This window comes from Alkalihalobacterium chitinilyticum, from assembly GCF_029028005.1.
Taxonomy (GTDB): Bacteria; Bacillota; Bacilli; order Bacillales; family Bacillaceae_F; genus Alkalihalobacterium; species Alkalihalobacterium chitinilyticum.
The window spans coordinates 115,344-230,686 of record NZ_JAOTPO010000007.1; the positions used below are offsets into that span (position 1 = coordinate 115,344).

Annotated in this window: 105 protein-coding genes, 5 tRNA genes and 1 rRNA gene (2 of these 111 cut by a window edge); 63 read left to right on the forward strand and 48 right to left on the reverse strand. The window is 38.7% G+C overall.

Annotated features, from left to right (window positions below; genetic code table 11):
• The 6 genes from N7Z68_RS11810 to N7Z68_RS11835 all read left to right on the forward strand — a co-directional run.
• Positions 1-175: the end of an HD-GYP domain-containing protein gene (locus N7Z68_RS11810; RefSeq protein ID WP_275118684.1), read on the forward strand. The gene continues 932 nt to the left of window position 1, outside the view; only the last 175 of its 1,107 coding nucleotides appear in the window; the start codon falls outside the window, past its left edge; the stop codon is at positions 173-175.
• A gap of 246 nt (positions 176-421) precedes the next feature.
• On the forward strand, positions 422-967 hold the full coding sequence (locus N7Z68_RS11815; protein WP_275118685.1) for an RNA polymerase sigma factor: 546 nt from the start codon (positions 422-424) through the stop codon (positions 965-967).
• Positions 957-1,268 carry a hypothetical protein gene (locus N7Z68_RS11820; RefSeq protein ID WP_275118686.1) on the forward strand — a complete coding sequence of 104 codons (312 nt, stop codon included), beginning with the start codon at positions 957-959 and terminating at the stop codon, positions 1,266-1,268. The genes N7Z68_RS11815 and N7Z68_RS11820 overlap by 11 nt, the downstream gene beginning before the upstream one ends.
• Positions 1,265-3,529, forward strand: a complete 2,265-nt coding sequence (locus N7Z68_RS11825; protein WP_275118687.1) for a carboxypeptidase-like regulatory domain-containing protein — start codon at positions 1,265-1,267, stop codon at positions 3,527-3,529. Before N7Z68_RS11820 ends, N7Z68_RS11825 begins: the two co-directional genes overlap by 4 nt.
• Before the next feature lie 332 nt (positions 3,530-3,861).
• A complete protein-coding gene (locus N7Z68_RS11830) occupies positions 3,862-4,731 on the forward strand; it encodes a YitT family protein (protein ID WP_275118787.1) in 870 nt (289 codons plus the stop codon).
• A 71-nt stretch (positions 4,732-4,802) separates the two neighbouring features.
• Entirely contained in the window at positions 4,803-5,174 is a 372-nt protein-coding gene (locus N7Z68_RS11835) for a c-type cytochrome (protein ID WP_275118688.1), read from the forward strand.
• Positions 5,175-5,689: 515 nt separating this feature from the next.
• Here the strand turns inward: N7Z68_RS11835 and N7Z68_RS24365 are convergent.
• Positions 5,690-6,346: a nuclease-related domain-containing protein gene (locus N7Z68_RS24365; protein WP_373323137.1), complete on the reverse strand. Its 657-nt coding sequence runs from the start codon at positions 6,344-6,346 to the stop codon at positions 5,690-5,692.
• Between the two features lie 550 nt (positions 6,347-6,896).
• Between N7Z68_RS24365 and ftsE the strand changes: the two genes are divergently transcribed.
• The 10 genes from ftsE to N7Z68_RS11885 all read left to right on the forward strand — a co-directional run bounded on the left by ftsE (position 6,897) and on the right by N7Z68_RS11885 (position 17,119).
• Positions 6,897-7,583: a cell division ATP-binding protein FtsE gene (ftsE, locus tag N7Z68_RS11840; protein WP_275118689.1), complete on the forward strand. Its 687-nt coding sequence runs from the start codon at positions 6,897-6,899 to the stop codon at positions 7,581-7,583.
• Entirely contained in the window at positions 7,573-8,466 is an 894-nt protein-coding gene (ftsX, locus tag N7Z68_RS11845; RefSeq protein WP_275118690.1) for a permease-like cell division protein FtsX, read from the forward strand. Before ftsE ends, ftsX begins: the two co-directional genes overlap by 11 nt.
• 37 nt (positions 8,467-8,503) lie before the next feature.
• Positions 8,504-9,829, forward strand: a complete 1,326-nt coding sequence (locus tag N7Z68_RS11850) for a peptidoglycan DD-metalloendopeptidase family protein (protein WP_275118691.1) — start codon at positions 8,504-8,506, stop codon at positions 9,827-9,829.
• A 310-nt stretch (positions 9,830-10,139) separates the two neighbouring features.
• Complete coding sequence (locus tag N7Z68_RS11855; protein ID WP_275118692.1) at positions 10,140-10,532, forward strand: DoxX family protein; 393 nt, start codon at positions 10,140-10,142, stop codon at positions 10,530-10,532.
• Between the two features lie 16 nt (positions 10,533-10,548).
• A complete protein-coding gene (locus tag N7Z68_RS11860) occupies positions 10,549-11,400 on the forward strand; it encodes a VOC family protein (RefSeq protein ID WP_275118693.1) in 852 nt (283 codons plus the stop codon).
• Between the two features lie 174 nt (positions 11,401-11,574).
• Positions 11,575-13,029, forward strand: a complete 1,455-nt coding sequence (locus tag N7Z68_RS11865) for a S41 family peptidase (RefSeq protein WP_275118788.1) — start codon at positions 11,575-11,577, stop codon at positions 13,027-13,029.
• Between the two features lie 108 nt (positions 13,030-13,137).
• Positions 13,138-14,331 carry a PDZ domain-containing protein gene (locus N7Z68_RS11870; protein WP_275118694.1) on the forward strand — a complete coding sequence of 398 codons (1,194 nt, stop codon included), beginning with the start codon at positions 13,138-13,140 and terminating at the stop codon, positions 14,329-14,331.
• Positions 14,332-14,444: 113 nt separating this feature from the next.
• The gene (locus N7Z68_RS11875) at positions 14,445-14,663 is read left to right on the forward strand and encodes a DUF2198 family protein (RefSeq protein WP_275118695.1); all 219 of its coding nucleotides are present in this window, start codon (positions 14,445-14,447) and stop codon (positions 14,661-14,663) included.
• A gap of 142 nt (positions 14,664-14,805) precedes the next feature.
• On the forward strand, positions 14,806-16,323 hold the full coding sequence (locus N7Z68_RS11880) for a zinc ribbon domain-containing protein (RefSeq protein WP_275118696.1): 1,518 nt from the start codon (positions 14,806-14,808) through the stop codon (positions 16,321-16,323).
• Positions 16,324-16,357: 34 nt separating this feature from the next.
• Positions 16,358-17,119 carry a DUF6574 domain-containing protein gene (locus N7Z68_RS11885; protein WP_275118697.1) on the forward strand — a complete coding sequence of 254 codons (762 nt, stop codon included), beginning with the start codon at positions 16,358-16,360 and terminating at the stop codon, positions 17,117-17,119.
• A 53-nt stretch (positions 17,120-17,172) separates the two neighbouring features.
• Here the strand turns inward: N7Z68_RS11885 and N7Z68_RS11890 are convergent, their stop codons facing one another.
• Both N7Z68_RS11890 and N7Z68_RS11895 read right to left on the reverse strand, forming a co-directional pair.
• Positions 17,173-18,345, reverse strand: coding sequence for an anti-sigma factor (locus N7Z68_RS11890; RefSeq protein WP_275118698.1), 1,173 nt, complete (start codon positions 18,343-18,345; stop codon positions 17,173-17,175).
• Positions 18,335-18,838, reverse strand: coding sequence for a sigma-70 family RNA polymerase sigma factor (locus N7Z68_RS11895; protein ID WP_275118699.1), 504 nt, complete (start codon positions 18,836-18,838; stop codon positions 18,335-18,337). The genes N7Z68_RS11890 and N7Z68_RS11895 overlap by 11 nt, the downstream gene beginning before the upstream one ends.
• A 790-nt stretch (positions 18,839-19,628) precedes the next feature.
• On the opposite strand from N7Z68_RS11895, the gene uvrB reads away from it, so the two are divergent.
• The 21 genes from uvrB (at position 19,629) to N7Z68_RS12000 (ending at position 42,507) form a co-directional block, all read left to right on the forward strand.
• Positions 19,629-21,608 (forward strand): excinuclease ABC subunit UvrB, encoded by a 1,980-nt coding sequence (gene uvrB / locus N7Z68_RS11900; RefSeq protein WP_275118700.1) that lies wholly within the window; start codon positions 19,629-19,631, stop codon positions 21,606-21,608.
• A 7-nt stretch (positions 21,609-21,615) separates the two neighbouring features.
• On the forward strand, positions 21,616-24,489 hold the full coding sequence (uvrA, locus tag N7Z68_RS11905; protein ID WP_275118701.1) for an excinuclease ABC subunit UvrA: 2,874 nt from the start codon (positions 21,616-21,618) through the stop codon (positions 24,487-24,489).
• 477 nt (positions 24,490-24,966) lie between these two features.
• Entirely contained in the window at positions 24,967-26,079 is a 1,113-nt protein-coding gene (locus N7Z68_RS11910; RefSeq protein ID WP_275118702.1) for a DUF4097 family beta strand repeat-containing protein, read from the forward strand.
• Positions 26,080-26,098: 19 nt separating this feature from the next.
• Positions 26,099-26,302, forward strand: coding sequence for a PspC domain-containing protein (locus N7Z68_RS11915; protein WP_275118703.1), 204 nt, complete (start codon positions 26,099-26,101; stop codon positions 26,300-26,302).
• Positions 26,299-26,658, forward strand: coding sequence for a phage holin family protein (locus tag N7Z68_RS11920; protein ID WP_275118704.1), 360 nt, complete (start codon positions 26,299-26,301; stop codon positions 26,656-26,658). The genes N7Z68_RS11915 and N7Z68_RS11920 overlap by 4 nt, the downstream gene beginning before the upstream one ends.
• Positions 26,659-27,027: 369 nt before the next feature.
• Positions 27,028-27,966, forward strand: coding sequence for an HPr(Ser) kinase/phosphatase (hprK, locus tag N7Z68_RS11925; RefSeq protein ID WP_275118705.1), 939 nt, complete (start codon positions 27,028-27,030; stop codon positions 27,964-27,966).
• 280 nt (positions 27,967-28,246) lie between these two features.
• The gene (gene lgt / locus N7Z68_RS11930; RefSeq protein ID WP_275118706.1) at positions 28,247-29,131 is read left to right on the forward strand and encodes a prolipoprotein diacylglyceryl transferase; all 885 of its coding nucleotides are present in this window, start codon (positions 28,247-28,249) and stop codon (positions 29,129-29,131) included.
• Positions 29,132-29,156: 25 nt separating this feature from the next.
• A complete protein-coding gene (locus N7Z68_RS11935; protein ID WP_275118707.1) occupies positions 29,157-30,122 on the forward strand; it encodes a nucleoside recognition domain-containing protein in 966 nt (321 codons plus the stop codon).
• Positions 30,112-30,753 carry a pyrophosphatase PpaX gene (ppaX, locus tag N7Z68_RS11940; protein WP_275118708.1) on the forward strand — a complete coding sequence of 214 codons (642 nt, stop codon included), beginning with the start codon at positions 30,112-30,114 and terminating at the stop codon, positions 30,751-30,753. Before N7Z68_RS11935 ends, ppaX begins: the two co-directional genes overlap by 11 nt.
• 2 nt (positions 30,754-30,755) lie before the next feature.
• Positions 30,756-31,277, forward strand: a complete 522-nt coding sequence (locus tag N7Z68_RS11945) for an acyltransferase (RefSeq protein ID WP_275118709.1) — start codon at positions 30,756-30,758, stop codon at positions 31,275-31,277.
• Positions 31,278-32,076: 799 nt separating this feature from the next.
• Positions 32,077-33,267: an ATP phosphoribosyltransferase regulatory subunit gene (locus N7Z68_RS11950; protein WP_275118710.1), complete on the forward strand. Its 1,191-nt coding sequence runs from the start codon at positions 32,077-32,079 to the stop codon at positions 33,265-33,267.
• Positions 33,260-33,901: an ATP phosphoribosyltransferase gene (hisG, locus tag N7Z68_RS11955; RefSeq protein WP_275118711.1), complete on the forward strand. Its 642-nt coding sequence runs from the start codon at positions 33,260-33,262 to the stop codon at positions 33,899-33,901. The genes N7Z68_RS11950 and hisG overlap by 8 nt, the downstream gene beginning before the upstream one ends.
• Positions 33,898-35,172 (forward strand): histidinol dehydrogenase, encoded by a 1,275-nt coding sequence (gene hisD, locus N7Z68_RS11960; protein WP_275118712.1) that lies wholly within the window; start codon positions 33,898-33,900, stop codon positions 35,170-35,172. Before hisG ends, hisD begins: the two co-directional genes overlap by 4 nt.
• A 1-nt stretch (position 35,173) precedes the next feature.
• Entirely contained in the window at positions 35,174-35,764 is a 591-nt protein-coding gene (gene hisB / locus N7Z68_RS11965) for an imidazoleglycerol-phosphate dehydratase HisB (RefSeq protein WP_275118713.1), read from the forward strand.
• A complete protein-coding gene (gene hisH / locus N7Z68_RS11970) occupies positions 35,765-36,406 on the forward strand; it encodes an imidazole glycerol phosphate synthase subunit HisH (RefSeq protein WP_275118714.1) in 642 nt (213 codons plus the stop codon).
• Complete coding sequence (gene hisA / locus N7Z68_RS11975) at positions 36,399-37,133, forward strand: 1-(5-phosphoribosyl)-5-[(5-phosphoribosylamino)methylideneamino]imidazole-4-carboxamide isomerase (RefSeq protein WP_275118715.1); 735 nt, start codon at positions 36,399-36,401, stop codon at positions 37,131-37,133. The genes hisH and hisA overlap by 8 nt, the downstream gene beginning before the upstream one ends.
• Before the next feature lies 1 nt (position 37,134).
• Positions 37,135-37,893, forward strand: coding sequence for an imidazole glycerol phosphate synthase subunit HisF (gene hisF, locus N7Z68_RS11980; protein ID WP_275118716.1), 759 nt, complete (start codon positions 37,135-37,137; stop codon positions 37,891-37,893).
• Complete coding sequence (gene hisIE, locus N7Z68_RS11985) at positions 37,890-38,519, forward strand: bifunctional phosphoribosyl-AMP cyclohydrolase/phosphoribosyl-ATP diphosphatase HisIE (RefSeq protein ID WP_275118717.1); 630 nt, start codon at positions 37,890-37,892, stop codon at positions 38,517-38,519. Before hisF ends, hisIE begins: the two co-directional genes overlap by 4 nt.
• A 667-nt stretch (positions 38,520-39,186) precedes the next feature.
• Complete coding sequence (locus N7Z68_RS11990; RefSeq protein ID WP_275118718.1) at positions 39,187-40,227, forward strand: tetratricopeptide repeat protein; 1,041 nt, start codon at positions 39,187-39,189, stop codon at positions 40,225-40,227.
• Between the two features lie 247 nt (positions 40,228-40,474).
• Positions 40,475-41,422: a thioredoxin-disulfide reductase gene (gene trxB, locus N7Z68_RS11995; protein ID WP_275118719.1), complete on the forward strand. Its 948-nt coding sequence runs from the start codon at positions 40,475-40,477 to the stop codon at positions 41,420-41,422.
• Positions 41,423-42,042: 620 nt separating this feature from the next.
• Positions 42,043-42,507 carry an 8-oxo-dGTP diphosphatase gene (locus N7Z68_RS12000; protein ID WP_275118789.1) on the forward strand — a complete coding sequence of 155 codons (465 nt, stop codon included), beginning with the start codon at positions 42,043-42,045 and terminating at the stop codon, positions 42,505-42,507.
• A 143-nt stretch (positions 42,508-42,650) separates the two neighbouring features.
• Here the strand turns inward: N7Z68_RS12000 and N7Z68_RS12005 are convergent, their stop codons facing one another.
• Positions 42,651-42,785, reverse strand: coding sequence for a hypothetical protein (locus tag N7Z68_RS12005; protein WP_275118720.1), 135 nt, complete (start codon positions 42,783-42,785; stop codon positions 42,651-42,653).
• A 49-nt stretch (positions 42,786-42,834) separates the two neighbouring features.
• Here N7Z68_RS12005 and rapZ point away from each other — a divergent pair, with 49 nt between their 5' ends.
• From rapZ to N7Z68_RS12025, 4 genes are all read left to right on the forward strand, one after another.
• Positions 42,835-43,728 carry an RNase adapter RapZ gene (rapZ, locus tag N7Z68_RS12010; protein ID WP_275118721.1) on the forward strand — a complete coding sequence of 298 codons (894 nt, stop codon included), beginning with the start codon at positions 42,835-42,837 and terminating at the stop codon, positions 43,726-43,728.
• Positions 43,728-44,675, forward strand: coding sequence for a gluconeogenesis morphogenetic factor MgfK (mgfK, locus tag N7Z68_RS12015; RefSeq protein ID WP_275118722.1), 948 nt, complete (start codon positions 43,728-43,730; stop codon positions 44,673-44,675). The genes rapZ and mgfK overlap by 1 nt, the downstream gene beginning before the upstream one ends.
• Before the next feature lie 32 nt (positions 44,676-44,707).
• On the forward strand, positions 44,708-45,661 hold the full coding sequence (gene whiA / locus N7Z68_RS12020; protein WP_275118723.1) for a DNA-binding protein WhiA: 954 nt from the start codon (positions 44,708-44,710) through the stop codon (positions 45,659-45,661).
• A gap of 92 nt (positions 45,662-45,753) precedes the next feature.
• The gene (locus tag N7Z68_RS12025) at positions 45,754-46,011 is read left to right on the forward strand and encodes an HPr family phosphocarrier protein (RefSeq protein WP_275118724.1); all 258 of its coding nucleotides are present in this window, start codon (positions 45,754-45,756) and stop codon (positions 46,009-46,011) included.
• Positions 46,012-46,336: 325 nt separating this feature from the next.
• On the opposite strand, the gene clpP is transcribed toward N7Z68_RS12025, so the two are convergent.
• A complete protein-coding gene (clpP, locus tag N7Z68_RS12030) occupies positions 46,337-46,954 on the reverse strand; it encodes an ATP-dependent Clp endopeptidase proteolytic subunit ClpP (RefSeq protein ID WP_275118725.1) in 618 nt (205 codons plus the stop codon).
• 441 nt (positions 46,955-47,395) lie between these two features.
• On the opposite strand from clpP, the gene rpoN reads away from it, so the two are divergent.
• The 9 genes from rpoN to N7Z68_RS12075 all read left to right on the forward strand — a co-directional run bounded on the left by rpoN (position 47,396) and on the right by N7Z68_RS12075 (position 58,125).
• Complete coding sequence (gene rpoN, locus N7Z68_RS12035; RefSeq protein WP_275118726.1) at positions 47,396-48,739, forward strand: RNA polymerase factor sigma-54; 1,344 nt, start codon at positions 47,396-47,398, stop codon at positions 48,737-48,739.
• Between the two features lie 11 nt (positions 48,740-48,750).
• Positions 48,751-49,002 carry a glutaredoxin family protein gene (locus N7Z68_RS12040; protein ID WP_275118727.1) on the forward strand — a complete coding sequence of 84 codons (252 nt, stop codon included), beginning with the start codon at positions 48,751-48,753 and terminating at the stop codon, positions 49,000-49,002.
• 151 nt (positions 49,003-49,153) lie between these two features.
• Positions 49,154-50,170 (forward strand): sugar-binding transcriptional regulator, encoded by a 1,017-nt coding sequence (locus N7Z68_RS12045; protein WP_275118728.1) that lies wholly within the window; start codon positions 49,154-49,156, stop codon positions 50,168-50,170.
• Positions 50,171-50,419: 249 nt separating this feature from the next.
• Positions 50,420-51,427: a type I glyceraldehyde-3-phosphate dehydrogenase gene (gene gap, locus N7Z68_RS12050; protein WP_275118729.1), complete on the forward strand. Its 1,008-nt coding sequence runs from the start codon at positions 50,420-50,422 to the stop codon at positions 51,425-51,427.
• 108 nt (positions 51,428-51,535) lie between these two features.
• On the forward strand, positions 51,536-52,720 hold the full coding sequence (locus N7Z68_RS12055) for a phosphoglycerate kinase (protein ID WP_275118730.1): 1,185 nt from the start codon (positions 51,536-51,538) through the stop codon (positions 52,718-52,720).
• Positions 52,721-52,740: 20 nt separating this feature from the next.
• On the forward strand, positions 52,741-53,493 hold the full coding sequence (gene tpiA / locus N7Z68_RS12060; protein WP_275118731.1) for a triose-phosphate isomerase: 753 nt from the start codon (positions 52,741-52,743) through the stop codon (positions 53,491-53,493).
• Positions 53,494-55,026, forward strand: coding sequence for a 2,3-bisphosphoglycerate-independent phosphoglycerate mutase (gpmI, locus tag N7Z68_RS12065; RefSeq protein WP_275118732.1), 1,533 nt, complete (start codon positions 53,494-53,496; stop codon positions 55,024-55,026).
• A gap of 136 nt (positions 55,027-55,162) precedes the next feature.
• A complete protein-coding gene (gene eno, locus N7Z68_RS12070; protein WP_275118733.1) occupies positions 55,163-56,446 on the forward strand; it encodes a phosphopyruvate hydratase in 1,284 nt (427 codons plus the stop codon).
• 452 nt (positions 56,447-56,898) lie between these two features.
• Positions 56,899-58,125, forward strand: a complete 1,227-nt coding sequence (locus N7Z68_RS12075) for an IS256 family transposase (protein WP_275118734.1) — start codon at positions 56,899-56,901, stop codon at positions 58,123-58,125.
• Between the two features lie 1,234 nt (positions 58,126-59,359).
• On the opposite strand, the gene N7Z68_RS12080 is transcribed toward N7Z68_RS12075, so the two are convergent.
• The 4 genes from N7Z68_RS12080 to N7Z68_RS12095 all read right to left on the reverse strand — a co-directional run bounded on the left by N7Z68_RS12080 (position 59,360) and on the right by N7Z68_RS12095 (position 63,259).
• On the reverse strand, positions 59,360-60,928 hold the full coding sequence (locus N7Z68_RS12080) for a hypothetical protein (RefSeq protein ID WP_275118735.1): 1,569 nt from the start codon (positions 60,926-60,928) through the stop codon (positions 59,360-59,362).
• A gap of 1,233 nt (positions 60,929-62,161) precedes the next feature.
• Positions 62,162-62,617 carry a hypothetical protein gene (locus N7Z68_RS12085; protein WP_275118736.1) on the reverse strand — a complete coding sequence of 152 codons (456 nt, stop codon included), beginning with the start codon at positions 62,615-62,617 and terminating at the stop codon, positions 62,162-62,164.
• A 24-nt stretch (positions 62,618-62,641) separates the two neighbouring features.
• Positions 62,642-62,941 carry a hypothetical protein gene (locus tag N7Z68_RS12090; protein ID WP_275118737.1) on the reverse strand — a complete coding sequence of 100 codons (300 nt, stop codon included), beginning with the start codon at positions 62,939-62,941 and terminating at the stop codon, positions 62,642-62,644.
• A gap of 18 nt (positions 62,942-62,959) precedes the next feature.
• The gene (locus N7Z68_RS12095) at positions 62,960-63,259 is read right to left on the reverse strand and encodes a hypothetical protein (protein WP_275118738.1); all 300 of its coding nucleotides are present in this window, start codon (positions 63,257-63,259) and stop codon (positions 62,960-62,962) included.
• Positions 63,260-63,396: 137 nt separating this feature from the next.
• Here N7Z68_RS12095 and N7Z68_RS12100 point away from each other — a divergent pair, with 137 nt between their 5' ends.
• The 3 genes from N7Z68_RS12100 to N7Z68_RS12110 all read left to right on the forward strand — a co-directional run bounded on the left by N7Z68_RS12100 (position 63,397) and on the right by N7Z68_RS12110 (position 67,571).
• The gene (locus N7Z68_RS12100; protein ID WP_275118739.1) at positions 63,397-63,762 is read left to right on the forward strand and encodes a helix-turn-helix domain-containing protein; all 366 of its coding nucleotides are present in this window, start codon (positions 63,397-63,399) and stop codon (positions 63,760-63,762) included.
• A gap of 528 nt (positions 63,763-64,290) precedes the next feature.
• Positions 64,291-65,778, forward strand: coding sequence for a recombinase family protein (locus N7Z68_RS12105; RefSeq protein ID WP_275118740.1), 1,488 nt, complete (start codon positions 64,291-64,293; stop codon positions 65,776-65,778).
• A 74-nt stretch (positions 65,779-65,852) separates the two neighbouring features.
• Positions 65,853-67,571, forward strand: a complete 1,719-nt coding sequence (locus N7Z68_RS12110) for a recombinase family protein (RefSeq protein ID WP_275118741.1) — start codon at positions 65,853-65,855, stop codon at positions 67,569-67,571.
• On the opposite strand, the gene rlmH is transcribed toward N7Z68_RS12110, so the two are convergent.
• On the reverse strand, positions 67,506-67,985 hold the full coding sequence (rlmH, locus tag N7Z68_RS12115) for a 23S rRNA (pseudouridine(1915)-N(3))-methyltransferase RlmH (protein ID WP_275118742.1): 480 nt from the start codon (positions 67,983-67,985) through the stop codon (positions 67,506-67,508). The genes N7Z68_RS12110 and rlmH overlap by 66 nt on opposite strands.
• Before the next feature lie 69 nt (positions 67,986-68,054).
• The gene (locus tag N7Z68_RS12120; protein WP_275118743.1) at positions 68,055-68,216 is read right to left on the reverse strand and encodes a CxxH/CxxC protein; all 162 of its coding nucleotides are present in this window, start codon (positions 68,214-68,216) and stop codon (positions 68,055-68,057) included.
• 197 nt (positions 68,217-68,413) lie between these two features.
• Here N7Z68_RS12120 and N7Z68_RS12125 point away from each other — a divergent pair, with 197 nt between their 5' ends.
• Complete coding sequence (locus tag N7Z68_RS12125) at positions 68,414-69,337, forward strand: 3-hydroxyacyl-CoA dehydrogenase (RefSeq protein WP_275118744.1); 924 nt, start codon at positions 68,414-68,416, stop codon at positions 69,335-69,337.
• A gap of 60 nt (positions 69,338-69,397) precedes the next feature.
• On the opposite strand, the gene N7Z68_RS12130 is transcribed toward N7Z68_RS12125, so the two are convergent.
• From N7Z68_RS12130 to N7Z68_RS12250, 25 genes are all read right to left on the reverse strand, one after another.
• Positions 69,398-70,615, reverse strand: a complete 1,218-nt coding sequence (locus N7Z68_RS12130; protein WP_275118745.1) for a S1C family serine protease — start codon at positions 70,613-70,615, stop codon at positions 69,398-69,400.
• 295 nt (positions 70,616-70,910) lie between these two features.
• Positions 70,911-71,705, reverse strand: coding sequence for an MBL fold metallo-hydrolase (locus N7Z68_RS12135; RefSeq protein ID WP_275118746.1), 795 nt, complete (start codon positions 71,703-71,705; stop codon positions 70,911-70,913).
• A 35-nt stretch (positions 71,706-71,740) separates the two neighbouring features.
• Complete coding sequence (locus tag N7Z68_RS12140) at positions 71,741-72,511, reverse strand: two-component system regulatory protein YycI (RefSeq protein WP_275118747.1); 771 nt, start codon at positions 72,509-72,511, stop codon at positions 71,741-71,743.
• Entirely contained in the window at positions 72,498-73,838 is a 1,341-nt protein-coding gene (locus N7Z68_RS12145; protein WP_275118748.1) for a YycH family regulatory protein, read from the reverse strand. The genes N7Z68_RS12140 and N7Z68_RS12145 overlap by 14 nt, the downstream gene beginning before the upstream one ends.
• A complete protein-coding gene (gene walK / locus N7Z68_RS12150; RefSeq protein ID WP_275118749.1) occupies positions 73,831-75,660 on the reverse strand; it encodes a cell wall metabolism sensor histidine kinase WalK in 1,830 nt (609 codons plus the stop codon). The genes N7Z68_RS12145 and walK overlap by 8 nt, the downstream gene beginning before the upstream one ends.
• 2 nt (positions 75,661-75,662) lie before the next feature.
• Positions 75,663-76,367, reverse strand: coding sequence for a response regulator YycF (gene yycF / locus N7Z68_RS12155; RefSeq protein WP_275118750.1), 705 nt, complete (start codon positions 76,365-76,367; stop codon positions 75,663-75,665).
• A 447-nt stretch (positions 76,368-76,814) separates the two neighbouring features.
• Positions 76,815-78,323 carry a peptidoglycan DD-metalloendopeptidase family protein gene (locus N7Z68_RS12160; protein ID WP_275118751.1) on the reverse strand — a complete coding sequence of 503 codons (1,509 nt, stop codon included), beginning with the start codon at positions 78,321-78,323 and terminating at the stop codon, positions 76,815-76,817.
• A gap of 283 nt (positions 78,324-78,606) precedes the next feature.
• Positions 78,607-78,682, reverse strand: a tRNA-Thr gene (locus N7Z68_RS12165).
• A gap of 37 nt (positions 78,683-78,719) precedes the next feature.
• Positions 78,720-78,795, reverse strand: a tRNA-Phe gene (locus N7Z68_RS12170).
• A gap of 12 nt (positions 78,796-78,807) precedes the next feature.
• Positions 78,808-78,923 (reverse strand): 5S ribosomal RNA (rrf, locus tag N7Z68_RS12175).
• A 10-nt stretch (positions 78,924-78,933) separates the two neighbouring features.
• Positions 78,934-79,009 (reverse strand) — tRNA-Asp (locus tag N7Z68_RS12180).
• 27 nt (positions 79,010-79,036) lie between these two features.
• Positions 79,037-79,111: transfer RNA gene (locus N7Z68_RS12185), tRNA-Glu, on the reverse strand.
• 14 nt (positions 79,112-79,125) lie between these two features.
• Positions 79,126-79,201, reverse strand: a tRNA-Lys gene (locus tag N7Z68_RS12190).
• 391 nt (positions 79,202-79,592) lie between these two features.
• Positions 79,593-80,879, reverse strand: coding sequence for an adenylosuccinate synthase (locus N7Z68_RS12195; protein ID WP_275118752.1), 1,287 nt, complete (start codon positions 80,877-80,879; stop codon positions 79,593-79,595).
• A gap of 331 nt (positions 80,880-81,210) precedes the next feature.
• Complete coding sequence (dnaB, locus tag N7Z68_RS12200) at positions 81,211-82,575, reverse strand: replicative DNA helicase (RefSeq protein WP_275118753.1); 1,365 nt, start codon at positions 82,573-82,575, stop codon at positions 81,211-81,213.
• A 187-nt stretch (positions 82,576-82,762) separates the two neighbouring features.
• The gene (gene rplI, locus N7Z68_RS12205; protein ID WP_275118754.1) at positions 82,763-83,206 is read right to left on the reverse strand and encodes a 50S ribosomal protein L9; all 444 of its coding nucleotides are present in this window, start codon (positions 83,204-83,206) and stop codon (positions 82,763-82,765) included.
• A gap of 2 nt (positions 83,207-83,208) precedes the next feature.
• A complete protein-coding gene (locus N7Z68_RS12210) occupies positions 83,209-85,173 on the reverse strand; it encodes a DHH family phosphoesterase (protein ID WP_275118755.1) in 1,965 nt (654 codons plus the stop codon).
• 31 nt (positions 85,174-85,204) lie between these two features.
• Positions 85,205-86,134, reverse strand: a complete 930-nt coding sequence (locus N7Z68_RS12215; protein ID WP_275118756.1) for a YybS family protein — start codon at positions 86,132-86,134, stop codon at positions 85,205-85,207.
• 73 nt (positions 86,135-86,207) lie between these two features.
• A complete protein-coding gene (locus N7Z68_RS12220; RefSeq protein ID WP_275118757.1) occupies positions 86,208-86,831 on the reverse strand; it encodes a hypothetical protein in 624 nt (207 codons plus the stop codon).
• 91 nt (positions 86,832-86,922) lie between these two features.
• A complete protein-coding gene (rpsR, locus tag N7Z68_RS12225) occupies positions 86,923-87,159 on the reverse strand; it encodes a 30S ribosomal protein S18 (RefSeq protein ID WP_209125205.1) in 237 nt (78 codons plus the stop codon).
• Between the two features lie 75 nt (positions 87,160-87,234).
• On the reverse strand, positions 87,235-87,738 hold the full coding sequence (ssb, locus tag N7Z68_RS12230) for a single-stranded DNA-binding protein (RefSeq protein WP_275118758.1): 504 nt from the start codon (positions 87,736-87,738) through the stop codon (positions 87,235-87,237).
• Between the two features lie 78 nt (positions 87,739-87,816).
• On the reverse strand, positions 87,817-88,104 hold the full coding sequence (gene rpsF, locus N7Z68_RS12235) for a 30S ribosomal protein S6 (protein ID WP_275118759.1): 288 nt from the start codon (positions 88,102-88,104) through the stop codon (positions 87,817-87,819).
• Between the two features lie 124 nt (positions 88,105-88,228).
• A complete protein-coding gene (ychF, locus tag N7Z68_RS12240) occupies positions 88,229-89,326 on the reverse strand; it encodes a redox-regulated ATPase YchF (protein ID WP_275118760.1) in 1,098 nt (365 codons plus the stop codon).
• A 273-nt stretch (positions 89,327-89,599) separates the two neighbouring features.
• Positions 89,600-89,800: a DUF951 domain-containing protein gene (locus tag N7Z68_RS12245; RefSeq protein WP_275118761.1), complete on the reverse strand. Its 201-nt coding sequence runs from the start codon at positions 89,798-89,800 to the stop codon at positions 89,600-89,602.
• 84 nt (positions 89,801-89,884) lie between these two features.
• Positions 89,885-90,907, reverse strand: a complete 1,023-nt coding sequence (locus N7Z68_RS12250) for a YkvI family membrane protein (protein ID WP_275118762.1) — start codon at positions 90,905-90,907, stop codon at positions 89,885-89,887.
• Positions 90,908-91,061: 154 nt separating this feature from the next.
• On the opposite strand from N7Z68_RS12250, the gene yyaC reads away from it, so the two are divergent.
• A complete protein-coding gene (gene yyaC, locus N7Z68_RS12255) occupies positions 91,062-91,712 on the forward strand; it encodes a spore protease YyaC (RefSeq protein WP_275118763.1) in 651 nt (216 codons plus the stop codon).
• A 420-nt stretch (positions 91,713-92,132) separates the two neighbouring features.
• Here yyaC and N7Z68_RS12260 read toward each other — a convergent pair whose 3' ends face one another.
• From N7Z68_RS12260 to rpmH, 12 genes are all read right to left on the reverse strand, one after another.
• A complete protein-coding gene (locus N7Z68_RS12260) occupies positions 92,133-92,867 on the reverse strand; it encodes a DUF554 domain-containing protein (RefSeq protein ID WP_275118764.1) in 735 nt (244 codons plus the stop codon).
• Positions 92,868-93,125: 258 nt separating this feature from the next.
• A complete protein-coding gene (locus N7Z68_RS12265) occupies positions 93,126-94,280 on the reverse strand; it encodes an aminotransferase class V-fold PLP-dependent enzyme (protein WP_275118765.1) in 1,155 nt (384 codons plus the stop codon).
• 151 nt (positions 94,281-94,431) lie between these two features.
• Complete coding sequence (locus tag N7Z68_RS12270) at positions 94,432-95,283, reverse strand: ParB/RepB/Spo0J family partition protein (protein ID WP_275118766.1); 852 nt, start codon at positions 95,281-95,283, stop codon at positions 94,432-94,434.
• The gene (locus tag N7Z68_RS12275; RefSeq protein ID WP_275118767.1) at positions 95,264-96,037 is read right to left on the reverse strand and encodes a ParA family protein; all 774 of its coding nucleotides are present in this window, start codon (positions 96,035-96,037) and stop codon (positions 95,264-95,266) included. Before N7Z68_RS12275 ends, N7Z68_RS12270 begins: the two co-directional genes overlap by 20 nt.
• Before the next feature lie 344 nt (positions 96,038-96,381).
• Positions 96,382-97,254, reverse strand: coding sequence for a nucleoid occlusion protein (gene noc, locus N7Z68_RS12280; protein ID WP_275118768.1), 873 nt, complete (start codon positions 97,252-97,254; stop codon positions 96,382-96,384).
• 427 nt (positions 97,255-97,681) lie between these two features.
• Positions 97,682-98,398 (reverse strand): 16S rRNA (guanine(527)-N(7))-methyltransferase RsmG, encoded by a 717-nt coding sequence (gene rsmG, locus N7Z68_RS12285; RefSeq protein ID WP_275118769.1) that lies wholly within the window; start codon positions 98,396-98,398, stop codon positions 97,682-97,684.
• 18 nt (positions 98,399-98,416) lie between these two features.
• A complete protein-coding gene (mnmG, locus tag N7Z68_RS12290; protein ID WP_275118770.1) occupies positions 98,417-100,306 on the reverse strand; it encodes a tRNA uridine-5-carboxymethylaminomethyl(34) synthesis enzyme MnmG in 1,890 nt (629 codons plus the stop codon).
• Between the two features lie 21 nt (positions 100,307-100,327).
• The gene (mnmE, locus tag N7Z68_RS12295; protein ID WP_275118771.1) at positions 100,328-101,704 is read right to left on the reverse strand and encodes a tRNA uridine-5-carboxymethylaminomethyl(34) synthesis GTPase MnmE; all 1,377 of its coding nucleotides are present in this window, start codon (positions 101,702-101,704) and stop codon (positions 100,328-100,330) included.
• A gap of 455 nt (positions 101,705-102,159) precedes the next feature.
• Positions 102,160-102,777, reverse strand: a complete 618-nt coding sequence (gene jag / locus N7Z68_RS12300) for an RNA-binding cell elongation regulator Jag/EloR (protein ID WP_275118772.1) — start codon at positions 102,775-102,777, stop codon at positions 102,160-102,162.
• Positions 102,774-103,541, reverse strand: a complete 768-nt coding sequence (spoIIIJ, locus tag N7Z68_RS12305; RefSeq protein ID WP_275118773.1) for a YidC family membrane integrase SpoIIIJ — start codon at positions 103,539-103,541, stop codon at positions 102,774-102,776. The genes jag and spoIIIJ overlap by 4 nt, the downstream gene beginning before the upstream one ends.
• A 16-nt stretch (positions 103,542-103,557) precedes the next feature.
• Entirely contained in the window at positions 103,558-103,962 is a 405-nt protein-coding gene (rnpA, locus tag N7Z68_RS12310; protein ID WP_275118774.1) for a ribonuclease P protein component, read from the reverse strand.
• Positions 103,963-104,074: 112 nt separating this feature from the next.
• Positions 104,075-104,212 carry a 50S ribosomal protein L34 gene (rpmH, locus tag N7Z68_RS12315; RefSeq protein WP_209125223.1) on the reverse strand — a complete coding sequence of 46 codons (138 nt, stop codon included), beginning with the start codon at positions 104,210-104,212 and terminating at the stop codon, positions 104,075-104,077.
• A gap of 688 nt (positions 104,213-104,900) precedes the next feature.
• Here rpmH and dnaA point away from each other — a divergent pair.
• The 8 genes from dnaA to N7Z68_RS12355 all read left to right on the forward strand — a co-directional run.
• Complete coding sequence (gene dnaA / locus N7Z68_RS12320) at positions 104,901-106,253, forward strand: chromosomal replication initiator protein DnaA (protein ID WP_275118775.1); 1,353 nt, start codon at positions 104,901-104,903, stop codon at positions 106,251-106,253.
• A 166-nt stretch (positions 106,254-106,419) separates the two neighbouring features.
• Entirely contained in the window at positions 106,420-107,562 is a 1,143-nt protein-coding gene (gene dnaN, locus N7Z68_RS12325) for a DNA polymerase III subunit beta (protein WP_275118776.1), read from the forward strand.
• 230 nt (positions 107,563-107,792) lie between these two features.
• A complete protein-coding gene (gene yaaA / locus N7Z68_RS12330) occupies positions 107,793-108,014 on the forward strand; it encodes a S4 domain-containing protein YaaA (protein WP_275118777.1) in 222 nt (73 codons plus the stop codon).
• A gap of 13 nt (positions 108,015-108,027) precedes the next feature.
• Entirely contained in the window at positions 108,028-109,143 is a 1,116-nt protein-coding gene (recF, locus tag N7Z68_RS12335; RefSeq protein WP_275118778.1) for a DNA replication/repair protein RecF, read from the forward strand.
• A 9-nt stretch (positions 109,144-109,152) separates the two neighbouring features.
• Positions 109,153-109,416 carry an extracellular matrix regulator RemB gene (gene remB, locus N7Z68_RS12340; RefSeq protein ID WP_275118779.1) on the forward strand — a complete coding sequence of 88 codons (264 nt, stop codon included), beginning with the start codon at positions 109,153-109,155 and terminating at the stop codon, positions 109,414-109,416.
• A gap of 136 nt (positions 109,417-109,552) precedes the next feature.
• Positions 109,553-111,469, forward strand: coding sequence for a DNA topoisomerase (ATP-hydrolyzing) subunit B (gyrB, locus tag N7Z68_RS12345; RefSeq protein ID WP_275118780.1), 1,917 nt, complete (start codon positions 109,553-109,555; stop codon positions 111,467-111,469).
• A gap of 41 nt (positions 111,470-111,510) precedes the next feature.
• Positions 111,511-114,099, forward strand: coding sequence for a DNA gyrase subunit A (gene gyrA / locus N7Z68_RS12350; RefSeq protein WP_275118781.1), 2,589 nt, complete (start codon positions 111,511-111,513; stop codon positions 114,097-114,099).
• A 438-nt stretch (positions 114,100-114,537) separates the two neighbouring features.
• Positions 114,538-115,343: the 5' portion of an HD-GYP domain-containing protein gene (locus N7Z68_RS12355; protein ID WP_275118782.1), read on the forward strand. It continues 274 nt past the right edge of the window; 806 of the gene's 1,080 nt are visible here — the first part of the coding sequence; the start codon lies at positions 114,538-114,540; its stop codon lies beyond the right edge, outside the window.

A 115,343-nucleotide genomic window follows, 5' to 3' on the forward strand; every position in this document is an offset into this window, starting at 1 on the left:
TTTAAATGATGGTCGCACAGGCATTGTGTGTAATTATGATTTTAAGGCAGCGGGACGCCCGATCGTTCGAATTATTAAAGATGAAGAGCAACAAAAAGTAACCCCTTATGAAATAGATCTATCTGCTAGAGCTAACCTCTGCCTCGAAGTCGTAGAAGCAGAAGCACTGCTCTAACCAATATTGTTTAGGGTTGTTATTATTACGGTGCCAGGCACCTTCAATACTTTACTGTGTTGAAGGTGCCTGGCACCGTTTTTTTACCGTTTTTTTATCAACGCCTTTTTATTTCTTTTCTGCTCTTTTTTCTTTTTTAAAGACTTTTTTTTCTTCTTTTGCAACCTTTTAGGGTTGAGGTGGCACTATTGTATAGATACCCTTAGAGAGAGTAGTTGGAACGATGCTGGAAATGGGAGAGGTCACATGGACGAATTAGTGCGGCGTTTAAAGAATAAGGAGGAAGAAGGGCTGTCGGCGCTTATGCAGTTGTATGGGGATTACTTTTTTAGGGTCGCTCTTCTTCTACTGAAAGATCGCTATGAAGCAGAAGAGGTCGTGCAAGATGTGTTTGTTACGGCTTATGAAAAAATCGACACGCTGCTTGATGCCAATAAATTAAAAAGCTGGATGACATCGATTACGATAAACCTTTGCCGCAGAAGGCTAAGAAAATGGAGCTTTCGCCATATTTTCCTGAGAAAGCGGGACGAGGAGGACATTGATGCGGTCGATTTTACCTCCGCAGAGGATGTTGTCCTTCAAATCGAAGGAGATCAAGAGTTAGTTAACCATCTGCAAGCGCTAGACTACCAATATCGGGAAGTGCTGACGCTCTACTATTATTCAAGTTACTCAGTGTCAGAGGTTAGCGAATTGCTCAACATGAAGGAAAACACGGTGAAAAGCAATCTGTTTCGTGGAAGAAAGTTATTAAAAGAACGGTTGGAGCGTGAACGGTATGAACGATAATCGTCAACATATAAAACAAAAGTTGCAAGAACAATTAGAAGAACACACCTTTCAAAAGACGCAAGCTGTCTTAAAACGAACCCACCCGAAAACGTGGAGTGAACGACTAAATAGATGGCTGAATCATGAAGTCGATATACCATTAGTACCTGCTTCAGCAACGGTTTGTGCACTGCTTTTGGTCATCACGTTACCTTTCGTCTTTCTGAATGAAGAAACTGAACACCAAGGCGAGCTGGTTGATATGAAAGGAAGCATCTACTGGAGTGAAATGATTGAGGAGAGGTTGGGAGAAAAATGACGAAGGTACGGTTGAAAAGAAAGCATTTACTGTTTGTAAGCGCGGGGTTTATCGGTTTATTTTTACTTATCATTTTTTTAATTATACCTTTAGTCAACCAATACCAAGTCGATCGAATGCTGCAAGAAAATAAATTGCAAGCGGGTACGGAAATCATCGAACTCATTGAAAACGCTACTACCACCTCAAGAAAACTAGATCTTATCAACAAATATATGGTCTCTTCGTGGCCAAGGGGAAATAACCATCCGATTTATATTAGCCCTGGCATTTCGATGGGCGAGGGAACCGAAGCGTATTGGAGCGGATTTACTCTTGATGAAATTGCACCGTATCTCGCTTTTTATATTGAAAACAGCCGACAATACAATTGGGATTATGGGAGTGCAGTGAATGAATATGCGCATTATATTCGAAAAACAGAAGGAGCACAGGCAGCGATTGCTTTTTTACTAGAGAAGGAAACGGAATGGAAGAACCATGCTTCGTACTATTTTAATGAAGAATTCATGTTGACGCGTGCTCAGTTTCTTCTAGAGGACGGCGCTTCCCAACAAGCCATTGATCTTCTTTTACAAATTAAAAAAGAGGAGACGGAGCGGCTAGCGGGACATGATCTAACTTATGAACCTTCAGAATCGTGGACGAAACTTTACGTAGAAGCCCTGCTTCGTGACAAGCGCTTAACTGAAGCCTATGAGTTTATCGAAGAATGGGAAGAGAAATTTGTGTTACAAAGGTCAGAATTCGAAGAGGATTATCAATACTATGATGAGAATGACTATCCGCTCATTGGAATAAAAAAACGAATTGAGCAGATGCAGGCGGATGGCGGGGGGAAGAAGGACTTTGGAACCGTAGAAGGCCAAATTAAAAGAACAGACGGAACCCCTCTTGAAGATGTGTACGTTTATTTGCGAGATTCTTCGAATGTTAATCGTAGTGCTCATGCTGAAATGGACTACTATGTCACGCAAACCGATGAGAATGGCTATTATCATTTTCAGGATGTCGTCCCGAACAGCTATCAAGTAGGCTTAGGTCTCCAATTTCATCATGTGGACGGTTACTCATGGGCTGCGGATATGTATGATTGGTTAAATGTCGATTACGGCACGGAACTAACGTATGATATTACGTTTCGCCCATTAATGGATGTCATTCAGCCGGTGAACAATGTGGCGATTGTAGAGGACGAGATGACGTTTGAGTGGGTTCCTATAGAAGAAGCTGAAACGTATGAAGTATTAATTTTCGTTCCGATGAAAAATGGCGGGATTACGTTTACAGCGTGGGCAGGGATCAAAGAGACGGCCATTACAGTCCCTATTCATGAGCTTTGGTACTTAGAGTCATCCCGTTCGTATTCGATCGACGAGGATGGCAATGTTATTTTAGAGCCGGAAACATTATTAGGGCTGGCTAATCCCGAAGGACAATTTTCTTGGTCCGTACGGGCACTCGATGAAAACGGGGTGGAAGTGGGAAGAAGTGCGGGACACCGGTTAAAGGATGAAACGGTCGGTGATATTCCGTTTTTCCAAGTGAAGGCTCGAGAGTTAACAGCAGCGGACCGGTTACTTTTGAAAGAACGATTGGATGAAGCCTTAGCAGCTTATGAAACAGATTTGGAGGCCAATTCGAATGATGTTCACTCGTTAAAAATGATCACTGAAATTTTAGCCCATAAAGAACGAGGGCGGGAACATCGAATTGAGAATGAGCAGTACTATTATTACATGGAACGGTTAGCGGAATTAACAGGTCATCCCGATTATTACTTTAAGCTAGTGGAAAAGGCGTATAGAGATAAAGATTGGGAAGATTACGACCTGTGGTTTGGAAAGTATGAACAGGCTTTGTCAGCCAAAAAAGGTCATCACTATTTCTGGAACTATAATAACTATTTCCACGCGAGGGCTTTAATGGAGCGCGGACTCTGGGAAGAAGCGAGAGAATGGCAGTATAGGGCGTTGGAGAATGACCGCTCCAATGAGGCTGTTGTTCCTTTATTTGCACTAGAAATGTATTTAGGGACAGATATTGAGACCATCGTCGCGCTAGCTGAAGCGCATCCTGTTAAGTTCCGTGCCTATGTCGACTGGACACCGTATGTAAAAGGAGTGACGGTCGATGCACAAATGAGAGAAGCCTTAGAGATCTATTTGAAACAGGGAGCTGAAGCCTTACAACCACTTCTGCCAACGATCACCGATACAAACAACCAACAATTCCTAGAACAACTCGCCAACCACCGCTAATAGCGCGGTGGTTTTCTCATTATACGGTGCCAGGCACCTTCAACGCTTCACTGCATTGAAGGTGCCTGGCACCGATTTTTTCAATTATACCTCTTTTTTTCCTCTCCACCGCTTTTATGTCCATTCGGATAAAATTGTTGAGTCGTGAAATGCTATATACAAAGTCAGGAATTTTACCTTTGTAAAGCGTTAATTGGCTGTTATTTACACATTTTTCATCCGGTGCTATACTATCCAACGGATTAAAATTACGGAAGGGTAGCAGGCACCTTTAGTGCGCTAAAGGTGCCTGCTACCTCCTCATAGAAGTGAGTGTAGACATAATGATGATGATGACGAAAAGAAAAAGAGACAATCACCTGAATCCAAAGGTTAGTATGGTACTAGAGTATGGTCAAATTCTGCTTGGTTCTGCGATTGTAGCCATTGCCTTTAACCTTTTCTTACTCCCTAATCGAATTGCTTCGGGTGGAGTTAGCGGGATTAGTACGATCGTTTATGATGTATTCGGAATTGAGCCTGCCTTTACGCAATGGGCGTTTAATATCCCATTGTTTATCCTAGGTGTCCTCCTGCTCGGCGGAATGAAATACGGTGTGAAAACGTTAATTGGGACGTTATTTTTACCTTATGTCGTTTTTTTAACAAGACATTTGGAACCAGCAACGACAGATCCGCTTCTTGCAGCGTTATTTGGCGGAATTGGTGTTGGATTAGGATTAGGGATTGTGTTCCGGGCTGCGGCAAGTACAGGAGGAACCGATCTAGCTGCTCAGATAATTAATAAGTACACAGGGCTCTCACTCGGTGCTTGTGTCTTTATCCTAGACGGTCTGATCGTAATGACCTCGGCGATTGTTTTTAATATTGAACTTGCTCTTTATGCGTTAATTGCCTTATTTGTAACGGGTAAAACCATTGATTTAGTTCAAATGGGTGTAGGCTATGCAAAAGTTGCATTAATTATTTCGAATAAACAAGAAGAAGTGAGGCAAAGTATACTAAGAGATGTAGATCGAGGGGTCACGAAACTGTCTGGTTATGGCGGCTACACAAATGAAAAACGCCCTGTTCTAATGTGTGTCGTTCATCAAACAGAAGTCACAAAATTGAAACAAATAGTGAAAAGTGCCGACCCGTCTGCATTTGTTGTTGTCACCAACGCTACTGAGGTACTTGGTGAGGGTTTTAAAAAGCAATAAATGAGTTATAATTACATTGCAGGGTATATTTTCCCTGTAAATATGCTAGAGTGAGGAGGTCTTTGCTTAACATGAAAAAGTTCTTAATGGCATTAACAGGGGCGTCTATTTTAGTATTAGGAGCCTGTGGCGGTGGCGGTGAAGATGCGGCACCAGCTGAGGAGCCAGCAGAAGAAGCACCAGCAGAAGAAGCTGCGGAAGAGACAACAGGAGCTACATATGATGCACAAGCGGCTGAAGCAACATACCAAGGAAAATGTATGAGCTGTCACGGTGGAAATCTTGAAGGCGGTATGGGCGGTAATGCCCCAGCATTAGCTGGTGGAGCTTACACGTATGATGAAATCGTTCATGTGTTAGCTGAAGGTGTTGGACCAATGCAACCAGGTATAGTTGAAGGTGAAGAAGCAGAAAACCTTGCAGCTTGGATAGCAGATCAATAAGATCATAAAAAGCAATCAAGATAAAAGACTTCTCTATTTTGGTGAGAAGTCTTTTTCTTATGGGAATAATTTGGTCACTGCTGCCATTTAAAACGAGGATTACTGGCAAACTTGATGTAGTTATAACGGTGATTTTTATCTAAAGATTTACTTAGATTGTTGATTTTACACTAAATGAAAAAATGCATTTTGAAACTTTATTTAGGTAAATTGTTTTACAGTAAAAGGGAAAATATTAATCTAAATTTTGACTTAGAGCACTATTTTACAATAAAAGGAAAAACGGTGCTCTAAAGCGACACTTAGGTTGGTTAATTAGCAATACATGGAAATATTAAAACCTGAATGGGTGTATAAAGATTTTTACAGTAAAAGGAAATCTATGAACCTAAAGAAACTCTTCCTCTAAAAAAGATTCATCCTATGCCTAAAACAAGTAGCAGACAATAACACCAAGTAGCAGACCAAACTGTATCATCTCCCCAAAAGGCCCCATTCTACCCATATCACTTAGTTCACTCATAATATGTCGCTCTCCCAATTCCATTTTGTTTAAAGTGTTTGGAAAGGCAATGTTGAACGGTTTTTTTTGAATGGATTACTTTACACCAGTCAAATATTAAGTTAGTTGTAACCTTAATAGTAGGGAAAAGAAGTTTAAACTCTTCAACCATCCTCAAAATTGCGCTGTCCATAAATTCGCTGTAACCGCAAGAGTTGCAAATAACAAGATCATCATGGGTGTCAGTATGAGTAGATAAAGAGTTACACTTTACACAGGAAATTCCTTTGTTGAGCTGCTCAATAGTGTAGGGAGGATGTCTATGATAAGGGGATTCTTTTAATGAAATAGATAAAAGTTTTTCTATAGTCTTATGTGTTTTTTGATCGATATTTGGAGTATTCATGATCACTTTTTCAAGAAAGCGGTGTATCTGAGGGGGAAAGATAACAGGTAAGTTTAAAGGGGCTTGGTACAGATAAAAGTCGGGATTAACGAAGACCACATAGGGTTCAACAGCGAAATTCAGCCCGTTGTCTTGCATGAGCCGTCTTAATAAATCTTCACTTCTCTTTAACTGGAGTAAGGGATTTTTAATTTCTTTTTTGGGGAGTGAAAACCAATTTTCGTTTTCAATAAAAAAGTCACCTACATAATTCTTTACTTCAATAAGGTATGCGGTTGTTTAATGATCTAAATAACTTTAATTCTAATGCCTCGTGCCGAACTTTAACAATCATAAACCACGCTCCTTCTCGTTTCTTCACTTCCTTTTAATTTTATTAAATGCTCCCAACTTTTACAAATGATATTTGCTAGAAAACTCAAATGGAAAGTATGACCAAACTCTTCTTAAAAAGCCACAATCGTCCACTACATCTGAAGTCCGTCAAACTTCGACATGAAAACTAATCCGAAAGAGTCGATCTCCATTTTCCATAAAAACAAAAATTCCTCCAAATTCTTACACCGAATCCTTTGATATTGAAATAAAATTGTAATAAAAAGCAACCCCCATGTAAAATTAAAGGTGTTATAATATATTAGATTAGAAAAAACGACAGAATTTGAGGTTGTCGATTAAAGTTCAACAGCAATCCTCAAAGAATAACAGTCCTCAAAGATCAACAGATGGTAATTCCCTTCATAATTAATGATAGACTTCTATGGTGTAATGGATGAAGTCAAATGAACTCCAACTAGTGTAGGAAGTGATTGTTTTGATAGATATGAAAGATGTATGGAAGACGTATCCGAATGGCGTAAGTGCTATTAACGGGATCGATATTACGATAGGTAAAGGTGAGTTTGTATATGTTGTAGGTCCTAGTGGCGCTGGGAAATCTACTTTTATAAAAATGATGTACCGTGAAGAAAAACCGACAAAAGGCGATATTTCTTTAGATGGTACAAATCTAGCAAAAGTAAAAGATCGAAATGTTCCACTTGTTCGTCGGAAGATTGGAGTGGTTTTCCAAGACTTTAAACTACTTCCTAAGTTATCCGTCTACGAAAACGTCGCGTTTGCTTTAGAAGTAATTGAAGAAAACCCAGAGACGATCAAGCAAAAAGTCATGCGAGTGTTAGAGATTGTTAAGTTGAAAAATAAAGCCCGCTTCCTTCCAAGTGAGTTGTCGGGTGGTGAACAGCAGCGGGTGGCAATTGCTAGAGCGATTGTGAATAATCCTAATGTTCTAATTGCGGACGAGCCTACAGGGAACCTTGATCCTGATACAGCATGGGAAATTATGGATACATTAGAAGAAATCAATAATCGAGGGACGACTATCGTTATGGCCACCCACAATAAAGAGATTGTTAACACGATTAAAAAGCGTGTTATTGCCATTGAAGGTGGACGTGTTGTCCGCGATGAAATAAGGGGGAACTACGGATATGAAATTTAGAACCCTTACTCGTCACGGGAAAGAAGGTTTTAAAAATCTTGGACGAAACGGTTGGATGACGTTCGCTTCGATCAGTGCGGTTGCGATTATGCTTTTCTTAGTGGGGATTTTCTTATTATTAATCCTCAACATGAACCATCTCGCATCAACGGTTGAAGATGACGTAGAAATTCGAGTCTACATTGAGTTAACAGCTGATGAAGAGCAGCAAGAGGAATTAAGGCAAGAGATTGAAGATGTACAACATGTAGAAAGTATTGAATATGTTCACCGTGATGAAGGTTTAGATCAGTTTATTGAAAGCATGGATGAAATGTCCGCAGTTTTTGAAGGGCTACGTTCAGAAAATCCATTTAATGATAAATTTGTTGTGCGAGCAGAAACACCACAGTTAACAGAAACGGTAGCTGCTGAAATTGAAGGGTTAGCGAATGTTGAGAGTGTGAACTTTGGAAAAGATGTTGTAGAAAGATTGTTTGTCGTCACTGACTTCATGCGGACTTTCGGTCTTATCTTAGTCGCTGGTATGATGTTTACAGCGATGTTTCTAATCTCCAATACGATTAAAATGACGATTGTTGCGAGAAAACCAGAAATTAAAATTATGAGATTAGTAGGAGCTACTAATGGGTTTATCCGTTGGCCGTTCTTTGTCGAAGGACTGCTTATTGGTATTATCGGGGCGTTAATTCCTATTATTCTACTTGTAACTGGATATTCTTATTTCTTTGATTTTATGCGTTCGAGACTAGAAGTAATGTTCTTTGAACTAGTCCCAGTGTTCCCTGCGGTCTATCAAGTGGGAGGTCTTCTTCTTGTGATTGGCGCGTTTATCGGTGTTTGGGGAAGTATGATGAGTGTTCGAAAATTTTTAAAAGCCTAAAAAAACAGAAGCATATTGGACGAGGAGGAACTAGTGGATGAGGCGAAGAAGTACGTTAGTCTTGTTATCATTCGTATTAGCAGCAAGTACAGTGTTTGCAGGCTTTGGACCGAACTTGGTTTGGGCAAATTCAACATTAGAAAATCGAATTTCTGATATCCAAAAGGAACGTCAAGAAAATCAACAAGAAGCTGCTGAGCAAGAAGCTGAATTAAGAAAAGTAGAAGCAGAACAAAGGCAAATTGAAGCTGAAATTAGAAAAATAGATACAGAAGTAGCAGAAACGGATAAAAAGATTAAACAAAAGCAAGCTGAAATTGAAGAAGTACGTGAAGAAATTGAGTTGCTAAAAGAAGAAATCATCATTATTGAAAAACGAATTGAAGAGCGCGATGAACTACTAAAAGATCGAGCTCGTACGATGTATCAAAATGGCGGTGGTGTGAGTTACCTTGAAGTTATTTTAGGGGCTAAAAGCTTTGGTGATTTCCTCGATCGTCTAAGCGCACTTACGATGATTGCTCAACAAGACCGTAATATACTAGAAGCGCACTTAGAGGATCATAGATTACTAGAGGAAGCCAAAGCGAAAGTTGAAGAACAGCTTATAAAGCTTGAAAATCACTTAATAGAACTTGAGCGCTTAATGGCTCACCTTGAGCAACAAAAGAAAGAAAAAGATCGTGTTGTGAAACAGCTGGTTGCACAAGGTGAAGAAATTCACGGTTACCTCGGTGAGCTAGAAGACGCAGATTCAATCCTTGCTCAACAAGAAAGAGCGATGAAACAAGAGCTTGAAGCTTGGAAAGAAAGAGAGCGTCAAAAAGAGTTAGAACGCCAACGTGAATTAGAGCGCCAACGTGAGCTTGAAAGACAACAACAACAACAGCAACAACCAAGTCGCAGCAGCTCGTCACCATCGACGGTTGAATCTGCACCGTCAACTGGAAGCGGCACATTAATGCGTCCGGCAAGCGGGCGAATTTCTTCCGCTTATGGAATGCGTATCCACCCGATAACTGGTGCGGGAAGAATGCACCACGGGCTCGATATTGCAAACAGTACAGGTACACCAATTTATGCAGCTGAAGGCGGAACAGTCATTGCCGCTCGATATATGAATGGTTATGGAAATACGGTTATGATTTCGCATAATGTGAATGGACAAGTCTTAACAACACTTTACGCACATATGCATACCATTTCAGTGTCAAACGGTCAGCGTGTCAGTCGTGGACAGCAAATAGGTACAATGGGTTCTACTGGGGCGTCGACAGGCCCTCACTTACACTTTGAAGTGCATAGAGGTCCTTGGAATGGTGCAAAGTCCAACTCAGTTAACCCGATAAACTATATTCAATAAATAGTTCGAAACGGACAATTTGATAAAAAAGGCATGTAGATCTGAATTGATTTACGTGCCTTTTTATCTGTGTTCCCGATAGTATACGATTTAAAGGCGATGGGATATGTCCTACCGGCGTTTTACTAGGATATATTCCATGTCTAGTTAGGTTTTCTGACACTTTTTCATATAGTAAATGGATTCATTCCACATGTATGTAATCGTAATTAATTTACTTACTCCAAGTTAAATCATAAACTAAGAATAATAGTAATAGTATTATTCTTCCCCTTTATTGAATACAAAATAGTAAGGGGGGACAAGTTTGATGTTAAGAAAGTTTGAGTTTGGAGCATTTATATTAAGAGTTGTGTTAGGTCTGATTTTCTTTATTCATGGATTGGATAAGTTTCAAGGCGGGATGGCTCATACGGTTAGTTTCTTTGAAAGTGTAGGCCTTCCAGGGTTTTTAGCTTATGTGGTTGCATCGATAGAGCTCGCTGGCGGTATGGCTCTCCTTGTCGGTATTGGTACTAGAGTTGTGTCTATTTTATTTGCGATCATTATGATAGGGGCGATCATCACGGTAAAGCTTCCTGCAGGCTTTCAAGGTGGGTATGAGTTTGACCTCGCATTATTGGCGATGTCTTTCCATCTAGCGATTACGAATAGATCCAAGTATGCGTTAGATAATGTTATGATTTCATATAAATATGAGTAAGGGGTGCTAGATTGCTATGAATTTTCATCAAAACCCAATTACATACGTAGCGCAAGTTAACCTGAAGGTCGCCCAGCTCCAACGGGCCATAACATTTTACAAGGAGGTACTAGGCTTCCGAGTAATGAACCAAACAGATCAAACCGCTCATTTAAGTGCTGATGGTCAAACAACCTTAGTAACGCTTGAACAAATTGAAGGTGCTATTCCAAAGACCTATCCTACAACAGGGTTGTATCACTTTGCTTTACTTTTGCCCACGCGTGCTGACCTTGCCAATATAGTCAACCACCTGTTACAAAAAGGAGTTCGTTTTGCTTCATCGGATCACTTAGTGAGTGAAGCCCTTTATTTATCGGACCCTGATGGTAACGGTATTGAGATATATGCAGATCGAAATCATTCGGAATGGAATTGGAGAGGCGGAGAAGTTGAGATGACTGTTGATCCTTTGGACTTTTCGGACCTCCATGCTGAGGCAGGAGAAAAACATTGGACAAGGCTGCCTTCTGATACAGTGATGGGGCATATTCATTTGCACGTTTCCAATCTTGTGGAAACCGAACAATTTTATCGGGAGGGATTGGGCTTCGATGTCGTTTGTCGCTACGGAGACCAGGCGCTCTTTATGTCTTCCGGAGGGTATCATCATCATATTGGATTAAATACTTGGGCGGGAGTCGGTGCCCCTTCACCTAAAGAAAAGCAGGTTGGATTAAAGGCATTTTCGATTCAGTTCCCGAATGAAGCTGCAAGAAATAAGGTGGTGGACCAGTTACGGCAAATGGGAGCATCCGTCAGTCAAGAGGGCGAGTTCTACCAAACGAAAGATCCATCCGATAATCATATTAAGTTAGAAGTGAGTTAGAATTTTATGTTAAAGAAGGTTCACTTTATTCTTACGTCAGATTGTAGTATAGTAGTATGTAGGAAGTAAACATAAATTGTACAGGCTGACATATACTAACTATATGAATGGTAAGGCATTGCATCATTGGATGTAGTGCCTTTTCTGCAAGAGAGGTGGAAAGTCATGAACAATATTAGAGGAAAAACACTAGCGTTTGCTGTCGTTCTCTCACTACTAATTGGTGCAAGTGGTATGTATGTGTTTATGAATGGCCTAGATGCTGAAGTTGGTGAGGATAAGCACCCGGTCCTAGCTGAGACTGTTGATGCCAAACACGAAGAGCTAGATACGGTTACGAAGTTCTTAAGTGCTATGGAACTGATCAGCGAACGTTATATTCATGAAGTTGATGAGAAAGTGTTATTAGAAGGTGCTATTGAAGGAATGGTGAAGGCGCTGGATGATCCGTATTCTGTTTATATGGATGAAGAAACAGCATCTCAATTTATGGAGTCGCTCGATTCTCATTTCTCAGGTATTGGTGCTGAAGTCAATATGACGAACGGTCAAGTGACGATTGTGTCACCGATGCGAGAGTCCCCAGCTGAGAAAGCTGGTTTATTGCCAAAAGACCGGATTGTAAAAATTGACGGTGAAAGCATTGAGGGACTGACATTATACGATGCGGTTTTACGAATTCGCGGTGAAAAAGGAACAGAAGTCGTATTAACGATTGATCGCCCTACGAGTTCGGAATTAATAGAGATTAGTGTTGAACGAGATGAGATCCCAATTGAATCCGTTCGTGTAAATACGATAGAGCATAAAGGCAAAACAGTAGGCGTTTTAGAAATTACGTCTTTTGCTAAAGACACGGCAGAACGCTTTGGAAAGGAATTAGCTGCTCTAGAGGATCAAGGTATTGATGGCTTAATTATCGATGTTCGAGGTAATCCAGGCGGGTTATTAAATGTAGCTGAAGAAATCGGGAAGCTTGTCATTCCTCCAGGAGAACCAATTGTTCAAATTCAAAATCGTGATGGTGAAAAAGTACGATATATTTCCTCGTTGTCTGAAAAGAAAGAGTACCCAATCATCGGATTAATTGACCAAGGAAGTGCTTCCGCTTCTGAGATTATTGCTGGTGCATTAAAAGAAGCAGGAAACTATGATCTTGTCGGCCAAACAACATTTGGAAAAGGAACCGTTCAACAAGCACTTCAATTAGGCGATGGCAGTGAAATTAAACTGTCCCTATTTAAGTGGTTAACGTCGGATGGAAACTTTATCAATGGAGAAGGTGTGGAGCCGACGCTTGAAGTTTCTCAGCCTGAGTTTTTCTATTTGCCGCCGTTAAATGTAAAAGAAGATTTAGAGTATGATATGTTAAACGAGCAAGTACGAAATGCGCAACATATGTTAAAAGGCTTAGGGTTTGAGACTGGGCGCACAGATGGTTATTTTAGTAAGCAAACGGAGCAAGCGGTTAGTGCTTTTCAGAATACAAACAATTTAGAGCCTACAGGAATTATTGATGAGAAGACGGCTGCTACGATACATGAAGCGATTGTAGAAGCGATCCGTGATCAGAAAAATGACTTTCAGCTCCAAGCCGCTATCGAGTTAATTATTAAACAAAGCCAATGATTTAAAGCAGGAAAATAATAGGCTGTTGTCGAAGTACATGTGTAGTAAAATAGACTATGCATGTACTTTTTCTTTATTCATCATGGGGAAGGAACTAGAGAAATGATTATGGATTGGTTGATTACATTACTTCAAGGTATTGGTTATGTCTTTTTACATCCTTTGTTTTATATCGGATTTTTTACAATGCTCCTGATTGGAGTGGCTCGGGTTAAGCGTGAACGAAAAGATTTTCATACGAAAGTATACGATTTTCTCGATGAAACAGTCATTTCACTGCTTCCTGGAATTATAACCGGATTGGTCATTTCAATCGCAGCGATCGGTCTGGGCATCGTGGTTTCAATCGAGCTTCTGATGGCAATTACCGTTATTTATTTGTTAGCGATTGCTACTACACAAGTGAGGTGGATTTCGCCTTCTTTTGTCATTCCGCTAGTTGTGTTTGGAATGCTATTATTTGCATTTGGACCGAGGACTTTTTCAGCCCCGCTTTTCGGTAACCTTACATTTGAATTTAGTGAAAGCTTATTAGTTTATACGGTTATTTTAATGGCTCTTCTTTTGATAGGAGAAGGTGTTCTTATTCGTACAAATGGGCACAAAAATACGTCACCGAAGTACTTGAAGAGCAAACGTGGCATGCTAGTTGGCGGTCACGAATCGAAGCGATTGTGGTTCGTTCCTGTTTTTCTTTTATTGCCAAATGGGGTTTTGCCGGGCGGCGAATTCTGGCCGGTATTAACGATTGGAGAGCAAGGCACGTATTCAATCATTCTTGTGCCGTTTCTAGTTGGTTTTCATCAGCTTATTAAGAGTTCAATGCCTGTTCCGTTTATCCAACAGACCGGCAACCGCGTTATTCTATTAGGAGTAATGGTTGGTTTACTGAGTGCAGGGGCTTATTTTTATCCGTACCTAGCGTTTGTTGCAGTTTCTTTAGCGCTGGCGGGTAGAGAAATAATTTGGATCCGTATGAGGCAACAAGACGAAAGAAAAACAGAACATTTTACACCGCAAACGTCTGGTGTGATGGTTCTTGGAATCATTCCCCGTTCGCCGGCTGCTAAAATGCAGTTGCGTGTAGGGGAAGTCATTGTAAAAGTGAATGGGCAGAAAGTGAATGATCAACTTCAGTTTTACGACGCGCTGCAAAAGAATTCTGCTTTTTGTAAGTTAGAAGTCAAGGATGAAGATGGTGAACTTCGTTTTGCACAAACCGCACTTTACGATGGGCAACACCATGAACTCGGTGTACTTCTATTGAAAGCTGAATATGAATTACAAAATTCAGTTGTGTAAGAAAAGATTTTTCGTCAATTTATAATTTCGATTCAGTCATGTAATATGGCTGAATCGTTTTTTATCCATTGATAGGATGCGTTTTATTGATAAAAGAAGGGAGCTAGATACTTATGTGGAGTTACTTTTTAGCAATTGGATTACCCGTTCTTTTGATGGTAGTGGGAACAAGAATTACGTATAGTGTCATCGGTTCCTTGATTGTGACAATTATGATTATGGTGTTTGCGGTCCAAGTGCATCAAATGAATTGGCTTGCGATGACCTTTGCTGCGGTTTCGTTTATCTCAGGTGTACGAATTGCGCTGAATATGAAGAAGCGAAGTGGATAAAGCGTTAAAAACAACTATTTCTAAAATAGTTGTTTTTTTTAATTCACTAATCTAACATAAAACGGTTTAATTCGTGACTAACTTCCTATATAATAATGGATGTTGTGTAAAATTGTTGAAAATAGTCAAAAAGGAGGAAAAAATGAAATTTTGTAAAGAGTGTGGTACTTCTCTTCATTCTGAGGCAACCTTTTGTCCAGAATGTGGTGTTCAAGTTGCTCAACCTCAGAATAATGATAAAAATAAAGTACAAAAGTCCCCTCATGAAAGTAGTCAGAATAAACCACAAAATGCTGTGAGTCAGACTCCTAAAAAGCCAACAATTGAATGGACCAAAAAGAACAAGATAATTGCTTCAATAGTTGGTGCATGTGTTGTCTTATTATTTGTTGCCTATCAATTAGGGTCAACACTTACGGATAAAGACCGGTTAATTAATAATTTAGGTGAGGCAATCTTAGATAAAGACAGTGAAAAGATTATGGGGATGCTTTCTTCAGATGATCCAAGATTAGAAATTACGGCGGACGGTGTAACAAGCATCTTGGAATTCTTAGCAGCAAACCCTTCTTACTATAGCTCGTTAATGGAATCCTTAAACTATCAATCTCAACAGTTTGATTTAATAGGTAAAAAAGCTGAGGGTGATAGTAACGAAGATTTCTATGACTATTCACACAGCATTTTTTATTTGAAGAAGGAAGGCAAAACTGCACTTTTCTTTGATAAATACACCGTGGAAGTCGTTCCATTCTATATAAGAATAGAGACGAATCAACCTGATGCTGTGGTAACACTGAATGGAACAGAGATTGCAAAGTCGAATAGTAATGATTTTTCTATTGAGCATGGTCCGTTAATGCCGGGAGTGTATGAATTGAAATCACAGTACGCCGGTGAATACACCATACTGGAAACTTCAGATACAGTATCCTTGTTAAACCCTAATGATCATTATTCATATGCGGATCTAAGCCTTTACGGTGAATACATATCAATCTACTCAGATTATCAAGATATGGCAGTAAAATCTAAGGTGTTTATTAACGGTAATGATACTGGTTTATCGTTGCATGAAGCGCAAGAAATCGGTCCAATTACAACGGATGGGGAAATGAAGGTATATGCTGAAATGACATTTCCTTGGGGTTCTGTCAAAACAGATGAGATTGAAATTGATGGCCGAAACATCCGTTTAACAATGAGTACTCCACTTAATGAAAAAGAGAAAGATACTATTATGGACACGATCCATTCATTTGCTCATGAGTGGGCGGAAGCATATGAAAGCTTAGATGAGGCTAAATTTTCAACGGTGACAAGTAATTATTTAAATTATGTAAAAAATGATATTTCCAGTATGAAAGACTATGATAGACGTTGGAAAGGGGAGTACCTTAAAGGTATCTTTGACTTGAATAGTTTTAATGTTTATAAGGTGGATAACAAATATTATACCGAGGTACGAACTAGCTTATACTATGACTCAGTCAGTTATCGAGTTGATGACGAGGATCTTACAACTGAAGAAAGCGAGAATAATTGGGTTTACACATTGGTGTATGATGAAGAAAAACAAAAATGGATGTTAGACGACTATAGCTCTATGTACTCAATTGATCATAGCAACTCAAAAGAACTGGTTGCTAGTGGTAATTAACTTATAGGAATGAATTTTATTAGGAGATGATCATATGAATTGTCCTCAATGTGGAAGTATAGTAGAAAATGGATCGAAGTTTTGTACAAGTTGTGGCTGTAAGCTAGACACTGTCGTACAAACGGCAGCGACAAATGATGGAACAGCACCTTCTTCACCAACTACTTCTTTTCAAGATAATCAATACCTTCAGCAAGGTAGAGAAGTAAGTAAGCAATATTTAGGTTATGCACTCGAAGTACTTAAAAATCCGATGGGAATGGGTAAAACAGTAAATGGAGGTTCGTATGTAAATGGAATAATATCAATAGTTTTATACTCTCTATTACTACCAATCTACGCCTATTTCCTAATGAAAAAAGTAAGTCAGGGTTTTATGCCGTTTTCATTCTCAGATATAGTAATTATGCCTTTTATCACTATTGCTATCTTTGTGATTGTCTTAACTGCTATTATGTTTGGAATAGTAAAGTTAATGAAAGTAGAAGGATCTTTTAAAGATGTTTTAGCACGTTTTGGAACATTTTTAGTCGTTCCGGTAACTTTCTTACTTGTTGCAATAATATTAGTTTTCCTATCTGTAATTTCTTTCTCACTAATTCTGGTTGTCCTTGCTAGTGCTTCATATCTAATAGCGGTCATCTCTACGATTTACTCGTTTAAGACAGAAAACAATGGTGGCTTAGATGCATTTTATGGTTCATTGTTAACTTACATCGCTATGGCACTTGTTGCTTACATGATGGCTGAAAGTGTGCTGAATAAATTAATTGATGAGATAAGTACGTTCTTTTAAATATTTATATTTTGAAAAGGGAGAGGCATATTATATAGCCTCTCCCTTTTCAGTTAGTGGTGCCAATTCCAAAACGTAACTTCGTCCACCTCTACCGTAGTAATCCAAGGTTCTTCACGCAGGGCTAGGATTTCTTTTGTCGGTCCGGTAATAACGACCCCATAATGGAAAATTCCTTCTGTTTTTAAATATTGTATTCGTTCGGTTAGATTTAAACGATTAAATGCTAGACGATTCGCTTTGGCTTCATGAGGCTCGAGAAACGATAGTGTTTTTAAAAATTGCTCGTGCAAAACTGTCTCGTCGCCGACTTCGTAGTCTGGCGACATACTACTTTCTGTAACGATCCTGCCAAATAAAAAGCCTTTCTCCTCAGACCTTGATGTGACGATCATGTCATCTTCATGCCATATCGGATAGGACGGGAAACCGATGGGATCTAAAATTACATCGCTGTGAAACGGATCATTTAATTCTGGCCCCGTGTCAACAGCCAGCCATGATAAATCAAGATCTTTTCCCTCAAACAATTGGAACACTTCATTCGTTCCATAGAGTTGATCAAAAGATAAATAAGCAGAAGCAACTGTGCCTTCCGGTAACTGTTCAAGCGGGTGCCAATCAGGCTCAGCGTAAACTTCTGTAGCACTAGGATGGTAGAAAATTGATCGATTCTGACTTTGTCTGCCGTAATGACTGATTTCTGGAAAAGACATCATCGAAAATAAAAAATTAATCTTCATATCTCCGACGGTAATTGTCTCGTTTCCTACCCTTTTGCGTATATCTCGGGTCGCTTCCATGCGAAAGAACGTTTTCGCATTTATGCTCGTTCCTCCTAAATGTCCATCAGGTTGGGTGACCGTTAACGTATGGTCGATCACGTTGCTTAATACCTCACTGCGATTGGGAGTTCCCCAGCTGTAATAAACAGCGGTGAGTATAGAGGTAACAATGAGAATACCTAAAAATAGGATGAGAGCCGTAAAGGCGGTCTGAATCCTGGCTTTCCACTTGCTTCGTTTTAAGATTTTTCGCTGCTTTTTATCATTGAAGCCTGTTGTAATCGTTTCTTTTGCAGGCTTTTCATTAGTGGTTTCTTTTACACCCAAATGTTGTTGATAGATTTCTAGTTTTTCAAGCTCGTGTTCAAATTGTTCCAATTCACTTCCTGTCAGTTCACCTTTTTCATAGGCATCGAGTTTCTTTTTAAATTCATCTGTCATCGTTATTCACGCCTTTCTGTTTGCGAATCGCTTGCCGGCCGCGAAATAGCAGGACTTTAAAGTTAGCTAAAGTCACATTCATTACCGTCGCTGCTTCTTGGTAGGACAATTCATTAAAATCGTGAAGCAATACAGCTAGCTTTTGTTGTTCAGGTAGATTCTGAAGCAGGTGGATAATCTCCTGGATTTCTTCACTGACTACCATTTGATCTTCTGTACTTTTTCCTCTTTGAAACAATTTCGAGAAGAAGCTCTCCTCTTTAATCACCGTTCGTTTTCGCTTTCGTTCATAATCGATAAAAGCATGATGAGCGACCGTAAACAACCAGGACTTAATATTTTCGCCATCATAATTTTCAACATAAAGATGGGCACGAAAAAACGTTTCTTGAACGAGATCCTCAGCCGTGTAATGATCGTGGCAAAGCGAAAGGAGAAAGCGGTATATATGTGGAAAATACAGTTCATAGATCGAATCGATCGTTTCTTTCATTTTGCTCCTCCTTTCACTAATAACACGAATGAAATGAAATAAAGTTACAATGTTTTTGGAAAAAATTTTTAATATGTAAGTATGAAAAAAGGTGGCGTAACGACTGCAGCCTTAGTCCGGTTAAATGACTCTAAGCATTTGTGCTAAAAAGCACCACCTCATAAAAGATAGAATGTTAGTTTGTCCTTACTAAGTGTGTGGGCACCTTGGCTTTTGAAGCTTCCGTATACCTCTTTTATTGTAAACGATTAGATGCAGGTAGGGGGGGATACTATTTTTGTAGATTTAGAGTGAGGTTGATCCAAATACTGTAAAATGAGCACTGTAAAATGGGCACTGTAAAATGGAATCTAGAGCTTGGAATTACCTGATCCTGTAAAAAAATTAACCTAAACACCGTTTTAGTGTTGATATTTTCCTGATCCTGTAAAGATATTAATCTAATTACTGCTTTAGAGATGATATTTACCTAATATTGTAAAAAGATAATCTAAACACCAGATTAGTTTGAATATATTCCTGCTAGTACATCCCGCCCCCTCGAGTAACCCCTTAGAACCTGTCCACTACAATGAATGAAAACAAATTAGAGAATATACGTTCGTTAAAATTGTGTAGAAGGGGGGGCTGTGTGTTATAATGAATACATTGGAAACAGAACGAAATCGTTTTTATATACAGCCAGAAGTACGATCTTTCTTAATAAAATGACGAAAAAAGCGACCCGTGCCGCCACTCGCACAAATAGCGGGCAGTGCGCACTTTTGTGAATAGAAGGAGGAGCCAGGCGATGGAGCACAGTTTTGAGTTAGTCTCTCAATATCAACCACAAGGGGATCAGCCAGCAGCGATCAAAGAGCTTGTGAAAGGCGTTGAAGAAGGAAAGGTTCACCAAACGCTGTTAGGAGCTACAGGGACAGGGAAAACATTTACGATCTCCAACTTAATTAAAGAAGTCAATAAACCGACATTAGTTATTGCCCATAATAAAACGTTAGCGGGACAGCTGTACAGTGAGTTTAAAGAGTTTTTTCCGAACAATGCGGTTGAGTATTTCGTGAGTTACTATGACTACTATCAGCCCGAAGCATATGTTCCTCAATCCGATACGTATATTGAAAAAGATGCCAGTATTAATGATGAAATCGATAAACTGCGCCACTCTGCGACAAGTTCACTTTTTGAACGAAAAGATGTCATTATTATTGCGAGTGTTTCTTGTATTTACGGTTTAGGTTCGCCGGAAGAGTACCGGGACCTTGTCGTTTCCCTTCGAACGGGGATGGAAAAAGAACGTAACGAGCTTTTGCGTGATCTCGTCGACATTCAATATGACCGCAATGATATTAACTTTACTCGTGGTACGTTTCGTGTTCGCGGTGACGTCGTCGAAATCTTTCCGGCTTCCCGTGACGAGCAGTGTATTCGTGTGGAGTTTTTTGGAGATGAAATTGAACGAATTACAGAAGTCGATGCATTGACAGGTGAAATAAAAGGTGAGCGAAATCATGTGGCGATCTTCCCAGCCTCCCACTTCGTTACACGTGAAGAAAAACTAAACCGTGCGATTGTGAACATTGAAGCTGAATTAGAAGAACGCTTGAAAGAAATGAACGAGAACGGAAAATTACTTGAAGCCCAACGTCTCGAACAGCGGACACGCTATGACCTTGAAATGATGCGGGAAATGGGCTTTTGTTCAGGGATTGAAAATTACTCGAGACATTTAACGTTCCGAAAAGAAGGCGACACACCGTACACCTTACTGGACTTCTTTCCAGACGATTATTTAATTGTCGTTGATGAGTCACATGTCACGTTACCGCAGATCCGCGGGATGTATAACGGGGACCGTGCGCGAAAGCAAGTACTCGTAGACCACGGCTTTAGATTACCGTCTGCTCTTGATAACCGCCCGCTGCAGTTTGAAGAATTTGAAGGAAAGACAAATCAAATTGTCTATGTTTCAGCAACACCAGGACCGTATGAGCTAGAAAAAACACCACAAGTTGTTCAACAGATTATTCGTCCGACAGGCCTGCTCGATCCTACAATCGAAATACGTCCAATCGAGGGGCAAATTGATGACTTAATCGGACAAATCAATGAACGTGTCGCTCAGAAAGAACGAGTACTCGTTACGACGTTAACGAAGAAAATGTCTGAGGACTTAACCGATTATTTAAAAGAAATCGGAATTCGCGTGCAGTACATGCATTCTGAAGTAAAAACGTTAGAGCGGCTCGAAATTGTCCGCCAGCTTCGAATCGGAACGTACGATGTGCTTGTCGGAATTAACTTATTAAGGGAAGGTCTCGATATTCCTGAAGTCTCGCTCGTGACGATTTTGGATGCAGATAAAGAAGGCTTTTTACGTGCCGAGCGGTCTCTTATTCAGACCATCGGACGTGCAGCGCGTAATGTGAATGGGCATGTCATCATGTACGCGGATAAAATGACGAAATCGATGAAGATCGCTATTGATGAGACGAACCGGCGCCGTCAAATCCAAAAAGAATACAATGAAAAGCACGGCATAACGCCAATGACGATACAAAAGAAAATTCCAGAAATTATCCAAGCGACGTACGCTGCAGAAGCAGATGCAACGTATACGGCTGTGGCACCGACAGGCAAGATGAGCAAAAAAGACCGCCACGCGATGATTGAACGAATGGAAAAAGAAATGAAAGAAGCAGCAAAAGATTTAAACTTCGAACGTGCAGCAGAATTGCGTGATTTAATTTTAGAGCTAAAAGCGGAAGGATGAAGGTAAGATGGCACTCGAAAATATCATCGTTAAAGGAGCACGTTCTCATAATTTAAAAAATATCGATGTGACGATTCCGAGAAACAAGTTAGTCGTATTAACAGGACTTTCAGGTTCGGGTAAGTCATCACTTGCGTTTGATACGATTTATGCAGAAGGTCAACGCCGGTATGTGGAGTCGTTGTCGGCGTATGCCCGTCAGTTTCTAGGGCAGATGGACAAGCCGGATGTCGATGCGATTGAAGGATTGTCACCTGCGATTTCAATTGACCAGAAGACGACGAGTCGTAACCCGCGTTCCACAGTCGGAACAGTCACGGAAATCTATGATTATTTACGTCTTCTTTTTGCGCGAATTGGCCGTCCGATTTGTCCGAAGCATGGCGTTGAAATTAGCTCACAAACGGTCCAGCAGATGGTCGACCGCATTATGCAGTACCCGGAGCGTACGAAGATGCAAATCCTAGCACCGATCGTGTCTGGACGTAAAGGCGAGCACGTGAAAGTGTTAGAAGATATTAAGAAGCAAGGATATGTCCGTGTACGTGTCAACGGGGAGATGCGTGAAGTCGCTGAAGACATTGAACTGGAGAAAAATAAGAAGCATAGTATTGAAGTTGTCATTGACCGGATTGTCATGAAGGAAGGAATTGCAGCGCGTTTAACCGATTCAATCGAAACTGCTCTTGGTCTAGGGGACGGACGTGTGCTTGTCGACGTCATTGGTGAAGAAGAACTTCTCTTCAGCCAGCATCACGCGTGTCCGCATTGCGGGTTTTCCATCCCTGAGCTTGAGCCTCGGATGTTTTCTTTTAACAGCCCGTATGGTGCATGTCCTACGTGTGACGGGTTAGGTACGAAATTAGAAGTCGACTTAGACCTTGTCATCCCAGATCGTTCCAGGTCATTAAATGAGCATGCAATTGCGCCGTGGGAACCTACGAGCTCGCAGTATTATCCGCAGCTGTTGAAGTCTGTGTGTGAACATTATGGGATTGATATGGATCTTCCAGTGGAGCAAATTCCTGAATCGCTATTCAATAAAGTGTTATATGGAAGCGGCACGGAAAAAATCTATTTCCGCTATGAAAACGAGTTTGGGCAAGTCCGCGAAAATAACATTCTATTTGAAGGGGTATTAAACAATATTGCCCGTCGTTATCATGAAACGTCATCTGATTATATTCGTGAGCAAATGGAAGGCTATATGGCCCAACACCATTGTCCGAAATGTAAAGGGAATCGCCTTAAGAAAGAAAGTCTGTCAGTTTTAATTGGTAAGAAACACATTGGAGAAGTCACGGCTTTATCTGTTAAAGACGCGAAAGCTCTTTTTGATGAGCTTGAACTGACCGATAAAGAAATCGCGATTGCCCGTCTGATTTTAAAAGAAATTAATGAACGTCTCGGGTTCCTCATTAATGTCGGCCTTGATTACTTGTCACTGCAGCGCTCTGCAGGTACGCTTTCTGGCGGTGAGGCGCAGCGCATTCGTTTAGCGACTCAGATTGGTTCGTCCTTAATGGGTGTTCTTTATATTCTCGACGAACCATCCATTGGTTTGCATCAACGGGACAATGACCGTCTAATTGAAACGTTAAAGCATATGAAGAATTTAGGAAATACGTTAATTGTTGTCGAACATGATGAAGACACGATGACTGCAGCCGACTACATTATTGATATCGGCCCTGGAGCCGGCGTGCACGGGGGGATGATTACAGCACAAGGGACTCCTGAGGAAATAATGGAGGATCCGAATTCTTTGACCGGACAATACTTATCCGGGAAGAAATTTATCCCGCTTCCATCAGAACGAAGAAAATCGGATGGCCGCATGCTGACGATTAAAGCAGCGAATGAAAATAACTTGCAAAAAGTAAATGTCGATATTCCGATCGGTGTGTTTGTTGCGGTAACGGGTGTTTCGGGCTCAGGTAAAAGTACGCTTATTAATGAAATTTTATATAAATCGCTCGCTCAAAAACTGCATAAAGCGAAAGACAAGCCCGGATCTCATAAAGAAATTAAGGGACTTGAGCATGTGGATAAAGTCATTGATATTGACCAGTCCCCGATCGGCCGTACGCCTCGTTCAAATCCGGCGACGTATACGGGTGTGTTTGACGATATTCGCGATGTCTTTGCTTTAACAAATGAAGCGAAAGTGCGTGGCTATAAAAAAGGGCGCTTTAGCTTTAACGTAAAAGGCGGGCGCTGTGAAGCTTGCCGCGGTGATGGAATTATTAAAATCGAGATGCATTTCTTGCCGGATGTCTATGTGCCTTGTGAAATTTGCCATGGCAAGCGTTATAACCGGGAAACGCTAGATATCACGTATAAAGGAAAGACGATTGCTGATGTACTGGAAATGACAGTCGAGGACGGTCTGGAATTCTTTGCGAATATCCCGAAAATCAAACGGAAGATCGAAACACTAGCAGATGTCGGTCTCGGCTACATGAGGTTAGGTCAGCCGGCGACTACGTTATCAGGAGGAGAAGCGCAACGGGTCAAACTCGCTTCTCAGTTACACAAACGATCGACAGGTAAAACGCTCTATATTTTAGATGAGCCAACGACCGGTCTTCATGTTCACGATATTGACCGTTTATTAAAAGTGTTGCAACGATTAGTCGATAACGGAGATACCGTTCTTGTCATCGAGCATAACTTAGATGTCATTAAGACAGTGGATCATATCATTGACTTAGGTCCAGAAGGCGGCGATAAAGGCGGTCAAATCGTAGCGACCGGAACACCAGAAGAAGTCTCCACGGTAAAAGGTTCCTATACCGGTTATTATTTAAAGCCGATCTTGGAGCGAGACCTGCAACGGATGGAAGATCGAGTGAAAGAAAAAGAACTTCTGAAAAAGTAATAACCTAAAGCCTTATTAAACAAAATATTGTAGTAGGCCAAAGCGTGTGGAATCGAAATTTCACACGCTTTGCATTTAGCTTGTTAACTTAACTGGCGCCAAGACGCCCACTTTAAGCCTATGAGGAAGCAAAGTCCATATCGTGTGGGCGCATTAACAACGTAATTGGTTTCCACTGGTTTTAATGAAGGGCGAAGAAAATCACCACAAAAACCAGTGTACTCATTCAATATAAAATGAAATGAATAGCTAAAATAAAGTTAACTGAATAACTCGAGCATACTAGCAACGACAGCGCTTTTAACCCAATACTCTTTAAATACATGCCTCCCTATATCCATCAAATTACTGAGAGACTCAAGATAAGAAGATTTTAAGAATATTTTTAGAGATTCTTAATTAATTTGTAACTTTTTTCTTCATAGGACGTATGTATTATTGAGTTAAGAAAAGATTTCCATAGAGGAGAGGTTCTACATGGAAGAACGTAAAATGATCTTGAAAATGATTGAAGACGGAAAAATTACAGCAGAAGAAGGGTTAAAGTTATTAAATGCCCTTCAGCAAGACGAGCCAAAAGAAACGAAGGAGAAGCAGGCAACGGAAGAAAAGCAACAAACGGCATTATCTGAGCGTGTGGATTGGGACAGTAAACGTCAATCGCGTCGTACGTATCGTCAAACTTCAGGTGCCAGTATTCTAACAGGCTTTATTGAAAATGCTATTCAAAAAATTAAGGATTTAGATCTAGACTTTAATTTTGGTCCGTATGTTGAAATTGAACATATTTTTCACCATAAACACTTTACTGGAAAAGAACTAGATTTTTCATTAGAAAATGGTTCAGTGACATTAATTCCATGGGAAGAGCAAGATATTCGTGTCGAGTGTAAAGCTAAAGTGTACCGCGCTCGTGATGCCGAAGAAGGAAGACAAACGTTTCTGCAAGAGACGGTCTTTGAAGGAAGAGAAGACCGGGTCAAATTTTATTCTAAAGTTAAGACGATTAAAATCCAGGCTACTTGCTACATTCCGAGAGAATATTATAATTCCATCAAGGTCTACACGTTTAACGGGCATATTAAGGGGGAAAATCTTCAAGGAGGCAAGCTGGAGACGAAAGTCGTTAACGGAAGCGTCCACCTTACAGATGTAGAAAGTAAAAAACTTTACGCTGAAACAGTGAATGGACCAGTGGACATTTCAGCCGCTCATAATGAATGGTGTGAAGTGAAGACGATGAACGGTGCGATTACGTTAGAAGGAAAAAACATTGATGTCAGTGTGGAAACGGTCAATGGAGCGATTCACTACCGACTCGATGAAGTGGCTGAGCCGTGTTACGCAGATTTAAAAGCCACGACAGGAAGTATTGATGTTTCCTTACCTGACGACCTTCGCGTAGAAGGGAAGCTGGAAACGAATGTTGGCGGGTTTACGTGTGATTTAAATGGACTGGAAATTGTCGAAGAGAAAAAAGACTTCGTACAGAAAACACTTTCCTTTATTGCAAATAAAGAATGTTCTCCACGTTTTAAATTAGAAGCAGAAACCAATACAGGATCTATTCAAATTGAGCAACGCTCGTAAAAATGCGAGGTGAAAAAACATGCAAAAAAGACTGTTTCGAACCGTTCATGATCGAAAGCTAGCCGGCGTATGCGGCGGGCTGGCTGCCTATTTTGGAATTGACCCGTCTCTCGTTCGTGTTCTATTTATCATTCTTTTCTTCCTCACTGCAGGATTTCCACTGCTCCTCGGTTATATAGCAGCCGCTTTCGTTATTCCGAATGAAGGAGATATTGTGGATTGATGGGATGGATCATACACTTACTCGTCAATAGTATCACGCTGATTATTGTTGCCCACTTCTTTGGGCAGTTTCATATCGCTGACTTTGGAGCCGCATTCTTTGCGAGTATCATTCTTTCGATTTTAAATTTTATCGTTCGACCGATCCTCGTTATTCTGACACTGCCGGTTACGATTTTAACTTTAGGATTTTTCTTATTTGTGATTAATGCGATTACGCTCCAATTAACAGCTGCCTTCATGGGTTCATCATTTGTGATTGACGGCTTCGGAATGGCCATTTTAGCAGCCATTATCATCACAATTCTTAATACCGTGATTCAAAAAATGATAGTCGAGCCGTTGAAGAAATCGTAATATCATGACCTGCTGTCTACCATAAAGCACTGAAACAATGAATTATCATTGTTCAGTGCTTTTTCGTTTGCAAGGAAACATTCTAAAGGGCAGGGGCTTATATGTTAGCTAAGTTTCGTGTAACAGGCATTTTTATTTACAATACAAAAATTTCCTTATAACATAGTGGTTGTGCAATGCGACCCATCGTTTTGCTCAAAGATTGCTACTCTTTTTTTTTGATTAGTCTTGCGGAAGCATGCTTTTGACCCGTTTTTATAGGCTAAACTTTTTCTGTCATTACGCTTGGATTGCCCGACCTTTTTTCTTCAGTACTTTTAAGGTTATAATGTGTAAGTAATGTTGATGTATAGGATGGAGGATAATCGGATGGCAAAAGTTACTGCAAATGATTTGATAGAAAATTTTCAGTTAGAGCTTATTAGTGGAGAGGAAGGCATATATCGGCCGATCGCAACGAGTGATATTTCCCGGCCTGGTATTGAAATGGCTGGTTTTTTTACATATTACCCGGCAAACCGTCTTCAGTTGCTCGGTCGAACGGAGCTTTCGTTTTTTGAACAATTAAGTGAAATTGATAAGAAAGAGCGGATGCTTAAGCTTTGCACATATGACACTCCAGGTATTATTATTTCTAGGGGACTAGAAGTTCCGGCTCAGCTTGTTGCTGCTTCTGAAGAAAAAGGAGTGCCCATTTTACGGTCACCTGTAACGACAACGCGCTTAAGTAGTAGGCTGACGAACTATTTAGAAAGCAAACTTGCTCCGATGACAGCGATTCATGGTGTGCTTGTTGACATCTATGGAATAGGTGTACTAATTATGGGAGCTAGTGGTGTTGGTAAAAGTGAAACGGCACTTGATCTCGTTCGCCGTGGCCATCGTCTTGTTGCGGATGACTCAGTGGAAATTCGCCAAGAACATGAAGATACGTTAATCGGCCGTTCACCCGAATTAATTAAACACCTGCTTGAAATTCGCGGGTTAGGAATTATTAATGTCATGACTCTTTTTGGAGCTGGGGCGATTCGTCCGTTTAAACGGATTGCACTCGTTATTAATCTAGAATTATGGGATCAAAAGAAAGCTTACGATCGCTTGGGCTTGGAAGAAGACACTTTAAAAATTATTGATGTAGACGTGCCGAAATTGACGGTTCCCGTTCGTCCGGGTCGTAACTTAGCGGTTATCATTGAGGTTGCAGCGATGAACTTCCGATTAAAACGACTTGGTATTAATGCGGCGCAAGAGTTTTCCGAGCGTTTAACGGATGTGATTGAAGAAGGAGATAGAGACGACTATTTATAGAGGTTGTTGAAGAGGATGTTCAAAAAGTGCAGGAAAAATCTCCGTCGGTAGAAGACCTTCGACTAAGAGCCCCACGTCCTGTGGGAATGTCGAAGTCACCACAGCCTGTGTTGCTCGTTGGTTTGTTGGTGCGTTCCTCATGTATTAAAGCATACGCTGTGGTACTCGTAACTGCACCGCCTCGAACTTCTTGGATCTTTTTGTCCTCCTTTTTGAACACACACTTGAATTTTAAAAAAACTTTTGAAGTCGAGCTTAAATTGAATAAGAGGTGAAATTGATGGAGGAAACCATTCAACCATTAAGTAGAATTGCGTTTGAATTAGGTCCGATCACGGTTTATTGGTATGGGCTTTTGATTGGAATGGGGGTAGTTGTAGGTTTTTTAATCGCTACTCGTGAAACAGAAAAGCGTGGGCTGCCGAAAGACACGTTTACGGATCTATTAATTTGGGCTTTACCTATTGCGATTATTTCTGCGCGTATTTATTATGTCATTTTCCGCTGGGAGCATTATGTCGATAACCCGTTAAAAGCGTTTGCGATCTGGGAAGGTGGTTTAGCGATCCACGGTGGACTTATTGGTGGTGTCGCGACGGCAATTGTTTTTGCAAGGCGAAGAGGAATTTCTTTTTGGAAAATTCTTGATATTGCTGCACCGAGTATTATTATTGCACAAGCAATCGGGCGTTGGGGGAACTTTATGAACCAAGAAGTGTACGGTGGTCCGGTAACACGTGAATTTCTTGAAAGCTTAATGCTTCCGCAGTTTGTTATTAATCAAATGTACATTAATGACCCCATCCATGGGTTAGGGTATTATCACCCGACCTTCTTATATGAGTCAATATGGAATATTTTAGGGTTTGCTCTATTACTATGGTTACGTCGTGTGAATTTAAAGCAAGGGGAAATTTTCCTAAGCTATGTCATTTGGTATTCTGTCGGCCGCTTCTTTATTGAAGGTATGCGTTTAGACAACTTAATGATTGGCGACTTTTTACGTACAGCACAGATTGTTTCAATCATCTTAATTGTCGGTGCTGTGATTATATGGATTTATCGTCGAAAGACAGGTTTGGCGTCAAAGAACTATTTAGATGAAGAAACGGCTGTAAAACCAACAGCTGGTCAAACGAAAGCAAAAAAGAAAAAGAAGAAGTAAGGTCTTGTTCGGAGAGGGGCTCAAGGTGGGAATACTAATACGGGGATTAATGGTAGGATTACAAACAACATGGACATTAGGGAAAATCATCTTCCCCATCACGCTGATCATTACGATTCTCGGCTATACCCCAGTCCTTGAGTGGCTGGCTCAGTTGCTGGCACCTGTGATGGGGTGGATTGGATTGCCTGGGGAGGCTGCCATCCCGTTAATTTTAGGGAATGTGTTGAATTTATATGCGGCGATCGGTGCGATTTTAACGATGGAGCTGACGGTCAAGGAAGTTTTTATTCTAGCGGTTATGCTTTCCTTCTCTCACAATCTGTTTGTCGAGTCAGCGGTAGCTGCAAAGGTTGGTATCCGGATGTCCGTCGTATTGGCGGTGCGATTAGGTTTAGCGTTATTCTCTGCGTGGGTCATTCATCTGTTATGGCAGGGTGGAAGTGAAATTGCCCAATACGGCTTTGTTTCTTCGGGGAATGAAGCCGAAGTAACAGGTTGGCTGGCCATCGTGTGGAAAGGAATTGAAAGTGCAACAATTGGAATTGCTCAATTAGCGCTTATCGTCATTCCACTGATGATTTTTATTCAAATTATGAAAGAACTAAATTGGTTAAAAGTGTTCTCGAAGTGGATGTCCCCGTTTACGAGGATGCTTGGAATCCGCGAAAACACTTCGACGACGCTTGCTTCTGGCTTATTCTTTGGCTTAGCGTTTGGAGCAGGGGTTATGATCCAAGCAGTAAAAGAAGACGGAGTGAAAAAGAAAGATTTATATTTAGTATTTATTTTTCTCGTCGCTTGTCACGCTGTCATCGAAGACACGCTCATATTTATTCCATTGGGCATTCCCATTTGGCCGTTACTGATCATCCGGGTTGTTACAGCGATCGTTCTAACGATGGTGATCGCCTTTATTTGGAACCGCTATGAGAAAAAGCAACAGCAAAAGCAGCAAGTAACAGGAAAGGAAGCTGTAAATGAAAATTGATACACTACTATTTGATCTCGACGGAACATTAATTAATACGAATGATTTAATTATTTCATCCTTTTTGCATACACTTGAGCATTATTTCCCAGGGAAATATTCTCGTGAAAAGGTGATCGAATTTATCGGACCGCCGCTTGTCGACAGTTTTAAAGGAATTGATTCTGAGCGTGTGGAAGAAATGATTACGATGTACCGTGAACACAACTTATCTAATCATGACTTATTAATTAAGGAATATGAAGGTGTGTTTGAAACGATCGAACGTTTGCATAAAGAAGGATTTAAGTTGGCAGTTGTAACGACGAAAATGAAAAGCACTGCAATTCGCGGGTTAGAAGTAACAGGCCTTGATCGTTTTTTTGAAGTGATTGTAGCGATTGATGATGTTGAAAAAGTAAAACCAGATCCTGAACCGCTCGAAAAAGCGATGAAAGCCCTAAAGTCAACAGCTGAAACGACGATTATGGTCGGTGACAGCCAGTATGATATTTTAGGTGGGAAAAACACAGGCACAGCAACAGCTGCAGTCGCTTGGTCCATTAAGGGTGAGGCGTTTATTCGCTCGTATGAACCGGATTATGTACTAGAAGACATGAGAGATTTATTGAAAATCGTTGGAGTGGAGTAAATGTGAGAAAGACGAAACGGTATCCCGTCGAAGGCAGTAATTCGCTTTGGCAAATTTATAAGACAGTTCCCTTCTGGAAAGTCGCGAAGAGCTTTGTTGTGATTCAATTGGCTCGGTATACACCGTATATCGGCTTGAAAAATTGGATGTACCGGAAGTTTCTTAAGATGAAAGTCGGTGACCAAACAGCAGTGGCGTTGATGGTCATGATGGACGTTATGTTTCCTGAGAAAATTTCCATTGGGCGCAATTCAATCATCGGCTATAACACGACGATCCTTGCGCATGAGTATTTAATTAAGGAATATCGTCTTGGTGATGTTATCATTGGCGATGAAGTGATGATCGGTGCCAACTCGACGATCTTACCCGGGGTAACGATTGGCGACGGGGCGATTGTATCGGCGGGCACTCTCGTTCATCAGGATGTTCCTGCCGGCAGCTTTGTCGGTGGAAATCCAATGCGCGTCATCTACACGAAAGAAGAGATGGACGAGCGCAATAATGTTCACTTTATGGAGTAATAAAAATGATCGCGGTGCCAGGTACCTTTACCACTGTACAGTAGTAAGGTACCTGGCACCGTTTCTTTGTAACGCGCAAATAAGGTCTTCTGAGTCCGCATAATTCATCAAAAAGTGAAAAAGAGTTGCTGTTAGCAGCTCTTTTTATTCAAAATGGTAGTATCCAACGTAGATTTTATCAATTTCGTGCCGAGTGAAACACTTATTGCAGTATCTAGTATGAATTACCCGTATTATTTTAGTTGGTTCGGTTAATCTAGTTTTGTTATTGTCCGCTCTCACTAGTTTATTGTCGGAATTCGATATTTTATTGTCCGATTTTTAATTTTATTGTCCAATTTGAACGATTTATTGTCGGAATTTAACTTTTTATTTGCCAAACTGTGTCAACAACAAGATCTCGTCTAACCTCCAAAACCCTCAATTAATCCACCGCCGCCTGAATTTTTGAATTTTTTGTATCATTACTGTTCCTTTCTTTTCCATCAGTGTTACTATAGTTGTATAAATATCTCAAGAATAGCATGGCGAGTATTGCCGGCGTATGATTTAAACTGTAGTTTCTAGCCAAATTAAGGGGAGGAAATACGGCTCATATTGGTTGACGATTGTAGTAGATGCGTGTAAACTACTATATAATATCCTTTATCTTGTTAGTACATTAGCGAACTAAAGCGTCACACTTAAAGCTGAACAAATTTTATTTACTAATTCGCGTTAAGCATTATACCGAACACAACGTCCGCTAAATCGTACTAAACAATGTACTGAAACGTACTAAAGTATGGAGAGTGAAAACATGTCAAAACCATTTATGTTCGAAAAACCGATTGGGATGAGAGACACGTTACCGGAGTTATTTGAAACGAAGCAACGTATTGCAAATGATATAAATGAAGAAGTATCTCGTTGGGGGTATCGTGCCATTCAAACCCCAACGCTAGAATATTACGAAACCGTAGGAGAAGCTTCAGCGATCCTCGATCAACAGCTATTTAAATTGCTTGATCAAGACGGAAACACATTAGTGCTTAGACCGGATATGACCGCACCGATTGCACGTCTTGCCGCTTCAAGCTTAAAAAATGAAGCTTATCCATTACGACTTTCCTATCATACAAACTTATACCGCTCCCAGCAGCGCGAAGGCGGAAAACCGGCTGAATTTGAACAAATCGGCGTTGAGCTTGTCGGAGATGGAACATCAAGTGCGGATGCAGAAGTAATCGCGCTTATGATCTCTTCACTACGCAAAGCTGGGGTAGAAAACTTCCAAGTGGCGATCGGCCATATTGGCTATGTCAATGCATTATTACTTGAAGTCGTCGGTAATGAAGAGCGAGCTAATGTGTTAAGACGTTATTTATATGAGAAAAATTATGTCGGCTATCGTCAGCATGTAAAAAGCTTGCCGTTATCATCGATTGATAAAAGCCGTCTCCTAGACTTATTGAAATTACGCGGTGGCAGTGAAAAAATTCAAGCCGCATCCGAATTAGTTCAAAGCGAAGCAGGCGAAAAAGCGCTGCAAGACTTATCAAAACTGTGGGAAGCATTAGAATGCTACGGTGTGACAGAATTTTTGAAAATTGATTTAAACCTCGTCATGCATATGAGCTATTATACAGGCGTTGTCTTTGAAGGCTACGGAAGTCGTCTAGGTGTTCCGCTTGGAAGTGGCGGACGCTATGATGAGTTGCTCGCTAACTTTGACCGTCCTGCTCAAGCAACAGGCTTCGGCATTCGCCTTGACTTACTCGTTGAAGCGATCGGGACGAAGAAAGAGTTAACGCCGCAAACGTGCATCATTTTCAGTAATGAGCGCAGAAAAGAAGCGATCGACCTTGCCACCCAAAAAAGAGAACAAGGTGACGCTGTCATCCTGCAAGATTTAGCGGGAATTAAAGATGTCGATGTTTTATCTGAGCAATTTGCAGAAGTTATTTATTGTATCGGCAAAGCAAAGAATGGAGGTGCTAATGATGAGTGAGTGGTTAACGGTAGCCATGCCTAAAGGTCGTATTTTTGAAGAAGCAGCAGATTTACTAAGAAAAGCTGGGTATGCATTGCCAGCAGAGTTCGACGACTCGCGTAAATTAATCGTTGATGCACCGGATGCAAAGATGCGCTTCATTCTTGCCAAGCCGATGGATGTACCGACGTATGTGGAACACGGAGTGGCAGACGTTGGTGTTGCCGGAAAAGATACGATGCTTGAAGAAGAACGAGATGTCTATGAAGTTCTCGATTTAAAAATAAGTGAATGTTATTTAGCAGTAGCAGGCCTGCCGACGTATGAGAAGCAAAATGAGATTGCTCCGAAAGTCGCTTCAAAGTATCCGAATGTTGCAATTCGTTATTTTAAAGAACAAGGCGAGCAAGTCGAAGTGATTAAATTAAATGGATCGATTGAGCTGGCGCCTCTCGTTGGTTTAGCCGATCGCATTGTCGATATCGTTTCAACAGGTCGGACGTTAAAAGAAAATGGCCTCGTTGAATTAGAAAAAATCATGGACATTACGTCTCGTCTGATTGTTAATCCAGTCAGTTATCGAATGAAAGATGAATGGATTGATGATTTGGTCGAACGTTTGGCTAAAGTCATTGAGGGGGAAGACGAATGAAAATTATAAATGTAACGAAAAACGTCTCTCTTAAGCGAACAATCGAAGCAGGAACAGAAACGCAGCAGCAAGCGGTAACCCAAATTATTGAAAAAGTAAAAGCATACGGCGATGAGGCATTAATGGCCCTAACAGAAAAATTTGACGGTGTTCGCCTCCAGTCATTTGCGGTGACAAAAGAAGAAATTGAAAGAGCATATGAAGAAATAGAAGAAGAAGCTCTAGCTGCAATTCGTGAAGCGATTGAAAATATTCGTGATTTCCATGCTCGTCAAAAAAGAGAAACATGGATTACGACAAAAGAAGATGGAACGATGCTCGGTCAAAAAGTCACCCCGCTTGATTCGGTCGGGGTGTATGTTCCAGGCGGACGCGCAGCTTACCCATCTTCCATTATGATGAACGTCATTCCGGCTCAAGTCGCTGGAGTTGAGCGCATCGTGATGGTCTCGCCGCCGCAATCGAATGGGTCCTGGCCGGCAGGTGTACTAGTGACGGCCAATGAGCTTGGCGTAAAAGAAATGTATAAAGTCGGCGGTGCTCAAGCGGTTGCTGCATTAGCTTATGGCACTGAAACGATCGCACCGATTGATAAAATCGTTGGGCCAGGAAACATTTATGTGGCTCTCGCGAAACGAGCCGTGTTTGGACAAGTCGATATCGATATGATTGCAGGTCCGAGTGAAATTGTTGTATTAGCCGATGAAAAAGCGAACCCTATTTTTATAGCAGCAGATCTACTATCCCAAGCGGAGCACGACCCGATGGCATCGGCCATTCTTGTCACACCTTGTGAGAAACTTGCGCAAAAAGTCGCCGATGAAGTCATTGTACAACTTGAAACGTTACCGAAAAAAGACATTGCCGCGGCGTCGATCCAAGATTACGGAGCGATTTATGTGACGCAAGATTTAGCGGAAGCGATTGATGTCGTTAACCAGCTAGCACCTGAACATCTTGAAGTGCTAACTGAAGAGCCGCTTACTTTAATAGGGAAAATTAAGCACGCAGGAGCGATTTTTCTTGGCCCATACAGTTCAGAGCCTGTTGGCGACTACTTTGCAGGGCCCAACCACGTGTTACCGACGAACGGAACAGCCCGTTTTTCGAGCCCGTTAAATGTGGATGATTTTACAAAAAAATCGAGCATTATTTATTATAGTCAAGCAGCACTGCAAGCGAATGGTAAAAAAATAACAACACTCGCTCGTCTCGAAGGGTTAGAAGCCCACGCACGAGCTATTGATAAGCGACTAGAGGAGGAAAAGTAAAATGGAACGTACAGCTAGTATTGAACGAAACACAGGTGAAACCCAAATTAAACTACAGTTTTCAATCGATGGAGAAGGAAAATCTGATCTAAATACGAACGTTCCTTTTATGACTCATATGCTGGATTTATTCACGAAGCACGGTCACTTTGATTTAACCGTTGATGCCAAAGGTGATGTAGAAGTGGATGATCACCACACAACAGAGGATATCGGGATTTGTTTAGGAATTGCTCTTAAGGATGCATTAGGAGATAAAAAAGGCATTAAACGTTACGGAAACGCGTTTGTACCGATGGATGAAACGTTAGCTCAAGTCGTTGTTGATTTAAGTAACCGTCCGCATCTTGAATTTCGTGCTGAATTCCCAAGTCAAAAAGTGGGTACATTCGATACAGAATTAGTCCATGAATTTTTATGGAAACTTGCTCTTGAAGCACGTATGAACTTACATGTCATCGTTCATTATGGCCACAACACTCATCACATGATTGAAGCGGTCTTTAAAGCGTTAGCGAGAGCTCTAGATGAAGCGACACAAATTGACGAGCGCGCTAAAGGCAGAATTCCGTCGACGAAAGGAATGTTATAAATGATCGGTGTCATTGACTATGGGATGGGGAACTTACATAGCGTAAGCAAGGCGCTTGAACGTTTAAATAAAGACTATTTCGTCTCTGAAAAAGTAGAAGAGCTTCAAAAAGCAGACGGCCTCATTTTACCTGGGGTAGGTTCATTCCGTGATGCGATGGAAATTTTAAAGCAGGATGGACTTGCTGACTTTGTGATCGAGTGGGCTAACACAGGTAAGCCGTTACTCGGCATTTGCTTAGGGATGCAGCTTTTATTTGAAGAAAGTGAAGAAAACGGGGAAACGACAGGGTTAAATCTTTTACCTGGTGCCGTGCGTAGGTTTCCTGGTGTAACGGCTGCAGGAGAAGCGTACAAAGTGCCGCATATGGGTTGGAATCAGCTGGAGTTTCAGCAGCCCGACCATCCGTTATTAAAAGACGTTGAGAATGGACATGTCTATTTTGTTCACTCATACGTCGTTCGTACAGACAATAAAGAAGTGTTGATTGCCAGCAGCGAGTATGACGGGGATGTACCTGCTGTAGTCGGTAGAAATAATATTATGGGAACGCAATTCCACCCAGAAAAAAGCAGTTCAATCGGAATGAGCATTCTTGCAAACTATGTGAAACTGGTAGAGGGGAGCCTATCAAATGAGTAAAGTAACGTTATATCCTGCAATAGATATGCGCGGCGGAAAATGTGTCCGCCTGATCCAAGGCGATTATGACCAGGAAACGGTGTATGGCGACTCGCCGTTTGAGATGGCTAAAACATTTGCTGAAGCAGGGGCTGATTGGATTCATATGGTCGACCTTGATGGAGCAAAGGCAAAGAAACCGGTTAATTTTGAGCATGTTCTTCGAGTAGCTAAAGAGCTGAATGTAAACGTCCAAATCGGCGGCGGTATTCGTACAAAAGAAGACGTGGCTTTTTATCTAGACCAAGGCGTTGACCGTGTCATTCTCGGAAGCGTTGCTGTGAACGATCCTGATTTTACAAAAGAAATGCTAGCTGCATATGGCGGTGAAAAAATTGCAATCGGTCTAGATGCTCGTGATGGGTATGTCGCAACAGAAGGCTGGCTCGAAACATCTCAAGTCAAAGCAGAAGAGCTCGGAAAAGAAATGGCTGACTTCGGAGCAGAAGTATTTATTTTTACTGACATTTCTCGCGATGGAATGCTATCAGGTCCTAACGTAGAGGCATGTCGCTCACTAGCGAATGCAACTGGAAAAGAAGTCATCGTATCCGGCGGTGTCAGCCAATTAGCGGATTTAACAGAAGTGAAACCTTATGCTGCTGAAGGCGTTCGCGGTGTTATTATCGGTAAAGCACTGTATACGAACCAATTCACGCTGGCGCAAGCGTTAAGTGAGGTGGAATAAGATGTTAACGAAACGAATTATTCCATGTCTCGATGTTAAAGAAGGTCGTGTCGTTAAAGGAGTTCAGTTTGTCAATTTACGGGACGCGGGTGACCCTGTTGAACTTGCTGCTTTTTACGATGAGCAAGGCGCTGATGAACTCGTATTCCTCGATATTTCCGCTTCCCATGAAGGAAGAGAAACGATGGTCGAAGTGGTTGAGGAAGTGGCTGCAAAACTGGCAATTCCATTTACCGTTGGTGGGGGCATCAACTCATTAGCGGACATGAAGCGTGTGCTTCGTGCAGGTGCGGATAAAGTGTCGCTCAATACAGCCGCTGTTAATCGTCCAGAGCTGATTACAGAAGGTGCGGACTACTTCGGTTCCCAATGTATCGTTGTGGCGATTGACGCCAAGTATGATGAGGAGCTCGGTTCATGGCGTGTATATACACATGGCGGTCGTACGCCAACCGATTGGGAAGTGATAGAATGGGCAAAAGAAGCTGTTCGTCGCGGTGCAGGAGAAATTCTCCTCACAAGTATGGATCAAGACGGTGAAAAAACAGGCTTTGACTTACCATTAACGAAAGCTGTAAATGCAGCTGTAACAGTTCCCGTTATTGCCTCAGGTGGTGCGGGTGCAAAAGAGTGTTTCTATGATGTATTCACGGAAACGAAATGTGATGCGGCATTGGCTGCTTCTATTTTCCATTATAAAGAAACGTCTGTAGCTGAAGTAAAGACTTTGTTAAAAGAAAAGGGGGTACCCATGCGATGAATTTAGAAAACTTGAAGTTTGATGAAAAAGGTTTAATCCCCGCGATTGTTCAAGATGCGCAAAGTAAAGAAGTATTAACTTTAGCTTATATGAATCGAGAATCTCTTGAAAAAACGATCGAAACGAGAGAAACGTGGTTTTATAGTCGCTCTCGCCAAGAGTTATGGCACAAAGGGGCAACTTCGGGAAATACGCAAACAGTGACTGACTTACGTTACGATTGTGATTCAGATGCCCTGGTAGTACTCGTCGATCCGAGCGGCCCTGCTTGTCATAAGGGCGTGTATACGTGTTTTGCTGACTCTTTATTGAATCAAGGTGAGGTAACGGCTAAGGAAGACCGATTTGGGATTCTCTCTCGCTTAGAGTCATTGATAGCAGAACGTGAAGCTGAAATGCCGGAGAAATCGTATACGACGTATTTATTTGATAAAGGTGTCGATAAGATTTTAAAGAAAGTCGGCGAAGAAGCTGGCGAAGTCATTATTGCAGCGAAAAACCGTGATCCAGAAGAGCTGAAATGGGAAGTTGCAGATTTACTGTTCCACCTGCTCGTCCTGCTGCGCGAACAAAAGCTTCCATTGGACGAAGTGCTGGCCGTACTTGAGGAGCGCCATACGAAATAACAGGAAAAAGCTACTTGCGGGAAGGTGAATATTGGTCGATATTCGCCTTCTTTTGAATTTTTGCGGAGTTTAAGTACTAGTATTAGAGCCCGAAATATCCAGTAACAGGAAAAAGTGGTTCATAAAAGCTGTATTAGAGCCCGAAATATCCAGTAACAGGGAAAAACGAGTCGTAAAAGCTTTATTAGAGCCCGTAATATCCAATAAAAGGAAAAAGCGAGTCATAAAAGCTGTATAAGAGCCCGAGATATCCAGTAACAGGAAAAAGCGAGTCATAAAAACTTTATTAGAGCCCGAAATATCCAGTAACAGGAAAAATTGAGTCATAAAAGCTGTATAAGAGCCCGAAATATCCAGTAATAGGAAAAAGCGAGTCACAAAGCCGTATTGAAGCCCAAAATCCACAGTATTAGTAAAAAACGAATTACCAAAATGTTAAAACTCACCCCAAGATGCCCAGTATGAAGAAATAGTGAACTAGCACCATGCAGTCCACTCCAATGATAAAAAACTAAAATCTCCATTCAAGCTCCCCACCCACCGTCTCAACAAGCACATAAGCTCATCTCTTCATGATAAACTTTGTCGAAATTTCACTAATAAAATTAAACAGAAATATAGTATACTTGCAATAGCTGAATTATTACTTTGGAGGAAAACTGTATACATGACTTTTAAAGCAAATAACGCGATTAAGTTGGGGAAAGTGATACCTTTTATTCAAAATGGAGATTATTTTTATCAAAAAGGTATTTCATTTTATCGTAAAAATAATATGGATCGGGCGATTTATTACCTGGAAAAAGCTATTGAATTGAAAAAGGATGATCCTGTATACCATTGTCAGCTATCAGCAATTTTAGCAGATAAAGGTGAGTATGAACGTTCGAATGAAATCTTAGATTACGTCATTTCCGAGTTGGATCCGACGATGTATGAATGTTATTTTTTTATGGCCAATAATTATGCACACCTCGGTTTATTTGAAAAAGCAGAGGAATTGGCGTTTGAATACATTGAGAAAAATGAAGATCAAGAGTTTTTAGATGACTGTATGTCCTTAATTGATCTCTTATGTTTAGAAAAAGAAGATAACTCATTTGAGACTAGATTAGACGAAGAGGAATTACTCATTATTCGTCATGAAAATGCGGCTGCTCACATCGCTCGTGGACATTATGAGTTGGCCATTGATCAATTTAAAAAGATGATTGAAGACCGCCCTAATTTATGGTCGGCTCATAATCAAATAGCGAAAGCACTCTTTTTACAAGGACAACATGAAGAAGCATTTGAGCGAACGTTTGAAGTTTTAGAAAATGACCCGGGTAACTTCACAGCCTATTGTCATTTAACGACCTTTTACTTCGAAACGGGTGAAAAAGAAAAGGCGTATGAGTTCGCGTCATGGTTAACAAAGATTAGCCCCATCGATATCGAACAACGTTTTTTATTAGCAGAAACATTATGTAAAATAGAGCTCTTTAAAGAGAGTTTCTTAAAACTGCGCTTATTAAAAAAAGACAATTATCATGAAACTGCAGACTTCTTACGATGCTATGCGGTGGCAGCCTATCATTGTGAAGAGAAGGAACGTGCTTATATTAGCATGAGGAAAGCCGCAAGACTCGGCGATCAAAAAGCTAAAGAATTTTTAGCGGATGAAGCAAACGGTTTGCTTAAGAATGAGAATGTTCGGTATAATTAATACACCTAAGGGTATAGTATCAGCTCGTTTTCGGAACCCAATAAAACAGCTTAACCAACTGGGCGTTCGACGTACCAGCAGTCGCAATTGGATTTAGTAAAAAAATGATGAAATAATCAAGCAATTTATTGGACTTCTGAAAAAGATATAACTACGATAGACAGAGAAGGTAAGTGGAATACTAATTGGGGAATAGTAAAGATAACGATCAAAAGCCCTTAGCTAGTAACCAGAAGGAGTGAGATAGATGAGTGAAGAGAAAATTTATGATGTGATTATTGCTGGAGCTGGTCCTGCGGGGATGACTGCTGCGGTTTACACATCGCGCGCGAATTTAAGCACAGTTATGGTTGAAAGAGGCGTTCCTGGAGGCCAAATGGCGAATACAGAAGACGTAGAGAACTATCCTGGATTTGACCATATTCTTGGTCCTGATCTTTCAAACAAAATGTTCGAGCATGCTAAAAAGTTCGGTGCTGAGTATGCCTATGGCGATATAAAAGAAATTATTGACGGCGAAGATTATAAAATCGTAAAAGCTGGAAGCAAAGAGTTTAAAGCAAAAGCCGTTATCGTAGCAACTGGTGCTGAGTATAAAAAGATAGGTGTACCCGGAGAAAAAGAATTAAGCGGCCGCGGGGTTTCATATTGTGCGGTTTGTGACGGTGCATTTTTCAAAGGAAAAGAACTTGTTGTTGTCGGCGGCGGAGACTCTGCTGTAGAAGAAGCGGTATATTTAACTCGTTTTGCTACAAAAGTAACGGTCGTACACCGTCGTGAAGAATTAAGAGCGCAAAAGATACTTCAACAGCGTGCTTTCGATAACGAAAAGGTTGAATTCATTTGGAACCATACAGTTAAAGAAATTAACGAAGCAGAAGGAAAAGTAGGCAGTGTAACACTTGTCAGCACGGAAACAGGTGAAGAACGTGAATTTAAGACAGACGGTGTCTTTATTTACATTGGGATGCTGCCGCTAAATGCTTCGGTTCTTAATTTAGGGATTACAAATGAAGACGGTTATATTGTAACAAACGATGAAATGGAAACGAAAGTACCAGGAATTTTTGCAGCTGGTGATATTCGTGAAAAGACTCTTCGACAAATTGTTACAGCAACAGGTGATGGAAGTATTGCTGCACAAAGCGCTCAACACTACATTGAAACCTTAGCTGAAAAAGCGAAAGCAAAGTAATAGCAAGTCTCGAGAAGGGGACAACGAGTAAAGATTCGCTTGGAATTTACACATCGACAATAATCTACAAAAAATCTTTACAAAACGTAACTGTGTCTTAACTCTTTTGTAACAGTCATGCAACATAAAAAGGTTACTATAAGAGTAAGTAATTGACCCCCTTTTTTATATATTACTTTGAAGCACGGACATAAATTTGTTCGTGCGCTTTTTTTTATTATAGAAAGTGTTTTTATTAATCAAGATCTTGCTATCGAAATAAATGCAGTGATTTGGATTACGACATGAGATCGAGCAATATAATTACTATAGAAAAAGAACACCTCGTATTTTGCTTAGAACACCATGTATGTGACATTAAAAAGTAATTTGTTTTATGACGATAGTTTATAGGAGTTAAATTTAATACTAAAAACGTAAAAATCATTTATCCCAGAAAATTCCCTTCCTACGAAAGAAACACATCAGTGAACGATAATTCAATAGTTCATTCATATGGACAAATTCGACAAAATTTTATCAGATCTCTATGTATTACCAGTTTTCCTGTAGGGAGCTTACCGTTGTGAGTACAACTGTTTGATAGTATACTTAGGTCATGAGAACGTGAGGTGAGTCGTGTGCAGAGAGTTACGAATTGTATTGTTGTAAAAGACGGATCGATTTTAATGCTGCAAAAACCTCGCCGTGGCTGGTGGGTTGTACCCGGCGGGAAAATGGAGGTAGGTGAGTCCGTACTAGAAGCAGTAAAACGAGAATATCGTGAAGAAACCGGACTTACTGTTATTGATCCAAAAATTAATGGTATTTTTACGATTGTCATAAAAGACGGTGATGCCATTCAATCGGAATGGATGTTATTTACGTTTAAAGCCAACCAATTTACTGGCGTTCCACTCGAACAGTCGCCTGAAGGAAAATTAGAGTGGAAACCGATAGATGAAGTGAAAGAACTGCCGATGGCTGCAGGCGATCGATATATTTTCGAACATCTGTTATACAATGATGAACCGCTTTACGGTACGTTCCACTATACACCTGATTTCCAGCTTCTTTCATACCGCTTAGAACCGAATCAACCGTAAAAGTAAGTGTTTCTTATTTTTCAGATGTCTAGAACCAGCGACCAGCGAGACTTCGCTCACCTTGATGCGATAAGTCAACATTGGCTCACTAGCGGTCACCGTGTTTCCTTTATCTCATTCGGCGGGTTCCAGTCTGTACGTCGCTAATTGGACGCTTGTGCTTTTCCATGCCTGGCTCCAGGTGCCATCGGTTCAAGGTCGCTTCGGTCCATCAAGCGTGTCTTATAGCAAGGACACTTGGCTGGGTCCTCCAGCGCTTGTCGGTGATGTGCAGGCATCTTGTGCTTTTCTTAGAAATCTCAATAAAATGAAATAAAGGTGATATAGATGACAGAACAAAAGGAAGATATTCAAATTGTCATTATTACAGGAATGTCTGGGGCAGGAAAAACAGTAGCTGTTCAAAGCTTTGAAGATTTAGGATATTTTTGTGTAGATAATTTACCTCCTGCCCTAATTCCGAAGTTTATTGATCTCATTGAAAGCTCGGGCGGTAAGATGAATAAAGTCGCTTTAGTTATTGATCTTAGAGGTCGTGAGTTTTTTGATCATTTCTTCGAGGTCATTGATAAATTAGGAAACTCGTCAAATCTTCATTTAAATCCGCAAGTTTTATTTTTAGATGCAAAAGATGCTAAATTAGTGCAACGTTATAAAGAAACACGTCGCTCTCATCCGTTGGCACCAAAGGGCTTGCCGCTTGAGGGCATCAAAGCTGAACGTGAAATGCTCGAGGAATTAAAAGGAAGAGCACAACAGATTATTGACACAACCGATTTAAAGCCGATCCAATTACGTGAAAAAATCAGCCAGCGGTTCTCTACTGAAGAACAACCGTTATTCTCAGTTAATCTTATGTCGTTTGGATTTAAATATGGGATACCGATTGATGCAGACCTCGTATTTGACGTTCGATTTTTACCGAATCCACACTATATTGACCATATGCGTCCAAAGACTGGTCTTGATGAAGAAGTATCTTCGTATGTCTTAAAATGGTCAGAAACACAGCAATTTATTGAGAAACTTCGTGATTTGCTTGTTTATATGCTTCCGCAATATAAGCGTGAAGGAAAAAGTCAACTTGTTGTTGGTATTGGTTGTACGGGCGGAAAGCATCGCTCCGTAACATTGGCTGAGTATTTTGGGGAATATTTTTCAAAAGAGTATGTCGTCCATGTGAGTCATCGAGATATTGAAAAAGGAAAGGACAGACACTAGTGGAAAAGAAAAAAAAGGTTGTTGTCATCGGGGGAGGAACCGGTTTATCTGTTCTTTTACGTGGGTTAAAAACATTTCCGGTGGATATTACAGCAATCGTAACGGTTGCTGATGATGGGGGAAGTTCAGGACGGTTACGAAAAGAATTGCATATCCCGCCGCCAGGAGATGTCAGGAATGTACTCGTCGCTTTGGCTGAGGTAGAACCGTTAGTAGAGCAGTTGTTTCAACATCGTTTTCAAAACGGAGACGGTCTAAGCGGCCATTCCCTAGGGAATTTACTTCTTGCCGGGATGACGTCGCTGACAGGCGATTTTGCAAGAGGAATTAGTGAACTTAGTAAAGTGTTAAATGTAAGGGGAAAAGTGTATCCTGCTGCGAATCAAAGTATTGTCCTTCATGCGAAGATGACTGATGGTACGATTGTCACTGGGGAGTCCAAAATTCCTCAGGTCGGTAAACAAATTAAACAAGTCTATGTGACACCTGCTAATGTGTCTCCATTAAAAGAAAGCATTGAAGCGATACAGCAGGCTGATAGTATCGTAATTGGGCCTGGGAGCTTGTATACGAGTGTTCTTCCGAATTTACTTGTTCCTGGCATAACGGAAGAAGTCAAAAAAGCAGCAGCGAAGAAAATCTATATTTGTAATGTCATGACTCAACCGGGTGAAACCGACCGGTATCGCGCATCGGATCATGTTAAAGCGATTGTGGACCATTGCGGCAATCGGCTTTTAGATTATATCGTAGTTAACCAACAACTGATTCCACAAGATATCATCTCCCGCTATGCAGAAGAGGGGGCTGAACCTGTGGAGTTTGATCAGATGCAACTCAAATCCTATGGAATTCGTATAGTAAACGAGTCATTTTTACAATATAAAGACAAACTAATAAGACATGATGCCAATAAAGTAGCTCAAATGATCCTACAGCTAACATAGTGTAAACGGCTAGAAATATGGGGGTGAGACTGTTGTCATTTGCTGCAACTACAAAAAAAGAACTCACTCAATTAGAGGTAGATGAATGTTGTGCGAAAGCTGAGTTAACGGCTCTTATTCGAATGAACGGCTCTCTTGCATTTAGCAATCAAAAAATGATGTTAGATATTACGACAGAGAATGCCGCAATTGCGAGAAGAATCTATACACTAGTAAAGAGGTTATTTCCGCAAACTCATATGGAGTTACTCGTTCGAAAAAAGATGCGATTGAAAAAAAATAATGTCTATTTAGTGAGAATTTCACAAGAAGCGAGGCAAACTCTTGAGAATTTAGGTATTATAGGGGAAGGATTTACTTTTATCCGTACAATCTCTTCTACGATCGTACAGAAACATTGTTGCCGTCGTGGATACTTAAGGGGAGCTTTTCTAGCGGGAGGTTCAATTAACCATCCTGAAACGTCTTCTTATCATTTAGAAATCTTTTCACTGTATGAAGAGCATAATCAATCTTTATGTGAGTTAATGAATTCTTTTGATTTAAATGCGAAAACATTAGAACGTAAGAAAGGATTCATAACCTATATAAAAGAAAGTGAAAAGATTACCGAGTTTCTAAATATTATCGGAGCCCACCAAGCGTTACTCTATTTTGAAGATGTCCGCATCATGAAAGATATGAGGAACTCTGTCAACCGTCTTGTCAACTGTGAAACAGCGAACTTGAATAAAACGGTAGGGGCTGCTTTACGACAGGTGGAAAATATTCGCTTGGTTGATCGTGAAATCGGTTTAGTGAATTTGCCAGGCAAGCTGAGGGAAATTGCTGAGCTTCGAGTGAAGCACCAGGATGTGACCTTGAAAGAGCTAGGAGAGATGGTGTCTACCGGAAAAGTTAGTAAATCTGGAGTCAATCATCGCCTTCGTAAAATAGATGACTTAGCGGAACGGCTTCGTTCAGGTGAACAGTTAACAGGATTTTAAGATGAATGTTATTGTCTCTTTGGATGAACGAACCGAAACAAATCATAGGAAAAGACATATTTTATTTAGTGAAAAATTAGGAGGTAGTTCGCTTGATCCAAAAACAATTAGAAGTGAAATTAAAAACAGGTCTTCAAGCTCGACCAGCAGCACTATTTGTTCAAGAGGCTAACCGTTATTCTTCAGATATTTTTATTGAAAAAGACAATAAAAAAGTAAATGCGAAGAGTATTATGGGGATCATGAGCCTTGCGATCGGTAAAGGTGTTATGGTCAATGTGATCGTTGACGGTAAGGACGAAGAAGAAGCAATTGAAGCACTAGAAGCTTTTATTTCAAACGAAGAATAATTCAAAATCTGAGCGACGACAACTAGTCCAGCTCAGGTTTTTTTATTTGGTGGAGAGTCTGGCTTGGTGTTTGGCATTATTGCTTGCAATGTGCATAATTACAGATAGCTGCGAGCATCTGTAGATACGCCGATATAATGGAAGTTGCGCCGATAAGTGAGGTAGTCCCACCAAAACATGGAGCTCACTACATAAAAGTGGGAGAACTCCATGTAAAAGTAGATGCATCAACACCACAGCTAACGACTTAATCGGTTGCTTCTAACAAAACAACAGAAAATCCCCTGGCTTTAACGCGCTAGGGGATTTGACTTCGATCCGTTGATTACTTTTCAGTTGATGTTGATGAAATTACGTTGTCAATTAGACCGTATTCTTTTGCTTTTTCAGCAGTCATGAAGTTGTCACGGTCTGTGTCTCTTTCGATGACTTCTAACGGTTGACCCGTACGTTCTGATAAGATTTGATTTAAGTGCTCACGCATTTGGATAATACGTTTTGCGTGAATTTGGATGTCAGATGCTTGACCTTGAGTTCCTCCAAGTGGTTGGTGAATCATGACTTCACTATTAGGAAGTGCATAACGTTTTCCTTTTTCACCAGCTGCTAGTAAGAAAGCACCCATTGATGCAGCCATACCGATACAAATCGTAGAAACTTGTGGTTTAATATAATTCATTGTATCGTAAATCGCCATACCTGCTGTGATCGAACCACCTGGGCTGTTAATGTATAGTGAAATATCTTTTTCTGGATCTTCTGCTTGTAAGAAAAGTAATTGTGCTACGATAGAGTTGGCTACGTTATCATCAATTGCGCTTCCTAGCATAATAATACGATCTTTTAATAGACGTGAGTAAATGTCATAGGCACGTTCACCACGATTTGTTTGTTCAATAACTGTAGGAATTAAATTCATATTCATATCCTCCTTAGTTTTCATATAAATTCGAAGTAGTTATCTTGCTTTTAAGTAATGGTGTTCAATGAATATTGCTTACTTGTAAACATATGCGAAGATCTAATGGTCTTATGTATATCTTACTCAAAAGGTCAATAAAGGTCAAATAATAACTACCCTCTATATAATACTATTTCGCCTTTTTTACTTTCATCCCTCTTTCATCATTGCCGAAAATAAAAAAAATCAAACTTTATTTTACAGATTGGTTAACATTTTCTCTTTACAGAAACGAAAACTGTTCATAAACTATAATAAGAGACTATAAAATAGTTGAAAGATGTTAGGTTTTATTGTGTACGCGATTGAGAAAGCGCTTACAATTTTATGGAAGAAATGTTATCTCGTATGGTTACTATTGAAAATAGTTGCCGCAGTCAGACGAAGCATTTCAAAGATTAAATCATCAAGGGGAGAGTTGTTATGAGAATGGATGTTGGTCTTTTTCAACAACAGACTACAGGATTATATATGACCAAAGAACTTCGGCAAGCGATCTCACTCCTGCAATATTCAACGACAGAGTTGACTCAATATATACAAGAACAGGCGTTAGAAAATCCGCTGATAGAGCTAGAAGATCATTTTCAGGCTGAGCTTTTAAAGAGGGAAAAGCAAAGAGAAGATCTAGATGAGCGACAATGGGAGAGTGGGTATCGGGAGCAAGAAGTTTCTCCTCTTGATTTCGTTAGCAGTGATCGGTATAACCTACAAGACCACTTATTGTATCAGGCTAAATTTCTTAATTTAGATGAACAAAGCTACGAAATTCTTTGTTATTTCATTCTTCATGTCAATGGAGATGGCTACTTAAGTGAACCGGTTGAGAAAATGGTAGAAGAGTTAGGGATATCAGAGGAAGACGGTGAAGACGTCCTGATGGTATTGCAAAATATGGAACCAACCGGTGTGGGAGCGAGAAATCTTCAAGAGTGTCTTTTACTTCAACTAGCGAAAAGAAAAGATCGAAATATACTTGCGGAAATGATTATTGAGAATTATATGCAAATGTTAGCAGAAAGGCGTTGGAAGGAATTATCGAAGGAATTATCTGTGACCCTTCAGGAAATTCAACAAGTGTATGATCTTATCCAAACATTGCAGCCGAGACCAGGTGTTAATTATTCAGATGACCCGCCGAAGTATGTTCAGCCGGATGTAACGGTAGAAGAAATAGAGGGAGAACTCGTTGTCCTTGTTCATGATGACTTGCTCCCGAGAATTCAGTTAAATAAACAATATCAATCACTATTGCACGATAAAAGTTCTGATGCCAATGAATATGTGCGCAAAAAATATGATCAAGTGAAATGGTTATTAAAAAATATTAAACAACGTCAAGTGACTCTTTATCAAGTAACGGATGCAATTGTCCGTCACCAAAAAGAATTTTTTTATAAGGGAGCAGAGGCGTTACGGCCATTAACGTTAAAGCAAATTGCAGAAGAAATTGACGTCCACGAGTCTACGGTAAGTCGTGTGACGACGAATAAATACATGCAGTCGCCGCGCGGTCTTTTTGAATTGAAGTACTTTTTTACAACCGCCCTTACGAATGGGAACGCAGGGGAAACTTCTACCTCTTATGCAAAAGAAGTGATAAAATCGTTAATTGAGAAAGAAGATAAACGAAAGCCTTTATCTGATCAAAAAATTGTGGATGCTTTAAAAACGCAGCATGAAATTGAGCTATCGAGAAGAGCTGTTGCAAAGTATCGAGATGAGATGAAGATCCCGTCGTCTTCTAAGCGGAAACGATTTGAATAGTGGAGGTAGTTATGGGTAAGCTAAAAGTAACGTTTTATACAAAAGAAAATTGTTCCCTATGTGACAACGGGTTAGCGGTTTTAAAAATCATTCAAGAAGATATCCCCTTTGATATCGAAATGGTTGATATTTATAAAGACGACGAATTGTTAGAAAAATATCAAGTGATGATTCCAGTCGTTTCAATCGACGGTGAAGAAATTGATTACGGAATTGTGACAGAAGAAAAAATAAGAAAACGTTTACTTTCAGTTTGTCGATAAAATCTACTTGAAGTTTAGATCAGTTCCTTGTTACAATGAGTGTGTTGAAGGAATTGGTCTTTTTTTTACGGTAGATGGGACACATTTTGTCACACAGGGACATATAATGACCCTATAAAAGGGGATGTATAACAATAGAAGGAGAAAAAGGATGAGAAATCTTTTTGACATTCAACAAAAGCTCGTTCCTGATTTACTTGAGGTTTTGTTGAAGCGTTACAGAATACTCCAATACATTCGTTTGATGGAACCGATTGGACGAAGAAGTCTCTCTACTAGTATGGACATTAGTGAAAGAATTTTACGCAGTGAAGTTACTTTCCTGAAAGACCAACGCCTAGTTCATGTAGCAAGTGCAGGAATGAGTTTAACGAAAGAGGGTAAAAATTTATTACTGGAACTCGAAGGCATGATGAAAGAGTTATTAGGTTTGAAAGCTCTTGAAGAACAAATTGCACATGAATACCAATTAAAAAAAGTCATTGTCGTTCCGGGTGACAGTGATCAATATGATTGGGTAAAAAAAGAAATGGGGCGTGCTTGTGTCCACTACTTAAAGCAACATGTAGCCGATCAGGCGACAGTAGCAATAACAGGTGGTACAACCGTTGCAGCTGTTGCTGAAATGATGGGTTCGGATTTTCAGAGAGATGATTTGTTGTTTGTACCTGCAAGAGGTGGAATTGGAGAAGAAGTCGAAAATCAGGCAAATACGATTTGTGCTGAAATGGCAAGACAAACAGGTGCTTCGTATCGATTATTACATGTCCCTGATCAACTAAGTGAAGATACGTATTCTTCTTTAATATCAGAACCGTCTGTTCAAAGTGTTTTACACAACATTACGAGTGCCACTGTGGTTATTCACGGAATTGGAGAAGCTAAAACGATGGCCAAACGACGCGGGGCGTCAGAAGAGTTTTTACAAAAGCTTACGAACCACGAGGCAGTTGCTGAAGCTTTTGGTTATTATTTTGATCATTTAGGAGATATTATTCACAGGGAGCGTACAATCGGTCTTCAACTCGAGCACTTAAACGAAGAAAAGCAAGTCATCGCTATTGCAGGCGGCTCTTCGAAAAGTGTTGCGATCACCGCTTACTTAAAAAACCGAAAAAGCACCATCCTAATCACCGACGAAGGCGCAGCCAGACAAATGCTCAACTAACCTTTGTGCTTTGCGGTGCCAGGCACCTGTAGCGCTTTATCGCATGAAAGCTAACACATTTAGCTAGACAGAAATACCTAAAATTTTAAAAAAGGGCTCGCCCTTTTCATAAAAAACGATGAACAAGCATGCACAAATGACTAATGGAAGGCACCATTTCCCAAAAATGGTGCCAGGCACCTTTACTTAACTAAAGCGAATGCCAGCTGCTCATCGTTTACGTTTTATATACTAAGGAGGAAATTGAAAATGGCAACTAAAATTGGAATTAATGGATTTGGACGTATCGGAAGACTTGTATTTCGCGCAGCGCTTAAAAACCCTAACGTAGAGGTAGTTGCAATTAATGACTTAACAGATGCTAACATGTTAGCTCATCTTTTAAAATATGACTCAGTACACGGGAAACTTGATGCAGAAGTATCAGTTAACGGAGACAGCCTGGTTGTAAACGGTCAAGAGATCAAAGTTATCGCTGAGCGTGACCCAGCTCAATTAGGTTGGGGTAACCATGGTGTAGAAGTAGTAGTTGAATCAACTGGACGCTTCACAAACCGTGAAGATGCTGCGAAGCATATTGAAGCAGGAGCTAAGAAAGTCATCATCTCAGCACCAGCTAGCAACGAAGATATCACAGTAGTAATGGGTGTAAACCATGAGCAATATGATGCAGCTAGCCACCACGTCGTATCAAATGCATCTTGTACAACAAACTGCTTAGCACCATTCGCTAAAGTATTAAATGATCAATTTGGAATTCGCCGCGGTATGATGACAACGGTTCACTCATACACGAACGACCAACAAATCCTAGACTTACCGCACAAAGACTACCGTCGTGCACGTGCAGCAGCTGAAAACATTATCCCGACAACTACTGGTGCAGCGAAAGCAGTAGCGCTTGTTTTACCAGAGCTAAAAGGGAAATTAAACGGTGGAGCGATGCGTGTTCCAACTCCAAACGTTTCATTAGTAGACTTAGTTGTTGAACTTGATAAAGAAGTAACAGCTGAAGATGTTAACAACGCATTAAAAGAAGCTGCTGAAGGTCCATTAAAAGGAATTCTTGGTTACTCAGAAGAGCCGTTAGTTTCTGGTGACTACAACGGAAACCCACATTCTTCTACAATTGATGCTCTTTCTACAATGGTATTAGAAGGAAACATGGTAAAAGTAATTTCTTGGTACGATAACGAAGCAGGATATTCGTACAGAGTTGTAGATTTAGTTGAATATATGGCAAAGCAAGGACTATAATCGTTTATAGTGAAAGTTTTGGAAAGGGAGGAGAAATGCACCATACGTTTTTTCTCCCTTTTTCTCAAATCTTTCTAAATGTTGAGTTCAAATGAGGGGGTTCACTAAGTGAATAAGAAGTCAATTCGCGATGTTGAATTAACAGGAAAGAAAGTTTTTTGCCGTGTCGATTTTAATGTCCCAATGAACAATGGGGAAGTTACAGATGACACGAGAATTCGTGCTGCACTGCCAACGATTCAGCACCTGGTTGAACAAGGAGCAAAAGTCATCCTTGCGAGTCACCTTGGTCGTCCAAAAGGGCAAGTCGTTGAAGAGCTTCGCCTAGATGCGGTAGCGAAACGTTTAAGTGATTTATTACAAAAAGAAGTGACAAAAACAGACGAAGCATTCGGTGCTGATGTCGATCAAGCCATCTCGTCCATGCAAGAGGGAGATGTACTTCTTTTAGAAAACGTCCGTTTCTATCCAGGTGAAGAGAAAAATGCTCCTGAATTAGCACAGCAATTTGCAGCTTTAGCTGATCTGTATGTAAACGATGCATTCGGTGCTGCTCACCGCGCACACGCATCAACAGAAGGAATTGCCCACCACATTCCAGCGGTTGCAGGCTTTTTAATGGAAAAAGAGCTTGAAGTGTTAGGAAAAGCATTATCTAACCCAGAGCGTCCATTTACAGCGATAATCGGCGGGGCAAAAGTAAAAGATAAAATTGGGGTCATCGAAAACTTGCTTGAAAAAGTAGACAACCTAATTATCGGTGGCGGATTAGCATATACGTTTGTTAAAGCAAAAGGCTATGAAATCGGTCAATCTCTATTAGAAACAGATAAAATTGATTTAGCTAAAGGCTTTATCGAAAAAGCAGAACAAAAAGGCGTTAAATTATATATGCCAGAAGATGTTGTTGTCGCTAACGAATTTTCAAAAGATGCAACGACACAAGTTGTGGATATTGATCAAATCCCAGCGGACTGGCAAGGACTTGATATCGGACCGAAAACGGTTGATACATACCGTAATGTAATTCTAGATTCTAAGCTTGTTATTTGGAATGGACCGATGGGTGTTTTCGAATGGGAAGCATTTGCTAACGGAACAAAATCTGTAGCTGTTGCACTTGCGGATGCTAACGATACGTTCACTGTTATTGGTGGTGGAGACTCTGCAGCAGCAGTAGAGAAATTTGAATTAGCTGAAAGCATGAGCCACATCTCGACAGGTGGAGGCGCATCTTTAGAATTTATGGAAGGTAAAGACCTCCCGGGAGTAGTAGCTTTAAACGATAAGTAATCAAGAGAGGATGTTCATAATTGCGTAAACCTATCATTGCTGGAAACTGGAAAATGAACAAAACACTTGGTGAAGCACTTCAGTTTGTGGATCAAGTTAAAGGAGCAGTACCAACAAGTGAACAAGTCGACTCAGTGGTTTGTTCTCCTGCTTTATTCCTTGATGCACTAGTGAAAAGTGTAGAAGGAACAGAACTAAAAGTTGGGGCACAAACTATGCACTTTGAAGAAAGTGGTGCATTTACGGGTGAAATTAGTCCGGTCGCTCTATCTGACATCGGCGCAAGCTATGTGATTATCGGTCACTCGGAGCGTCGTGAAATGTTCAATGAAACGGATGAAACGGTCAATAAAAAAGTAAAATCAGCATTCGCACACCGTCTGATCCCAATTATGTGCTGCGGCGAAACGTTAGAGCAGCGTGAAGCGGGTCAAACGAATGAACTTGTTGGTGATCAAGTGAAAAAAGGTCTTGAAGGACTTTCAGAAGACCAAGTCAAACAACTTGTTATCGCATACGAGCCAATTTGGGCAATCGGTACAGGGAAATCTTCTTCTGCTCAAGAAGCGAATGAAACATGCGCACACATCCGTACAGTTGTGGCAGACATGTATTCACAAGAAGTGGCAGATGCTGTTCGGATTCAATACGGTGGAAGTGTAAAACCTGCAAACATCGCTGAGTATCTTGGTCAAAGTGACATCGACGGTGCATTAGTCGGTGGTGCAAGTTTAGAAGCTGATTCATTTTTACAGCTTTTGGAGGCAAAGTAAATGAGTAAGAAACCGGTGGCAATGATAATCCTTGATGGATTTGCCTTGAGAGATGAAACAAAGGGGAATGCGGTTACCCACGCGAAAAAGCCAAACTTTGACCGCTATTGGAACACCTATCCTCATGCACAATTAAAAGCCTCAGGTGAAGCGGTTGGTTTACCTGAAGGGCAAATGGGGAACTCGGAAGTGGGTCACTTAAACATTGGAGCTGGGAGAGTCGTTTACCAAAGTTTAACGAGAGTCAACCTGTCTATCCGTGAAGGTGATTTTTACGAAAACCAAACGTTCAACAAGGCCATGGATCATGTGAAAGAAAAAAATAGCAGCTTACATATTTACGGACTTCTTTCAGACGGCGGTGTTCATAGTCATATTGAACATTTGTTTGCCTTGCTGGAGATGGCTAAATCGAAAGGGCTAGACAAAGTATACATTCATGGATTTTTAGATGGCCGTGATGTTGGACCAACTACAGCGGAAGTGTACATTCGAGCACTTATCGATAAAACGGAAGATTTAGGTGTTGGTAAAATTGCGACCATTCACGGTAGATATTACGCGATGGACCGCGATCAACGCTGGGAACGTGTCGAAAAATCATATCGAGCAATGGTATACGGTGAAGGGCCTTCTTATCAAAACGCACTAGAAGTGTTAGAAGACTCTTACAAGAACGAAATTCACGATGAATTTGTTCTACCGTCTGTCATTAAAGATGAAAACGATCAAGCGGTTGGAACGATTAAAGATGACGATGCAGTTATTTTCTTTAACTTCCGTCCAGACCGTGCCATCCAAATGTCACAAGTGTTTACGAACGAAGATTTTAGAGGATTTGACCGTGGTGAGGCATTTCCGAGAAACTTACACTACGTCTGCTTAACCCATTTTAGTGAGACGGTTCAAGGGTTCGTGGCGTTCCAGCCAACAAACTTAGACAATACGTTAGGTGAAGTTCTTTCGCAACAAGGCTATAAACAGCTTCGAATTGCGGAAACGGAAAAATATCCTCACGTCACGTTCTTTTTCAGTGGTGGAAGAGAAGAGCCGTTTTCTGGTGAAGAACGTATTTTAATTGACTCGCCAAAAGTGGCTACATATGATTTAAAGCCAGAGATGAGTGCTTATGAAGTAACTGATGCCCTGCTAAAAGAGATCGAAGCAGATAAGCATGATGCGATTATTTTAAACTTTGCCAACCCGGACATGGTTGGACACTCAGGGATGTTAGATCCAACAGTAAAGGCCATTGAAGCTGTTGATGAGTGCTTAGGAAAAATAGTCGATGCGATCATTGCAAAAGGCGGCCATGCAATCATCACGGCAGACCACGGAAATGCCGATGAAGTAATCACTTTAGAAGGCACTCCAATGACTGCTCACACAACAAATCCGGTTCCAGTCATCGTAACAAAAGAAGGTGTGGAATTAAGAGAAGACGGGATTTTAGCTGATCTTTCTCCAACTCTTTTATACTTACTTGGCGGCGAACAACCGAAAGAAATGACAGGAAAAACATTAATTAAGTAAATTGTGTTAATTTTTTTGTGTCAGTAAAGGAATTTAAATTTTAATCACGAATGAGTGATAGGCAATAACGGACATCCTAGAAAAGGATACGATGATTATACTTAGTATTTTTATGAAAAAAGGGAGATGACTTAAAATGACAACAATTACTGATGTTTACGCACGCGAAGTTCTTGACTCTCGTGGAAATCCAACAGTTGAAGTAGAGGTATATTTAGAATCAGGTGCAATGGGCCGTGCGCTCGTGCCGAGTGGTGCATCTACAGGTGAATATGAGGCTGTAGAACTTCGTGACGGCGGCGACCGCTTCATGGGTAAAGGTGTTCAAAAAGCAGTTGAGCACGTAAACGAAGAAATCGCTCCAGAACTAATCGGATGGGATGCATTAGATCAACTTGGAATTGATGAATACATGATCGAGCTTGACGGATCAAGCAACAAAGGTAAATTAGGTGCCAACGCGATCTTAGGTGTATCTATGGCTGTTGCTCGCGCGGCTGCAGAAGCTCTTGGTATGCCATTATACATGTACTTAGGCGGCTTCAACGGTAAAACATTACCAGTTCCAATGATGAACATCTTAAACGGTGGAGAGCATGCGGATAACAACGTTGATATCCAAGAATTCATGGTTATGCCTGTAGGTGCTGAAACGTTCAAAGACGGTCTACGCATGGGGACAGAAATTTTCCATAACTTAAAATCTGTATTAAAAGCGAAAGGTCTTAACACAGCTGTAGGTGATGAGGGTGGATTTGCTCCAAACTTATCTTCAAACGAAGAAGCGCTTCAAACAATCATTGAAGCGATCGAAAAAGCTGGATACAAGCCGGGTGAAGAAATCGTTCTTGCACTTGACGTTGCAGCTTCTGAGCTTTACAGAGACGGTAAATACCACCTTGAAGGTGAAGGTGTTGTAAAAACTTCTGAAGAAATGATCGAGTTCTACAGCGACCTAGTAGCAAAATACCCAATCATCTCAATCGAAGACGGTTTAGACGAAAACGACTGGGACGGATGGAAAAAGTTAACGGACGAGCTTGGAACAAAAGTTCAATTAGTAGGTGACGATCTATTCGTTACAAACACAGAGAAGCTTTCTGAAGGCATTGAAAAAGGTGTAGGTAACTCAATCCTAATCAAAGTTAACCAAATCGGTACATTAACAGAAACATTTGATGCGATCGAGATGGCAAAACGTGCAGGCTACACAGCTGTTATCTCTCACCGTTCGGGTGAAACAGAAGACAGCACAATTGCTGATATCGCAGTAGCGACAAACGCTGGACAAATCAAAACAGGTGCTCCTTCACGTACAGACCGTGTAGCGAAGTACAACCAACTTCTTCGCATTGAAGACGACTTAGCAAACGTTGCGAAATACGACGGTAAAAAAGCATTTTATAACTTAAGCAAATAATAAGCGAAAAGAGGCTGATCGGCTAGGGTGTTCCCGCTGAGAGGCCTCTTTTTTGTTGGGAGACTTTTTTGTTCTAACATTTTACGGACACTCGTAATTCTGTACAAACAGGTAAGCTAGAATAATTTACTGATTCGGTAGGAATACGTGTGATGTGATAGTAAGGTGCTTAGGCAAGCCTGCTTTTTACGTAAAATTGTGGCGTAAAAAGAAGGAATGAGCCCGTGTTTTACTAATACTGGTAAAAGTGGGTCAGAAACAGCAGGAATGAGCCCGTGTTTTACTAATACTGGTAAAAGTGGGTCAGAAACAGCAGGAATGAGCCTGTTTCTTACTAATACTGGTAAAAGTGGGTCAGAAACAGGAGGAATGAGCCTGTTTTTTACTAATACTGAGAACGTATATAGTTTTGTGTAAATGGTTATACTTGCCAAAAAAGGAGATGACCATTTATGAGACAGTATGGAGATTTAACCATTAGAGAGTTGGCCAGTCAATGTGAAACGGTTGATGATATTCAAACAATGATTCGAGAGGTTTTTAAAGAGACGCTTCAAGTTATTTTTGAAGCTGAAATGGAACACCACCTTGGCTATTCGAAGCATCATATTGATGGAATACATTCTGGAAATAGTCGGAACGGATATAGTAAAAAGACTATTAAATCTAAGTTTGGAAATACAGTTTTAGATATTCCAAGAGACCGTAGAGGCGAGTATGAGCCCCAAATTATAAAGAAATATGAAACTACACTTAATGGACTTGATGAACAAATTATAGCCCTTTACTCAAAAGGAATGTCTACTCGTGATATAGAGGATCATATGCGAGGTATATATGGGATTAGTGTATCACCATCAATGGTAAGTAAGGTAACCGACAAAATTATTCCTACCATATACGAATGGCACTCTCGTCCTTTAGATCGTGTATACACCATTTTATATCTAGATGCTATTCATTTTAAAGTAAAGCAAGATAATCGTATTGTGAATAAGGCTGCCTATACTGTTTTAGGTGTGAATACAGAAGGTGAAAAAGATATATTAGGTATATGGATTGGCGAGAATGAAAGTGCTAGCTTCTGGTTAGGCGTGTGTACCGACTTAAAAAATAGAGGTGTCGAAGACATCCTCATCGCTTGTAAAGACGGCCTTTCAGGCTTTTCTGACGCGATAAATGCTGTGTTTCCTCAAACTAGAATTCAACTTTGTGTCATTCATCAAATTAGAAATAATATAAAATATATTCCGGCTAAGTACCGTACCGAGTTCTTAAACCATTTAAAGAAAGTTTATAAAGCATTTACTATCGAACAAGCCGAGCTTGCATTTGAAGAATTGAAGGAAGCTTGGGGAAAGAAATATCCTAAAGTGATCGCATCTTGGGAAACAAATTGGCTTGAACTTACTGCCTTTTTCGAGTACCCACCAGAAATTAGAAAAATGATTTATACAACTAATACTATTGAAGGTTTTCATCGACAGCTTAGAAAGGTAACAAAAACGAAGAACGCATACCCAACAGATGATTCATTAAGAAAGATTGTTTTCTTAGCTACGATGGATATTGTGAAGAAGTGGAATAGACCTCATCCTGGTTGGTTAGAATTGAAGGCACAGTTCGAAATCATGTTTGGGGATCGATTGATGATTGGTTCTTCAAACATAGATTCCTGACGTTTGAGTTTTTCGCTTTGGTTCTACCAAAAAAGGGGAAAGAAAAAAGAGAGAATGTGAATTCTCCCCTTTTTGCAGAACCCTGATAGGTGCTCGAGTTGCTCTCCAGCAGCGCCCTATCCCCCTATCAGGTAAGAGCTAGTATCAGTATAAACTTTTTATCAGAAAAAATTCATTTACACAAAATATTTTACATTCCCTACCCTTAGGCTTTTTTTCTCCATTTCTGCGTACCCTTAGGCTTTTTTTCTCCATTTCTGCGTACCCTTAGGCTTTTTTTCTCCATTTCTGCGTACCCTTAGGCTTTTTTTCTCCATTTCTGCGTACCCTTAGAACCCTTATCTCAAAATGAACTCTATTGAAGTTGTAAAAGCAGTATATTTCTACAGAGGGATTACAAGCTGCTATAATCACAATCATGCTTAACTTATGAATCTGATAAACGAATTGAAGCTTATCCTCAGAAACGAACACGAACTATCGACAGTTAATCACCTAAGAGTTCTTTATATAGCTTCGAACTCGCTTGCTTTAATAAATTTGATCATCTCACCCCCTTTTAGTGGCCTCTAATAGATATAGCCTTGGACTAATGGCAATCGAAGTCTAATTAGCTTTAGTTGTTCCTCTAGTGATGGCGAAGGTTACATTTAGTAACAATGGGTGGTTGAAAAACTAAGCATTAGTATTAGAGATTAAATGATTACTAGACAATAAGTGAATGCTGTATCAAATAACATAATACATAAAGTCAATTAATACAAAATCTATAACAAAACCAATAACAAATACCATTAGTGATTTGAAAAAACTCTAACAAAAGTGTTTTAAACCTAGTATTGATAGGGGTTTCGGGAGTTTTCAGAAAAAATAGGTATCTGAACAAGTACGTAGATAAGCCAAACGGGATATTAATAGAGGAAGTATTTAGCAACTTAATAGATATGAATAATCTTTTAAAGAAATTAAATTTATTATAAAGGAGTAAAATAAGCATAAAATTTACATTTACATACAAAAAAAACTCACAATCTATTAGTTGATTGTGAGTTTAATATACCTTTAGTTTAATTTCGAACAGTCCCTTTAACTATAAGGTTACTATGGATAAAAATAGACAATGACAAATAAGCTGTATGAAACCTATTTTTTCGAAAATAGACACATTGACAGCTTATTGAATACATAATTTAGTAGGTAATAAGAAAAAATCGAGAGTTGTAGAGTAATAATTTTAATAATCACACTCTACATCTTTAAGGTCCTGTAAAAACCCTTTCTCTCGTAGTTTTTTCTCTCTTCTTAACACACTTTCTGGAATGTAAGGTTCACCTTCACTTTTAAGTTCTTTACCTATTTTGTTTTGAGGTGTTTGTTTAATAGTAAAGGAAGGTTTGCTATTAGGGATTAAAAACACGATTTCTTGCTTTAGATGTTCAATGTTGGCTCTAATTTCAGCTTCTCTCATCAATATCCCTTTGTAAGCCCAATCTCGAACAACGGATTTCTGTTCCTCTTCCGATAACATCCCTGGTTCAAATTCAAAGCGGTTATACGTTTGAAGAATATGTTGTTGCAGGACTAGCGCACAATTAGAATTCGTTTTCTTGTCCTCAATAGGTTTAAGGGCTTCTTCTAACGTTATTCCATACGACTCCAGTTCTGCGTCCAATATGATTTTGTGATTATCAGATGCTTTCTCAATAAAGTACTTAATAAGTTGATTGAATTGTTCGGAAGTAAATTTGTAGGTACCAACTTCAACGATTCCCTTTTTAAAACAACTCGAAGAGAACGCTTCTACGATGATATTTTGAACTTCTTTTAAAAGGTGGAAGTCCTTCATGTAGTTAGGCGCTTTTGTTTCTTTCTCGTTTGAATATAGATCATGATATAGAACATTTTCCTCTTCAGTTGAGAAATAAGATTCTAAAGAATGACGGTATAAATCTAGACCTGTTTCTCCGAACTGCTCGAATAACTCATTTTTTATGTTGATAAAGAACGGAATTGTTTCTGGGCGTAGTAAATGATGATAGATGTAATATTTCTCTGCAAGCTGAAGAAACTCCTGTTGACTAGCATTGTTTTGAACGACTTGTTCTGCACTAGTTAATTTAGGATTTAAACAAATACCGATCTTGTGGTCGCGTTTTTTAAACATACGCTTTTTTCCAGTCTTTTCGTTATAACCACAAAGTTTGTGAAATGTAGAATGAAAATCCTTAGATGTTTCATCATATCTAACTCCGTTAATGTACACAACAAAGTAACCTTTTTGAACAAAGTCAAAAAGATAATTGGCTAATTGTTGGTAATCTTTAATGTAATTTAAGCCTGAGTAGTATTTGTTACTGTGTAAAGCTTCTACAGAAACGGTCTTAGGTACATCTGGTTGAGTATATGAAGCAACGTATAAGAAAAAGCGTTTTTGGCTTTTTCCTAATGAACGTAGATATGGATCTGAAAATACTTTAAGGTTTTTAATATATCCTTGGTCCTCTTTTTTTCCGTTAGAAAGAACATGGAACTTTGAATATAAAAATCCATCTACCTCTACTACTAATTGGTTTAACTTTAGTTCTGCAATTATACGGTTTAAAGTCTTGTTCTGAACCATTAAATCTCTACGAACTTCATCTAAGTCTACATGAATTTTCCCGTCTTTGTCTACTGAGTTAATTACATGAAACATGAAATCTATAGCTTTAGAAGAGATGTCTCGTTGTCCACGACCAATCTCAAACATTAGTTGTTTGTTCAATTTTGCAGTTTTAATTGATTGTTTTGTTGTCTTACACATGCGAGACACCTTCCTTGTCGATAGTTATTTAAACGTATGATTCTATTGGTTATACAAAGGTTTTTTCCATAAAAAAGAATAAACCCCAAGCGTATAGAGACAGTAATGCAAAGTTGATGCATTTCTGTAACGAAAGCTTGGGGTTTTCCCTTTATATATATTCAGTTTCTTAAATTTTTAATTAGATACATTTGATTATACCATTGGTATATATGCAAAGCAAATGATTTTCTAACCTTTTTTATATTTAAAAGTAAAACTTCTTATGCTTCTATTTATCTAATTATGATAGTTAGTTCTTTAAAAATATTCTTTTTGAAGGTGGACAACAAAATGGTACCCAGTTATCCCCACTACCTAGGGAGTGAACCTATAATAAACAAAACCTTTTATACCAAGGGATTCATGTTAACTTTTAGGGCCTAGACACCCGACAAGTATACTTTTAAAAACCCTTTTTAACTGTTATTTTAACCAAAAAAATTAGAGTCAAAAATACTTTTCTATAACTTAAATATCCATGTGGTAAGATAGACTTTTTACTAAAATTACTACGAATTTTTATCCAACATGAGACTAGACTAGCTACAGCAGAAAACTTTTCCTTCTAATGACGGTGCTTACACACCTAATTACGTTTATATCTTTTGGTTTCCTACTATTACGTACACAATTTTGACCTATCTTGTATTTGGCATTTAACTTATTTAGGAAATTAAAGTTAAGAGAATAATGTTATATAAAATTTTATCTATACGCGTAGATGCTTATCACAGAGCCTCTATGTTCATTATAGATACCTTTAGTTGGCCTAGCATAGAAGCCTAGCATGGCCACTTCTCTAGGTAAAATATATTTATTCATGCAATATTTGCTGAATAAACTTAATTGCCATCAGGGTCATTTGACAAATGCCATAACAATCTAGTCTCTTATATTGGACACTTATATTAGAGACCATATAAAACCCTCTTAATTAGGGGGTTAATTGCTCATATATACCATTAAGAATGTTCATGGTATCTATTATTAGATACCATAACTATATTCATGGTATCTATTATTAGATACCATAACTATATTCATGGTATCCATTATTAGAGACCATATATTGGACCCAAGAAATTAGTATTTTATTCACATGAAAAATGTCTAGGACAACTTGTCCTAGACATTAACATACAAATTTTATTTAAGTGCCTTTATTATTATACTTATATTGTTACTTACTTGTTAATTCCTAGATGTAATAAAAAACTCCATAAAACAAGGGTCAACTAATAAATCTGGTATTAGATAATACCCACTTACATCCGTTTTCTCTAATAATCGCTCTCTAATCAGAATATTGATAGACTGTCTGACATTTGTTTTCTTAATAAAAGTATTACCTGAGATTTCGGATACATTTACCTTAACTGCAGTACTTTTCCGTTTGCTGATATGTACGCTATAACAAATATAAGCATAAACAATAACGTCTATACTCCTAATGTCATTTGCAAAGTCAGCAGCTAAGATGACAACTGGAACAAAAAATGAATTATAATCTACTGTATTCTCAAATCTCTCTTCCATTATAAAAAACTCATCGAGTTGATGATCAAAAGCATTATATATATCTTTGTATAAGTCAGTATCTTTTCTATCGGTTCCAAAAAAGTTAAGAGGTAATTTAACACTACTCATAAATAAATATCTCCTCTTATAATTTTAATCTATAGTAAATGTCTTGATATTTGCTTTTCCATATACTGACTTTACATTGCGTTTAGCTTCTTGTGTCCGTCTTTTTATGCTTTTAATAGTTGCCTCTTTTGGGTTCGCTACTTCTTTTAATGTTACACCTAGCGAACTAACAGCGTAACCTTTTGCACCCAAGAGTAGCTCGATCTCTTTAAACAATTCTGTATCTAAGCTTTCATGTGCTTTATTCACCAAATCTTCATTCAGGTTATTTTCCTCAATTACTGTTGAAAGACTGATCACTAAATCTCCAGCAAATACCTTCATTACTGTCTCTCCTTATGCTTATTCAAATTTTTTAGGAACGATATAATTATTAATCATAAGTGACATAGTATCTCTTACGGCATATTTATATGTCGCTTTGTTTTGAGCAAATATTTGCTCATATATATTTGATTTTATTTCATCTAGCTTTGAACGAATTTCTTCCTCACTCTCTTCTTTAGTCATTTCAAACATTTTTTCTTCTAGTTCCTTATACAATGTTTCAATATACATTTCATATTCCGTACTAGTTAATATAGACTCTAGTCTTGCTTCAACAAAATCTTCTACACACTTCTGCAAATTCTTATTACTCATAAATATGCCTCCCTATATTCACAATAAGTATATATTCATATTATGAATATATTGTACCTCATTGCTTATTGATTGTAAAATGAAAAAACAGTACCATAGATAATAAAGAAGAAATATATAAAGTAAGAGGGTATAACATGAATAATCTTTTAATTGGTAGGTTAATTAAGGAATTGCGTATTAAAAAAAAACTATCAATGGTTCAATTTGCAAAGAAGGTACAACTCTCTCAACCATCGTTATCTAGAATTGAAAACGGTAATCAAGAATTATCCCTTTCTGCACTTTCGAAAATTTGTTTTGAGTTGGATACCTCTTTAACAGAATTTTTCCAACAGCTAGAAGTATCTAATTCATTTCAAGAAATTGTACTAAACAAGAATGAGAATAACCAAGAACATATGGCCGAAGAATTAGAAACCAAACTGATAGAGATGATTACGGAACTATCTCTAGAACAAAAGAAAGCATTATATACTTTACTTTTTCCGTATAGTAAATAAAAAAAGCAAGAACACACCTTTGCACAAGGTAAGTTCTCACTTTTATTAATGTTTTTTAAATTTTGTATTTTAAGCTTATATTCTTCCTATAACCATAGAGTATTTACTGCATTTAAATATCTATACTATTAACTTACTCAAATTATTTTTTCACTTGCACTTTTTATAAAATATGATATATTAACCTTATAGGATATTAAAATCTAATAAAATATTATACATGCATAATAAGGGAAAACCCCAAGCATGGTATAGAAACCTAACATGACTATCTTCTGATTTTCATGCATAGGCTTCTTGCCGCTTGGGGTTTTTTGTTTTTCTTATCGAATTAAGAAGGGAAAGGAACTGGAATATGAAAACAAATACACCTTTAGACTATAACAACTATTATGAGTCAATTTTAACAATAGAAAAAAAGCCACAGGAAATGAAAGCAACTCAATTTTTAAACTTTCTATCTGATCTCATTATTAAATATAAAAACAACATAGATTCAGTAAATACAACTAAAGGAAGTGAAAAGTAATGAAAAAGGCTTTTGCTTATGTTCGAATTAGTACAGGAAAACAAAAAGGGAACACATCTATTGAGAATCAAATAAGTGTAATAAAAGAATATTGTGCTGCTCATGGTTATGAACTTGTGGCAATATACAGTGAACAAGGTTCTGCTAAAAGCATCGAGGGAAGACCCGAATTTATTAAAATGATCAATGATTTAATTGATACCAACGAAGTTGAATACCTAATTGTTTTAAAAATAGACCGTGCATTTAGAAAGCTAATTGAGTCACTTTTCATTTGGGATAAGCTTGAGGAAAACAACAAGTACTTCATATCCATCTATGATAACGTAAATACAACTTATCCCCATTCAAAGGATACCTTTATATTTAATTCCTATCAGGCTGAAAAAGATAGAGAGAACATACTTAGAAATACTATCTCTGGCATGGAGAAAAAGGCAACCCTCGGGTACTTTAATGGCGGAAAAGTTTATGGCTATGAGTCCGTAAGCAAAGAGTTAAGGGTTATTCCTGAAGAAGCTAGTGTAGTAAATTTCATTTTTAAAAAGTATGTATACGACAATTGGGGCTATAAAAAGATTGCATCTGAGCTAAATCTCCAATGTATAAAAACAAAAAACAGAAAAGATTGGACCACGACTGCAATTAAAAAAATATTAGAAAACAAGATTTATATCGGGTATATTAAGTGGAAAGAAGCATTTACTGAAGGATTACATGAAGCAATAATCCCACAAGAGTTATGGGATAAAGCACAAGAGTTAAGATTGAAAAAAAGTTTTAAGCCTAAAAAAATTCATCCAGGTACTTACCCCCTTTCCGGGATACTTAAATGTCCTCAATGTGGCTCTGTAATGGTACAAGGAAATAGCAGCCAGAAGTATAAGTATTACCAATGCAATAAAAACAAAAGCAGCGGTAAGGCTGCTTGTTCATCAAATCTGGTAAAAAAGGAATATGCTGAAGAACATGTGCTAAATGAGGTAGTTTCCTACTTGAATATCCTTAACCTATCACCTTTACTTCATCAAATAATAGTATCAAACTTAAACTCTACTCTTGTATCACTTGAGGAAAAGGCAAAAATCTTAAAAAAATCCTTAGATCAGATAGAGAAAAAGCTAAATCACTTTCTTTCCCTTTTATATACAGAGGACGATGATGGAGAAACAATCAGCATGGATACCATCACATTATTTATTCGAGAGTCTGAAAAACAAAAAAAGAAAGACCAAAAAAAGCTAAAAGACTTACATCACCGAATCGAGCTTCAAAAAAGTCTAAGCTTAAACCAAGACATAGAATTCGTTGTCAATAATTTCGAAACCTTTTATTACCTTATCTCAGACGAAGACAAAAAGTTGCTTTTTCATAACTTTATCAAAGAAATACACATTACAAAGGGGTCAACTACAAAGGAGAGAAAAATCAAAAAGATTTTTTATCAATTTGAACCTGAAAATTTGATCAATATCCTTTCTGCATAATCAGGGTGAATGACAACTGTCATTTCACCTTTTTTTATTGCCATTGTATGATAATAAAGAAGGAGGTTACAGCAATGGAAATTAAAAAAGTAGCCATATATGCTCGCGTAAGTACAGAAGAACAAGCATCTGAGGGGTATAGTATTAGCGCTCAACTCCAAACGCTTCGACAGTACGCAACACTGTATAATTGGGAAATTGCTGATGAGTATGTTGATGAAGGAATTAGCGGGAAATCTATTAAAGGTCGCCCTGCAATGCAAAGGCTTGTAGCTGATATAGATAAGGGAAAATTCCAAGCAGTATTAGTTTGGAAGATATCACGTCTTTCCCGTAATATGTTAGATACCCTCGTTTTACTAGATCAATTTGAAGAAAACGATGTGAAGTTTATTTCTTACTCAGAGAACTTTGACACTGGTACTCCCATAGGCCGTTTAGTTGTTCAACTTATGGCTTCTATCGCCGAAATGGAACGTAATACCCTATCCGAAAACGTAAAGCTTGGAATGACCCAAAGAGCAAAAGAAGGTTCGTGGAATGGAGGTCTTGTATTTGGCTATGATTCAGTGGAGAAAGAACTATTAATAAACCAGAAAGAAGCAGCAATTGTAACTTTAATCTTTGAAATGTATTCAGAAGGTAAAGGCTTAAAGGCGATTGCGAATTCGCTTAATAAAGCAGGTTATAAGACAAAGCACAATAGACACTTTTCAATCAACGGTATAGCAACAATTTTAGACAATCCAGTTTATATAGGTAAGATAAGATGGTTACAAGTAGAAAATTGGGAAAAACGACGTAGGAAAGGGAAAAATCCCACCCCTATAATCGTAGATGGAAAACATAAACCCATTGTTGCGAATGAACTATGGAGTGTTGTCCAAGCACGTAGACAAAGTAAATCCTTTAAGCAACGTCAATCAAACGAACCTTTTCTGTTAAGCAGTATCCTTCGATGTCCTGATTGCGGCCAAGGAATGGTACCATCAATAACTACTTCTACTCGAAAGGATGGGTCAAAACATAAACACCGTTACTATGTCTGTAGTAATTTCCACAATAAAGGGTCTTCTGTCTGTAAGGCAAATTCTATTAGAGCTTATGAAGCAGAAGAATCTGTAATTAACCGTTTAGAGAATTTCTTAGCTGATTCCAAGCTCTACATCAATACAATAGAGTCTCTGAATAAACAAACAGTTCAATCGACTATACAGAACCAGGATGAATTAGAAAAGATTGAACAGCAGTTAGTAAAAGTTAATACCATGCAAGAAAAGTACATGGAAGCATTTGAACAGAACCTTTTCCCAATTACAATATTACAAGAACGCTTACAAAAGCTTTCCATAGAAAAAAAGGGTTTAGAACAAAAGAAAAATGAACTTAGTGTTCAACTAAGTTCATCAGACTCAAAAGTAATTCCTCCAGATGTTATTCGCCATCTATTAGAAAAGTACTTAGGAATTTTCAAACAGTCTTCGCGAGAGAAAAAGAAGCAACTCTTTCAACTCTTACTAAATAACATAACGATTAAGCATTCTGATGGTCGATCTAGAACTGTCGATAAAATTGAACTCGATTTTGACTTTTCAGAGGTCAATCTTTCCAAGACCTTTACACTTATCCACATATTAAATCTTGATTTAGATAAGACAGAGGAAAACTCGACTTCCAACCCTAATCTAAACGACAAAATGCCATCTTATTTACAACTTTTTTTGCCTCTATTTGTGGTACGGTTCACCCCGATTAATCCTGAACGCCCGATACACCTGCTCCACCAAGATTAACCGCATGAGCTGATGGGGAAACGTCATTTTGGAAAACGACAGCTGCGCATTGGATCGTTTTAACACTTCATCACTTAATCCTAGTGATCCTCCGATTATAAATGCAATTTTACTTTTACCGTACGTGGCCAGCTTGTCCAGCTCCGACGCTAACTGTTCCGATGACATTTGCTTTCCTTGAATGGCAAGTGCAATTACATGTGCATCAGGATGCACTTTGGCAAGAATTCGTTCGCCCTCTTTTTGCTTAATTTGTTCCATTTCTGTTTCACTTAATTGTTCCGGGGCTTTTTCATCTGGTACTTCAATGACTTCTATCTTTGCATAGGCACTTAATCTTTTTAAATATTCATTTATCCCCAACGTTAAATATTTCTCTTTTAGCTTTCCTACAGTGACAATTGAGATATTCACAGGTTAATTCTCCCCACTCTAATAAAGTTATCCACAGAACTTATCCACATATCCACACACTTGTTCCCATTAATCTGTAATTATGTATGTAGGTTGCTCGTCACAGAAGGAGCAACCTGTGGATAATTTTTGTTCATCTGATAAAATTTCCATGTTTGGTGCTGCCTCACACTCGTCAATAATGTGCTCCATTGCTAGTTCTACGTGTTCTTTACAAGTATAGTATTTCATATTGGTACTCCCTTCACATCCGCTCATTAACTTTTTGGCTTTTTATTATAACATACCCTATCCTATATCATGTTACTTGTGGATAAACTTTTTAGCTCTCTTACTATTATTGTGTACACCAACTAACAATTAAATGGTAATATTTATATAAATCAATCTATTTATTCAAACCACTCTAAAATTGAAGGAGCGAAACTATGAATTTTACTAATATTACTGTTGCAGGTAGTGGTGTGTTAGGCAGTCAAATCGCTTTCCAAACGGCATTCAAAGGATTTAATGTATCTGTCTTTGACATTAATGATGAAGCGATTCAAAAAGGACAGGACAGAATTTTAAGATTAAAACGCCTTTATCAAAAAGACTTAGGAGCTTCTGACGAAGAAGTGAATGCTGCATACGACCGAATTTCTTTTTATACGGATCTATCTCAAGCAACAAGAGATACGGATCTCGTAATTGAAGCTGTTCCTGAAGTCGTATCCATCAAAACAGATTTTTACGAGAAATTAGGACAAGTTGCACCTGAAAAAACTGTTTTTGCTACTAACTCTTCAACGTTCCTCCCTAGTCAATTTGCAGAAGCTACAGGCAGACCAGAAAAGTTCTTAGCTCTTCATTTTGCTAATACGATTTGGAAAAACAACACGGCAGAGGTAATGAAACACCCAGGTACGGATATGAAAGTATTTGATGAAGTACTTCAATTTGCTGAAGAAATTGGAATGATTGGTCTTCCACTATATAAAGAACAACCTGGCTATATCATCAACTCTTTACTCGTACCATTCTTAGAAGCAGCTCAAATGCTCCTAGCCAACGAAGTCTCAGACATCGAAACAATTGATAAAACGTGGATGATTGGAACGGGAGCCCCTATAGGTCCATTTGCAATGCTAGACGTGGTTGGTGTGACTACCGCTTATAATATTACCAATGCAAGAGCTCAAGCAACAGGTAATGAAGAACTTAAAAAACTAGCTGACTTTATTAAAACGGAATATATCGATAAAGGAAAATTGGGTAGAGAAACAGGAGAAGGCTTTTATACATATCCCAACCCGAGTTTTGCTAAACCGGACTTTTTAAAAGGGAAAGCTGACTACTTGGTAAAAAGCTAACCACCACAACAAAGAGGCATTCTAGACGAATGCCTCTTTACTTTTCATTATTTTTAACAACTAAAAACTTTGTTGTTCTGCTAATTGTAATTGTATTGTTTCTTTTTTACCTTGTCGATAGAAGGTCACTTCAATTTCGTCACCAATTCGTGTTTTCGAATATAAGTACTTTCTTAAATCGTGGCTATTCTCAATTTTGGTACCATCAATTTCGACTATGACATCATATTCCTTAAGCCCAGCTCGCTCAGCTGGTGACATTGGTGCAATGCTTGTGATAAATACACCTGCTTTCACTTCTGCTGGCAACTTCAATGTTTCTTGCCAGTGGTACCCTGGAATTTCTGATAATGAACGAATGCCGACTCCCATTTGCGGACGTTGTACTTCACCAAATCGTTCAAGGTCTTCAATTACAGGTACGGCAACGGCTGTTGGGATTGCAAACCCGATCCCCTCTACAGCACTCTGGTTAATTTTCATTGAGTTAATACCAATTACTTGCCCTTTGATATTAATTAATGCTCCTCCACTATTTCCTGGATTAATCGCAGCATCCGTTTGCAGGACTTCCGCATGCCAATCGATTTGTCCATTTCCAGTTAAGTCAACAGGGATGCTTCTTTCTTTTGCACTAATAATTCCTTGCGTAACTGAGCTTGAAAAACGAAGACCTAGTGGATTTCCGATCGCAATCGCCGGCTCTCCAGCACGCAGCGTTTCTGAATTACCAAATTCAGCTACTGTCGTTACCCCATCATCATCAATTTCAAGTACGGCTAAATCGGTAATCACGTCAGCTCCTAACAGTCTCGCTTCTACACGAGTTCCATCTGCAAGACTAACCTCAATTTGTCTAGCACCGTCAATTACATGATGGTTCGTTACGACGAATGCTTTTCCATCTGCTTTTTTATAGATCACACCAGATCCTGTACCCTCATTTATATCTTCAGACCAAAAGTTGGATTGTTGAAGGTTAATTACGCCAACCACTGCATCGGATACCATTTCAACGGCATCGGTAATATCCGTATTGACAGAAACATTGACCGTTTGTTCTAAACCATCAGGTGTTCTTTCGATCACTTCATTGACCGGTTCATTTGCTCGTTCTACTTCGTATGGAAGAAGTCCCATTTGTGAGAGAACGGGAATTGAAAAAAGAACCATCAATCCTCCAATAACTGCACCAATAAACGCTGACAGACCTAGTCCTTTTCCATTGCGCCGGTTCTGTCTCGTTTCGGTAGAATAGTGTTCATCGTAATATCCCATGTCTGCCACCATCCTTTTATCGATAGTAAGTAAAATTAAGTCCTTTTAATTTTATTATATTTGCCCTGAGTAAAAAGTCTACATGAGAGCAATACTTTTGATTATTTCACATACTATCTACTAGATTTCCCAAAAATCAGCGCCATCAAACCATAATTAAACGCCTCTAGTTCAAGCTTTTTACGATAGAGCTATAAATGCTAGTTTTTTGAAAATATCACTGTATTACGAAAAAACAGGAGTGAGACATTAAGTCGTCTACACTCCTGTTTTATCCTAAGTTTTAAATACTTACTTACACAGCCGTCAATTCGGTTGGTTTGTCTGGGTCGGTATCATACAATGAAAATTGATGACCATGACCACAGTCCCGTTCATCTAAAATTTGACTGACCGTCATTCTTGCTAAGTCTTTCATATTATTATCTTTACTTAAATGAGCCAAATAAACGCGCGATGTTTGTTCCCCGACGACATCAGCTAAAGCATGCGCTGCATCTTCATTTGAGACGTGCCCTACATCACTAAGAATTCGTCTTTTGACACTCCATGGATAACGTCCCATTCGAAGCATATTAATATCATGGTTCGATTCAAAAATATACGCATCGGCATTTTTAATCGTCCCCTTGATTCTCTCACTGACATAGCCCATATCCGTTGCAAGTACTAATTTTTTACCTGAATGGTGAAACACATAAAACATCGGCTCAGCCGCATCATGAGAAACCCCGAACGACTCAACTTCAAGGTCACCAAATTGTTTGACTTCTTCTCGTTCAAAATGGAACTTTTGCTCGGAAGACAGTGTTCCTAAATCTTTCTCCATCTCTTGCCATGTCTTTGCATTCGCATAAACGGGAAGATTATATTTCCTAGCAAGTATTCCTACTCCTTTAATATGATCACTGTGTTCATGTGTCACAAGAATGGCATCTAGTTCTTTAGGCTGGCAGCCGATCGTTTTAAGGAGCTCGTCCATTTTTTTCCCACTTAAGCCAGCATCAATCAGGATCCGCTGGTTTTCAGTAGCGACATAAAGTGCATTTCCTGAACTCCCACTAGCTAAGACGCTGTATTGCAAAGTCATATTTTTTCACTCCAGTAATTTCTTCGATTATTCATTTAAAAAACGTCCTGTACAGAACCATCGATCGCGTTGATCAAGTAGTCCTCTCCATCTACAGATATTCTCCACATGGGAGCAAATACTTGGACATCACCTACTTGTTTAAAAAAACTATAATACCCAAAATCAACTTGGGTTATCGTTTGATTGGCGGTAATTAACTGTTCATTTAACAAGCGTTCGATGGCTTTTAACCCTGAAAGAAACTCTTGCTCTCTCCCTGTTTCATCAACCTCATAGATCATTTGTTGATAGGCTACAATTTCACTTTGATCATTTAATTGAAGTATTAACGGTGCCTCATCGAAAGAGTACATGATTCTATCATCGTATTGTTGCATAAACTGCAACTGATTTCGTTCTTCTTCTTGTTGACTAAAGCGATACATATCGCCATTTAGAACATATTCCTCGAGAAAACTTTTTACTTGTTGACTCATTGAGCCTTGCTCTAAAGGATACGGTTCTTTTAATCTTGAAATAATGGTGGTTTCATTGACAAAAGTAACTTCTTGATCTTTTAATCCATTAATCTCTTCTTCTGAAATCACAACGTTTTTACCGACAACTAAAAAACCGGATTGTATTTCTTCATCGAGCGTGTCTTCGATAACAATGTTCATCTCGTTTAGACGTTCTTGGAGGGTCGCTTCTATAATCATTGTAATTTGATTATGATGGTTGAGTTCTCGCAACTGATAAAAAAGAAAGCTGTTTAACAGGATAAACGTAATGATAAAAATCGTTTTCGCTCTACTCCAATCCATAATCGTCTCCCTCACGATCTTTTCCATCATCTAACGTTATTTTTTGCCACACATTATCATAGAAAATATACCAATGCGGTTCTATCGTTACGAACGCGTTCCATTTTTTCATTTCATAGCCGATTGTTATTTTCTGTAGTAACGTTCGATCAAAATACTCTCTTTGTTCAAGTTGATTAATCACATCATGTCCTGATGGTAAATCTACGATTGTTCTTGCATATTCCATCGGTTGTTGGTCTAAGTCAAACAACGGTCTTATATATCTTGATGTTTGATTACCTGTTCTAAACACATGCAGACTCATCACATCATAACCACCTAATGAAACCACCGGGTGTCCGTTGAGCCATAATCGATATTTCGCTTCTTCATTGCCTTCATTTGATACCCAATCGTCTAATAGATAAGGGTCCGTCCAACCACCATGTCCATTAATGAAATCGATACTGCTTACGATAACGTTCCGACTTCCTCGCTCAGGGTTTTCACTATAAATTGGATTGATATAATCCATGAAATTGCCATTATTAATAATATTAATGAGACGGTTTCCATCGGTGTATGACTCATCGCCGTTCGCTTGACGAAAGTATTTTGCTGACAGTGGATCGTTAAAAAGCAGCTGCTTAAATACATCGACTGAAACAGGGGTGACCGTATAAGAAATCGTTTCTACATTTACATTTTCCTCAGGTAGAAATAGAGATTTTCGCCACTGCCCCATTTGTGAACCTACTGAGTAATCAAAAGCTCTCATCCATTCATCAGATTGTGCCATGTAATTTTCCTCAAAATCACTGGTTGGAAATGACGTTTCAATATCTAGAAATCGCTGCTCTTTATTTGAAACTATACGGTAATGAACTTTATCTGTATCACGATTTATATAAACAAGGACTCGCTCGACATGATTGATGGGCAATACGAAGTCTTCTTCTACATTTTCAAATAAACTTAAAAATACATCACCTGGGATCTTAGTTGGAAATACAAGTTCAATTGTTTCTTCTAACACTTGACTCAGTGTAACATTCGACATCAGCGATATTTCTTCCACTCGACTCGTGAGCAACTGTTCATAGAACTCGAGAAAGAGTGGTTCTCTATTATTCAGTAAAGAATGCTCACCATTCACATGGAAAACCAATTGTTCTGGTACTATCACTTGCGATAACTTTCTTTCTTCATTTAAGTTCGGGTTATTCACGTAGTCCACATCTTGAAGCAGTGCATAGTTTGGTTGGAAAGTCCAAATTTGCCATGTCAACACAAGGCTCAGTAATACGAGAAAAGTAAGTGTCCCGGATTTAATATTCTCATACATAATCGGACTCTCCCCTCTTAAAACCTGAGTACGGCAGTGTAAAATAAATCGTTGTTCCCTCACCATACTCACTTTCAACCCAAATTTCGCCACGGTGTGCATGAACGAATTCTTTTGCGATAGCTAAACCTAAGCCTGTTCCGCCAATGTTTCTCGCCCTCGCTTTATCGACACGATAAAAGCGATCAAAGATTTTCTTCTGACTTTCACGAGGTATTCCTACCCCCTGGTCAGATATGCTGAGGCGAAGATTATTGCCTTGATGAAGCAAGTGAACAGCGATTGTCCCGCCGTCCGGTGAGTACTTTATTCCGTTGGAAATAATATTATCTATAACTTGAGTGATTTTATCTTGATCAATATGAACCAACATTTGCTCTTTAGGTATGCTGCGGGCAAAATGAATGTTTTTTTCAGTCGCAATCATTTCAAACCGATCGACTATATTGTGAAGAAAATGATTGAAATCAACTTCTTCAAACGTGAATCGGTAATCTTTACTGTCCATTTTAGATAACTGTAACAGATCATTTACAAGTCGAATCATTCGTTCCGTCTCATTTTGCGTCACATTTAAAAACTTGGAGGCCAGCTCAATATCTTCAATCGCACCGTCTTCTAGAGCTTCTAAATAGCTTTTCATCGTTGTTAATGGTGTTCGCAGCTCATGAGATACATTCGCTACAAACTCCCTTCGTTCTTGTTCAATTTTTTCTCGTTCCGTCACATCATGAAGAACGGTAATGATCCCCGTGATCGGCCCATTCTCTTTTTGAATGACTGAAAAGCTCGCTTGCAATAAAAATTCTTGTTCTTCTGTACTAAAATCAAGCAAAATCGACTCACTATAGTCATCTAATTCGTTGGCTGCAAACGTCTCAGAAAGCCTTAGCACTTCTGGAAGTGGTTTAGAATAGGCTTCTTCACTAGAAGTTTCCAGCAATTGTTCTGCTCTTTGATTCATTAAAATAATATTACCGTGCTGGTCAGTTGCAATCACGCCATCGGTCATATGCGTTAGGACAGAGCTTAATTTTTTCTTTTCTCGATCAGTCGAAGCATTGGCTTCTTTCAATTTTAACGTTAGGTCATTAAACGACATGGCGAGTTGTCCAATTTCATCTCGTCCGTAAACTTGAACTTGCCTTGAAAAATCTCCTTCTCCCATTCGTTTCGCTAGTTTCTTCATTTCTATAATTGGTGTTGTTATTGTTCGTGCAATCAAAATAACAAGGATCGCCGTAATAAAAATAGCAATGACGGTCCCCTTGGCAAGAATATTATTAATTTGCTTGATTTGGTCATAGATTTCTTCCATTGAGGCTTCAATATAAATGGCACCAATCGTTCCTTCTTTTGACTGCACGGGCATTCCGATGACACGCATCCGATGGCCTGTCTCAGGATCACGTAAGGTCGCTCCATCTTTTGAACCGAGAAGCGCCCGCTTAACCCTTACCTCAGTGCTTTGTTGCCCAACAATATGGCGGTTTTGAGCATTTGAAGTTGCTAAAACCACCTTATTGATATCAACGACCTGTGCTTCCGAATTTTCGACAGGGAAAAAATCTCTTAGCAACACATTAATATCTCTAGCAAGTGAAGAGTTATCATCTCTCGTTTTCGTCAACTCTTGTTCGATACTATAGGCTAGTAAATTTGCTCTTTCATCTAGCATTTCTTGATAGTTATTAACGAGTTGCTCTTCTAATTGACGAATAAAGTAAACACCGGTAATTTGTATGGCGATAAAAAGCAACAAAACATAAATAATAATCAACTTAAATTGAATCGATTTAAAAAAACCGACCTTGTTGTCCATTCTTAATTCTCCTGCCCTGGAAGACGTAAATAATATCCGACTCCTCTACGCGTAATAATCCAAGTCGGGTAACTAGGGTTATCTTCTACTTTTTCACGAAGTCGCCTTACCGTAACATCAACGGTTCTCACATCTCCAAAATAATCGTATCCCCAAACGGCTTGCAGTAAATGTTCTCTCGTCATAACCTGCCCGAGATGATTTGCCAAGTAATGAATGAGCTCAAATTCACGGTGAGTCAGTTCAATTTCTTCACCGCGACGTTTGACTAAGTAAGCATCAGGCTTAATGACTAAGTCACCCACGACAATCTCCTTCATCTGGTTCTGTTCATCTGGTTTTATGCTATGACGTCTTAAATTAGCCTTTACTCGCGCAATCAGCTCACGCGTACTAAACGGTTTCGTTACATAATCATCAGCACCTAATTCAAGGCCCAATACTTTATCTATTTCAGAGTCTTTTGCCGTTAACATAATAATCGGCATATCATGACTTTTACGAATTTCTCGGCAAACTTCCATTCCATCTTTATACGGCAGCATAATATCAAGTAAAATCAAATCAGGTACTTCTTTAAGAGCTAATTCAATTGCTTCATTACCATCATGTGCACAAATGACATTGAAGCCTTCTTTTTCTAAACTAAACTTCAAGATATCTGCAATTGGTTTCTCATCATCTACTACAAGAATGCGGTTATCCATTCTAATCGCCCCTAACCTAGTTTACGTTTTACTTATCTTCATATTTTAACACATTAACTGTTCACAAAAGTAGATATATAGCTATTCCCCAGATGTTCCATAATTCAAAAGCCGAAGGTAGGAATATCGCACTAGACACTAATGGTTAAAGCTATTCAATCAAGGTACGTCATTGCTTAGCGGCGTCTTATAGACTGAAGCCTTCCATTTGAGTTAAAAGATATACAGCTAACTACTTTTGTTGTGGAAAAATAGTTTATATTTTTTAAACGGACTGAGAGGCCCCTATATTAAAAAAATCCTTTATTTATTTTGCTTTATATACTCGAGCATTTTCCATCAATTAGACATAGTAAACTATTAATCTTAAGTTGCCTGAATAGGAACCGCTCCTTTTTTGTAGAGTATAAAAAAAGAAGCTGACCCATGAGTCAGCCTCCGTATATGTTAACGGTTTAAATAGTCCATTGGGTTTTGAAGCTTACCGTTATGATACACTTCAAAATGGAGGTGAATTCCTGTTGAATTTCCTGTGGTCCCCATTACACCTATTTTTTGACCTTTAGCAACTGTTTGACCTACTCGAACGTCAATAGAAGCTAAATGTGCATATAATGTTTCAACTCCATTGTTATGATTGATGCGGATCGTATTCCCGTAGCCGCCTTGCCATCCTGCTGAAACAATCGTTCCATTATCTGCAGCTAAAATATTGTAGTTACTAGGACGTGCAATATCAATTCCTTTATGGAAACGGCCCCAACGGTTTCCTTGATAACTTGAAATATAACCACCAACAGCAGGCCAACCTAGATTACCCGTTCCACGCGAAGTCGATTGTTTTGTTCCTTTAACTACAATACGATTAACCGCTTCTTCTACAACTTCCTCTTCAAGGATTTTTCGCTTAATCGTTTGGCCATTTTGCTCAACAATTTCATAGCTTACAATCCGTTTTCCAGGTTTTCCTTCTTGCTCAATTTTCGTATCGCCTTTCCACATCGACGAATCTTCTTTCGTTTCTGTTTGGAAAGTAATTTCTTCTTCGACTTTTGTTACCTTCTCTACTAGAATAGTAATAGTAGGTTTATAGGCTGTTACATTGACCTTTTGCCCAATCTGTAGAAGTGTATCCTCAGTGATATCAGGATTTAGCTCTAGTAACTCGTTCGTCGTTAAGTTATGCTTGCTCGCAATGGAACCAAGAACATCCCCTGCATCAACAGAATACGTTTCCTCAGTTAACGTACCGAGTTTTAGCATTTTAATCGCTTCACTTTTTGATAAAATATCACTTGGATGAGCTAAGCTGTACTCGTACTCTACTTCCGATGATAAAGAAATCTCCTGAATTTCTGTTTCTCCTACACTTGGATTTACCGAGTACTCTTTATCTTCTTTCCCCTCTTCATAAGACGCCAACTCATCTTCTGATACATACTGTAATTTAAAATCGCGTAAGACCTGTTCTGCTGTTTCTTGTTCCTCAACAAATAATACAGTCTCATCGTCAAAACGCATTGCTACAGCTTCAGCTTTTATGGTTAAAAGCTCATCTAGTTTTTCAATCGTTTCTTCTGTTTTTGTTCTTGCTTGGAATACTCGTTCTGGAATAAGCTGAACATCTTGGCCAATCATTAGATTAAGTGATTCATATTTTTTAGTGTATTCGTTAATCTTTTCATCAACTAGTCTTTGATAGTCTTCCGTATCATTAATAGAACCTATTCTTTCACCATCTACATACACGTGATACATCGTTTGTAATGAACTATCGCTATTTTCATTAGCTAGCACTGCAGGCGTTGCTAAAAATAAAGCTGAACATGTTGCTACACTAGTAGCAAGTTTTACATTATGTATTGAATTATGTACAAAGCTTTTACATTTTTCTACTAATTTATTGTGCCTAAACCTATTACTTTCATCGGCACTTGTCGATTTAAACAGATTCATAAGATCCTCCTAAAACTCCCTTACAACCAAAGTTGCTCTATTAGACAAACTTAGACAACCTTTATCATTTTAACATAAAGCGATTTAAAACGTGTCAGATAATTGAAAATGAAATGTTTATGTAATAATCGTACACGAAATAGCCTTTCATAAAGGTAGCTGGTTCTTCCCGTTTCTCCTGTTAAAGGCAAAAAAAAAACACCATCTAAACGGTGTATTTGTCCTTACTCGATATATATGATTATGGTAAATCTTTATTTTTTATTCCTAAGAATAAAACAAATGGTGCCGGCGAGAGGACTTGAACCCCCAACCTACTGATTACAAGTCAGTTGCTCTACCAATTGAGCTACACCGGCCTACATATTAAGGTAATAGCAACTTACTAAAATAAAATGGTGGCTCGGGACGGAATCGAACCGCCGACACATGGATTTTCAGTCCATTGCTCTACCGACTGAGCTACCGAGCCTAAAAATAAAAAGCTTGGCGATGTCCTACTCTCACAGGGGGAAGCCCCCAACTACCATCGGCGCTAAAGAGCTTAACTTCCGTGTTCGGCATGGGAACGGGTGTGGCCTCTTTGCCATCATCACCAAACTTTTTATTATGGCGGTCCCGACGGGAATCGAACCCGCGATCTCCTGCGTGACAGGCAGGCATGTTAACCGCTACACCACGGGACCATAATAATATTTAATTTTCAATGTAATTGGTGACCCGTACGGGATTCGAACCCGTGTTACCGCCGTGAAAGGGCGGTGTCTTAACCGCTTGACCAACGGGCCACTTTAAATTAAAGTGGTGAGCCATGAAGGACTCGAACCTTCGACCCTCTGATTAAAAGTCAGATGCTCTACCAACTGAGCTAATGGCTCTCATATTTGTTAATGTTTCTTAACGACAAGAATTATATTAACATAAGTATTTGTCATTTGCAAGCACTTTTCATAAAAAGTTTTTCCTTTTTTATAACTTGGACAAGCACTTGAACAACCTTTAATAGAATACTGTAAAACTCGTTTATTTTCAAGTCTTTTTTTGTTCGTTAACAATTATAAATTCTCGGTAAAGAAGTATTCTCGACGTAATGAACAATTTTAGGAATTAAGTATAAGACAACTCCGCCTCTGTTTTCGCTAAAAAGCTAGCCAATGGCGAGTTTTCTTTAAGGCTATTTTCATATTTTGATTGCTGCATATCCATTTACTATATAAAAAGTAAAGGCAAGAACAAGCTTTTACCTATTCTTGCCTAAAGTTATAAAATTTAAACAAACACACCACGAATTAAGTTTGTTTGATTACGATCTGGGCCTACTGAGAAAATGGCTAAAGGAATACCAGTTAACTGAGATACACGTTCAATATAATGACGCGCATTAGGAGGAAGTTCGTCTAATGAACGAACACCTGTAATATCTTCTTCCCATCCTGGTAACTCTTCATATACAGGCTCACATTCAGCTAGAACTTTTAAGCTAGCTGGAAATTCGTCAATAATTTCACCTTTATATTTATAGGCTGTACAAATTTTTAATGTTTTAATTCCTGTTAAAACATCAATTGAATTTAGGGATAAGTCCGTAAGACCACTTACGCGACGAGCATGTCGTACGACAACACTGTCAAACCAACCGACACGGCGCGGACGACCAGTTGTCGTTCCATATTCATTACCTACTTCACGAATTTGATGACCAATTTCATCATGAAGTTCCGTCGGGAATGGACCATCACCTACACGTGTTGTATACGCTTTTGATACCCCTACTACATGATGAATTTTTGATGGACCTACACCAGAACCGATCGTAACCCCACCAGCAATAGGATTCGAAGAAGTAACAAAAGGATATGTACCTTGATCAATATCAAGCATAACGCCTTGTGCCCCTTCAAAAAGTACACGACGGCCATCATCTAATGCATCGTTTAAAACAACAGATGTATCACAAACATACTGCGCAATTTGTTGACCATATTCATAGTACTCATCAAGGAAGTCCTCTTTTTTAAATCCTTCAACTTCATAGTACTTCTCAAACATGCGGTTTTTCTCTTCTAAGTTACGCTCAACTTTTTGATCGAATTCTTCTCGATCAAGTAAATCAGCAATTCGGATACCGATACGAGCTGCTTTATCCATATAAGCAGGTCCGATACCTTTCTTTGTTGTTCCGATTTTATTTGCACCTTTACGCTCTTCTTCTACGATATCTAACTTCAGATGATAAGGTAGAATAACGTGAGCTCTATTACTAATTCTAAGGTTGCTTGTATCTACATTTCGGTCATGTAAGTACTTTAGTTCTTCGACTAGTGCTTTAGGATCGATAACCATACCGTTCCCAATCACACAGATTTTGTCTTTATAAAAAATTCCTGATGGAATCAAATGTAGTTTATACTTATCTCCACCGAAAACAATTGTATGCCCTGCGTTGTTTCCACCTTGATAGCGTGCAACTACTTCTGCTTTTTCAGAAAGATAGTCTGTAATTTTACCCTTTCCTTCGTCTCCCCATTGCGTTCCAACAACTACTACTGATGACATATGTGCACCTCCACAATTGCTTTTACACCTCTATGTATGTTGTGTAAATATTAATGATCTTACTCAAACCATAGCTAGTTTATCAATTTACATCCCTAAAGTCAATAAAACCCGAACATTATTTAATATTTTTTATTAATTTGTTCGTTATAAATTGTTAAATTGGTTAGTAAAGCTCATTTTTGCCATAGATATAATATCCAGATCGAGAATGAGTTCACTTCATCAATTTAAAACTATACTTCTCATCGGTCATTTTTCCTCATTACTACAAAACCCATGCTGCTTCAGCATGGGTTTTTTGTCATTGATTATTGTTAACCCTTCAACGTTATGCTCCAGGAGGAATACTGCTTTCATCATGACGTCGATCTAAGGTAACGAATTTATTGTATTCTTTTACGAAAGCAAGTTCGACTGTTCCAACAGGACCATTACGTTGCTTTGCTATGATGATTTCAATAATATTTTTATTCTCAGATTCCTTATCATAGTAATCATCACGGTATAAAAAGGCAACGATATCGGCATCCTGCTCGATACTTCCCGATTCACGAATATCACTCATCATCGGTCGTTTATCTTGTCTAGATTCTACACCACGGGATAACTGTGAAAGAGCGATTACCGGAACTTCTAACTCCCTGGCAATGGCTTTTAATGTACGAGAAATTTCAGATACTTCTTGTTGACGGTTTTCGCCGCCTCTTCCACTTCCTTGAATAAGTTGCAAATAGTCAATCAAGATCATGCCTAAGCCTTTCTCTTGCTTGAGACGACGACACTTCGCTCGAATATCATTAACTTTAACACCAGGTGTATCGTCAATATAAATCCCTGCTTTAGACAGACTCCCCATCGCCATCGTTAACTTTTGCCAATCTTCAGGTTCTAGCTGTCCCGTTCTCATCTTTTGTGCATCAATGTTTCCCTCCGCACATAATATACGTTGAACTAGCTGACCAGCTGACATCTCTAAACTAAAGATTGCAACATTCTCATCTGTTTTTGTCGCGACATTTTGCGCAATATTTAAGGCGAAAGCGGTTTTACCTACCGATGGACGAGCAGCAACAATAATTAAATCGTTACGTTGGAAACCGGCTGTCATCCGATCAAGTTCGACGAACCCTGTAGGAATACCGGTAATTTCTCCACTTTGCTTTTCAAGCGCTTCGATTCGATCATATGTTTCAACAAGTACATCTTTTATCGCTATAAATGCCCCTGAATTTTTACGTTGGGCGACATCAAGAATCGTTTTTTCTGCTGTATCTAAAATCGCATCTACTTCATCTTCACTCGTATACCCATCGGCAGCAATATTTGTAGCGACCCGGATCAGCCTTCTTAATAGTGATTTTTCCTCGACAATTCGACTATAATAATCAATATTTGCTGCGGTTGGAACAGCATTGGCTAAATCACTTAAATACGATACACCACCTATATCATCTAACCAGTTTCTGTCTTGTAAATCTGAAGTTACCGTAATTAGATCAACAGGTTCTCCTTTTTCTGCGAGACTAAGCATAACCTCATAGATTCGTTGATGTGCAGACCGATAAAAATCTTCCGGTATTAACCGCTCTGAAGCAGTAACTAAAGCTTGTTCTTCTAAAAAAATGGCACCAAGTACTGCCTGCTCCGCTTCAATATTTTGGGGAGGGGTACGGTCAGCAAATAAATCACTCATTAAAATCCTCCTCTCCTGAACTTAACTCTTTTTAAAATCTATCTATTTTTATTTTATAATCTTTATTTATTTTGCAACGTCTTTTTTCTTTTCTTCTTAGACATATATTCTACCATAAAACACAAAAACGGTTGATTATTAAAATCAACCATTTTTGTATATTATCTTTTTATTATTTGGTTCTATTTTATTGTTCGGTTACATGAACCTTTACTGTAGCAACGACTTCAGGATGAATTTTAATTGGAACATTCGTAAAGCCTAAAGCACGAATTGGCTCATCTAGCATAATTTTACGCTTATCTACTTTTTTCTTCATTTTTGAAAGTTCTTCAGCAATTTGTTTAGTAGAAACAGCTCCAAATAAGCGACCGCCTTCACCGCTTTTCGCTTTAATTTCTACAGTGATACTTTCAAGTTCTTCTTTGTATTTTTGAGCATCTGCTAACTCTTCAGCAACTTTTTTTGACTCACTTTTCTTTTGTGCTTCAAGGTTTTTAACATTTCCCTGTGAAGCCTCTACAGCTAGATTTTGTGGGAAAAGGAAGTTACGTGCATAACCTTCAGCAACATTTTTTACTTCTCCTTTTTTCCCTTTACCTTTTACATCCTCAAGAAATATAACTTTCATTGTTAACTTCCCCCTTTTAAATATTCGTCTATGACATCTCTTAACAAATCTTCAGCTTCATCTAATGAAGTATCATCTAATTGTGTAGCTGCATTCGTTAGATGCCCGCCGCCTTTTAATTGCTCCATGATGACTTGGACATTTATTTCTCCTAATGACCGAGCACTAATTCCAATTCGTCCATCTTGACGCCTTGAAATCACAAATGCGGCTGTAATACCATCCATTGTTAACAGTGTATCTGCTGCTTGAGCAATTAAAACTTGACTATATACCTCATCTTCCGCAGCTTTTGCAATTGCTATTGTATCTTGGTAAATAATCGCCGACTCGATTAACTTTGCTCGTCGTACATATTGATCCATATCTTCTTTAAGCAGTCTCTGAACGAGGACGGTGTCAGCTCCATTTCTCCTTAAGAAAGAAGCAGCATCGAATGTACGTGAGCCTGTTCTGACGGCAAAACTCTTGGTATCAACAATAATTCCAGCTAATAAGGCTGTCGCTTCCAGAATATCCATTTTCAATTTCTTTGGTTGATATTCTAATAACTCGGTAACCAATTCAGCCGTTGAAGAAGCATATGGCTCCATGTACACTAGAACCGGATCCGTGACAAACTCTTCACCGCGCCTGTGATGGTCGAGAACAATCACTCGATCCACACGATCTAGAAGTTTAGGCTCAATAACCAGCGATGGTCGATGAGTATCAACCACAACAAGAAGTGTTTGGTCATTCGCCATCTCCACAGCTTCTTCTGGTGTAATGAAATGCGACCAAAGGTGATCATGCTTTTCAATTTCTTCCATTAATTTTTGAACATCTGAATGGATTTCATCTCTGTCTAAGACGACATAACCATCTTTTCCATTGACTTCAGCAATTTTTAAAACTCCAATGGCAGCTCCAATTGCATCCATATCCGGGTTCTTATGCCCCATTATAATCACTTTAGAACTCTCCACAACAAAGTCTCGTAAAGCATGAGAGATTACACGTGCTCTAACACGGGTACGTTTTTCCATCGCATTTGATTTTCCGCCATAAAAATGAACTTTACCGTTCTTTTCTTTGATAGCTACTTGATCCCCGCCACGACCGAGTGCTAGATCTAAACTAGATTGAGCAAGAGCACCAAGTTCTCGAATCGTTCCATCACCACTTCCAATTCCTACACTTAAAGTAATTGGAATTTTTTCTTTTCCAGTGACTTCTCTTATTTCATCAAGAATTCCAAACTTGGTCTTTTCGATTAAACTAAGTGTCTGTTTATTAAAGATGGCTAAAAACCGGTCAGATCCTGTTCTTCGAAGTAGAATTTCGTAATCACTTGCCCACTTATTTAATGTAGCCGTTACTTGACTAGACAATTTGCTTCGGACTTGATCATCCATACCTTGAGTAACTTCATCATAATTATCTAGATAGATGAGCCCAATTACCGTTTGATCTTCTTCGTACATCTCTTTCGTTTGTACGGTTTCTGTTACATCAAAGAAATAAAGCAGACGTTCATCTTTTTTATATTCTACATGAAAAAAATGTTCTTTAAGTGAAATCAGACCTTCTTCCTGTTCCTCTTCTATAATTGATAGAAGGTGTTCAGATAAGTCTTCTAATGGCTTTCCAATGAAGGTATCTCCGAATACTTGATTGATGTACGGATTAACCCATTGTACGACGCGTTCCTCATTATAGAGTAATATTCCTACTGGCAAGTTTATAACTGCTTCTTCCCCTGCTTTATTAATTCGATACGAAAGCGTTGAAATGTACTCTTCAAGTTGCTTTTCAAAAGAGATCCTTGCTTGAATCGTATAAATCAGTAAAACACCTAACATAAAGAAGCCAATAATCCCAAGTTGCCATTGATAGTATGTTAATATTCCAATAAAAAGCACCGCTACAGTAAACAAGGAAACTACGTGATAACCATGCCACCGTTTCATCAAGAACTTAGGCATATTGTCAACTCCTACTTTATATTCCTAACTCTTACTTTTTAACTCGTTTCCGTAATTCAAAACCTAAATCAATGATACCTAATATTCTTACCATCACTAAAAACAGGGGTAAGAGCAGCGTAAACACTGTAATTAAAATAGGGACTACTTTCGGTACACCCTTGACATAACAATAATAAAAAATAAAGGATAATCCTTGAATCGTCATAACAAATGTAAGTAAAGGAAACAGATTAATTAGTACAGTGTAAATAAATGAAGTTTCAGGTACTCCAATTAAAACAAGAATCGATACAATTAAATAATACCATAAAAACGACTTTGGAAACGTCCACTCTCTGAACGGTGGAAGAGATGGAACCTTTGGATAAAATCGTTTAACAATGAGTCTTGAAAATAGTTGTGTCAGTAAGGCTGTCGTTACCCCCATTAATATAATTAATAATGGTCCTAATTGACCAAGCATATCAATTAAATCTTGGAAAGCTTCTAATTGTTCCCCAGGGTCTTGGCCAAGCCCTGATAACATGCTTTCAGCGGTTTCAATCGATTGACGCATTAACTCTTGAGTCGTATGTAATGGATGTATTCCTAACAAAGCTATACTCATAATGAAAAGGACAATAATACTAACAATATACGTTAAACTACCGCCTAGTAACACTGCTAATCCAGACTTATTTCTTCGGTACAATTCACCTGCTACTAAACCACCTAATCCAAACAATAACGGAATGGGAAGCCCAGGTAATCCAGCTATAATAAATGTTATAAATAACGTTACTGTCCAAAATAAAATACCCGGTTTTAAACCATGTCGAAGGACATAAATGATAAATGGAACAGGCATAAACCAAATTAGTACCATTGAAATAAATGGTATAAATAGGAGTGCGATTACACCGATGCCAAACAGTGCTGCTAATAATGCTCCTTCTGTTAAGGCTTTTGTTTTCTTCACATCTTCACCTCTCTTTTTATCTCATCTATTTTACCCTAGTTTCAACTAAAGATAAAGAAAGTGAAAGACCGTTTTATTCTAATGAAATATAAAAATGGTTTGTTTGTCCATTTATAATTTGTTCTATATCTTTGAGCGAAGCACTGTAACTATTTCCTGTTTTAAGATATTCAGTCATTAAATCATATACTTGAATCCGATATTTATGAAAATACTCATCCATAGGAAAATAGAGATTTTCTTTACTATCCTCCAACCCTTCACTTTTTAAATATTCATATATACCATCGACCTTTTTCAAATCAAAAGTTATTGTTACTTGTTTTAATTCACCATTTTGTTCTCTAATCCCAAAACTATGTTTATAACCATTCATATACTTCCCCTGGACTAGAGTGATATCAGTTGTATTTAGTAATAATCCTTTTTTATAGTGTACCTCTTTTAATTCGTCACTTTCATTTATAACAATATCTCCTTTAAAAACTTCAGATGATAGTTTTGTCGCTATAAACCCGTATACCGATATTAATATCGTAATAACAACTAAAGTAGTGCAAAAGATAATTAAGGTTTTATAGTCCTTACCGAGTCTTCTAACCAATTGTCCTCTAACCATATGTACTGGCTTTACTAACACAACAGCAACTAAAAACATAATAATGTGCTTTGTCCAATAGGGTAAAATAAATCCCATCCCTAGTCACCTCAATCATCAGGTTCTCCTACAATTATAGAATAAGAAAAGGCACGACAGAGAGTGATCTCTATCATGCCTTTTAAGTTAATTAGTTAACTTCATTAACGTACGGTAATAAAGCGATTTGACGAGCACGCTTGATTGCAGTAGTTAATTGACGTTGGTATTTTGCAGAAGTACCAGTTACACGACGAGGTAAGATTTTACCACGCTCAGAGATGAACTTCTTCAAAAGATCTGTATCTTTGTAATCGATTTTCTCGATTTTATTTACTGTAAAGTAACAAACTTTACGGCGTTTTGGTCCACGTCCTCTACGAGCCATTGTAATTCCTCCTTCTTTTTAAATTTTTATATATACTATCCCATTTTGTCTAGTCATCGGGAGTTTCGTTTACGATTAGAATGGAAGATCATCGTCAGAAATGTCGATGTTGCTGCCATCTGATGCAAACGGATCCTCGTCCAATCGAGATTGGTTACGATTAGGATTCTGTTGACCGTATCCTCCTTGGCCAGTTGGTGCTGGGCCACGGCTATAAAAGTCGTTTCCGCCTTGAGAACCGCCGCCTCCACCGCCTGAACCTTTTGGCTCCAGAAATTGTACGCTATCAGCTACAACTTCTGTCACATAAACTCGGCGACCTTCATTATTATCATAGCTACGTGTCTGAATACGGCCTTCAACACCAGCAAGACTACCTTTTTTCAAGTAGTTCGCTACATTTTCAGCAGGCTTTCTCCAGACGATACAGTTAATAAAGTCAGCTTCTCGATCACCTTGCTGATTCGAAAATTGTCGATTCACAGCAAGGGTAAAGTTGGCTACTGCTACACCATTTGGAGTATAACGTAACTCTGGGTCTTTTGTTAGACGTCCAACAAGGACGACACGGTTAATCATCAGAACCCCTCCCAATATTTCACTTCTTCTAGTAAAAGTTCAAAGTCTCCTATGAACTTTTATTTTATTGTTCGTCTATTATTGTTCGTCTTTAACGATTAGTAAACGAATGATGTTTTCGTTGATCTTAACTAGACGGTTGAATTCAGCAATTGCTTCTGGATTAGCCATTACGTTGATTAAAACATAATAACCTTCACGGAAGTCATTGATTTCATAAGCTAAACGACGTTTACCTTTTTCTTCAACCTTCTCGATCTCAGCACCATTAGTAGTTAATACACCATTGAAACGCTCAACAAGCTCCTTTGTAGCAGCTTCATCAAGGTTTGGCGCAATAATGTACATGATTTCGTATTTACGCATTCCTCGTCACCTCCTTTTGGTCTAACGGCTCCATCATTGTGGAGCAAGGAGCAAAAAACTAATGTCATTTACTCACATTGAATCATTATACCAGAGTAGCTTGTACTATACAAGCCTTCTATTATTAAACATTAAAACGGAAATGAATAACATCGCCATCTTCGACAATATACTCTTTTCCTTCTAAACGAACTTTCCCTTTTTCTTTAGCTAACGTCATAGTCCCAGCTTCAACAAGGTCATTGTAAGCCACAACTTCAGCGCGAATAAATCCACGTTCAAAGTCCGAGTGAATAACTCCGGCTGCTTGTGGTGCTTTCATTCCTTGTTTAATCGTCCATGCACGAACTTCTTGTACACCAGCCGTGAAGTACGTACGAAGTCCTAGAAGATGATAAGATGCACGAATTAATTGATCTAACCCAGATTCTTCAATGCCTAACTCTTCTAGGAACATCGCTTTTTCATCACCGTCTAGCTCAGCAATTTCTGATTCAATTTTTGCACACACTACGATCACTTCTGAGTTTTCGTTAACTGCAAACTCTTTTACTGTTTTCACATACTCATTATCGCCGCCAAGTAAGTCTTCTTCACTTACATTAGCCACATATAGTACCGGTTTCATTGTTAATAAATGAAGTCCATATACTACTTTTGCTTCTGCTTCTGTTAGTTCAACACTACGAGCCGGCTTTTCATTTTCAAATGCTTCTTTAAGCTTTACTAGTGCCTCATGCTCTAACATCGCTTCTTTATCTTTTTGTCGCGCCATTTTTCCGACGCGGTCAATTCGTTTATCAACTGATTCTAAATCAGCTAAGATCAACTCTAAATTGATGACTTCAATATCATTAATAGGATTTACTCGTCCTGCAACGTGAGTAATGTTCTCATCTTCAAAGCAACGGACAACGTGACAAATCGCGTCTACTTGACGAATATGAGATAAAAATTTATTTCCTAACCCTTCACCTTTACTTGCTCCTTCAACAATCCCTGCAATATCTGTAAATTCAAACGTCGTTGGGACTGTTTTTTTCGGTTGAACAAGCTCTGTTAATCGATTAAGACGAACATCTGGTACTTCAACCATTCCTACATTCGGATCAATCGTACAGAAAGGGTAATTCGCTGATTCTGCTCCTGCTTGAGTAATTGCATTAAATAATGTGGATTTACCAACGTTCGGTAAACCGACAATACCAGCTGTTAAAGCCATCGGTCATCACTTCCTTTAGATTTTAGAAAAACACGGCTTATCGCCAGTGATGGCGAAAGGCGATGTCTTTTCTTATACTTTACTCCATTAAAAAAATTGCGTATTTTGGCCATTATCTTTACATCTTATACCCTTCACAATTATAGAGATAGTTCCATAAAAAAACAAGAAGCTGACGATCAGCAGCCCCTCGTCTGAAGACATTTAGTGAAATCAGTGTCGATCTCATTAAACAAGGGTTTTGCTTTTTACAGATAGTCAACTTCCTGTTCTCTAATCATTATTGGCTTTTTCAATGATCTTTTTTAATTTTCGGCTGAACTCTTTCCGCGGTAACATGACACTATGGTTACAACCTTGGCATTTTATACGGATATCCATTCCCATGCGAATGATTTTCCATCGATTTTCTCCACATGGATGTGCTTTCTTCATCTCTACAACATCATTAATTTCATACTGTTTATCGCTCATGAATCGACTCCTCCTAAGAGACGTTCGTCCATTTTTACGTTATTATACACTACTTTAATGAAAAGAAGGAATAATGTTTGTTAATTATTTGCTAAATATTCCTTTTCTTAAAATAGGATACAGGAGGATCGAAGCTAAAACATATAAATTTAGTATGCCGTACAAAGGGTATAAAATTGAAATAAGGGTTGAGAAGCCAAACGTCGTGAGTGGAACCATTGTCATTAAGAGTAGTAATGCAAGCAGCCAAACCGGTAAGTTGACATACTCTCTAAATCTCGATACTAATCCAAAGACACCAGCCGCTGCTGTTGTATAAATCGCTATCCACAATAACCCTGACATGAGTAAGACCATGAAGTAAGGATAATGCTTTAGAATAGCAAAAAGCGGTATTTCATAAAGTATGATTTCTCCAGCGACCTGAAGCAGCGACTCATTATATAAAAATGAAATACTTCCTAGAATAACGCCGCTCCCAATACTAGCAATCCAAATTTCTCCTTCATGTTTGATTTCTTTTCCTATCGCCGATAAAACCGCAATAAGAGGCAATATGTTTAAAGCGGTAAACGTTAAGGCTGCCGGCCAGTTACTTTGTTCACTGAGTGACATTTCAAATGGGAAGCCTTTCATATATTGAAAAGCAAATAATACCGATAATAAACAAATGATTAAGATCGGAATTACAAATGCATTCATTGAAGTCATCCCTTTTGTATCCCAGACGAACAGCAAAATTAACAATCCACAAATAATACCAATTCCAAACCAATACGGTAGATGAATGACTTCTAATGTCGCTCCCCCGCCTGCAAGCATGATAACTGTTGTGGAAAATAAATAAAGGACAATCATTACGTCATATACTTTAGTAAACTGTTTTCCCATTAACGTTTGTAATACCGGAATGTAGTGTGAAGATTGAGACTTGTAACTAATCTTTAAAATAACCGTACAGCTCACAATAAACAAAATTGCAAATAAAATAATTGCTAGTCCACTTTCACTCCCAAAAAATTCCCAAAGTTCTCTTCCTGATGCATATCCTGCTCCGATCATTGTTCCAATAATTAAGAATAACCATTTTAATCCATTCGTTACCAATGCAATGTCTCTCCTTCCAATGCTTGTACTTTTAACAAAACAGAAAGGATAGTTTCCAAGCCTCTATATCTTTACTACCTTTTCTTCTCTCTTTATGTATAGAAAGGAAAAAATATCCGTATACTGTTACTACTATTGCAAAGGAGAGAGATATATGATTCTTAATCGAAATATTTTCCCTAAAAAAGCTCCTCCTTCTCGTTTTCATATGGATGAGCCGCATGCAAGACATTCGATTTCAGAGCAACTAGCTGAATTATTAAGCCCCTTTTCCCATCGGGAGCTTGTCATTGTTTGCATTGGTACAGATCGTTCGACAGGAGATTCTTTAGGTCCTTTAATTGGTACGAAACTAGCAGAAAAACGACTATCTAATTTTACGGTTTATGGAACTCTCGAATATCCTGTCCATGCTGTTAATTTGGAAGAAAAACTAGCAGAAATCGACCAGAATCATAGACATCCTTATATCATTGGTATCGATGCTTGTCTTGGACGTTTAACTAGTGTCGGCCATATTACAGTGGCAAAGGGACCTGTTAAACCAGGTGCTGCTGTAAACAAAAAATTGCCGGAAGTTGGAAATATTCATATTACCGGCATCGTTAATGTCGGGGGAATGATGGAATACTTTGTCCTTCAAAACACACGACTGCATACCGTTATGAAAATGGCCAATCTTGTTGCTTCTAGCTTACACTTAACTGATCATACTCTCTCTGAACGGACCGAGCAAAAATCAAGTCTACTACAAACATTAAAACCTAGTATTTTTCTCCGAGAACGAAAAGAAACTCATCTTTAATAGATGAGTTTCTTTTTTTGTGCTAGGAAAGCATAAAAATCGAAGATGTCTAGCTCCAGGTGCCATCAGCTCGAGGTCGCTTCGGTCCATCCAACGTGTCTATAGAGCAAGACACTTATTGCTGGCCCTCCAGCGCTTGTAGCCGATAAGCGGGCACCTTACGCCTTTCTAGTCTAGCTCCAGGTGCCATCGGCTCGAGGTCGCTTCGGTCCATCCAACGTGTCTATAGAGCAAGACACTTATTGCTGGTCCTCCAGCGCTTGTCGCCAATAAGCGGGCACCTTGCGCTTTTCTAGTCTAGCTCCAGGTGCCATCGGCTCGAGGTCGCTTCGGTCCATCCAACGTGTCTATAGAGCAAGACACTTATTGCTGGTCCTCCAGCGCTTGTCGCCAATAAGCGGGCACCTTGCGCTTTTCTTATTATCCAAAAAAGGAAAAAAACGCAATAATTGAGCTCCAATAATAAACGCAAGTCACTAATATAGCTGTAACTAATATGGAAGGAAGTAAATTAGCGACACGAATTTGAGTTAAACCGAGTATGTTTAAACCGATTGCTATAATCATAATTCCACCCGTCGCTGTCATTTCGACAATAAAAGTATCCATTAATTCGCTGGGAATAAAGCGATCGATTTGTGTGGCGAATAAGGCAATTCCTCCCTGATAAATCATTACGGGGATAGCTGAAAATATAACTCCTATACCTAAAGCTGAAGTAAAGATGATCGCAGAAAACCCATCAAGCATTGACTTTGTATATAAAACAGAGTGATCACCGCGTAACCCGCTATCTAAGGCTCCAATGATTGCCATGGCCCCTACTACATAGATTAATGTGGTCGTAACAAACCCTTTGGCAATTCCCCCATTTTCTTTCGCCCCTACTTTATTTTCTAACCATTTTCCTAAACGATTAAGTTTTTCTTCTAAATCCCATCTCTCACCGAGTAATGCCCCCGCGACTAAACTACCAATAACAATTAAAAACTGATCACTTTTTAACCCCATACTAACTCCTAAAACAATAACAGCTAACGATATTGCTTGCATGACTGTCGATTTGACCTTTTCTGGAATATTTTTAACCAGTGATCCTAAAAGTGCTCCAAGTATAATTGCCAAACCATTGACAAGTGTCCCTAATAAAACCATCGTTTCTCCACCCTCTATTTTGTTCTTTCTTTATCTTTATTAAAAGTACGTGTTCAAAAGGAAGACAAAAAGATCCAAGAAGTTCAAGCCGGTGCAGTTGTGAGTTCCACAGCGTATGGTATTAATACGTGAGGAACTCAGCTGCAAACCAACGAGCTTCCACAGGATGTGGTGACTTCGACGTTCCCACAGGACGTGGGGAGCTTAGTCGAAGGTCTTCTACCGGCAGAGATTTTTCCCGCACTTTTTGAACATCCTCTAAAAGAACGATTTTATCTCTTTAACAGCTTCTATAAATCGATCAATTTCCTCTATTGTGTTATAAAGCCCAAAACTGACACGAATTGCTCCTACTTCACCAGTACCCATTAATGAATGAGCGAGTGGTGAACAGTGCAAGCCAGAACGTACTCCAATTTGATAATGTTGATCAAGAATCATTGCTGCTTCATGAACATCCATTCCTTCAATCGTAAACGAAATGACCGCTAACCTTGGTATACCTGCCCCCGGACCTAAAATGCGGATCCCGTCAATTTGAGTTAACTTATCTAAACAATATGTAGTAAGTTTCACCTCGTGTTCATAAATATGATCAAGTCCAACTGAATTAATTTCCTCTACTCCAGCTAAAAGCCCTGCAATACCAGGCGTATTCAAGGTTCCGCTCTCATATCGCTCAGGTCTTTTTAGAGGTTGTCCAATTTCTTCAGAATGGCTTCCTGTTCCCCCATAAATTAATGGAAGCAAGTCAACATGATCTCTAATAATTAGGACACCTGTTCCTTGTGGTCCCATTAATCCTTTATGACCTGGAAATGCTAGCAAGTCAATGTTCATTTCTTTTATATCAATTGGAAGAACACCTGCTGTTTGCGAAGCATCAACAACAAACAAAAGATTTCGTTCACTTGCTATTTTCCCAAATTCTTTAATTGGTAATATGGTTCCAGTTACATTGGATCCATGACTAACGACTATCGCTTTTGTTCTATCACTAATCTCATTTTCTAATAATTCTAATATTTCGTTACCATTTCCATCTGATTGTATATAGGAAGTCACAATTCCTTTCGTTTCTTTAAGCATTTCTAAAGGACGTCGAACCGAATTATGCTCAAAATTAGTTGAGATCACGTGGTCTCCTTCATCAAATGGAATGCCTTGAATGGCCTGATTTAAAGCTTGTGTTGCATTTAAGTAAAAACAGACATTCGCTGGATTTCTCTCCCCAAACATAGCTGCTATTTTCTTTCGAGCAGTAAAAATAACATCATTGGCACGTACCGCTAATGAATGCCCTCCCCTTCCTGGATTGGCACCATACTCGTTAATGGCTTCTAAAACAGCTTGTCCGACTTTATCCGGTTTTGGAAAAGATGAGGCTGCCTGATCAAAATAAATATAACTCATAATTTTCACCTACTTACTATATACTTATTAAAGATGACGGTCGCTTATATAGATTTAAGATATTGTTTTTTTCTACCATCTATTACTTACCATATCGACTTTAAAAAGACAAAGAAAAGCCATCAATAGATGATGACTCATTCACTAGCTATTATTCAGTTTCTCTATCTAATAAAACTAATATCCGTTCTAAATCGTCTTCTGAGAAAAAATCAATTTCAATTTTCCCTTTACGCTTGCCTTTTTTTATTGTTACCGATGTACCAAAGAAGTCTCGAAGTGATTCTTCACTTGACTTTAAGAATGGTGACTTTTTGTCGTTTTCCTTCTTTGTTTCACGTGAAACATTTTCGTTAATTCTTTGGACAAGCTTTTCTAACTCACGTACACTTAACTTTTCCTGTAGTACTTTTTCTAAAAGCCGTGATAGTGAGCTTTTATCTTTTAACCCCAGCAAGGCACGACCATGTCCCATTGACAGTTTTCCGTCTTGAATAAATTGCTGCACGACATTTGGCAATTGCAAGAGACGAAGGTGATTGGCTACGTGCGGACGACTTTTACCTAATCGAATAGCTAACTGCTCTTGTGTCACTTGCATATGTTGCATTAACTTCTCATAAGCCATCGCTTCTTCAATCGGGTTTAAATCTTCCCGTTGTAAATTTTCAATAAGTGCTAACTCCATCATTTTCTCTTCTGACAGATCTCTTATAACAACCGGCACTGTTTCAAGTCCTGCTTCAATCGCCGCACGATAGCGTCTTTCACCAACAACAATTTCATAGCCTTTTATACTTTTCCTAGCAATGAGCGGTTGAAGAATTCCATGATTTTGGATTGATTCTTTTAATTCTTCAATTGACTTTTGTGAAAAGTTTTTACGTGGCTGATATGGATTCGGACGTAAATCTCTTACCTTTATTTCTTGAACCTTTTCTTCTTTTTCATTAGCTGCTTCTGGAAAAAAAGCTTGAAGCCCCTTACCTAACCCTTTGGCCATCAGCTACCACTTCCTTTGCTAATTCTAAATAGACTTCGGCACCTCTTGATTTTGGATCGTATATAATGATAGGTTGTCCATGACTAGGTGCCTCACCAAGACGAACATTCCGTGGGATAATCGTTTGAAAGACTTTTTCACGGAAGTATTTTTTCACTTCATCAATGACTTGGATTCCAAGATTGGTTCTAGCGTCTAACATCGTTAATAAGACACCTTCTATTTCTAATTCTGTATTTAAATGTTTTTGGACCAGTCTTACTGTATTTAATAACTGACTTAACCCTTCTAGCGCATAGTACTCACATTGAACTGGGATTAGTACAGAGTCAGCTGCAGTTAATGCATTTATTGTTAATAAGCCTAGTGAAGGTGGACAATCAATAATCATATAATCATATTCTTCAGCTACTGAGGCTAAAGCTCGCTTGAGACGAACTTCTCTAGAAATGGTTGGAACCAACTCAATTTCTGCACCAGAAAGCTGTATGGTTGAAGGAATAATATGTAGATTTTCTACATTCGTTACTTTTATAATTTCATTGGCAGGAACATCTTCAACTAAAATATCGTAAACACATTGATCAACATCGCCTTTTTCTACCCCGGCACCACTCGTAGCATTACCTTGAGGATCGATGTCTACAAGTAAAACTTTCTTCCCGATATATGCTAAGCATGCGCTTAAATTCACAGCTGTTGTCGTTTTTCCAACCCCACCTTTCTGGTTGGCGACCGCAATGATCTTCCCCATCCTGACACCTTCTTTCTTCTCTAAAACACCCTTCATTTTTTTATTTTATCATGAAATGTTTTTATTGTTTTCTTTTATTTAAAATTTTTACTTTTTTCCTTCAATTCTCCTATATGATTAGAAAAGCGGAAGCACCCGTTTAGCGGCGTAGAGACTGGAGCTCCCCCGTATGAGATATAGGAAACACAGTGAGAGCTAACGAACTGATGTTGACTTATCGTAAGGAGGGGACGCGAAGTCTACTAGACGCTGGGTGTTGCAGCTTGTCGCCAATAAGCGGAAGGCGTCCGCTTATTGGCGACAAGCGCTGGAAATCCAAAAAAATAACCTATCATATAGATAGATTATTTCTTAGGGATCCGTATCGTAAATTGGTAGAATTCATCATTTTCTTCTTCTGCTGTATCAACGTCTAAACCTGTTTTCATAACCATATCAACAGACTGGCGAATCGTATTCATCGCAATTCGCATATCTTTCGAATACAATTTATGTTTCGGTTTTTTCTTTTTAGGAGCCTCGCTAGCTTCTAATTTCGCTTTAACCCGTTCTTCCGTTTGCTTAACATTCAAGCCTTTTTCAATAATCTCTTCTAAGATCTGTTCTTGCCACTCCGCATTTTTTAATGAGATTAAAGCTCTTGCATGACGCTCTGTTATATTCCTCTCTAAAATTGCATCTTGAACAGACTGCGGCAAATGTAGCAGTCGTAATTTATTTGCAATCGTAGATTGTCCTTTTCCTAATCGTTGCGCTAAGCTTTCTTGAGTTAATCCGTGTAACTCAAGCAGCTTTGCATAGGCAATCGCTTCTTCAATAGCTGTTAAACCTTCTCGTTGCAGGTTTTCAATTAATGCAACAGAAGCTGTTTGCGAATCATTGAATTCTTTAATAATAGCCGGGATCGTGTCCCACCCTAGGCTCGTGACCGCTCTCCAACGTCGTTCCCCAGCAATTAATTCATATTGCCCTTCTCGTTTTCTTACTACAATGGGTTGAATGACACCATGTGTTTTTATCGTTTGTGCTAATTCTTCAATTCTCTCATTATCAAAAACAGTACGTGGTTGGAACCGATTTGGAACAATTTCATGAATAGGAATTTGTTTTACTTCTTCTCTTTCCTCATTTGTTTCGCTTTCTTTTTTTTCACCTGTTTCCACTTCTTCTTCATTTTTCTCTCCGAAGCCGAATAGGCGTGAAAACGGCTGTTTCATCGCCTTACACCACCTTCTGAATAATACCGTCTATTATAGTATTTATTTCGATAAGATCATACAATATTCCTGCTTATATCTATAAGTCTTTTATATCTTGGTTTTAAGCTTCACGTCAAGTATTTCTTGCTAGATTAAGTGTTTCACGTGAAACAATTTATATTACTCTATGAAAATACGTTACAAATAGCATGATTAAATATAACCATATGTAAAATATTCCCATAATTATTTAAACCGATATTTTATCATTATTTTATAAAGGCCATCACTAGATAACGTTCGTTCACTTCAACTAATAAGGCATGATAAACTTTCTACATTAATTATAACATCACTTTCAAAATCAGTTGTCATGAATTTAAAAAGAAAAGAGCTGTGTCAATTGTTATTCCTTTTCTTCCACAGCTCTCCCCTTCGATCTTGTTTATACGAGCGGTTGTTTATTAGGTGTACCTGGCTTTCTTGGATACTTGTTTGGTGTTGCTTTTAGTTTTTCTACTATTATAATGTGACGTTCACTTTCTTCGATCGGCAGGAGAAAACGCTCATCTTTCACTAGCTTTCCGCCAAGTAATGAGATTGCTTTTTTTCCCTCTTGCAATTCCTCACTCGCTCCTGCGCCTTTCATCGCAATAAATGTTCCATTCACTTTAACTAATGGAAGACAAAGTTCTGTAAGTACAGGCATTCTTGCGACTGCTCTCGCCATGACAATATCGTATTTTTCACGATGATCTTTATTTTTTCCAAACTGTTCAGCCCGGTCATGGAAAAAAGATACGTTATCTAAGTTCAGTGTATCCGCTAAGTGATTTAAAAAACCGATTCGCTTATTTAATGAATCAACAATGCTCACATGAAGATGTGGGAAGCAGATTTTTAATGGAATACTCGGAAATCCTGCCCCTGCTCCTACGTCAATAATTTTAAACGGCTTCGAAAAATCAAAATAAAAAGCTGCGGAAATGGAGTCAAAAAAGTGCTTTAAGTACACTTCATTCTCTTCTGTTATTGCCGTCAAGTTCATTTTTTCATTCCATTCGACTAATGTGTGGAAATAACGATCAAATTGTTCAAGTTGTGTCGGCGAAAGAGAAATCCCCTTCTCTTCTAACATATGCTGAAATTGTTCTTTACTCATAGGTCCTCCAAAATGCAATTAGGATGGTTTTACTTTTGCTAGCTTTCCTTGCTCTAAATAAATAAGCAAGATGGAAATATCAGCTGGATTAACACCTGAAACACGTGAAGCTTGACCGACGGATAACGGACGAACTTGACTTAACTTTTGCTTCGCTTCTGTTGCCAGCCCTGAGATGGCATGATAATCGAGATCTTCCGGAATTTTTTTATCTTCCATTTTCAATGCACGCGCTACTTGTTGTAATTGTTTTTCAATATAGCCTTCATATTTCACTTGAATTTCAACTTGTTCCGCAACATCGTCAGATATATCTTTATCTGCAGGAACCATCTTTTCAATTAATGAATATTTAATTTCAGGTCTTTTTAATAAGTGCACTGCACGTATAGCCTCACTTAATGGAGAAGACTGTGCATTGGCTAACAAAGCTAGAACATCCTCATTCGGCTTGATCATCACTTCTTCTAACCTTTGCTTTTCTTCTTCAATTAGTCGTTTTTTCTCTTTAAATCGTTCATATCGTTCTTCTCGTATTAAACCGATGTTATACCCAATTTCTGTAAGTCTTAAATCAGCATTATCATGACGCAGCAGTAAGCGGTGCTCTGCACGTGAAGTCAGTAAACGGTACGGCTCATTTGTACCTTTTGTTACTAAGTCATCAATTAACACACCAATATAAGCTTGCGAACGATCCAGGATAAGTCCATCTTTTCCCTGGGAATATCTCGCCCCATTAATTCCTGCAATCAGACCTTGTCCTGCAGCCTCTTCATAACCAGAAGTTCCGTTGATTTGTCCTGCTGTAAATAACCCTGAGATTTTTTTCGTTTCAAGCGTTGGCCATAATTGAGTCGGAACAATCGCATCATACTCAATTGCATATCCTGGACGCATCATTCTCACGTTTTCTAGTCCAGGGATCGTCTTTAACATCTTTAACTGCACTTCTTCTGGTAAGCTCGTTGAGAATCCTTGAACATACACTTCTTTTGTATTTTTACCTTCAGGTTCTAAGAAGATTTGATGTCGCGGTTTATCATTAAATCGTACCACCTTATCCTCAATCGATGGGCAATATCTCGGTCCTGTTCCTTCAATTACACCTGAATACATAGGTGAACGATGTAAGTTGTCATTAATAATATGATGTGTTTGTTCGCTCGTATACGTTAACCAACAAGGTAGTTGATCGGTAATGTATTTTGTTGTTTCATATGAAAAGGCTCGTGGAACATCATCACCCGGTTGAATTTCCGTTTTGGAATAATCGATCGTACTGCTGTTCACACGAGGCGGTGTTCCTGTTTTAAAGCGAACCATCTCAAACCCTAATTCTTGAAGGTGATACGAGAGCTTAACAGATGGTTGCATGTTATTCGGGCCACTTTCGTAGGCTAAATCACCAAGAATGATCTTTCCTCTTAAATAGGTTCCCGTTGTAATAATGACTGCTTTTGAACGGTATTCTGCACCTGTATTTGTAATAACACCTTTACATACCCCATCTTCAACAATTAAGCGATCGACCATGCCTTGTCGAAGTAATAAGTTCTCTTCTTCTTCAATTGTATTTTTCATCTCATGCTGATACATAAACTTATCAGCTTGCGCTCGTAATGCACGAACTGCAGGGCCTTTTCCTGTGTTCAGCATGCGCATTTGAATATGTGTCTTATCAATGTTTCGACCCATTTCTCCGCCCAGGGCATCAATTTCTCGAACGACTATCCCTTTGGCTGGTCCTCCTACTGAAGGGTTACACGGCATATACGCAACTGCATCCAAATTTAAAGTTAATATTAACGTTTGGGCTCCCATTCGAGCGGCTGCAAGGCCGGCCTCACAGCCAGCATGACCTGCACCAATTACGATAACATCAAATTCACCACCTTGATATTGCATGTGGTTTTCAGCTCCTTTTACTTATTTACCTAGACAAAATTGAGAAAACAGTTGATCAATTAAGCTTTCGTGCACACTATCGCCAATAATTTCACCTAGTAATTCCCACGTTCTAGTTATATCTATTTGTACCATATCCACTGGCATTCCATTTTCAACGGCAAGTATCGCATCTTGAACCGATTTTTTAGCTTGGTTAAGAAGAGCAATGTGCCGGGAGTTTGAGACATAGGTTACATCTTCTCCTTCAATACCCGCAACAAAAAACAGTTCTTTAATTGCTTCTTCCAGTTCATCGACACCTTCGTCTCGCAGTAAGGATGTCGTTACAATGGAACGATCTATTGCGAGTTCTTTAACCCGTTCCAGATCAATTTTTTGTTCTAAATCTGTTTTATTAACGATAATAATGGCGTCCATATTTTCTATGGCTTCCATTAAAGCTTCGTCTTCTTTTGTTAATTCTTCACTATAATTAAGAACTAAGAGGATCAGTTGAGCCGCTTTCAATGCTTGTCGCGATCGCTCAACACCAATTTTTTCTACTATATCTTCAGTTTCACGTATTCCTGCCGTATCAATTAACCGTAAAGGAACACCTCTTACATTAACATATTCCTCAATCACATCTCTTGTTGTACCTGGAATATCAGTAACAATCGCTTTGTTTTCATGAACTAAGCTGTTTAATAATGAAGATTTCCCCACGTTTGGGCGTCCAATAATCGCGGTAGCTAAACCTTCTCTTAGGATTTTTCCTTGTGCCGCTGTTTCTAATAACTTTTCTATTTCCTGGTACACAAATTGAGCTTTTTCGAGTAAGAGTTGATTTGTCATTTCTTCAGCATCATACTCTGGATAGTCAATATTTACTTCTACGTGTGCTACCGTTTCTAACAAAGCTTGGCGTAGTGTTTTAATTTTCTTTGAAAGCCGGCCATCTAATTGCCCTAGCGCTACATTCATAGCACGGTCGGTTTTGGCACGAATTAAGTCAATAACACCTTCAGCTTGAGATAAATCAATTCTTCCATTTAAAAAAGCTCGCTTCGTAAATTCACCAGGTTCAGCTAGACGTGCTCCTTCATTTAACACCAGTTGCAAAACTCGATTAACTGACACTAAGCCACCGTGACAATTAATTTCTATAATGTTTTCACGTGTAAATGTTCTAGGACCTCTTAAAACAGATACCATGACTTCCTCTACTTTATTTCCTGTTTGAGGATCAATAATATATCCATAATGGATCGTATGACTTTCAACTTCTCCTAATCGTTGCTTTCCTTTATATACCTTGTCCGCAATTTGTATTGCATCATCACCAGAAAGTCTTACGATGGCAATCGCTCCCTCTCCCATCGGTGTTGATATAGCGGCAATTGTATCCAACTCCATTGTGTCACCTCACTTCTGAGCTTCATTTCTATAATAAAATAACTTTCATTATATAATCGTTCAAATATACTTCCCTAAAAAAATAGAATACCACATATTCCCGTCCAAAAAAAGATATCAACAACCTCCGTATTATTTTAACCTATATTCTTAGAAGAAAAACTATCCACATGTGGACAATTCATTTCCATCTAAAAATAGAAAGTTTTTTCACTTCCTTTTGCTAAAATCAACATCATCAGCCATATGGAATCCTTAATAAACGCTAAAAAAAAACGTAGTGATTGCATACGTTTAGGCAAAGACAGATCAGTACTTGCACTTATACTTAATGTAAACTGACCGTTTCGTAGATAAATTCTTTGCTGAAAACTTTGTTTTCTTAACAAAAAAAAAGAAGCTGTACACCTCATTTTTGAGATGCACAGCCATTTATAGATATCACCATTGATTCCTTATTTCGGGTTGATCACAATATATCGTTTCGGCTCTTGCCCTTCAGAGTATGTTGCGATTCCCTTACTATTTTGAAGTGCAGTGTGAATGATTTTACGTTCATGAGCTTGCATAGGCTCTAACTTGACCGTTTTTTTCGTTTGGATTGCTTTTTTTGCTAGTCGTTCGGCTAACTGCTCTAACGACTGCTTTCTGCGTTCCCGGTAGTTTTCTGCATCTAAACGAATACGTAAAAAGCCATCTGAGTTGCGATTAGCCACTAAATTCACTAAGTATTGAAGCGAATCCAATGTTTGTCCTCTTCTTCCAATTAGAGTTCCTATATGCTCACCTTGTAAGTCAAAAATAGTTTCCCGACTATCCGCCTTTATGACGATATTCACTTGGACATCCATTTTTTCGAATAAAACATTGAGAAAATCCCTAGCTTCTTCTACGGAATCAGGTTTTAATTCAACTTCAACCACTGCAGGTTTTCCACCGAAAAGTCCAAAGAATCCCTTTTGAGGTTCCTCTTTCACTTGTACCTCTACTTTTTCTCTTGTGGTATTTAGTTCTACTAACGCTTTTTCAATCGCTTCTTCAATCGTTTTTCCAGATGCAGTCACTTTTTTCACTTTTTCTTTCCTCCTGCACTTGCTGGCTCATCTTTTTTCCCTACATTAGGACCTGTAATAAAGTAGGTTTGTACAATCATAAATAAGTTACCTACTACCCAGTACAATGTTAACGCTGCTGGGAAGAACATCGCAAAGACGAAAATCATGATCGGCATCATGTAAAGTAAGATCTTCATTTGCGGATTGTCCGTTACCATCATCATCTTTTGCTGGATAAATGTCGTAATACCAGCAATCAACGGAAGTAAAATTGGATCAGGAACATCAAGATAGAACCACAAGAATTGCTGATGGCCAATTTCTTCAGTACGCATAATTGCATGATAAAATGCAAGTAATATTGGCATTTGAATAAATAAAGGTAAACATCCAGCTAAAGGATTGACTCCTTTTTCCTGGAACATTTTCATCGTTTCTTGTTGAAGCTTTTGTTGTGTTTTTTGATCTTTTGCACTATATTTTTCACGTAGTTTTTGCATTTCCGGCTGTATTGCTTGCATCGCCTTTGCGCTCTTAGTTTGTTTTATCATTAATGGTAGAAGTACTGTCCTGATTAAGATAGTTACTATTATTATAGCCAAACCAAAACTATCATTAAAAACATCTGCAAAATAAATGATTAACCAAGATAATGGATATACAAGGTAGCGATCCCAAACACCAGTACTTTCAGCGTTGATTGGTTCTTCTAGGTTAAAACACCCTGTAAGAAGCACAAGCATACTGATAAGCAACAAGGTTAAACCAAGCTTTCTTGACACCTATATTTCCTCCTTGTCATTCACCAAATCTACTTTTATTTTTACGGTTAGGCACCGCCTGATTTTCACTATGTAAACGATCTTTTAAAAACACACCAGCTTTTTTAGAAACATGGATTAAACTTTTTTCCATCTCAAAAAAATCCATATCTGCTGTCGGTTTTCTCGCAATAACCACATAGTCTTTATCTTGCATTAACTGATCTTCATACTGGTGGAACCATTCACGTATGACTCTTTTAATTCGATTACGCATCACAGCGTTACCAACTCGTTTACTAACCGATAAGCCGATCCGAAAATGAGGTTGTCCTTCTTTATGAAGTGCATACAAGACAAATTGACGGTTAGCAACGGACTTTCCTTTTTTAAATACTATAGAGAACTCTTCATTTTTCTTAATTCGAAAAGCTTTCTTCATCCGTTACCCCCAACGATCCTAATTATAATTAAATTTTCTACTACTAAATAGAAGAGCAGCATTATCGCTGCCTCTTTTTTTAGTGAAAAAGACCACTGAAGATTCCAGTGGCCTATGCAGATAATACTTTTCTTCCTTTACGACGACGACGAGCTAAGACTTTACGACCGTTTGGTGTGCTCATACGTGCACGGAAGCCGTGAACTTTCTTACGCTTTCGGTTATTTGGTTGAAACGTTGGTTTTCCCATCTATAACACCTCCCTGAGGATATACTCAACATAGACATTCTTGTAAATTATAAGGAACGAACCGACCAATTGTCAAGTACACCTTTCGATTTGTCATGTTGTTAAATCTTTCATAATCATCAGCTTACTCATTTCTAGAATAACCATCTCAAAGGATCCGTAGACAAAATCTCATATGTCATTACACTTTTCGACTTGTGGATAACATTTATCGACAGCATCTGACTTTTCCTCAAGATTATTTACAACATATACACACCATCTAGTGTTGTGGACAAAAACTAAACACAAGGGCTAGTATTCTGTGGATAAATCAATAAAAGCGTTGCAACACCTATCATTTTTTGCTATTATATATTTGTTTTCACCCGTGGATAGTTTTCGAACAAAGTAACATTATCCACAACCTGTGCATAAACCTGTGGACAGTTACTAAAAGGTGTTTATAGTCTTGTCCACACAATGTTTATAATTTATATTACGACGCTTTTCTACTATATTATACATTTCTCCACACATTATGTGTATTGCATACTTATACATTTATAAAAAACTGCATTATACAATCGTTGTACAGAAAGGTAGAAGAAAGCTACTATCCTATAAAAACTTGGATATAAGCCAAGTTTTTATTTAATTATTTTTTAAAGTACGGAAATTAATCCCTAAGAAAAGGAGGGAGCAATAATTGGAGAACATAAACGACTTATGGGACCGAGCTCTTGCTGCAATGGAAGTGAAGGTAAGTAAACCAAGCTTCGAAACATGGTTAAAGGCTACAAAAGCAAACAGTATTGAAAGTGATACGATCATCATTACTGCACCTAATGAGTTTGCGAGAGATTGGTTAGAAAATCGTTATTCGAGTATTATTTCTGAAACGTTAGAAGATATTACTGGATCTAATTTAAGTGTTAAATTTATTATTCCCAAAAACCAATTAGAGGATGACTTTTTAATTGAACAAGAAGTAAAGAAGTTACCAAAAGAGCCGCTTCCAGCTAACGGTGACATCCCAAAAAGTATGTTAAATCCAAAATACACATTCGATACTTTTGTTATTGGTTCTGGAAATCGTTTTGCTCATGCTGCATCACTAGCCGTTGCCGAAGCTCCAGCAAAAGCTTATAATCCTTTGTTTATTTATGGTGGTGTCGGGCTTGGAAAAACCCACTTAATGCATGCAATCGGTCACTACGTTATCGATCATAATCCGAATGCAAAAGTAGTTTATTTATCATCAGAGAAATTCACGAATGAGTTTATAAATTCAATCCGTGACAATAAAGCTGTTCATTTTCGTAATAAGTACAGAAATGTGGACGTGCTCTTAATAGATGATATTCAGTTTTTAGCTGGAAAAGAACAAACACAAGAAGAATTTTTCCATACATTCAATGCGTTGCATGAAGAAAGCAAACAAATTGTCATTTCAAGTGACCGTCCACCTAAAGAAATCCCAACGTTAGAAGACCGGTTACGTTCTCGATTTGAGTGGGGGTTAATCACTGATATTACTCCTCCTGATTTAGAAACGAGAATTGCTATTTTAAGAAAGAAAGCAAAAGCTGAGAATTTAGATATTCCGAATGAAGTTATGTTATATATCGCAAACCAAATTGACACGAATATCCGTGAATTAGAAGGTGCTCTCATTCGCGTTGTTGCTTATTCATCGCTCATAAATCAAGATATGAATGCAGACCTGGCAGCAGATGCGCTTAAAGATATTATTCCTAATTCAAAACCGAAAGTGCTGACAATCATTGATATTCAAAAAGCAGTTGGAGAACACTATAGTGTCAAATTAGATGATTTTAAAGCAAAAAAACGAACAAAGTCTGTAGCTTTTCCACGTCAGATTGCGATGTATTTATCTCGAGAAATGACAGATGCATCTTTACCTAAAATCGGGAGTGAATTTGGGGGGCGTGACCACACAACGGTCATTCACGCTCACGAAAAGATATCAAAATTGTTAACGACCGATCACGAGCTACAACAAAAAGTTCAAGACATAGTCGAACAACTAAGAAATTAAATTTGTGATTTATGTGAATAACTCAACCTAGCCTATGCACACATTATCCACATGTGTATAGGCTTTATCTTTCGACTATTTTCTACTTATCCACAAATCCACAAGCCCTATTACTATTACTATTACTTTTTTAAATAAAAAAATAATTAATTAAAGGTGATCAAACATGCAATTTGTAATTAATAGAGATCGTTTCGTACATAGTGTCCAGCATGTGTCAAAAGCTGTTTCTTCAAGAACGACGATTCCCATTCTTACTGGTATTAAGATTGTTGCAACAAAAGAAGGTGTAACATTAACAGGGAGCGATTCTGATATTTCAATTGAGAGCTTTATTCCTACAGAAGAAAATGACAAAGTTCTAGTTGAAGTGTTAGAAGAAGGAAGTATTGTACTTCAAGCGAAGTATTTTGCGGAAATCGTAAAAAAACTTCCTGAAGGTCAAATTGAACTTTCTGTACAAGATCAATTTGCCACTACGATTCGTTCAGGTTCAGCTGTCTTTAATTTAAACGGGCTTGATCCGGAAGAATACCCGCGCTTACCACAAGTCGAAGAACATCATGTTTTTCGTTTACCACAAGACTTACTAAAAAACATAATTCGACAAACAGGGTTCGCGGTGTCCACTCAGGAAACACGTCCGGTGTTGACAGGTGTAAACTTAACAGTAGAAAACGAAGAGTTAATCTGTACTGCAACAGATAGTCACCGGTTAGCGATGAGAAAAGCAAAGATCGAAACAAATAATACAGAGCTGCATTTTGAAAATGTCGTAATCCCAGGAAAAAGTTTAAGTGAATTAAGTAAAGTTTTAGAAGAAACAGATCAACTCATTGATGTTGTTGTTACTGAAAGCCAAGTTTTATTTCGTTTAAATAATTTATTGTTTTTCTCAAGATTGCTAGATGGTAAATATCCAGTAACTAAAAATATGATCCCGACACATTCAAAGACGGAATTTAAAATTAAAACAAAACCGTTTTTACAAACGTTAGAGAGAGCATTATTACTTTCAAGAGAAGGGAAAAATAATGTGATAAACTTAAAGACACTTGAAGAGGGTGAAATTGAAATTACTTCAATTACGCCTGAAATTGGAAAAGTTACTGAGAAAATTAAGAGCAGTGATTTAAGTGGTGAGGATTTAAGAATTTCATTTAATGGAAAAAATGTTATTGATGCCCTGAAGGTTGTCGATAGTGAGGAAATTCATATTGTATTTACTGGAGCCATGAGTCCGTTTGTTGTTCGACCAACAGAACATGATTTAGCACTTCATCTATTTTCTCCAGTGCGTACTTACTAATCGATACAGCTGCAAGCCAATGGCCTGCAGCTTTTTAGAAACATAAGGAAAGGCTTAAATAATGGGATTTTACTAAGTTAATGCACAGCTATTGGCGTTCTACTAATAGTTTAGTACAATAGAGATAAGAACTTAATTACCGATGGAGTAAAAAAGGTGAAACCGATGAATAACAGCAATTGCCGAAAAGATTGCTGTTTTATCTTTGTACAAGAAAGTGAGGGTTCTCTATGCCAGAAGAAGTAGTAATTAATTCTGAATATATTACTTTAGGTCAACTGCTTAAAGAAATTGGAGTCATTGATACAGGTGGTATGGCTAAATGGTTTTTATCTGAGCATGAAGTTGTTGTGAATAATGAATTAGAAAACCGTCGCGGAAAAAAATTATATCCTAACGATCAAATTACCATTTCAACAGTAGGTACTTTCAAGATAGTGAACGGATCTTAAGGGGGATCACCCTTTGCACATTAAAGAACTAGTGGTAACTAATTACCGAAATTATGAAAAAGTAACCCTGACATTTGAAGATCGAGTAAACGTTATTCTTGGTGAAAATGCGCAGGGAAAAACAAATTTAATTGAAGCCATCTATGTCCTTGCGATGGCAAAATCACATCGAACCGCTCGTGATAAAGAATTAATTCATTGGAATGAAGAATTTGCAAAAATAGATGGCAAGCTTCAAAGACGAAATGGCCCGTTATCGTTAGAAGTTATTATTTCCTCAAAAGGTAAAAAAGTAAAAATAAATAGTCTAGAACAACGAAAATTAAGTGAATACATTGGTGCAGCAAATGTTGTGATGTTTGCCCCGGAAGACTTAAATCTAGTAAAAGGCGCTCCTCAAGTGAGGAGACGTTTTATTGATATGGAAATAGGTCAAATTAATCCACTATATCTTTTTCACTTAGGTAAATATCAAAAAATCCTTCAACAACGAAATCACCTCCTCAAAGAATTACAAAAGAATAAAGGCAATAAAGTGATGCTAGATGTGATAACTGCACAGCTAGTCGCGGAAGCCGTTAAGGTGATTGCAAAACGATTTGAGTTTATTGAGTTACTTCAAAATTGGGCAGAAGCTATCCATAAAGAGATCAGTCGAGGAAAAGAGTTGTTAAAACTCCAATATAAACCATCTATTAACGTATCAGAAAAGATGGAATTGTCGAAAATAGAACTAGAACTCTATAACGGATTTGAAAAAGTAAAGGAAAGAGAAATCCAAAGAGGAACAACTCTTGTTGGTCCGCATCGGGATGATATTGGATTTTTAGTGAATGACATGGATGTACAAACATTTGGTTCTCAAGGACAACAACGGACGACAGCTTTGTCAGTAAAGTTAGCAGAGATCGAACTGATTCATTCTAAAGTGGGTGAGTATCCTATTCTTCTCTTAGATGATGTTCTTTCAGAATTAGATGATTACCGGCAATCGCATTTATTAAATACAATCCAAGGAAAAGTCCAAACATTTGTTACAACAACAAGTGTAGAAGGAATTGATCATCAAACTTTAAAGCAAGCAGCGACGTACTTTGTCAATCAAGGTCAAGTCGAGAAAAAGAACTGAGGTGGTCTTTTGTTTATTCATTTAGGTGGAGATACGATTATCCGCTCCAAAGATGTTGTAGCTATATTAAATAGCGATATGAAAGAGTCATCAGGAATAACAAAAGAGTTTATTAATGCCCATTTAAAAGCAAATTATGTTGTCCAGATTTCAGAAGAAATCATTAAGTCGATTGTCATAACGACTGAAAAGGTGTATTATTCCCCGATTTCATCTGTGACATTAAAACGAAGAGCTCATGTGGTGTCTGAGCTTGAAAGTTATGCTGATTAGTTCTTTACAAAGATAAGAAGTATAACATTTAGGTGATTTGCAGCTTCAGCGCTGCTAAACGGGGACTCGCGCTTTTCTTGATTGACGACATAAAAATTGACAGTGGAAATCACTGATAGAAGTGAAGGTGAAGAGATTGACGATTGAACAACAACATTCATACGATGAAAGTCAAATACAGGTGTTAGAAGGTTTAGAAGCTGTTAGAAAACGTCCAGGAATGTATATTGGTTCTACCAGTATACGAGGCTTACACCATTTAGTATGGGAAATCGTTGATAATAGTATTGACGAAGCAATGGCTGGCTATTGTGACACGATTACAATCTCAATTGAAGACGATAATAGTATAACTGTTGTAGATAACGGACGAGGTATTCCTGTTGGTATCCATGAGAAAATGGGAAGACCTGCAGTTGAAGTTATCATGACAGTGCTCCATGCTGGCGGAAAGTTTGGCGGAGGCGGATACAAAGTATCTGGCGGGTTGCACGGTGTAGGTGCTTCGGTTGTAAATGCTCTTTCCTCATTGTTAGAGGTAACTGTTTCTCGTGATGGTAAGATACATCATCAACGATTTGAACGCGGTGTTCCACAAGGAGATCTCCAAGTGATTGGTGAAACGGAAGACCATGGAACAAAGGTTCATTTTAAGCCTGATCCTGAAATTTTTAGAGAAACAACGGTTTATGAGTATGATACGTTAGCGACAAGAGTACGAGAGTTAGCCTTTTTAAATCGTGGTCTAACGCTAGAAATTACCGACAATCGCCCTGATGGGAAGTCTGCAAAATTCCACTATGAAGGTGGAATTGCTTCGTTTGTAGAACATCTTAATCGAACGAAAGAAACTCTTCATGAAGAGCCGATTTTCATTGAAGGCGAAAAAGATGGATTAAATGTTGAAATTGCTGTTCAGTATAATGATGGTTATACCAGTAACATCTATTCTTTTGCTAATAACATTAGTACACATGAAGGGGGTACCCATGAATCTGGGTTCAAAACCGGCCTTACGCGTGTAATTAATGACTATGCTAGAAAGCAAAATTTATTTAAAGAAAATGATCCAAACTTAACAGGTGAAGATGTACGTGAAGGATTAACTGCTATTATTTCAGTCAAAATCCCTGATCCGCAATTTGAAGGGCAAACGAAGACGAAGCTAGGAAACAGTGAAGCTAGAACGATTACTGATTCCTTATTTTCTGAGCACTTTGCTCGTTTCTTATCTGAAAACCCGACGGTAGCGAAGAAGATTGTTGAAAAAGGGTTAATGGCTTCAAGAGCACGTGAAGCTGCCAAAAAAGCTAGAGAGCTGACTCGAAGGAAAAGTGCACTAGAGGTAAGTTCATTACCTGGAAAATTAGCTGACTGTTCTTCTAAAGATGCTACAATCAGTGAGATTTATATTGTTGAGGGTGACTCTGCGGGTGGATCAGCAAAACAAGGTCGTGATCGTCACTTCCAGGCCATTTTACCACTGCGTGGAAAAATTATTAATGTCGAAAAAGCGCGACTCGATAAAATACTAGCAAATAATGAAATTCGTGCGATCATTACGGCTCTGGGCACAGGAATTGGTGACGATTTTAACATTGAAAAAGCACGTTACCATAAGATTATCATTATGACAGATGCCGATGTTGATGGTGCTCATATCCGTACTTTAATTTTAACGTTTTTCTATCGTTATATGCGTCCGATTATTGAAAAAGGCTATATCTATATTGCGCAACCACCGTTATACAAAGTACAACAAGGCCGTGATATACAATACGCGTACAATGATAAAGAACTAGATGCGATTTTAAGTGAGATCCCAGATAAAGCAAAACCTGGCATTCAGCGTTATAAAGGCTTAGGGGAAATGAATCCTGAACAACTATGGGAGACAACGATGGATCCGTCAACAAGAACCGTCTTACAAGTAACACTAGAAGATGCAATGAAAGCCGATGAAGTATTTGAAATCTTGATGGGAGACAAGGTAGAGCCACGACGAGATTTTATCCAAGAAAATGCTCAATACGTTAAGAATTTAGATATATAGTACTCAACCTTGCTCGAAACGGATATATTGGAGGTTTCTAAATGGAAGAACAAGACCGTTCAAGAGTTAAAGAAATAAATATTAGCCAAGAGATGAAATCATCTTTCTTAGATTACGCAATGAGTGTTATTGTCAGCCGTGCGTTACCTGATGTTCGAGACGGCTTAAAGCCTGTTCATAGACGAATTTTATACGCTATGAATGAGCTTGGCATGACATCTGATAAAGCCTATAAGAAATCAGCTCGTATCGTTGGTGAGGTTATTGGTAAGTACCACCCTCACGGCGACTCAGCGGTTTATGAAACGATGGTACGGATGGCGCAAAATTTTAGTTATCGCTATATGCTTATTGATGGGCATGGGAACTTTGGATCGGTTGATGGCGATGCAGCAGCAGCGATGCGTTATACAGAAGCAAGAATGTCGAAAATTTCGATGGAGCTTATCCGAGATATTAACAAGGATACAATTGATTACCAAGATAACTATGATGGTTCAGAAAGAGAACCGATTGTGTTACCATCGCGTTTTCCAAATCTTTTAGTCAATGGTACTTCAGGTATTGCTGTAGGAATGGCAACGAATATTCCACCACATCAATTAGGTGAAGTAATTGATGGTGTGTTGGAGTTAAGCCATAATCCTGAAATTAGTGTTGCTGAATTAATGGATTTTATACCTGGTCCAGATTTCCCGACAGGAGCAGAAATTGTTGGGATTTCAGGAATTAGAAAGGCTTATCAAACGGGTAGAGGCTCTATTACACTTAGAGCTAAGTCTCATATTGAGGAAATGCAAAATGGTAAGCAGCGAATAATCGTAACAGAAATCCCGTACCAAGTGAATAAAGCAAAGCTGATTGAAAAGATTGCAGAACTTGTCCGCGATAAAAAAATAGATGGAATAACAGACCTTCGTGATGAGTCCGACCGTACAGGTATGCGAATCGTCATTGAAGTTCGTCGTGATGCGAATGCAAATGTGTTACTAAATAATTTGTTTAAGCAAACAGCACTTCAGACAAGTTATGGGATTAACTTATTAGCGCTAGTAGACGGGCAACCTAAAGTGTTAAACCTAAAAGAGTGCTTGTACCATTACTTAGAGCACCAAAAAGTGGTCATCCGTCGCCGTACAGCGTTTGAGTTAAGAAAAGCAGAAGCAAGAGCCCATATTCTTGAAGGACTGCGTATTGCATTAGACCATATTGATGAAATTATTTCATTAATCCGAGGTTCACAAACGACTGAAATTGCAAGAAACGGATTAATGGAGCGATTTGAATTAAGTTACGAACAAGCTCAAGCGATCTTGGATATGCGATTACAACGTTTGACAGGATTAGAGCGAGATAAAATTGAAGCTGAATACGCTGAACTCGTTCAACGTATAGCAGAATTAAGAGCTATTTTAGCGGATGGAGAAAAAGTATTAGAAATTATCCGTGAAGAACTAATAGAAGTTCGAGAAAAATTCAATGATGAGCGCCGTACGATTATTTCCATTGGGGAAGAATCATTTGAAGATGAAGATCTTATTCCTCGTCAAAATATCGTTATAACGTTAACTCATAATGGCTATATTAAACGTTTGCCGATTTCGACTTACCGCAGCCAAAAGCGCGGCGGGAAGGGAATTCAAGGAATGGGTACAAATGATGATGACTTTGTTCAACATCTATTTACGACAAACTCACATCATACGATTCTCTTCTTTACAAATAAAGGGAAAGTTTATCGTCTAAAGGGGTATGAAATTCCTGAGCTGGGAAGAACGGCAAAAGGAATTCCAATTATCAATCTTTTACAAATTGAGAAAGAAGAGTACATTAGTACAGTCATTCCAATTGAAGAGTTTGATGATAAACATAATCTTTTCTTTATGACGAAAGAAGGAATTTGTAAACGATCACCATTATCTTACTTTGCAAATATTCGCAGAGGCGGATTGTTTGCTATTAATCTACGTGAAGAAGATGAATTGCTAGGGGTTCGTTTAACCGATGGAAATCAAGAAATTATCATTGGAACGAAGAGCGGTTTAGCTATTCGCTTCCATGAAGATGACGTTCGTTTAATGGGACGTACAGCTACAGGTGTTAAAGGAATTACGTTATCTGATGATGACCGCGTTGTTGGAATGGATATCATTGAAGCCGATCACGACGTATTAACTGTTACTGAAAAAGGTTATGGTAAGCGAACAACGATTGATGATTACCGCATTCAAAATCGTGGTGGTAAAGGTATAAAAACATGTAACATCACTGATAAAAATGGACCAGTTGTTTCATTAACCGTTGTTTCTAATGATCACGATCTTATGATTATTACAACAGCTGGCGTCATCATTCGCCTGCATGTAAGTGAAATCTCACAATTGGGAAGAAATACACAAGGGGTAACCCTTATTCGTGTAGGTGACGATGGTGAAGTAGCAACGGTAGCTCGAGTAGATATCGATGATGAAGATATTGAAGAACGAGAAGACGACGTTGAAGGTGAAGAAGAGATCACTAACCCTGATACAGTCAATAATGAAGAAACTTCAGCAGCAGATCGTGTATTGGAAGCAGAAGTAGAAGTAGAACTAGAACCAGAACCAGAACCAGACGACACTAACGAATAATTAGAGTTTGAAATGACTTCAATTTAAGTTACAATATAGTAAAAGGGCCTTTCTCAATGGTTATTGAGGAGGGTCTTTTATTTTTTTAAAAAGAAATGAAGCAAAAGAGTCGAAGATGTCTAGCTTCAACCGCCGCAACTATTGAGACTTGGCTCAACTCCTTGTGACAACAACGGCATACTAGCGTTCACGGTGTTTCCTTTATCTTATACGTTAGAATTCAAGCTGGCAGGTTGCTGAACGGGCGTGTGTGCTGTTCTCTAATGAGTATTATCAGGACTACTGTAGTCAGCAATCTGGTATAAAAGAAGTGTGTTCGTGTAACATTTTGTAGTTTTTAAGTCCTATAAAATCAGTCACTTCTCAGAAAAAACCCTTTATTTACCTGATAAAAGTAACGTATAATAGATCTAACAGTATTGGGATAGAGGGGACATTATGAAGGTTAAGAGGAATCAATTACAAGAAGGATGTATCATTGCCAGCGATCTATTTTTACAAACGAACCAACCTTTTATGAAAAAAAATACAGTGTTAACCGCTGAATTGTTAGAAATGATCAATCGATTTTTAGTTGATGTTGTTGAAGTAGAGAATAAGTTAGTAACCGGTGAGAGATTTACTCCGAAAGAAATAATAGATGAAGAAAGTGAACCGGTTCTCGAAAAAGAAGATCCTTTTATAGACATGTATCTTTCGGCTGTACAAACGTATAAAAAATATTTTCAAGGTTGGCAATCAGGGCTAACTGTAGATATAGCACAATTACGTAAAATGTATTTACCATTATTAGAAAAGGCAATGGATCATCAAGGGGATGTATTAAAGCTGCACCATTATTCGACAAAAGAAAATTACTTGTACCATCATGCTGTTTTTGTTGGAGTTCTTTCTGCTCTAATAGCAAAAAGTCTACATTTCTCAAAAGCTGAATGGATACAGGTTGGAATAGCTGGCCTAATGTCTGATGCTGGAATGTCGAAACTCCCTCACCAACTGATCACAAAAAACGGCCCTCTCTTACAAGCGGAATATGAGGAAGTGAAAAAACATCCTATTAATAGTTATAAAATGCTTAAAGGATTAAAAGGTGTAACAGATGCTGTCTTATTAGCAGTTCTTCAACATCATGAACGAGAAGATGGTTCCGGTTATCCAATGAGAGTACAGGCTGAAAAAATACATGCATTCAGTCAAATCGTTGCAGTAGCCGATGTATATCATGCGATGGTATCAGAGAGATA

What these genes read in the sequence shown, in the direction of transcription:
- N7Z68_RS12195 (WP_275118752.1), bottom strand. Translation starts at nt 80,879, where the DNA reads ATGTCATCAGTAGTAGTTGTTGGAACGCAATGGGGAGACGAAGGAAAG.
- N7Z68_RS11830 (WP_275118787.1), top strand. Translation starts at nt 3,862, where the DNA reads ATGACGAAAAGAAAAAGAGACAATCACCTGAATCCAAAGGTTAGTATG.
- N7Z68_RS11880 (WP_275118696.1), top strand. Translation starts at nt 14,806, where the DNA reads ATGAAATTTTGTAAAGAGTGTGGTACTTCTCTTCATTCTGAGGCAACC.
- clpP (WP_275118725.1), bottom strand. Translation starts at nt 46,954, where the DNA reads ATGAAAACTAAGGAGGATATGAATATGAATTTAATTCCTACAGTTATT.
- mnmG (WP_275118770.1), bottom strand. Translation starts at nt 100,306, where the DNA reads ATGCAATATCAAGGTGGTGAATTTGATGTTATCGTAATTGGTGCAGGT.
- N7Z68_RS12160 (WP_275118751.1), bottom strand. Translation starts at nt 78,323, where the DNA reads ATGAATCTGTTTAAATCGACAAGTGCCGATGAAAGTAATAGGTTTAGG.
- N7Z68_RS11885 (WP_275118697.1), top strand. Translation starts at nt 16,358, where the DNA reads ATGAATTGTCCTCAATGTGGAAGTATAGTAGAAAATGGATCGAAGTTT.
- N7Z68_RS11890 (WP_275118698.1), bottom strand. Translation starts at nt 18,345, where the DNA reads ATGACAGATGAATTTAAAAAGAAACTCGATGCCTATGAAAAAGGTGAA.
- N7Z68_RS12265 (WP_275118765.1), bottom strand. Translation starts at nt 94,280, where the DNA reads ATGAGTTATATTTATTTTGATCAGGCAGCCTCATCTTTTCCAAAACCG.
- rpsF (WP_275118759.1), bottom strand. Translation starts at nt 88,104, where the DNA reads ATGCGTAAATACGAAATCATGTACATTATTGCGCCAAACCTTGATGAA.
- N7Z68_RS12135 (WP_275118746.1), bottom strand. Translation starts at nt 71,705, where the DNA reads ATGACTTTGCAATACAGCGTCTTAGCTAGTGGGAGTTCAGGAAATGCA.
- lgt (WP_275118706.1), top strand. Translation starts at nt 28,247, where the DNA reads ATGGAGGAAACCATTCAACCATTAAGTAGAATTGCGTTTGAATTAGGT.
- N7Z68_RS11875 (WP_275118695.1), top strand. Translation starts at nt 14,445, where the DNA reads ATGTGGAGTTACTTTTTAGCAATTGGATTACCCGTTCTTTTGATGGTA.
- N7Z68_RS12080 (WP_275118735.1), bottom strand. Translation starts at nt 60,928, where the DNA reads ATGTGTAAGACAACAAAACAATCAATTAAAACTGCAAAATTGAACAAA.
- N7Z68_RS11895 (WP_275118699.1), bottom strand. Translation starts at nt 18,838, where the DNA reads ATGAAAGAAACGATCGATTCGATCTATGAACTGTATTTTCCACATATA.
- hprK (WP_275118705.1), top strand. Translation starts at nt 27,028, where the DNA reads ATGGCAAAAGTTACTGCAAATGATTTGATAGAAAATTTTCAGTTAGAG.
- N7Z68_RS12145 (WP_275118748.1), bottom strand. Translation starts at nt 73,838, where the DNA reads ATGTATGAGAATATTAAATCCGGGACACTTACTTTTCTCGTATTACTG.
- N7Z68_RS11815 (WP_275118685.1), top strand. Translation starts at nt 422, where the DNA reads ATGGACGAATTAGTGCGGCGTTTAAAGAATAAGGAGGAAGAAGGGCTG.
- ssb (WP_275118758.1), bottom strand. Translation starts at nt 87,738, where the DNA reads ATGATTAACCGTGTCGTCCTTGTTGGACGTCTAACAAAAGACCCAGAG.
- N7Z68_RS11850 (WP_275118691.1), top strand. Translation starts at nt 8,504, where the DNA reads ATGAGGCGAAGAAGTACGTTAGTCTTGTTATCATTCGTATTAGCAGCA.
- dnaB (WP_275118753.1), bottom strand. Translation starts at nt 82,575, where the DNA reads ATGAGTGATTTATTTGCTGACCGTACCCCTCCCCAAAATATTGAAGCG.
- N7Z68_RS11860 (WP_275118693.1), top strand. Translation starts at nt 10,549, where the DNA reads ATGAATTTTCATCAAAACCCAATTACATACGTAGCGCAAGTTAACCTG.
- N7Z68_RS12260 (WP_275118764.1), bottom strand. Translation starts at nt 92,867, where the DNA reads ATGGTTTTATTAGGGACACTTGTCAATGGTTTGGCAATTATACTTGGA.
- trxB (WP_275118719.1), top strand. Translation starts at nt 40,475, where the DNA reads ATGAGTGAAGAGAAAATTTATGATGTGATTATTGCTGGAGCTGGTCCT.
- yyaC (WP_275118763.1), top strand. Translation starts at nt 91,062, where the DNA reads ATGATTCTTAATCGAAATATTTTCCCTAAAAAAGCTCCTCCTTCTCGT.
- hisA (WP_275118715.1), top strand. Translation starts at nt 36,399, where the DNA reads ATGAGTAAAGTAACGTTATATCCTGCAATAGATATGCGCGGCGGAAAA.
- N7Z68_RS11990 (WP_275118718.1), top strand. Translation starts at nt 39,187, where the DNA reads ATGACTTTTAAAGCAAATAACGCGATTAAGTTGGGGAAAGTGATACCT.
- N7Z68_RS12120 (WP_275118743.1), bottom strand. Translation starts at nt 68,216, where the DNA reads ATGAAATACTATACTTGTAAAGAACACGTAGAACTAGCAATGGAGCAC.
- N7Z68_RS11910 (WP_275118702.1), top strand. Translation starts at nt 24,967, where the DNA reads ATGGAAGAACGTAAAATGATCTTGAAAATGATTGAAGACGGAAAAATT.
- N7Z68_RS11870 (WP_275118694.1), top strand. Translation starts at nt 13,138, where the DNA reads ATGGATTGGTTGATTACATTACTTCAAGGTATTGGTTATGTCTTTTTA.
- N7Z68_RS12275 (WP_275118767.1), bottom strand. Translation starts at nt 96,037, where the DNA reads ATGGGGAAGATCATTGCGGTCGCCAACCAGAAAGGTGGGGTTGGAAAA.
- hisD (WP_275118712.1), top strand. Translation starts at nt 33,898, where the DNA reads ATGAAAATTATAAATGTAACGAAAAACGTCTCTCTTAAGCGAACAATC.
- N7Z68_RS12075 (WP_275118734.1), top strand. Translation starts at nt 56,899, where the DNA reads ATGAGACAGTATGGAGATTTAACCATTAGAGAGTTGGCCAGTCAATGT.
- rapZ (WP_275118721.1), top strand. Translation starts at nt 42,835, where the DNA reads ATGACAGAACAAAAGGAAGATATTCAAATTGTCATTATTACAGGAATG.
- N7Z68_RS11915 (WP_275118703.1), top strand. Translation starts at nt 26,099, where the DNA reads ATGCAAAAAAGACTGTTTCGAACCGTTCATGATCGAAAGCTAGCCGGC.
- hisF (WP_275118716.1), top strand. Translation starts at nt 37,135, where the DNA reads ATGTTAACGAAACGAATTATTCCATGTCTCGATGTTAAAGAAGGTCGT.
- N7Z68_RS12105 (WP_275118740.1), top strand. Translation starts at nt 64,291, where the DNA reads ATGAAAAAGGCTTTTGCTTATGTTCGAATTAGTACAGGAAAACAAAAA.
- yaaA (WP_275118777.1), top strand. Translation starts at nt 107,793, where the DNA reads ATGCCAGAAGAAGTAGTAATTAATTCTGAATATATTACTTTAGGTCAA.
- N7Z68_RS11825 (WP_275118687.1), top strand. Translation starts at nt 1,265, where the DNA reads ATGACGAAGGTACGGTTGAAAAGAAAGCATTTACTGTTTGTAAGCGCG.
- N7Z68_RS12095 (WP_275118738.1), bottom strand. Translation starts at nt 63,259, where the DNA reads ATGAGTAATAAGAATTTGCAGAAGTGTGTAGAAGATTTTGTTGAAGCA.
- uvrB (WP_275118700.1), top strand. Translation starts at nt 19,629, where the DNA reads ATGGAGCACAGTTTTGAGTTAGTCTCTCAATATCAACCACAAGGGGAT.
- N7Z68_RS11820 (WP_275118686.1), top strand. Translation starts at nt 957, where the DNA reads ATGAACGATAATCGTCAACATATAAAACAAAAGTTGCAAGAACAATTA.
- N7Z68_RS12100 (WP_275118739.1), top strand. Translation starts at nt 63,397, where the DNA reads ATGAATAATCTTTTAATTGGTAGGTTAATTAAGGAATTGCGTATTAAA.
- N7Z68_RS12140 (WP_275118747.1), bottom strand. Translation starts at nt 72,511, where the DNA reads ATGGATTGGAGTAGAGCGAAAACGATTTTTATCATTACGTTTATCCTG.
- N7Z68_RS12005 (WP_275118720.1), bottom strand. Translation starts at nt 42,785, where the DNA reads ATGCCTGCACATCACCGACAAGCGCTGGAGGACCCAGCCAAGTGTCCT.
- rplI (WP_275118754.1), bottom strand. Translation starts at nt 83,206, where the DNA reads ATGAAAGTTATATTTCTTGAGGATGTAAAAGGTAAAGGGAAAAAAGGA.
- N7Z68_RS11855 (WP_275118692.1), top strand. Translation starts at nt 10,140, where the DNA reads ATGTTAAGAAAGTTTGAGTTTGGAGCATTTATATTAAGAGTTGTGTTA.
- hisB (WP_275118713.1), top strand. Translation starts at nt 35,174, where the DNA reads ATGGAACGTACAGCTAGTATTGAACGAAACACAGGTGAAACCCAAATT.
- N7Z68_RS12125 (WP_275118744.1), top strand. Translation starts at nt 68,414, where the DNA reads ATGAATTTTACTAATATTACTGTTGCAGGTAGTGGTGTGTTAGGCAGT.
- ychF (WP_275118760.1), bottom strand. Translation starts at nt 89,326, where the DNA reads ATGGCTTTAACAGCTGGTATTGTCGGTTTACCGAACGTTGGTAAATCC.
- N7Z68_RS12110 (WP_275118741.1), top strand. Translation starts at nt 65,853, where the DNA reads ATGGAAATTAAAAAAGTAGCCATATATGCTCGCGTAAGTACAGAAGAA.
- dnaN (WP_275118776.1), top strand. Translation starts at nt 106,420, where the DNA reads ATGCAATTTGTAATTAATAGAGATCGTTTCGTACATAGTGTCCAGCAT.
- yycF (WP_275118750.1), bottom strand. Translation starts at nt 76,367, where the DNA reads ATGGATAACCGCATTCTTGTAGTAGATGATGAGAAACCAATTGCAGAT.
- N7Z68_RS12220 (WP_275118757.1), bottom strand. Translation starts at nt 86,831, where the DNA reads ATGGGATTTATTTTACCCTATTGGACAAAGCACATTATTATGTTTTTA.
- hisIE (WP_275118717.1), top strand. Translation starts at nt 37,890, where the DNA reads ATGAATTTAGAAAACTTGAAGTTTGATGAAAAAGGTTTAATCCCCGCG.
- N7Z68_RS12210 (WP_275118755.1), bottom strand. Translation starts at nt 85,173, where the DNA reads ATGCCTAAGTTCTTGATGAAACGGTGGCATGGTTATCACGTAGTTTCC.
- N7Z68_RS12130 (WP_275118745.1), bottom strand. Translation starts at nt 70,615, where the DNA reads ATGGGATATTACGATGAACACTATTCTACCGAAACGAGACAGAACCGG.
- hisH (WP_275118714.1), top strand. Translation starts at nt 35,765, where the DNA reads ATGATCGGTGTCATTGACTATGGGATGGGGAACTTACATAGCGTAAGC.
- N7Z68_RS12270 (WP_275118766.1), bottom strand. Translation starts at nt 95,283, where the DNA reads ATGGCCAAAGGGTTAGGTAAGGGGCTTCAAGCTTTTTTTCCAGAAGCA.
- eno (WP_275118733.1), top strand. Translation starts at nt 55,163, where the DNA reads ATGACAACAATTACTGATGTTTACGCACGCGAAGTTCTTGACTCTCGT.
- hisG (WP_275118711.1), top strand. Translation starts at nt 33,260, where the DNA reads ATGAGTGAGTGGTTAACGGTAGCCATGCCTAAAGGTCGTATTTTTGAA.
- rsmG (WP_275118769.1), bottom strand. Translation starts at nt 98,398, where the DNA reads ATGAGTAAAGAACAATTTCAGCATATGTTAGAAGAGAAGGGGATTTCT.
- N7Z68_RS12045 (WP_275118728.1), top strand. Translation starts at nt 49,154, where the DNA reads ATGAGAAATCTTTTTGACATTCAACAAAAGCTCGTTCCTGATTTACTT.
- rpoN (WP_275118726.1), top strand. Translation starts at nt 47,396, where the DNA reads ATGAGAATGGATGTTGGTCTTTTTCAACAACAGACTACAGGATTATAT.
- ftsX (WP_275118690.1), top strand. Translation starts at nt 7,573, where the DNA reads ATGAAATTTAGAACCCTTACTCGTCACGGGAAAGAAGGTTTTAAAAAT.
- mnmE (WP_275118771.1), bottom strand. Translation starts at nt 101,704, where the DNA reads ATGGAGTTGGATACAATTGCCGCTATATCAACACCGATGGGAGAGGGA.
- uvrA (WP_275118701.1), top strand. Translation starts at nt 21,616, where the DNA reads ATGGCACTCGAAAATATCATCGTTAAAGGAGCACGTTCTCATAATTTA.
- gyrA (WP_275118781.1), top strand. Translation starts at nt 111,511, where the DNA reads ATGGAAGAACAAGACCGTTCAAGAGTTAAAGAAATAAATATTAGCCAA.
- ppaX (WP_275118708.1), top strand. Translation starts at nt 30,112, where the DNA reads ATGAAAATTGATACACTACTATTTGATCTCGACGGAACATTAATTAAT.
- gpmI (WP_275118732.1), top strand. Translation starts at nt 53,494, where the DNA reads ATGAGTAAGAAACCGGTGGCAATGATAATCCTTGATGGATTTGCCTTG.
- N7Z68_RS12085 (WP_275118736.1), bottom strand. Translation starts at nt 62,617, where the DNA reads ATGAGTAGTGTTAAATTACCTCTTAACTTTTTTGGAACCGATAGAAAA.
- N7Z68_RS11835 (WP_275118688.1), top strand. Translation starts at nt 4,803, where the DNA reads ATGAAAAAGTTCTTAATGGCATTAACAGGGGCGTCTATTTTAGTATTA.
- gap (WP_275118729.1), top strand. Translation starts at nt 50,420, where the DNA reads ATGGCAACTAAAATTGGAATTAATGGATTTGGACGTATCGGAAGACTT.
- N7Z68_RS11950 (WP_275118710.1), top strand. Translation starts at nt 32,077, where the DNA reads ATGTCAAAACCATTTATGTTCGAAAAACCGATTGGGATGAGAGACACG.
- rpsR (WP_209125205.1), bottom strand. Translation starts at nt 87,159, where the DNA reads ATGGCTCGTAGAGGACGTGGACCAAAACGCCGTAAAGTTTGTTACTTT.
- noc (WP_275118768.1), bottom strand. Translation starts at nt 97,254, where the DNA reads ATGAAACAGCCGTTTTCACGCCTATTCGGCTTCGGAGAGAAAAATGAA.
- rpmH (WP_209125223.1), bottom strand. Translation starts at nt 104,212, where the DNA reads ATGGGAAAACCAACGTTTCAACCAAATAACCGAAAGCGTAAGAAAGTT.
- walK (WP_275118749.1), bottom strand. Translation starts at nt 75,660, where the DNA reads ATGGACAACAAGGTCGGTTTTTTTAAATCGATTCAATTTAAGTTGATT.
- N7Z68_RS12090 (WP_275118737.1), bottom strand. Translation starts at nt 62,941, where the DNA reads ATGAAGGTATTTGCTGGAGATTTAGTGATCAGTCTTTCAACAGTAATT.
- N7Z68_RS12040 (WP_275118727.1), top strand. Translation starts at nt 48,751, where the DNA reads ATGGGTAAGCTAAAAGTAACGTTTTATACAAAAGAAAATTGTTCCCTA.
- rnpA (WP_275118774.1), bottom strand. Translation starts at nt 103,962, where the DNA reads ATGAAGAAAGCTTTTCGAATTAAGAAAAATGAAGAGTTCTCTATAGTA.
- N7Z68_RS12245 (WP_275118761.1), bottom strand. Translation starts at nt 89,800, where the DNA reads ATGAGCGATAAACAGTATGAAATTAATGATGTTGTAGAGATGAAGAAA.